Here is a 110,207-nt window from a genome sequence, read left to right as displayed (position 1 = left end):
GCGACGCGTCCCGGAACGAGGTCCTCCGGGACGGACTGCAGAAACTCGGCCGTGGAACTGTCGAGTCCCAGGGCCTGAAGTGTGGCTGACATGCGGCGAACCTTTCCGAGGGTCCGGCCGCGGGATCAGGTCAGCGGACGGACGGTGTAGGAGACAACGGCCCGACGGGCCTGTTGAAAGCTCATGGCGGTTGCCTCCCTCCTGGTTCCAGCGGTCCCGAGCCGGGGACCGTGTGTCGCGATGCCGTCAGCCTAGGTCGTCGGTGTCACCCTGCGCACCGGATTTTCCGACCGAGGCCGGCTTGCGCGCGGCCTCGGTCTCACCTTGAGGTTCAGGCTCAGGCTCAGGCTTCGGTCGAGGCACGGCGTTGCGTGGCCGTTCGGCGAGCTTCTCGACCTTCCGCCCGAGCTGTGCCTCGGGCCGCTCCTCTTCAGCCACCGGGGTCAGCGTGTGCTCGTGGTGCGGCTCCGACTCCGCCTTCATCACCGGCTCGACCTCGTCGCCGGCCTCCTCGACCGTCGCGGCCTTCGTGACCTCGGCGACCTGCGCCTTGTGCGGCCACAGCCGGTCCACGACCGCGTTCAGCGCGGCGCCGATGAGTACGGCGATCGCGGTCATGTAGAGCCACATCAGGACCGCGATGGGCGCGGCCAGCGGCCCGTAGATCGACGTACCGCCGACCGTGCTCTGCAGGATCCACCGAAGCACGAAGCTGCCCAGGATCCAGATCGACAGCGCCAGGAACGAGCCGGGCAGGTCGGAGACCCACGGCGTCCGGATCGGGACGGACAGGTGGTACAGAGTGTTCAGGAAGCCCGCGGACAGGATCGTGACCACCGGCCAGTACAGCTGGTTCAGGAAGTCCAGCCGGTGCGGCAGCAGCGCGTCGACCGCGTTCGGTCCGGCCAGCACCAGCGGCAGGACGATGACCCCGATGACGAGGGCCGCGCAGTACAGCGAGAACGACAGCGCGCGGGTCCGGACGATGCCCCGCTTGCCGCCCATCCCGTACATGATCGTGATGGTGTCGACGAACACGTTCAGCGCGCGGCTGCCGGACCACAGGGCCAGCACGAAACCGATCGAGATGACGTCCGGCCGGCCGCCGTTCAGCACCTGGTCGAGGGTCGGCGCGATGACGTTCTTGATCGAGTCGTCGGTCAGCGCCCGGGCGGCCAGGTCGACGATCTGCTGCTTGATGTCGTTGATCGTCTCGACCTCGAACCACTTGCTCGCGATGTAACCGAGCGAGCCGGCCAGCCCGAAGATCAGCGGCGGCAGCGAGAGGATCGCGAAGAACGCCCCCTCGGCCGCGAGTCCGGTGACCCGGTAGCGCAGACAGACGCCGACCGTCTGGGTGAGCAGCTTCCAGGTCGTCGCGGGGACCTTGCGAACCCATGCCAATGAGAGGGAGCTCCCACCAGTGGGTCCTGCCCCAGAACGTGCCATACCGCTTACCGTACTGACATGGCGGACCCATTCGCGGTAACGAATCAGGCTCCCCCACTGCGGGGCGTGAACTTCTTCACCCAGGACCGGCCCCTCGGTGACGCTCTGCGTCCGTACGCCGACCTGACGGCGGATCGCGGCCTCGGCCGGATCGGCGAGCTCGCGGGCTCCGAGGAGGCCCGTGCGCACGCCCTCCCCGCGAACCAGAACCCGCCGGTCCTGCGCACCCACGACCGCTACGGGAACCGGATCGACGAGGTCGAGTTCCACCCGTCGTGGCACTGGCTGATGGAGCAGGCCGTCGGTTTCGGGCTCCAGGCCGCGCCCTGGACGACACAGCCGAGCGACAACCCGGCGCCGCACCTGACCCGCGCCGCCGGGTTCTACCTGTGGTCGCAGGTCGAGCCCGGGCACGGCTGCCCGATCTCGATGACGTACGCCGCGGTGCCGGCGCTCAGGGCGGACGAGCAGCTCGCCAAGGAGTGGGTCCCGCAGCTGGCGTCGACCCGGTACGACGTACGGCGGTTGCCGGTCGCGGCGAAGCACGGCGTACTCGCCGGGATGGGGATGACCGAGAAGCAGGGGGGCTCCGACGTCCGGGCGAACCTCACCACCGCGACCCCCGCCGGGGACGTGTACCAGCTGAACGGGCACAAGTGGTTCTGCTCCGCGCCGCAGGTGGACCTCTTCCTGGTCCTGGCGCAGGCGCCGGACGGACTGAGCTGCTTCGTCGTACCGCGGGTTCTTGCCGACGGCAACCGGAACCCGTTCGCGCTGCAGCGGCTCAAGGACAAGCTCGGGAACCGGTCGAACGCGTCGTCGGAGGTCGAGTTCCACGGCACGATCGGGTACCGGCTGGGTGACGAGGGCGCCGGGGTGCGGACGATCATCGAGATGGTCGCGGCGACCCGGCTGGACTGTGTGCTCGGCTCCGCGGCCCTGCAGCGGCGGGCGCTGGTCGAGGCTGTTTGGCATACGCGGCACCGAAGCGCGTTCGGTGGGTTGCTGGCGGACAAGCCGGCCATGCAGAACGTGCTGGCGGATCTCGCGATCGAGTCCGAGGCGGCGACGGCCCTGGGGATGCGCCTGGCAGCCGCTGTGGACGCCGCGACCGCGGGCGACCCGCAGCAGGCGGCGTTCCGGCGGATCGCGCTGCCGCTAGCGAAGTTCTGGGTGTGCAAGCGGACGCCGTTCATGGTGGCCGAGGCGCTGGAATGCCTCGGCGGGAACGGGTACGTCGAGGAGTCCGGGCTGCCGCTGCTCTACCGCGAGTCGCCGCTGAATTCGATCTGGGAGGGGTCGGGGAACGTGAACGCCCTCGACGTCCTGCGGGCGCTGCGCAGGCCCGAGTCGCTCGACGCGTGGCTGACCGAGATGGCCGCTGTGCAGGGTGCGGATCAGCGGCTCGACGCGGCGGTGAACGACGTACTGCAAGCGCTTGCTGACATCGAGAACGCCGAAGCCGGCGCGCGGAGGCTGGCCGCGCTGATGGCCCTGTGCCTGCAAGCTTCCTTGCTGATCAGGCACTCGACGCCCGCGGTTGCGGACGCATTCGTGGCGTCCCGGCTGGCCAAGGACTGGGGCGGGGTGTTCGGCACGCTGCCGAGGACGACGCCGTTCCAGCAGATCGTCGAGCGCGCGATAGGGTGAGCGAGTCGCGACTGGCGCGCTAGGTGGAGAACCACCGGGGAGCGAAGAACGCGGGCACCGTGCGCCTGGGTGCCGGCGACCCACTGCAACCGCAGGAGAGACAACGATGACTCAACCCTTCGACGCCGCCGCCGCGTCGGCCGCGTACAACAACGCGCTGCAGGTGATCGCCGCGGTGGAGCCCACCATCGCCGGCGCGATCAAGGCCGAGCTGGCCGACCAGCGATCCTCGCTGAAGCTGATCGCGAGCGAGAACTACGCCTCCCCCGCCACCTTGCTCACGATGGGCAACTGGCTGTCGGACAAATACGCCGAGGGCACCATCGGGCACCGCTTCTACGCCGGCTGCCAGAACGTCGACACCGTCGAGCAGACCGCGGCCGACCACGCGCGGGCCCTGTTCGGCGCGCCGCACGCCTACGTCCAGCCGCACTCGGGCATCGACGCGAACCTGGTCGCGTTCTGGGCGATCCTGGCCCAGCGGATCGAGTCCCCGGCGCTGGCCGAGGCGGGCGCGAAGCACGTCAACGACCTGACCGAACAGGACTGGACCAAGCTCCGCAAGGCGCTCGGCGACCAGAAGATGCTCGGTATGTCGCTGGACGCCGGCGGTCACCTGACGCACGGTTTCCGGCCGAACATCTCCGGCAAGATGTTCAACCAGCACTCCTACGGCACCGACCCGGCGACCGGGCTGCTCGACTACGACGACGTCGCGCGCAAGGCCCGCGAGTTCAAGCCGCTGATCCTGATCGCCGGCTACTCGGCGTACCCGCGCAAGGTGAACTTCGCGAAGATGCGCGAGATCGCCGACGAGGTCGGCGCGACCCTGATGGTCGACATGGCGCACTTCGCCGGCCTGGTCGCGGGCAAGGTCTTCACCGGCGACTTCGACCCGGTCCCGCACGCGCACGTCACGACGACCACGACGCACAAGTCGCTGCGCGGCCCGCGCGGCGGCATGGTCCTGTGCCAGCCGGAGTACGCCGAGTCCGTCGACCGCGGCTGCCCGATGGTCCTGGGCGGCCCGCTCAGCCAGACGATGGCCGCGAAGGCCGTCGCGCTCGCCGAGGCGCGGCAGCCCTCGTTCCAGGAGTACGCGCAGGCGGTCGCCGACAACGCGGTCACGCTTGCCGACGGCCTGATGAAGCGCGGCGTCAAGCTGGTGACGGACGGCACCGAGAACCACCTGGTCCTGCTGGACGTCTCGTCGTACGGCATCACCGGCCGGCAGGCCGAGTCGGCGCTGCTCGACGCGGGCATCGTCACCAACCGCAACGCCGTCCCGCGCGACCCGAACGGCGCCTGGTACACCTCCGGCGTCCGGATCGGTACGCCGGCGCTCACCACGCGCGGCTTCGGCGCCGACGAGTTCGACCGGGTCGCCGAGCTGATCGTCGACGTGCTCTCCGCGACCACGCCGACGACCACCTCCGCGGGCGCACCATCCAAGGCGAAGTACGTGCTGGCCGACGGCGTCGCCGACAAGACCAAAGCCGCCTCGGCCGAGATGCTCGACAAGTTCCCGCTGTACCCGGGCCTCGTCCTCAACTGACATGCGAATCAGCGCCCGCTCCCCCGTGGAGCGGGCGCTGTGTCGTGTGATCAGGAGTCCTGCACACCCGTCAGCACGTCCGGCGAGGGTTTCGCGGCGCGCTTCGGCATCAGTACGGCCGCGAGGACCGCGCCGGCGACAGCGATGCCGGCGGACACCCACATCGTGGTGTTCAGGCTGGTGAGGAAGGCGTCGCGCACGCTGTTCGCGAGGTCGGCCGACCCCGTCTTCGCGGCCACCGCGAGTCCGCCGCCGAGGCTCTTCTCGACCGCGTCCGCTGCCTGCGCCGGCAGACCTGCGGTGTCGACGTCGCGGCGGTAGACCGAGTTCAAGACGGTGCCGAGGACGGCGACCCCGACCGTGCCGCCGACCTGGCGGAACGCCTGCAGCAGGCCCGATCCGGTACCGGCCCGCTCCGGGTCGAGGACGCCGAGCGCCGCGTTCATTGCCTGCGGCATCGAGCACCCGAGGCCGAAGCCGACCACGGCGAACCAGGTCGCGGTGTGGCCGTACCCGGTGCCGAGGTCGGTGAACGCGCCGAGCACGAACCCGGCCGCCATCACCGCGAAACCGGTCATCACGACCAGCCGGGTGCCGACGCGGGCCTCGACCGGTTCGGCCAGCTTCGCGCCGACCGTCATACCGCCGATGAACGGCAGCAGCTTCAGCCCGGTGTGCAGCGCGTCGGACCCGTTGATGCCCTGGAAGTACTGCGGCATCGTGAACAGCAGCCCGAAGATCGCGAACACCGAGACGGTCAGCAGCACGGCGCCGCCGGTGAACACCTTCTCGCTGAACAACCGCAGCTCGATCAGCGGACCGGCGGCCCGCCGCTGCCAGAGCAGGAACGCGCCGATCAGGACGACGGCCAGCGCGAGGTACACGATCGTGACACCGTCACCCCAGGACGTCTCGCCGGCCTTCGTCACGCCGTACACCAAAGCCGCCAGACCCGCGCTGGACAAGACGATGCCGGGCCAGTCGATGGCCGGGCGGTTCGAGCTGCGGCTCTCCGGGACGAGCAACGTGACGGCGAGCGCGGCGAGGAACGCGATCGGCACGTTGATCACGAAGATCCACTGCCAGCCGGCGTGGTCGAGCAGCAAGCCGCCGACAATCGGGCCGAGCGGCATACCGATGCTGTTGGCAACGACGAAGAACCCGATCGCCTTCTTCCGCTCCTCCGCGGTGCGGAACAGCACGGTGATCAGCGACAGCGCGACCGGGACGATCATCGCCGCGCCGACCCCGAGGAACGCCCGGGCGGCGATCAGCTGACCGGCCGAGTCCGACAGCGCGCAGGCGACGGACGCCAGCCCGAACAGGGACAGCGCGATCGCGATGATCCGGCGCCGGCCGTACCGGTCGCCGAGCAGCCCGGCCGGCAGCAGTAGCGCGGCGAGCACCAGGTTGTAGCTGTTCGCCATCCATTGCAGCTGGCTCGTGGACGCGTCCAGGTCCTGGGAGAGCGTCGGGAGGGCGACGTTGAGCACGGTGGTGTCCAGGCCGAGAACGAGAACGGCGAGACACAGGGCGATGAGGACACCGAAGCGCCGCGCGCCGGTGAGCGCCGGCGAGGAAGTGCCGATGGTCGAGGTCATGAAATTCAAAATATCAGAAGTTTGTGATAGTTACGATAGATCAGATTACTGTAAGCTTCAACCATGGCGGAGGAACCGAGCCGGGAGGCAGTCAGCCAGTTCGTCGAGCGCTTCGCGGGCGTGCTGGCGAACAGCGGCGTCCCGACGATGTCGGCGCGGGTGATGGGCGCGATGCTGGTCAGCCCGACCGGCACGATGACGGCGGCCGAGCTCGCCGAGTCGCTGAAGATCAGCCAGCCCGCCGTGTCCGGCGCCGTCCGGCAACTGCTGCAGGTCTCCTTCATCTCCCGCGAGCGGCTGCCGGGCTCGCGCAAGGACCACTACCGGATCCGCGAGGACGTCTTCGCGGCGATCCTCGAGCGCCGCAACCTGGCCCTGAGCGAATGGGAGTCGACCAGCCGCTCCGGCGCGTCGCTGTTCGGCGAGGGCTCCCCCGTCGGCCGGCGCCTCACCGAAGCGGCCGACTTCTTCGCCTTCATCCACGCCGACATGGACCAGATGATCAAGAACTGGCGCTCGGAACACCCACGGTGAACCGCCGCGAGGCGAAGCGGCTCGTCGGTACGGCGTGGCTGGACAGCGACTACCGCACCGCGTGGGAGTTCCGCATCATGCGCCGCCGGGTCCCGCTGTACCGTGCCGCGATCGGTGCGCTGCGCGCGCTCAACGCGGTGACCGGCGGGCGGAACCGTCCGTCGCTGCGGGTGACGCGCTGGGAGCGGGTGGCTCCGCACGGCGGCACCTTCGCGATGGACAAGCTCGAGACGATGACCGGGCGCACCGATCATCCCGTCACGTCGCGGGCCGAGTTGCGCGCGCGGACGTCGTTCGCCTCCCGGCTGGCGCGGGCGGTGTCCGCGGACGAGTGGCCGCAGATCATCGCCGAGTACGAGCGGCGCCGGCGCGGCGAGCGACCGCAGTACCGGTACGTCGGGCATCGGCCGCTGAACGCGACGTCGCACGCGCTGATGGACGAGGCCTGGGTGCGGGGCGACCTGCCGACGGATCCGTTCCGGGCGTGGAACGTGCTGAAGTACGAGGACGAGGGAGCCTTCTACAGCTCGTTCTTCACGCACGGCAACGCGCGCGGGTATGCCGGCGGTGAGACGAACGTGGGGTTCCAGCGCGGGCGGGTCGTGTTCGACGTGAATTGGCGGCAGACCGCCTCGCTCGCCGGCGAGCAGGCAGTCCTTCGCCGCAGCCGGTTCCTCCGCGCGAAGGAGCTGGTCAAGTTCTTCCGGACCGAGCTGAAGGAGGTCGTCCGACCCCCGGCCGAGCCCGCTGCGGCGCCCACGACGTATGCGGACGTCTACACTCCCGAGGTGGTCGCAGCCGTCGCCGACTTCACGAAGCCCGAAGCGCTGCGCTCGCCGACTGCTCGCGGCGAAACCACGCCGGACCGGCACCGTGCGTCCGCGATCGAGGTCGCCAACACCGTGGAGCGCGCGCTTCCACCCTTGACCGCAGCGCCACGACCCTCGACCGGCGTGCCGGAAGCCGGCGGTACGACGTCGTACGGCGCCCGCGCGGATCGTCCACGCCGGCCGGACGGCCCCGTTCGTTGAGCCCTACTTGCAGGTTGTGCTGATCGGGGGTGCTGAGAGGTCTGCCTGCAGCTGACGGGCCGCGGCGAGAGCGACGGCGTCGGCGCCGTGCGGGGCGACGACCTGCATCCCGACCGGGAGACCGTTCGACAGACCGGCCGGGATGCTCACCGCGGGATGACCGGTCACGTTGAAGACCCAGCACGGATCGCCGGTGACGATGCTCTGCTCGTGCCGGTCGTAGCCGTGGGCAACGGTCAGCGTCGTCGGCGTGACCAGTACGTCGACCACCGCGAAGAGGTCGGCGAGCGCGGTGTTGTTGTGGTCCCGGATCTCGCAGGCCCGGTCGGCTGCGGCGGCCTCCGCGCCCCGTCCGTTGTCGAGCGCCGACAGGACCGGCCACGCCTCGTCCGTGGGTGCGAGCTTCAACGGCACGTCGACCACCTGGACGTCAGTCGCCGCCAGGCGTTCACGCAGTACGCGATCGACGCCTTCCTCTGCGGGACAGGCGCCCAGCGTCGAGAAATACGCAACCCGCCACCGCCGGGTGGGCTCGGTCGGTACCGGCCAGTGCGGCAGGGCCGACGGGTCGAGGCGGTGCGGCCCGCTGGCGATGCTCGTCGCGAGGACGACGTCGTCGAGGTCCGCGCCGATCACGCCGGCCGTGGTCAGCCCGCCGAGCCCGCGCCCACCCGGCCGCGGCACGCGACCGTACGTGCCCTTGAACCCGACGATTCCGCAGAACGCCGCCGGGATCCGCAACGATCCGCCGCTGTCACCACCGGTCGCAAGCGGTACGACGCCTGCCGCCACCGCGGCCGCTCCCCCTGCGGTCGAACCGCCGGGCGAGCGCTCGGGATCCCATGGATTCCGGGTGTATTCCCGCCCGTTCCACCCGAACGTCAGCGAGACGGCACCCGGCCGTGCCCGCGTCGCCCACCCGATCGGGATCGCACCGGCCGTGACCAGGCGCTCCAGGATCGGCGAATCGGGCGGCGTCCGCGCCTTGATCAGGAACGGCACCCCCGCCAGCGGGCCGGCCGGATCCAACCGCTTCGCCGCCCGCCGCGCCCCCTCCGCGTCGAGCTCCTCGACGAAGTGCAGCAGCGGATCCAGCCGCCGAGCGGCGTCGAGAGCGGCCTCGACAACCTCCAGCGCGGTCACATTGCCCGACCGCACCGACGCCGCAGTCTCACGGGCCGTCATCCGGCGACGAGGGCGTAGGCGAAGGGGAGCCGGCGATCCAGCCACGGAGCTTTGATCGTGATCGACTTGGTTGCTTCGGACAACATGACGACGTCGTCGCCGGCTCGCCATTCGAGGACGCGTTCCTTGGTGGGCTGGTCGCCGCCCTCGGCGCCGAAGCTGGTGAGGGCGTCGAGGACCCCGGTGAAGATCCGGCCCGCAGCCTTCTCGGCAAGTTGTTTGGCGTCGCCGCTCAGCCACTCGGTGCGTCCGATGATCTCCGGACGGCCGGGCTGGTCGATACGCCAGTTCGGGCGCAGCAACGGCCGCGTCGACGGGATGCGGGTGATCGAGCCGAGAGATGAACCGTCGGCACCGCGCACGGTCCAGGAATCGGGACCCGCTGCTACGGCGACGCACAGCAGCTGGGTCAGTTCGGCGTCGAGGTAGAGCGAGTGGTCCGGCCCGGCGTACGCGCACGCCGCGAGCACCCGGTCGTGCTTCCCGCCCTGCGGCACCCGGATCGCCTTCGGCCCCCAGCCGATCTTCCTGCGCTTCGGCGTAGCCGGCAGCTCGACCGTACCGACGGTGAATTCGCGGACGCTCTCCCAGCCGGACACCTGCGCGAGTTTAGACCCGAGCCGCCGCCCACAGGACCAGGGCCGCGAACAACGATGCGACGAGCACGCAGGCGACGGGAATGCTCGAGAGGCTGATCAAGGCGCCGAAGCCGGTCATCGCGACGGGCATCAGCGCCTCGTCGGACAGGTTCACGATGCTGAAACTGCGACCGAGGTACGCCGGGGCGACCGACTGCTGGAACGCCGCCGACAACTGCGCCGAGGCGATCCCGGCCGTGCAGCCGATCATCGCCATCGCGACGAAGACACCGAGCTTCGGCATCAGTCCGATCATCGCGCAACCGGCCGCCTGGACGACGAGTGCGAGCAGACCGGATCGCGCCAGGTCGGCCGGCTTCCACCGCATCGCCACCAGCGCACCAACCGCGGCGGCGACCCCGGAACACGCCTCGAACCAGCCGTACCAGGCCGAGCCCCAGCCCGCGGAGTGCGTGCGTTGCACCAGACCGACGGCGAGGATCGGGCCGACGCACAGATTCAGCCCGGAGAACGCGATCACCAGCGTCCGCGCCCGGACGTCCCGCTTCAGGTAGCCGAAGCCGTCGCGCAGGTCCGCGCGGATCGACCGCCCCGCCGACACCGGCTGTGGGAGCCGGGGCTTCACCAGGAAGGCGAGCGCCAGCGCGATCACCACGAACGATGCCGCGTCGGCGATCATCACCGTGATCAGCCCGCCGTGCGCGACCAGCAGGCCGCCGAGCGGAGCGCCAGCGAAGATCGCTAGCCGCTGCGCCAGTTGCGAGCCGGCCGACAGCTTCACCAGGTCCTCCGAGCGGACCATCCGCCGCGGTAGCGTCCCGGAGGCCGGTGTGTAGAGCGCGTCGACGGCGCCGAAGACGACGGCGACCGTCAGCAGCAGCGCCAGGGACAGACCCCAGATCGCCACGGCCGTCGCGGCGAGGGTCAGTACGACGATCCGCGCGAGGTTGGCCAGGATCATCGTCCGGCGGCCGTCGAAGCGGTCGGCCAGCGCGCCGCCGTACAGCAGGATGAGCGCCTTCGGCAGGGCGCCGACGCCCATCACCAGTCCGGCGCCCGCCGGGGTCGTGATCTGGGCGGCGCTCCACGCGAGTCCGACGTACCACGCCATGTCCCCGGCCTGCGAGACCGCGGCCGACGCGATCCATCCGTGCACCCGACGGTCTCTCCGGAGCGGCGGGAAGACCTCGGTGGTCACGGGCGGGCAGGGACGGCGTGGGCGAAGAAGAAGACGCGGTGTGCGTCGTCGCCCTCGGCGGGGTTGTCGTGGTACTCCCGGACCAGGTCCTCGACCCGCTCGCTCAGCTCGACGAGCTGGTCGGGCGTCAATGTGAGCCATCTCTCGGTCGCGTACGCCGCCCGCACCCAGGGCTCGCCGAACTCGTGCCGGATGTCGAACCACTGCCGCACCTTGCCGACGTGATGGGCGAGGTTCGCGTCCTCGGCGGTGGCCGCGACGAGCTCGCCGGCCGGGTCCCCCTGCGCGTCGGCGATCGACCACGAGTACTCCGAGGTGTCGCCGGGCTTCCACCAGCGTTCGCGGCGGTTCCGGGCCAGCTCCGGGGCTTCGGCGATCACGCCCGCGGACGCGAGAACCTTCAGGTGATGGCTGATGTTGCCGACAAGTTCTCCGGTCGCGGCGGCCAGCGCGGAGGCGGTCGCGGGACCGTCGACGGACAGCAGGTCGAGCAGCCGGCGGCGCAGCGGATGGTGCATGGCGGCGAGCACGGACGGCGTCACGGTCCGGCGGTTGGCGGGCGTCATGACGAGCAGCGTACGTCGCACAAGAACTCTTGCACAAGAGTTCTTGTGGATTGTGTTCGGTAGCAGAATCAATCTCCAGCAGCCTGGTAGACATAGCCACATCGTGAGATCGGATCTCACGATGTAGGAATGGGAGTTGATTTGTCAGGCTCTGACGCTGACGCTTGTGGACATGCTCGCTGCCCTCTCCACCCACCTCGTAGGTCGCATTCATGTCGACCTCGGGCGGATGCGCAGCGCCATCTGTTGTCCTTCGATGTTCTGACAGCCACCCTGCCCGGGCCAACGACGGCCCCCTGATCACCCCCGATCACCGCTGGGTGCGCACCGCGCGGAACGCATCGAACCGACGACGCTTCGATCTGCCGCTCGCAGGTGAGCACCTGTCACGAGGACAAGGACACGCCCCCGATGACTGCCGGCGTCACCTCTGCTGCCCGGAAACCGGCCCGCCCCCGCAAGGGCAAGGGCGAAGGCCAGTGGGCACTCGGATATCGCGAGCCGCTCAACAAGAACGAAGAGAACAAGAAGAACGACGACGGCCTGAACGTCCGGGCCCGGATCGAGAACGTCTACGCGCACCGCGGCTTCGACTCGATCGACCCCGCCGACCTGCGCGGCCGGTTCCGCTGGTGGGGTCTGTACACACAGCGCAAGCCCGGGATCGACGGCGGCAAGACCGCGACGCTCGAGCCGGAGGAGCTGGACGACCGCTACTTCATGATGCGGGTCCGGGTCGAGGGCGGCCAGCTGACCGCCGAGCAGCTCCGGGTGATCGCGGAGATCTCCACGACGTACGCGCGCGACACCGCGGACATCACCGACCGGCAGAACATCCAGCTGCACTGGATCGCGATCGAGGACGTGCCGGCGATCTGGCAGCGGCTGGAGCCGGTCGGCCTGTACACGACCGAGGCCTGCGGTGACGTGCCGCGGGTGGTGATCGCCAGTCCGGTGGCGGGGATCGCGGCGGACGAGATCATCGACCCGACGCCGGCCATCGACGAGATCGTCGAGAAGTACATCGGCAGAGCCGAGTTCTCCAACCTGCCGCGCAAGTTCAAGACCGCGCTGACCGGGCACCCGTCGCACGACGTCGTCCCGGAGGTGAACGACATCGCGTTCGTCGGTGTGGTGCACCCCGAGTACGGCCCGGGCTTCGACCTGTGGGTCGGCGGCGGCCTGTCGACGAACCCGATGCTCGCGCAGCGGCTCGGCACCTGGATCCCGCGCGACGAGGTCGCGCAGGCCTGGTGGGGCGTCACCAGCATCTTCCGCGACTACGGCTACCGCCGGCTGCGCAACCGCGCCCGGCTGAAGTTCCTGCTCGCCGACTGGGGCGTGGAGAAGTTCCGCGAGGTGCTCGAGGAGAAGTACCTCAAGCGCAAGCTGATCGACGGCCCGGCGCCCGAGGTGCCGGCCGTCCAGGGCGACCACGTCGGCGTACACCAGCAGAAGGACGGCAAGTACTTCGTCGGCGTCGCGCCGGTCGTCGGCCGGGTCTCCGGTACGTCGCTCGCGCAGGTCGCGGACGTCGTCGCGCGGCACGGGTCGAACCGGATCCGGACGACCGCGCAGCAGAAGCTGCTGGTGCTGGACGTGGAGGAGTCGCAGGTCGACTCGCTGGTCGCGGAGCTGGACGCGCTCGGGTACCAGGCGAACCCGTCGGCGTGGCGGCGGAACACGATGGCCTGCACCGGTATCGAGTTCTGCAAGCTGGCGATCGTCGAGACCAAGGCGAAGGCCGCGCAGCTGATCAACGAGCTCGAGGAGCGGATCCCCGAGCTCGACGTACCGATCACGGTGAACGTCAACGGCTGCCCGAACTCCTGCGCCCGGATCCAGGTCGCGGACATCGGCCTGAAGGGCCAGCTGGTCCTCGACGCCGACGGCCACCAGGTGCCCGGCTACCAGGTGCACCTCGGCGGCGGCCTCGGGCTGGACGCCGGGTTCGGCCGCAAGCTCCGCGGCCACAAGGTCACCGCCGACGACCTCACCGACTACGTGGAGCGTGTCACCCAGAACTACCTGAAGGAGCGCAACGAGGGCGAGCGCTTCGCCCAGTGGGTCACCCGAGCGGACGAGGAGGCGCTGACATGAGTGAACGTGCGGCGCCGCTCTACTGCCCGTACTGCGGAGACGAGGACCTCAGGCCCTCCGAGGACGGCCATGGCACGTGGGAGTGCCGGCCGTGTGCACGGGTGTTCCAGCTGAAGATGATCGGGTTGCGGGTGACGGTGGAATGAGTGACTTGAAGACGATCGCCGAGGAGGCGAACGAACGGCTCGCCGACGCGTCGGCGGTCGAGGTGCTCGCGTGGGCACGGGAGACGTTCGGCGACGAGCTCGTCGTCACCGCCTCGATGGCCGACGGGGCGCTCCCGCACCTGGCGGCGCAGGCGGCGCCGGGCGTCGACGTACTGTTCCTGGACACCGGCTACCACTTCGCCGAGACGATCGGGACCCGGGACGCGGTCGCGGCCACGCTGCCGATCCACCTGATCAATGCGACCCCGCGGCAGACGGTCGCTGAGCAGGACGCGGAGTACGGCGAAAAGCTGCACGACCGCGACCCGAACAAGTGCTGCGCGCTGCGCAAGGTCGAGCCGCTGAACCGGTACCTGTCCGGCTACAAGGCCTGGGTCACCGGCATCCGCCGCGAGGAGGCGCCGACGCGGGCCAACACGCCGGTGGTGGAGTACGACGAGAAGCGCGACATGGTGAAGCTCAACCCGATCGCGCCGTGGACGCAGGAGGACCTGGACGGCTACATCCAGGACAACGGCGTACTGGTGAACCTGCTGCAGTACGACGGCTACCCGTCGATCGGCTGCGAGCCGTGCACGCAGCGCGTCGCACCCGGTGAGGACCCGCGCAGCGGCCGCTGGGCGGGCACCGGCAAGGTGGAATGCGGGTTGCACACATGACCACCACGGTGACTGAGCTGGACGCTCTCGAGAGCGAATCGATCTTCGTGTTCCGCGAGGTGGCGGCGGAGTTCGAGCGGCCGGTGATCCTGTTCTCCGGCGGCAAGGACTCGATCGTGATGCTGCACCTGGCGCGGAAGGCGTTCGCGCCGGCCGGAGTGCCGTTCACGTTGCTGCACGTCGACACCGGCCACAACTTTCCCGAGGTGCTGGCCTACCGCGACTCGGTCGTCGAGGAGCTCGGGCTGCGGCTCGAGGTCGCGCAGGTCGAGGACTACATCGCCGACGGCCGGTTGCGGGAGCGTTCCGACGGCACCCGCAACCAGCTGCAGACGATTCCGTTGCTGGACGCCATCAACGCACACCGGTTCGACGCCGTGTTCGGCGGCGGCCGCCGCGACGAGGAGCGGGCGCGGGCGAAGGAGCGGATCTTCAGCCTCCGCGACGAGTTCGGGCAGTGGGACCCGCGCAACCAGCGCCCGGAGCTGTGGTCGCTGTACAACGGCAAGCACCGCCCGGGCGAGCACGTCCGGGTGTTCCCGCTGTCGAACTGGACCGAGCTGGACGTGTGGCACTACATCGAGCGTGAGCAGATCCCGCTGCCGAGCATCTACTACGCGCACGAACGGGACGTGTTCGAGCGCGACGGCATGTTGCTTGCCGTCGGCCCCTACTCGCAGCCGCGCGACGGCGAGACCGTCGGCAGCCGCGTGGTCCGGTACCGGACCGTCGGGGACATGTCCTGCACCGGTGCGGTTGCCTCCACCGCGACCAGTGCGGCCGAGGTCGTGATCGAGATCGCGGCCAGCGAGATCACCGAACGCGGCGCCACCCGCGCCGACGACCGGGCCAGCGAGGCCGCGATGGAAGACCGTAAACGAGAGGGGTACTTCTGATGAGCACCCTGCTGCGGCTCGCGACCGCGGGCTCGGTCGACGACGGGAAGTCGACGCTGGTCGGGCGGCTGCTGCACGACTGCAAGGCGATCCTCGCCGACCAGATCGCGCACGTGCGGACCGTGTCCGAGGCGCGCGGCGGTGACTTCGACTTCGCGCTGCTCACCGACGGCCTGCGGGCCGAGCGGGAGCAGGGCATCACGATCGACGTCGCCTACCGGTACTTCGCCACCGACAAGCGGTCGTTCATCCTGGCCGACTGCCCCGGGCACGTGCAGTACACCCGCAACACCGTGACCGGCGCCTCCACCGCGGACGTCGTCATCATCCTGGTCGACGCCCGGCACGGCGTCCTCGAGCAGACCCGTCGGCACCTCGCGGTAGCCGGCCTGCTCCGGGTGCCGCACGTCGTCCTCGCGGTCAACAAGATCGACCTGGTCGGCTACGACGAGGCCGTGTTCACCAAGATCGCCAAGGACGTCGGCGAGGTCGCCGACCAGCTCGGTATCGCCGACCTGCAAGCCATCCCGGTGTCCGCGCTCGTCGGCGACAACGTCGTCGAACGCTCTGCCGAGACCGCCTGGTACGACGGGCCGACCCTGCTCGAGCTCCTGGAGAACGCGACCGGCCGCACCGACACCTCGACGCAGCCGCTGCGGTTCCCGGTGCAGTACGTGATCCGGCCGCAGACCGACGACGAGTACCGCGACTACCGCGGCTACACCGGCACCGTTGCCTCCGGCACGGTCACAGTCGGCGACCCGGTCATCGTGCTGCCCGCGGGCCGCCGTACGTCGATCGCCGGTATCGACCGCCCGGTCGTCACTGCCACCTCGACCGCGGTGGCCGAGCGGCCGTCCGCGGTTGCCGGCGAGGCGGTCACCGTCCGGCTCGCCGACGACATCGACGTCGCCCGCGGCTCGGTGATCGTCGCGGCCGAGGCCTCCCCCGGCACCCGCCGGGAACTGGCCGCCACCGTCAGCTGGCTGTCCGACCGGCCGCTGACGGTCGGAGCCCGGGTGCTGATCAAGCACACCACGACGACCGCGCAGGCGATCGTCACCAAGATCACCGGGGCGCTGGACCTCGACACGCTCGGCGTCATCGATGCCACCGAGCTGGGCCTCAACGACATCGGCAAGGTGCAGCTCAAGGTCGCCGCACCGCTGGCCGCCGATCCGTACTCCAGCAACGCCATCACCGGATCGTTCCTGCTGATCGACGCCCACGACGGGTGGACGCTCGCAGCCGGCATGATCGACGACGAAGAAGGGGAACTGCTGTGACTGCTCCAGCGCTCGTGATCCTCGCCCACGGCAGCCGCGACCCGCGTTCGGCCGCCACCGTCCACTCGCTCGTCACGTGCCTGCGCGGGATGCGGGACGACCTGCGGATCGAAGCCTCCTTCCTCGACCACTGCCCGCCCACGCCGTACCAGGTGATCGGCAAGCTCGCCGCCGAAGGCGTCGAGGAGGTCGTCGTCCTCCCGCTGCTGCTGTCGTCGGCGTACCACGCCAAGATCGACGTACCGGCCGTCGTCGACGAGGCCCGGACCCGGTTCCCGAACCTGCGGATCATCGCCTCCGACGTGCTCGGGTACGACGACACGCTGCTCGACGTCCTCGACCGCCGGATGCGCGCGGAGCTGAAGGACGGCCGCGTGCGGGAGCTGGACGCGCTGGTGCTCGCCTGCGCCGGTTCCAGCGACTCGCACGCGAACGCGAGCGTGACCCGCCTCGCGCGGCTGTGGGGCCAGCGTCACAAGCTGCCGGTGACCGCCGCGTTCGTCGCCGCCGCATCCCCGTCTCCCGCCGAGGCGGTGCTCCAATGGCGCCTGGAGGGTCGCCGCCACGTGGCGGTCGGCTCGCTGTTCCTCGCGCCCGGGGTGCTCCCGGACCAGGCCGAAACCACCTCACGCCGGGCCGGCGCGGTCGCCGTGTCCGCGCCGCTGGGCGTGAGCGCCGAGGTGGCCCGGCTGGTCCTGCTCCGCTACGGCGTGGCCGGCCTGGACCTGCTCACCCTCGAGCCGGCCCCGCGCCCGGTCATCGCTCGCCCGGAGCTCGTTCGGACCGCCTAGAACCGGTGCGGGTCGACGAAGGAGACGTCAGTGGAGGGCGTCTCCTTCGTCGTGATCTGCGCCAGCAGCTCGCCGAGACCGGCGCAGTGCTTGAAGCCGTGCCCGCTGTCGCCGCCGGCGATCACCACGCGATCGTCGTACCGCCCGGCCAGGAACTGCCCGTCGGGCGAGTCCGTGACCATGCACGGCATCACCTTCACCGGCTCGGGATCGAGCTCCGGGAAGTGCTGCGCGATCGCGGCGGACAGCTCGGCGATGTCCTTGCGCGGGTGGATGTAGCGGTCGAGCTCGTCGGGGTCGACGTCCCGGTCGCGCTCCGCGCCGTCGAGGCCGACCTTCACGAGAAAGTCCTCGTCGGACCCGTGCCCCCACAGTCCGCGGCCGTCGGCGAACTCCCAGATGAACGACGGGAAGTTCCGCAGCTGGAACGCGTCCGAGGCCGGATCCTTCGGCTGGAACCAGAACAACGGCGTCCGGCGCGGTGACAGCGGCAGCCCCGGGACGAGCTTGCTCAGCCAGGCGCCGGTGCTGACGACGACCTGCTCGGCGGTGATGCTGTTCGTCGGCGTCCGCACCGTCACCCCGTCCGCGCGGACGTCGATCGCCGTCACCATCGTGTGCGGATAGACGGTCGCCCCCAACCGCTGAGCCTCCGCGACGTGTGCTCGTACGGCCGGCTCCGCGTAGCAGATCCCCGCGTCCGGATCCCAGACGGCGACGTCGTCGTCCGCGAGTGCGTACTGCGGGAAGCGCTCGGCCAACTCGTCGTGCGAGAGATCCGTCGTCCGCGCGCCCGCGGCCAGCCGGGCACCGGTCACCGGGCGGCTTGCCGGAGCGCCGACGTTCAGCGAGCCGGTCTGGCGGACGTACGTCTCCCCGGTCCGCTCCCCCAGCTCGGTCCACAACGCCAGCGACGTCCGTGCGATCGCCGTCAGTCCGGGATGCTCCATACACGCCACCCGGAACAGCCGGGTCGTCCCGTGCGACGAGCCGAACGCGTGCCCGATCGCCTGCCGCTCGATCCCGACCACGTCGACCCCGCGCACCGCCAGCCGCCACAGCGCCGCCGACCCGAACGCACCCAACCCGACGACCACCACGGCCGCCCGCAGACTCGTCATGCGGTCACCCTATGACCCGAACGACGGTCGGACCGGGGAGTTCTCAGAGACCGACCATGGCCATGCCTGCGGGGTTGTAGCGGTCGCCTTGGACACCGACGCGGGCGGCCAGGGCATCGAGGTCGGCGACCTCGTCGGCCGACAGCGCGATCGCGGTCGCGCCGGTGTTCTCGTCGACCCGGCTGCGACGTCGGGTGCCTGGAATCGGAACGATCCACGGCTGCTGGGCGAGCAGCCAGGCCAACGCCACCTGCCCCGGCGTACAGCCCTTCGGCTCCGCGAGGGACCGGACGTAGCTCACCAGGGCCTCGTTGGCGCTCAGGTTGCCGGCCTCGAACCGAGGCACCCTGGTGCGGATGTCGCCGGCCGTGAACTCGGTCGACGTACCGACCGTGCCGGTCAGGAAGCCCTTGCCCAGCGGACTGAACGGCACGAACCCGATGCCGAGCTCGGCACACGTGGGCAGCACCTCCGGCTCGGGGTCCCGGGTCCACAGCGAGTACTCGCTCTGCACGGCCGTGACGGGATGTACGGCGTGGGCCCGGCGGATCGTCGCGGCGCCCGCCTCGGACAGGCCGAAGTGACGCACCTTCCCGGCCCGCACCAGCTCGCCGACCGCCCCGGCGACGTCCTCGATCGGCACCTCGGGGTCCACCCGGTGCTGGTAGAAGAGGTCGATGACGTCGATCCCGAGCCGTTGCAGGGACTCGTCCGCGACCCGCCGGATCTGCTCCGGGCGCGAGTTCGTCCCGACCATCTTGCCGTCCTGGATGTCCCACCCGAACTTGGTCGCGATCACCACCTGGTCGCGCAGCGGCGCCAGGGCCTCGCCGACCAGTTCCTCGTTGACGTACGGCCCGTACACCTCGGCGGTGTCGAAGAAGGTGACGCCGGCGTGCTCGACGGCGTACCGGATCACGCCGATCATGTCGTCGCGGTCACCGGGGTTGGGGCCGTAGCTCTGCGACATGCCCATGCAGCCGAGACCGACCGCGGACACCTGCAGACCTTGACCGAGCGTGCGCACGTGCATGGTGTCTCCTCAGGCCGGATGCTGTTGGTTTCACCGTAGGAGTGGAGGCCACCGGCAGGGAGACCCTCTCGGTCCAGGTATTGGCAGTGCCTCTCGGCGATAGCGTGATATCTTGCTAGCTATGGCGAAGGACGCGACCAAGAACATCCTGCTGCGGCTCGACCCGGAGCTCGCCGACCGGCTGCAGACCGTGGCCGCGGTGGAGGGTCGCTCGGTGTCGGACGTGGCGCGCGAGGCGATCGCGGCGCTGGTGGACCAGCGCCGTCAGGACGACCGGTTCAGCGCGCTGCTCGAGGAGAACCTCGTGCGGCACGAGGAGTCGCTACGCCGGCTGCGCGGGGACGACTGATGCGCTACCTCGGGCGGTACGACGTTCTCGCCGTCGCCGCGCGCGTGCTGCGCTGCGCGTCCGAGGACGTCGTACGGCGGTCGGACCTCGACGCGATCGACCGGGTACTTGACGACGTACAGGCGACCGGCGGGCTGGCCGAGGCGGCGGGGGCCTTGCTCGCCGGGCTGGTGCGGGCGCGACCCTTCGACGGGGCCAACCGGGTCGTGGCGGTGGCCGTGGTGCTGCAGTTCGTGTCGCTGAACCGGGCTGACCTGCAGCTCGAGCCGGTCACCGATGTGGACGAGTTCCTCGACCGCATCGCGGCGGGCGAGGCCGGCAGCCACGAGGCCGCGGCCTTCGTCCGCAGCCGGCTCGAGCACCACCCGGTCACGCCCGAGGACCTGCAGGAGCACCTGCACATCGAGTTGCTCGACGGTCTCGGTGACCTGCTACAGGACTGGTGGAGGGGAGATCCGATGTACGAGCAGTTCAGCGAAGCGGCGCGGCACGTGATCGTGCTGGCCCAGGAGGAGGCGCGCAGCCTCGACCATGTGTACGTCGGAACCGAGCATCTGCTGCTGGGGTTGATCACCTCGGGGCAGGGCGTCGCGGCGCGCGTCCTCGCCGACCTGGGGATCACCGCGCCGGCGGTGCGGGACCTGGTCGTGGAGATCATCGGCCGCGGCCGCAGCGGGGCGTCCGCCGGAGCGATCCCGTTCACGCCGCGCGCCAAGAGCACCTTCGAGTTCGCCTGGGGCGAGGCGCGGGCCCGCGGCGCGGAGCAGGTCGGCCCGGAGCACCTGCTGCTCGGCGTCCTCCAGGACGGCGACGGCGTCGGCGGGCAGATCATCACCAAGCTCGCCGAGAGCACCGACGAGGTCCGCCGCAAGCTCGAGAAGCGGATGAACTGGCGGCAGCGGTCGGAGTCACTCGTCACCGGCATGCTGGCCGAGGACCCCGGCAACACCTGGACGACGTACGGCCGCCGGCATCACCTGCTCGCGGAGCTCAACGCCGTCCTGGACGAGAACGAGCGCCTCCACGAGCAGGTCGCCACGCTCCGCGAGCTGCTCCGGCGCCACCACATCGACCCCGACAGCTGAACTCAGGTCGCGGCGAGCCGCTTCTTCTCCTTGGCGACGTCGAAGTCGGCCGCCGGCCATTGCGGGTTCAGCTCCGCGAGGGTCTCGAGGAGGATCGTCGTGACGGCCCAGTTGCGGTACCACTTGCGGTCGCTCGGGACGACGTACCAGGGCGCGTCCGCCGTGTTACAGCGCTCGATCGCGGCGTGGTACGCGTCCATGTAGTCAGGCCACAGCTGCCGCTCGTCGACATCGCCGGGATTGTACTTCCAGTGCTTGGTCGAGTCGTCGAGCCGGGCCTGCAGCCGGACTCGCTGCTCCTGCGGCGAGATGTGCAAATAGCACTTCACGATCGTCACGCCGCTCGCGGTCAGCTCGGCCTCGAAGTCGTTGATCTGGTCGTACCGCCGGGTCCACACGTTCGGCGTGACCAGCTCGCGCACCCTGGCGATCAGCACGTCCTCGTAGTGCGACCGGTCGAAGATCCCGATCATCCCCTGGCCAGGCACCGCCTGCCGGATCCGCCATAGGAACCCGCGGCGCTTCTCGGCCGGCGTCGGCGCTTTGAACGACGTAATCTTCAGGCCCTGCGGGTCCATCAGCCCCGCGCCGTGCCGGATCACCCCGCCCTTGCCGGAGGTGTCCATCCCCTGCAGCACCAGCAGGACGCTCCGCTCACCGCCGGTGCGTCCCTCGGCGAACAGCCGCTCCTGCCAGTCCGAGACCTCGGACCCGAGGTTCTCCAGCGCGAGCTTGCCGTCGTCCTTGGTGCCGCTGAACCCCGGCGTCGCGCGGGTGTCGTAGGTCGTCAGGTCCACCTCGCCGACCGGCACCCGCAGCTGCTCCCGCAGTCCCCCACCGGCCGCCTTCTGGCCCTTCTTCTGCTTCGCCATTAGGTCATCCTGCCTCATCGGTCCCGGATCGCCGCGCTCTTACGGCGGTGCCGCCACAACACCACCTCGATCACCACGACCACGACGGCGCTGACCGCCACCGAGACGAGACTCCACACCATGCCGCCGAGCAGCGAGAGGCAGTCGCCGTCGTCGGTCGGGCAGTCGGTGGTGTTGTAGTAGGCCGTACCGGCGCCCAGCGCAACCAGCATCAGCCCCGACGCGCCGCAGATGTACGCGGCCGCGCGGACCATCCACCTCCCGCCGGCCCGGGCGAACCCCGGCGGCTGCAAGCTGGTCGCGGAGAGCACCAGGGACGCCAGACCGACCACTCCGACGAACACGATGAACTCGCCTTCGTCGCGGTTCCAGATGAAGCGGAAGCCGTCGTCGGTCGACGCACGCCAGACCAGCCAGGCGAAGAAGACCGCCAGGACAACGCCTACGCCGAGCCGGACCGTACGCATGCCCTCAGGAAATCACGCAGCGCGGGCCAACGCGATCAACCTCGACAGCGCGCGCAGGTACTTCTTGCGGTAGCCGCCCTTCAGCATCTCGGCCGAGAACAGCTGGTCGAGCGGGACGCCGCCGGCGAGCAGCGGCAGGTTCCGGTCGTACATCCGGTCGGCCAGCACCACGATCCGCAGGGCGACGTTCTCGTCGGTCAGCGGCCGGACGTCGGTGATCGCGACCGTCTCGATCCCGTCGAGCAGCGCGCCGTACTTGCTCGGATGCAGCTCGGCCAGGTGCCGGTGCAGGTCGACGAAATGGTCGCAGGACGCGTTCGCCCGGAGCGCGGCCTCCTGCTCGACCTTCTCGTCCGGCCACGGGTCCGGCGCCACCGGGAGACCGCGATGGCGGTAGTCCGGGCCGTCCACCCGCCGTACGTCGAACCGGGCGGCGAGACTCTGGATCTCGCGGAGGAAATCGACCGCCTGGAACCGGCCTTCGCCGAGCTTGTCGGGAAGCGTGTTCGAGGTGGCGGCGAGCTCCACGCCTGCCTCGACCAGTTGACCCAGCAGCCGGGAGATCAGCATCGTGTCGCCGGGATCGTCGAGCTCGAACTCGTCGATGCAGATCAGCCGGTACGACGACAGCGCGTCGACCGCGGTGCGCAATCCGAGCGCGCCGACCAGGTTGGTGAGCTCGACGAACGTGCAGTACATCTTCGGGCCGGCCGCCTCGTGCCACAGCGATGCGAGGAGATGAGTCTTGCCGACGCCGAATCCGCCGTCCAGATAGACGCCCGGTTTGCCTGGGGCTGCTGGGGCGGGTCGGAAGCGGGACCAGAGGGAACGGGCCGGAGCAGGTCGGGGCGTTGCGAGGTGCGCGGCGCGTTCGGTCAGGACGGTCAGCACCTCGGACTGGGACGGCTCCTCCGGGTCCGGGCGATACGTACTGAACCTGACGTCCGCGAATCGCGGCGGCGGCACACACTCCGACAACAACCGATCCGAGCTCACGACCGGCGTCCGCTCACTCAACCGCACCACCATGCGCCCCACCCTAAGACAGGCCAAGGACTGGAAAGCCTCGTGTGACCCTGACGCGTTCGCCGTAGGCTCCGGCGCATGACTGACAACTGGCTGCGGCCCCTTGGTTCCACCGGTCTGACCGTTTCGGCCGTCTGTGCGGGCGGCAGCGGCATCGCGGGGATGCCCGCGGTGTTCGGGTACGACGTCACCTCGCAGGAGGCGATCGACCTGGTACTGCGGGTGTTCGACAGCCCGCTCACCTGGATCGACACCTCCAACGGGTACGGCGACGGCGCCAGCGAGACCCGGATCGGCCAGGCGATCCGGGAGTACGGCGGCCTGCCGTCCGGCTTTCTCGTCGCGACGAAGGTGGACGCGAAGGACGGCGACTACTCGGGCGCGCGGGTCCGGGCGAGTGTTGCCGAGAGCAAGGAACGGCTGGGTCTGGACGAGCTGCCACTGGTGTACCTGCACGATCCGGAGGCCCATGACTTCGAGTCGATGCGGGAGGCCGTGGACACCTTGATGCAGCTGCGTGCCGACGGGGAGATCGGGCACGTCGGGCTCGCGGGCGGCGACACCCGGGAGCTGTCCCGCTACCTCGATCTCGGCGGTTTCGAGGTACTGCTCGTGCACAACCGGTGGAGCCTCGTCGACCACTCGGCCGGCAGGATCTTCGAGCGCGCCCGTTCGGAAGGCATCGCGGTGGTGAACGCCGCGATCTACGGCGGCGGGATTCTCGCCAACCCGGCCGGCGCCACGAAGTACGCCTACCGTGAGGCGCCGCCTGCGCTGCTCGAGGCGGTGGCGGAGCTGGACAAGGCATGCGGCGAGTACGGGATCGACCTCGCGACGGCCGCGCTCCGGCACTCGATGGACGACCCGGGCATCGCCGGCACGGTCGTCGGCATCACCAAGCCGGCCCGCGTCGACGCGCTGCTCGCTGCCCGGGATGCGGACCTGCCCGAGGAGCTGCTTAACCGGTTAGGTAGCCTGCTGCCGAGCAAGCGGTACTGGGTGGAGAAGGAGACGACGTGACGAACGGCTTCCCGAGCGGATTCATGTGGGGCGCGGCGACCGCGTCGTACCAGGTCGAGGGCGCGGTCGCCGCGGACGGGCGGGGTCCGAGCATCTGGGACACGTTCGCGCACACGCCCGGCCGGATCGCGGACGGCACCAACGGTGACGTGGCGGACGACCACTACCACCGGTTCGCCGAGGACATCCGGCTGCTGGCGGACCTCGGGCTGACCGCGTACCGCTTCTCGATCGCCTGGCCGCGGATCGTCCCGGACGGGTCCGGCTCGGTGAACGCCGCCGGACTGGACTTCTACCGGCGGCTCGCCGAGACGTGTCTCGCGAACGGCGTCACGCCGTACGCGACGCTCTACCACTGGGACCTGCCGCAGCCGCTGGAGGACGCCGGCGGCTGGCTGGTGCGCGACACGGCCGAGCGGTTCCGCGACTACGCCGCCGTCACGCACGACGCACTGTCGGACGTGGTCAAGCACTGGATGACGCTGAACGAGCCGTGGTGCTCGGCGTTCCTCGGGTACGGCAACGGCGAGCACGCGCCTGGGCGGACCGAGGGCGCCGGGGCGTTGAAGGCTGTGCATCACTTGTTGCTCGGTCACGGGCTGGCGCTCGACGCGATCCGGTCCGAGGGCCGGACGTACGGGATCGCGTTGAACCCGGCGCCGATCCACGCCGCGACCGACTCCGCTGCTGATCTCGACGCCGCGCGCCGGATCGACGGGCTGCGGAACCGGCTGTTCCTGGAGCCGTTGCTGTCCGGCGCGTACCCGGCCGACGTACTGGAAGACACCGGGACGACCGCGTGGTTCGCTGAGCAGTCCGCCGACCTCTCGGTGATCTCGGCACCGCTCGACTTCATCGGCGTCAACTACTACTGCCCGACCACCGTCGCCGCGCCGGACGGGCCGATCTCGTCGCCGGCCGCATCCACGCAACCCGGCAGCGAGAACGTTGTTGCCGTCGACACCGGTCTCCCGGTCACCCAGATGGGCTGGCCGATCCAGGCGAGCGGGCTACGCGACATCCTCGTGACGATCAACAAGATGGCCCCGGGCCTGCCGTTGTACGTGACCGAGAACGGGTCGGCGTACCCGGACTTCGTGAACGCCGACGGCGCGGTCGAGGACGACGAGCGCCTCGACTACCTCCAGCAACACGTCGCCGTCTGCCAGGACCTGGTCACCGAAGGCTTCCCGCTCAAGGGCTACTTCGCCTGGTCACTCCTGGACAACTTCGAATGGTCCTGGGGCTACAGCCGCCGCTTCGGCATCGTGTACGTCGACTACACAACCCAGCAACGCATCGTCAAGAAGAGCGGCCGCTGGCTACAGGACTTCCTTCGCGACTGACGCGGCCACTCGCGATCCCGCGGACCGCCAGCACTCAACAACTCCACGAAACCACGGCGTTTCGCGTCCTGAAGCCCGCTACCGCCCACTTGCTGAGTGACCCACGTCCGCCCTTCCGCCATGGCGGAGTTTGACCTCAATCCTTGTTGAGGTTCTAGCGTTACGACCGTGAAAGCGATCAGACTGCACGCATTCGGTCCGGCGGAGAACCTGGTGTACGAGGAGGTGCCGGATCCCGTTGTGGGCAGCGGCATGGTGCTCGTCGAGGTGGAGGCGGCCGGGGTCCATCTCGTCGACACGATGATCCGCGCCGGCACGAACGACGACAGCCCGATCCCCGTGCCTTCGTTGCCGACCATCCCCGGGCGCGAGGTCGCAGGCCGGGTCAGCGCGGTCGGCCCGGACGTGGACCCGTCGTGGATCGGCAAGCGGGTCGTGGTCCATCTCGGGATGGTGCCTGGCGGGTACGCCGAACGCGCGGTGGCGAAGGCCGAGTCACTGTACGAGCTGGCGGACCACGTCGACGCCGCGCAGGCGGTGGCAGCGATCGGCACCGGCCGGACGACCGCCGGGATCCTGAAGCAGGCGCATCTCACCGCCGACGACGTCGTACTCGTCACGTCCGCGGCGGGCGGAATCGGCAGCTACCTGATCCAGTCGGCGCGGAACGCCGGCGCGGTGGCGATCGGCCTGGCGGGCGGGCCGGAGAAGGTGGAGGTCGTTCGCTCGCTGGGCGCGCAGCACGCGATCGACTACCGCGACCCGGACTGGCCGACACTCCTGAAGGCCGAGCTGGGCGACCGCGAGATCACCCTCCTGCTCGACGGCGTCGGCGGCCCCAACGGCCAACAAGCCTTCGACCTCCTCGGCACCGGAGGCCGCGCCCTGATGTTCGGCTGGTCCGGCGGCGGCCCCATCGAGTTCACCCACGAAGACCTGATGACCCGAGGCCTGACCGCCGGCTGGGCAATCGGCGCCAAGCTAACCCGTCAACTTCGAGCCCTGGAATCCGCAGCCCTCGAAGAAACCACCACCGGCCACTGGAAGGCCCTGACCACAACCTTCCCCCTCTCCGAAGCCGCAGCCGCCCACCACGCTCTAGAAACCCGAGCCACCACCGGCAAGGTCGTCCTGATCGTTGAGCGATAGGTGTGCCACTAGGGACCCTGCGGCGGGACCCTCAGGGCATGTACTCCGAAACCCAGCCCCATTCGTCGTTGGCTCTCTCGCGCAGCCGAGAGAGTCCAACGGCCACACACCTGTCAAGCGACGCCTCCTCCGCTCGGACATATCCGTCGCCCAGCGGCGGACCGGACAACAGGATCGTCCACGACCTTCCACGTTCCGCGAATCGCTCATGGTCGATCTTGAGCATCGCTGTCACCCCCGCCTCGGCCAAACGGATCCACAGCTCCTCGATGTCCACAGCCGATCCTCCTAGAATCCACGCAGAGCAGCAGCGATCGAGCAGTACGCCGGCGACGGTGTTGACGACCGCTCCCCCGACGCAAGCGGCGACGATCTGCGGTACCGCGCCACTAGGATCCGTGGCGTCCGCAGGGTCGCCTGCAACGTAGGAGTACAGATTCGGTCCGGCTCCTCCGAACCCAGCAGGGTCCTCCGAAAGGAATCGGCCGGTGCCCGGCTCATACCATCTGGCGCGATTGAACTGCAGTCCTGCAGGAGTGCCTGAGCCCGACTCACGTCCGGTGTAGCGCACCGGATTCGAGTCGCCCACGAGACTCGACCGCGCCTCACCGTACGGAGCGTAGGTATGCTCTGCTGCGAGCGTTGAAGTGCCGGGAGCTGTCCTTCCCACCACCGAGCCGAGCCGGTCCGTCAACAAGGCCGAGGCGCCCCCGGTGCCGTTCAGACCGTCGACGCGCGCTGCGGCCGAGTCCGTCGCCAGTCCAGCGAGGTACGTTGCGTCAGCGGTTCCTGGCCCGTCCTCCACCAGCAAGTTGTCGCCGTCGTAGCGGAGATCCCAGGGCCGCGGGACTCGGTGTTGTCGCGGATGAATCGAGCGCGAGAAGCGTGCCGATCAACGCGAGCAGGACAAGGTGAACGACAGTGCGGAAGCGGCGCACAAGACCCCCAGCTAACCAGTCAACTCCCCCGAGTGGACCCGGTTAGGTCGGCAGAAGCTCATGCGGATCGACACCGGATTGGGCTGGTTGTCAGGCGAATTGCATCGTCCTGCAGAAATCGCGGATTGCGGTTGCCGACACTGTGGTTGGCGGTTACGAGTTGCGTGGAGCGTACATGATGACGAGGACGCCGAGGAGGCAGATGGTGGCGCCGAGGAGGTCGTAGCGGTCGGGTTTGAAGTGGTCGACGAGGACGCCCCAGGCGAGGGAGCCGGCGACGAAGATGCCGCCGTAGGCGGCGAGGATTCGGCCGAAGTGGGGGTCGGGCTGGAAGGTGGCGACGAAGCCGTAGGCGCCTAGGGCAACTATTCCGCCCGCGATCCAGAGAACGCCGCGGTGTTCGCGCCAGCCTTGCCAGATCAGCCAGGCGCCGCCGATCTCGGCGACGGCCGCGAGGACGAAGAGGGCGACGGACTTCAGGACCGTCACGGGGCGATCTCCGGGAACGGGATCGGGCAGTCGGGGTTGCCGGCGCAGGTTTCGAGGTCTTCGCAGCCGGCGGCGACGGCGGCGCGGAGGGTTTCGGCGATCACGGTGAGGTCGGCGAGCTTGGCTTCCACGTCGGCCAGTTTCTCGCGGGCGCGGGCCTGGAGGCCGGCTCCCTCGCCGCGCCGGTGGCGATGGCGGGCGGTGTCGAGCAGGTCGGACACCTCGGCGAGGGTGAATCCAAGCCGTTGCGCGGCCTTGATCACGCGCAGGGTGGTGACCGCGTCGTCCGGGTAGATGCGGTGGCCGCCGAGGGTTCGGGACGGCTCGTCGAGCAGTCCGCGGCGTTCGTAGTACCGCAGGGTCTGCAGGTTCACCCCGGCGGCCGCGGCCACCTCGCTCGATCTCATGACAGGAAGCCGTCGAGTACGGCGGCCTGGGTCGGCGGGACCGTGACACGGAGGCGAAGTTCGAGCGTGAAGGTGAAGAACGCGCAGCACTCGGTCTCGCGGGCGGTGAGGTCCTCGACCGCGGCCAGCGACTCCGGGTCCAGCGTGAGGTCGAGCGTCTGCGCGTCGACGCGCTCGGCGCGCCGCAGGTGTTCCGCGAACAACCGGTCGAACTCGGCGACGCGGAATGGTTGCTCCGCGGTCGGCAGCTTGCAGAAGTGCGTGTCCATGGATCGACGGTAAACCTGTACCCGGGTACCGGATGCAACTACTGCAGCCAGGTCAGCGTGAACCGCACCGCGCCGAATGCCACCCGGTCCCCCGGCCGGACCCGCACGGTGGTGGTGATGCGGAGGTCGTTGACGCAGGTCCCGTTCATTGAGCCGAGGTCGCGGAGCATCCAGCCGTCGTCGACGTACCGCAGCTCGGCGTGGGCCCGCGACACGGACTCGTCGGGCAGCCGGAGCGTCGCACCTGGACCGCGGCCGATGCGTACCGTCGGTGAGCCGGGCGCGGGCAGGGCGAGAGCAGGCAGAGGAGCGGCATCCGTACGGCGGACCAGGCTGAGACGAGGCAGCGTGCTGGTCGGGATACGGGCGGCTCGTAGGCGCGGGATGCGGGACCGGAAGTCGCGCAACCAGGTGCCAGCACCCCGATCGCCGCGTGGGAGGTCGCGGACGGCGTCGGCCAGTTCGCCGCGGCTCTGGGCGCGAAGGACGAAGTTCATCCGGCGGATGAACGTGTCGTGGGACAGGCGGCCGGAGCCGGCGCCGTCGCGGAGAATCGCCAGAGCACGGTCACGGTCGGCGTCCGACGGACGCGTCCACGGCACCCCAACCGAACTCATGGGCAAATTGTCCGTGGCCGCCGGTTCACTGTCCACCACGGCCCATCACAGCACCGTGACAGCCGGTTCCTGGAGACTGTCCGTGCCGTGGGACAGAATGACGGGATGCGACTGCCTGTGATGCCGCCGGTCAAGCCGATGCTCGCCAAGCCGGTGAAGGAGATCCCGCGCGGCGAGATGTCCTACGAGCCGAAGTGGGACGGCTTCCGGTCGATCATCTTCCGCGACGGCGACGAGGTGGAGATCGGCAGCCGGAACGAGAAGCCGATGACGCGCTACTTCCCCGAGTTGGTCGAGGCGGTGAAGGCCAACCTTCCGGAGCGCTGCGCGATCGACGGCGAGATCATCGTGATCGGCGCGTCCGGCGACCGGCTGGACTTCGAGGTGCTGCAGCAGCGCATCCACCCGGCGGCGAGCCGGGTGAACATGCTGTCGGAGAAGACGCCGGCCCGGTTCGTCGCGTTCGACCTGCTCGCGCTCGGCGACGACGACTACACCGAGCGCCCGTTCAGTGAGCGCCGCGCGGCGCTGCTGGACGCGCTCGGGACCGTGAAGGAACCGATCCACGTCACCCCTGCGACGGCCGACCACGAGACCGCGGCGCAGTGGTTCGAGCGGTTCGAGGGCGCCGGCCTGGACGGGCTGATCGCGAAGCCGCTCGACGGCACGTACCAGCCTGACAAGCGGGTGATGTTCAAGGTCAAGCCGGAGCGTACGGCGGACTGCGTCGTCGCCGGCTACCGGCTGCACAAGAGCGGGCCGGACCGGATCGGCTCGCTCCTGCTCGGCCTCTACAACGACGACGGCACGCTGGCGAGCGTCGGTGTGATCGGCGCCTTCCCGCTCGAGCGCCGCAAGGAGCTCTTCCAGGAGATGCAGCCGCTGGTCACCACGTTCGACGACCACCCGTGGGCGTGGGCGAAGCAGGAGGAGGGCGTCCGGACGCCGCGCAACGCCGAGGGCAGCCGGTGGCAGGCCGGCAAGGACCTGTCGTTCGTGCCGCTGCGGCCCGAGCTGGTCGTCGAGGTTCGCTACGATCACATGGAAGGCATCCGCTTCCGCCACACCGCACAGTTCGTCCGCTGGCGCCCGGACCGCACTCCGGAGTCCTGCACGTACGAGCAACTGGAGGAGCCGGTGAAGTTCGACCTGGCCGACGTCCTCTCCAGCGCCCAGCGCTGATGCTCTACGGCCTCTACACGCGCCTCCTCAGGCGCCAGCTCGCCGGTCTGCCGATGCCGCAGCACGTCGCGATCGCGATGGACGGGAACCGGCGCTGGGCGAAGCGGGCCGGCTACGACGACGTACGGATCGGCCATCGGTTCGGCGCCGAGCACCTGGAGCTGTTCCTGCAGTGGTGCGCCGACGCCGGGATCCGGTGCGTCACCGCCTGGGTCGCGTCGCCGAGCAATCTGCGCAAACGTGATGCGGATCAGGTCGGCTACCTGATGGACCTGACCGAGACCGTGCTCGCGGAGCACGTCCGGCGGGACGTCCGCTGGCGGCTGCACGTCGCCGGTCAGCTGGATCTGTTGCCGGATTCAACGGCGCGTGCGCTGAAGGAGGCCGTGGAGGAGACCCGCGACCGCCCGGACGCCGGTGACCTGACCATCGCGATCGCGTACAGCGGGCGGCTCGAGGTGCTGGACGCCGTGCGGTCGGTGCTCGACGAGGCGGCCGCGGACGGGCGGTCGATCGAGGACGTCGCGGACGCGCTGAGCGAGGACGACATCAGCCGGCACCTGTACGTCCCGGGCCTGCCGGACCCCGAGCTGGTGATCCGGACCAGCGGCGAGCTGCGGATGTCGGACTTCCTGCTGTGGCAGGCGACCGGCTCGGAGATCGAGTTCTGCGACCTGTACTGGCCCGCGTTCCGGGAGGTCGACCTGCTCCGGGCGCTGCGTACGTACGGACGCCGGAGACTGCAACGATCCAGTTGAATACTTTCGGCCCGGACGGGGGCACTATGGAGGGGTACCGACCGGTAAGCAGCGGAGGTGGCACGATGTACGACGTCGTACTGCTCGTCGAACAGGAACTGTCCGAACCCGACGCGAAACGCGTCGTCGAACTCCATCAGGACATGCCCGAGCCGGTCAGGTATCACGTGCTGGTGCCCTGCCACAACGCGGAGGCCGGCGTCGAGGCGTCGATCAGCGCGCTCGGGACCGCGGACCTCTACGGGCCGGGCCTGGCCGGCCAGCGCGAAGACCTCGCGGAGGCGCAGAAGGCGATCGACACCGAGGCGAAGGGCTGCACCGGGCGCAGTGTGCAGCGGCTCCGCGACCTCGGCCGCAACGCCGAGGGCGGGATCTCGCACGACCGGCCGATCGACGCCCTGGTCGCGACGGTGCAGCACGTCCAGGGCCGCGAGGTGATCATCCTGACCCGCCCGCACATCGTGGCGGAGTTCTTCCACCTCGACTGGACCACCTCGGCCCGCCGGCACCTCGGTGTCCCGGTGCTCCACCTGCTGGAGCACGATTCCAAGCCGGCTAATGCGGGAGCAGAGCCGCGTACGTGATGCCGCCGGCCAGGCTGGCGATCAGCAAGGCCAGCGTGGTGCGGACCGCACGCTCACCCGTGCGGCCGTAGTGACGGCCGTCCTCGGAGTGGTACGCGAGCTTGAACCCGGCGTACCCGGCCGCGAGGACGAGCCCTAGCTTGATCATCAGACACCTGCCGCCGCATCCGACTCTCTGAACTGCGTGGAGTACAGATCAGCGTACTCCCCGCCGGCCGCGAGCAGCTGCTCGTGCGTGCCGCGCTCGACGATGTTGCCGTGATCAACCACCAGGATCTGGTCCGCGTTCCGCACCGTCGACAGCCGGTGCGCGATGACCAGCGACGTACGACCCTCCAGCGCGGTGTCCAGTGCCCGCTGGACGGCGACCTCGGACTCGGAGTCCAGGTGCGCGGTCGCCTCGTCGAGCACGACGATCTTCGGCGCCTTCAGCAACAACCGGGCGATCGCGAGCCGTTGCCGCTCACCACCGGACAACCGGTGGCCGCGGTCGCCGACGACGGTGTCCAGCCCGTCCGGCAGCGCCGCGACCAGGTCCCAGATCTGCGCGGCCCGGAGCGCGGCGATCATCTCGTCCTCGGTGGCGCCCGGCTTCGCGTAGACCAGGTTGGCGCGGATCGTGTCGTGGAACATGTGCGCGTCCTGCGTGACGTACCCGATGGTGTCGTGCAGGGACTGCAGCGTGACGTCCCGTACGTCGCGGCCGCCGACGCGGACCGCTCCCCCGCTCACGTCGTACAGCCGGGCGACCAGGTTCGTGATCGTGGTCTTGCCGGCGCCCGACGGCCCCACGAGGGCGACCATCTGGCCGGGCTGGACCACGAAGCTGACATCGCCGAGGACCTGCGCGGAGACGCGCTTGTCGAGGACCGCGACGGACTCCAGGCTCGCCAGTGACACCTGCTCCGCCGTCGGGTACGAGAACGCGACATGCTCGAACTCGACACTCGCCGCGTCACCCGGGAGATCGTCGGCGTCCGGTGCGTCCTTGATCATCGGCTCGAGGTCGAGCACCTCGAAGACCCGCTCGAACGACACCAGCGCGGTCATCACGTCGACGCGGACGTTGGAGAGCGCGGTCAGCGGACCGTACAGCCGGCCGAGCAGCGCGACGAGCGCGAGCAGGGTGCCGATCGTCAGCGTCTCGCGGACGGCCAGGTTGCCGCCCACGCCGTACACCAGGGCGGTCGCCAGCGCGGCGACCAGGGTCAGCGCGGTGAAGAACACGCGGCCGAGCATCGCGATCCGGATCCCCAGGTCGCGGACCCGGCCGGCTCGCTCGCCGAAGTCGGCGTTCTCGATCGACGGCCGGCCGAACAGCGTGACCAGCAGCGCGCCGCCGACACTGAACCGCTCGGTCATCGCGGTCGACATCTCGGCGTTCAGTTGCATCTGTTCCCGGGTCATCGCGGCGAGCCGCCGGCCCAGCACGCGCGCCGGGATCAGGAAGATCGGCAGCATCAGGATCGCGACGACGGTCAACTGCCAGCTCAGCGCCAGCATCGCGCCGACAACCAGGATCAGGCTGATGACGTTCGAGACCACGCCGGACAGCGTCGAGGTGAAGGCCTGCTGGGCACCGATCACGTCGTTGTTGAGCCGCGAGACCAGCGCGCCGGTCTGGGTCCGGGTGAAGAATGCGACCGGCATCCGCTGCACGTGCGCGAACACCCTGGTCCGCAGGTCGAAGATCAGCCCTTCACCGATCCGCGCCGAGAACCAGCGCTGCACCAGGCCGAGGACTGCCTCCACGACCGCGAGCAACGCGACGATCAGCGCGAGCGCGGTGACCAGGCCGGCGTTCCCCTTGGAGATGCCGTCGTCGACGATCTTCTTGAACAGCAGCGGCGACGCGATCACCAGGAACGCCGAGACGATCACCAGCAGCAGGAACGCCGTGATGTGCCAGCGGTACGGCTTGGCGAACCGGACGATCCGCCGCAGCGTGCCCTTGGCCAGCTTCTGCTCCAGCACCGAGGTGTCCTGGCGCCGCCAGCCCATCGCACCCATTCCGGGGCGCATCATTCCCGACATCCGGCCTCCCTTTCGCCTGATCTTCTCAACATCCGGTGCCCGCGCACACTTCCCGCAACTTTTGGTTGCGCATCTCGGCGGCGATGGTCTACAGTCATGAGCAACCAAAGGTTGCGAAAGGATGAGGGTAATGAGCAGGAGCATCGAGCGGGAGATCCGGATCGCGGCCGCGCCGGAGGTGGTGTACGAGGTGGTCAGCTCGCCCGAGCACCTGCGCGAGTGGTGGCCGGACGAGGCCGAGCTCGACGCCGTACCGGGCGCGACCGGGACCATCGGCTTCAAGCAGGACGACGGCATGATGACGGTGCCGGTGACGGTGATCGAGGCCGAGCCGCCGCGCCGGTTCACGTTCCGCTGGGACTACGACGGCGAGGTCGCCACCGCGGAGAACTCGGTGCTGGTGACGTTCGATCTCGTCCCGGTCGACGGCGGCACCCTGCTCCGGTTCGCCGAGACCGGGTACGACGAAGCCGCCAAGTCCGACGCGGTGCTCGAGGACCACACCAGCGGCTGGGACTACTTCCTCCCCCGGATCGCGCCGTACGCCGGAAGGCTGGCGCAGCGGTCGTGATCGACGACGAGCTCTGGTCGGCGATCGGCGACCCGACCCGGCGGCGGATGCTCGACCTGCTGCTGGCCGACGGCGGCGGCACGGCGACCAGTCTCAGCGACAAGCTGCCGGTCACCCGGCAGGCGGTCGCGAAACACCTCGGCGTTCTCGACCGGGCCGGACTCGTGCACTCCACGCCGTCCGGGCGCGAACGCCGCTACACCGTGGACGAGGTGCAACTCGCCCGCGCGATCAACCAACTCACCGACGTCACCGACGCCTGGGACCGGCGGCTGCAGCGGATCAAGCGCATCGCCGAGTCAATCGAAAAACGAAAGGAACAATCATGAGCGACATCCTGCACAGGGTCGGCGTCATTGCGCCGATGAAGGACGTCCACACGGCTCTCACCACCATCGACGGCTTGGCCGGCTGGTGGACCGAGGACACCAAGGGCGACCCCGACGGCGTCATCGAGTTCCGCTTCGCCAGCGCGGGCGGCGACGGGTTCGACATGAAGATCCTGGAGACCGCGCCGGACCTGGTCCGCTGGGAGGTCGTCGGCGGACCGGAGGAGTGGATCGGCACGCACGTCAGCTTCCGGCTCTCCCAGGCCGACGAGTACGCGGTCGTCCTGTTCAAGCACGAGGGTTGGCGGGAGCCGGTCGACTTCATGTACCACTGCAGCACGAAGTGGGCGACGTTCCTGATGAGCCTCAAGCAGTACGTCGAGACCGGCAAGGGCGACCCGGCGCCGAACGACGTGCCGGTCAGCAACTGGCACTAACCGAAGGCGGCCAGGAGTTCCTTCAACCGGCGCTCCTGGGCCTCCCGCTCGAACCTGAGCTGGTCGTCGTACGAGCGGTCCGCGGCATCGAGCAGCAAAGCCTTGGTCTCGCGGATCGCTCCCGGCAACGGCCCGAGCAGCGCGTCGGACAGGTCCTTCACCGTCGCCTCCAGCTCGTCGGCCGGTACGACGATGTTCGCGAGGCCGAGCTCCTTCGCCTCCGCGGCCTCGACCCAGCGGCTGGTCGTGCAGATCTCCAGCGCCCGGGAGTAGCCGATCAGCTCGACGAGCGGCTTGGTGCCGCCGAGGTCCGGGACCAGCCCGAGCGACGGCTCGCGCATGCTGAAGCGCGCGTCCGGCGTGACGACCCGGAGGTCGCAGGCCAGCGCGAGCTGGAAGCCGGCCCCGACCGCATGCCCCTGCACCGCGGCGATGCTGACGATCTCCGGCCGGCGCAGCCAGGAGAACCCGGACTGGAAGTGCGCGATCAGCTCGAGCACCTCGTCGGTCGGCTTGGCGCCGAGGTTGAGCAGCGGCTCCTCGCCGAGGTCGTTCTCGCCCATGATCAGCCGCCGGTCGAGACCGGCGGAGAACGACGGACCCTCCCCCGACACGACGACGACCCGCACCTCGGCCGGCAACGACGTACCGAAGTCGGCCAGCGCGCTCCACATCGCCGGCGTCTGCGCGTTCCGCACCTCAGGCCGATCCAGCACCACCCGGGCCACCGGCCCGTCCACCGTCAACCGCAGACCTGTCATGGCGCGGATATTACCCGGAAGTAATCAGGCGAGCGAGATCAGGTCGGCGTACTCGTTCGTCCAGAGGTCCTCGACGCCGTCCGGGAGCAGCACGACACGCTCGGGCTCGAGCGCCTCGACGGCGCCCTCGTCGTGCGTGACCAGCACGATCGCGCCCGTGTACGAGCGGATCGCGTTCAGCACCTCGGCGCGGGAGGCCGGGTCGAGGTTGTTGGTCGGCTCGTCGAGGAGCAGGACGTTCGCCGCGGACACGACCAGCGTGGCGAGGGCGAGGCGGGTCTTCTCGCCGCCGGACAGCACCCTGGCCGGCTTGTCCGCGTCGTCGCCGGTGAACAGGAACGAGCCGAGCACACTGCGCGCCTGGGTCTCGTTCAGGTCCGGGGCGGCGGTCTTCATGTTCTCCAGCACCGTGCGGTTCACGTCCAGGGTCTCGTGCTCCTGGGCGTAGTACCCGAGCTTGAGGCCGTGGCCGTCGATCACCTCACCGGTATCGGCCTTCTCGATCCCGCCGAGGATCCGCAGCAGCGTGGTCTTGCCGGCGCCGTTCAGGCCGAGCACGACCACCCGCGAGCCCTTGTCGATCGCCAGGTCGACGTCGGTGAAGATCTCCAGCGAGCCGTACGACTTCGACAGCTCACGCGCCATCAGCGGCGTCTTGCCGCACGGCGCCGGCGTCGGGAACGCGATCTTCGCGACCCGGTCGGACTGGCGCTCCTCCTCCAGCGACGACATCAGCTGCTCGGCGCGCCGCAGCATCTGCTGCGCGGCGGTCGCCTTGGTCGCCTTCGCGCGCATCTTGTTCGCCTGGTCGACCAGCTGGGACGCCTTCTTCTCCGCGTTCGCCCGCTCGCGCTTGCGGCGGCGCTCGTCGGTCTCGCGCTGGCTCAGGTACGCCTTCCAGCCGACGTTGTAGACGTCGATCTCGGCGCGGTTCGCGTCCAGGTGGAACACCCGGGTGACGGTCTCCTCGAGCAGGTTCACGTCGTGGCTGATCATGATCACGCCACCGGCGTACGACTTCAGGAAGTCGCGCAGCCAGATGATCGAGTCGGCGTCCAGGTGGTTGGTCGGCTCGTCGAGCAGCAGCGTCTCGGCCTGCGCGAACAGGATCCGGGCGAGCTCGACGCGGCGGCGCTGACCACCCGACAGGGTCGAGAGCGGCTGGCCGAGCACCCGGTCCGGGAGGCCGAGGTTCGCCGCGATCCGGGCCGCCTCGGACTCGGCCGCGTACCCGCCGGCGGCATGCAGGTCCGCCTCGGCGCGCTCGTACCGCCGCATGCCCTTGGCGCGGGTCTTCTCGTCCGCGCTGGCCATCGACTTCTCGGCCGAGCGCATCCGCCGGACGACCTCGTCCAGGCCGCGGGCGGACAGGATCCGGTCCCGGGCCAGGACGTCGAGGTCGCCGGTGCGCGGGTCCTGCGGCAGGTAGCCGATCTCGCCCGAGGACGTGACGGTGCCGCTGGCCGGCAGGCCCTCACCGGCGAGGATCTTGGTCAGGGTGGTCTTCCCGGCGCCGTTGCGGCCGACCAGACCGACCTTGTCGCCGGGGCCGACCCGGAACGACGCGGGCGCGAGCAGTTGGCGGGCACCGACGCGAACCTCGAGATGGGAGACAGTGATCATCGGGGTTCGGGCGCGTCCTTACACTCGGCAACTGGTCGATACGGCGGTGTCACGGCACGCCGAAATCCCCCGCACTGAGGTCTAGTGTATGTGGGATGAAATTCAATCCGGACGCGGATCTCGACACCAGCGGCGTCGAGGACACCCGCGGTAGTGGTGGCGGCGGCCGCAGCGGCCTGCCGGGCGGGATGATCCCGGTCGGCGGCGGTATCGGCGGCATCATCCTGCTGGTCGTGATCCTGCTCCTGTCCGGCGGCCTGCCAGGCGGAGGTGGCAGCGACGAACCGGCGGCGCGGAACACGGCGGCGGGCAACCTCGACTCGTGCAAGAAGGGCAGCGACCTGCAGTCGAACTCGGACTGCCGGTTCGTCTTCTACCAGAACTCGATCGAGAGCTTCTGGGCCGCGGAGCTCCCGCGCCGCGGCAAGAAGTACACGCGAGCGCCGATGCGGGTCTTCGAGGGCTCGGTGAACACCGGCTGCGGCCCGGCGACCAGCGCGGTCGGCCCGTTCTACTGCCCGCCGGACAAGCGGGTCTACCTGGACATCGGGTTCTTCCAGACGCTGCAGAACGACCTGGGCGCGCGCGGCGGCGAGTTCGCCGAGGCGTACGTCGTGGCCCACGAGTACGGCCACCACATCCAGAACCTGTACGGCATCCTCGACCGGATCAAGTCCCGCAACGGCCCGGCGTCCGACTCGGTCCGCTCCGAGCTCCAGGCCGACTGCCTGGCCGGCATCTGGACCAATCACGCGACCACGGTCCCGAACAGCAGCGGCCAGCCGCTGATCACCGAGCTGAGCGAGGACGACATCGCCCGCGGCCTGGATGCCGCCGCCTCGGTCGGCGACGACCGCATCCAGCAGAAGACCCAGGGCCAGGTCACCCCGGAAAGCTTCAGCCACGGCACCGCCGAACAGCGCATGCGCTGGTTCACCAAGGGCATGGACTCCGGCGACATGACCGCCTGCGACACCTGGTCGGCTGCCACCCTCTGACCCGCAACGAAGAACCGCCCCGCACTGCGTGTGCGGGGCGGTTCTTTGGTGTTGCTGTCTCAGGCGACCTGGGCGGGGCGGTGGTAGCCCGGGAGCAGTTCGTCGACCAGGGCGTCGGTTTCCGCCTCGGGGCCACGGGGGCCGCCGTGGCGGGTGAGGGCGGCGTACATCTGGCCGGCCACGTTGGTGACGTCGGCGGTGGTGCCGAAGTGGGCGGCCAGGCGCAGGGTGGCTCGCCATAGTTCCTCCGACGCCGGCGAGAAGCTCAGGCCGGTCTGGAGGGCCGTGCGGGCCATGGCGCCGTCGTTGTGGTTGAGCGACGCCTCGGCGAGCCGCAGTGCGGCGTCGACGACGGCCTCCGCCATCCGGCGCTCGATGCCGGACGCGGCGAGCCACGAGTAGCGTCCGCCGGGCAGGTTCGACCAGGCGGGGCCGTGCACCAGGCTGAGCGCCGTCGACAGCGGGCCGCGCGGGTCGTCGATCATCGACGCCTGCTTCGCGAGCGTCCGGAACACGTCCCAGTCGACCCGGACGACGCTGCGGTTGAGCATCCAGCGGCCGGACTCGTCGGCGTACATCGCGTCCACACCGACCCAGCGCCGGGTGTGCTCCAGCGCGGCGTCGCGCAACTCCTGGCTGATGCCGCGCGGCCAGATCGCACCCGCGAGCACGTTCGGGTGGACGCCGTAGTCCTGGCTGGCCAGGAACGCGATGATCTCCGTCGACAGCGCGACCCGGCCGTCGTCGATGACCCCGCGGGCGTCGACCTCGACCGGTCCGAGCAGGTCCACCTCGACCGGAGCCGGGCGGCTCAGATCCATGGTGGAGAACTCGTACGCCGGCATGTCCTGCTCCGAGCGGCGCTTGTCGCGCGCATCGGCCTCGGCCGCGTCGAACAGCGCGACCAGGTCGGCGAACTGCTCCGGGTTGACACTGTGGGCGTCCACCTCGAGGCCGAGCAGCCGGCAGACGGCCTGGTTCTTCTCGTCCACGACGAACCGCCACGGCGAGTTCAGCACGTCGCCGACCACCGCCACCGAGATGCTGCGCTTGGTGTCGGCGGCCAGCCGGTTCAGCTGGTCCTGCTCCTCCGGCGACGGCGGCGCGGACAGGAAGATGACCTCCGGGCCCCACAGCGCCGCGTCCGGATGCGTCATCCGGGCCTCGGCGACCGAGCCGGCGTCCCGGCGCTGGCAGGCCTGCACCTGCGCCTCGGTGCGCCGGACGACCTCGCCCATCGCGTCGTCGAGGCGGACCCAGTAGCTGAGCCGCGCCGGCGCCAGCGACGACAGGTCGTCACCGAACCCGACCATGCTGATGTGCGCGCCCTCGGACCACAGGTTCGTCGCGAGCTCGACGGCGAGCGAACCGACCACGTCGCGGGAGGCGTTGTTCACGCCGCCGAACGCGACGATCCCGTTCGCCGCGTCGAGGTCGACCAGCACCGTGGCGCCGTCGGCGTTCTGCCCGACCGTCACCAGCGTCGGGTACGGCGCCGGCGCGTTGACCTCACCGGTCGGGCCGTAGCCGCGGCGCAGCGTCCACCGGGTGCCGTCGGCAATCGCCTGCCAGGGGCCGGGGGGCTCGGGCTGCGCGCCGTACGGGTCGAGGACGAGAGTGAGCGCCCGGTCGGTCACCAGCGCGGCGACGACCTTCGGCATCGGTCGCTGCAGCTGGGTCATGTCCGCACCCAGCTTGCGCAGCGAGTTGTCCACGAACTGGGCGGTCGGCACGTCCGACGCCAGCCGCAGGCCGACCTCGGTCTGCCGGTGACCGGCAGCCTTCGGGCCGGGGCCCTGCGCCCAGCCGCGGCGGCGCTTGAGCGCCAGCGCCAGACCGGCCGCGAGCAGCGTCGCGCCGAACCCGTACATCCCGGCTTCCTGCAGGCTGATGCCGTCGTCGGTCGCGACCGGAGTCGCCTCCGGGACGCGGGTGCCACCGGCGGCCGGTTCGCCGTGCTCGGACTGGCCGGCGCCTGGAGCGTGCGGCTCGACGGTGACGCTCGGCTCCCCCGGCTTGACGTTCTTCGCGCCCGGGTCGTTCTTCGCGCTGCCGATCCCGATCGACGACGGCTTCTCCATCCCTTGCTCGGAGAAACGTCCCGGACCGGTCGTCTTCGTCTCGGGCGTCGTCCTGGTCTCGGTCTTGTTCTCGACCGTGACCTTCGGCTTGACCGCGGTCCTGGTCTCGGTGGTCGACTTGGTCGTCTTGGTGCTGACCGTCGACTTGGTGTGGTCGCCGATGCTCACGCGGACCGTGTGCACCCCCGGGCCCTTGGCGTCCGCGGGCAGCCGCACCTGCCAGCCCGGCAGGATCAGGTCCGGGTTCGTCAGCCGGCGGCCGTCGGGCTGCAGCTTGTTCTTGTTGAGGTCGTAGATCTCCTTGTACCGACGGCCCTCGCCCAGGTAGCGCTCGGCGATGTCCCACAGGCAGTCGTAGTTGCGTCCCGACGGCGGGCGGACCTCGGTGTACTTGACGACCTGGCCCTTGTGGTCGTTGTTCGTCCGGACGCCGACGCTCGTCTTCGAATGCTGGCTGCTGCCGCTGAGGACCGTGCTCGCCGCCTCGGTCTGCCGGAACTGCGACCCCGAGGACTCGTGCTGCACACTCACGGACGTCGGCGCGGCCGGGCCGCTCGTGGTGACCGCGCTCGCGACCGGCAGGCTGACACCCGCACCCGCGGCGATCAGTACGACGGTGCCGATCAGCCGGCGGGCCAGCACCTGCGAGCCGCCGCCGAGCGGGACCCGCGGCGAGAGACCGAGGCCGCGGATCTCCGCGACCGCCTCCGCGACCAGGCAGACCACGAAGTGCAGCCACGCGATCCAGATGAAGAACGCGATGATGCCCAGCACGGTCTCGACGCTCAGCTCGCTGAACAGCATGCTCTTGCTGGGCATCGTGTCCGGCCACGGCGTACCGAAGAAGCGCAGCAGCACGTACGGCACACCGCCGACGATCGCCAGGATCGCAAGCAGCGCGACGAAGCCCTTCAGCCGGTCCGCGCCCGGACTCCCCGACCGCCGCTGCGGCAACCGCGCCGCCTGCACAGGCTCGTTCGTCCTAACCATCACGCCTCCACACCCCCACCATCAGCCACCACATCAGCCACCAATAGCCTGAACTTCCTGCACAGGCAGCCGCTGCACAGCGTTGACGTCCGCGGTGCCGATCGACTTCCAGCCGCCGGCGTCCTTACCGACCCAGTACGACACGTCCCAGGTGATCGTCAGCTTCACCGTGTACATGCCGTCCGGCTGACTCGCGCTGGACCGCTGGTAGACGTGTTTGCAGGTACTGATCTGGTGATCGGGATCCTGCGTCTCGTCGTATCCGTCCGGGTCGTCCAGCGGCGTCGTCCCCATCTTGCAAACGAAGGCCTGGGACCCGTCGCCGGGATCGACCTTCATCTCGGTGACCAGCGCGCGCATCGTCAAGTTGTGCGTCGGGTCGATGTATCCGCTGAACCGGCCGGGGTCGTCCTCGTTCGCCTGTACCCGCGAACTCTCGGCGGTCAACGAGAAGAAGGCCGGGATATTGACCCGCGGCGTGAACGTCGGCTTGACCACCAGCGCCGGGGTTGGATAGGTCGTCCTGAACGAGTACCAGAACGGACTCATGTAGGCCGGGAACGGGCATTGCGCCTCTTCCACCGGACCGACCGGTACGTAGGCACGCTCGAGGTGTGCGTCGTCACCGCCGTCGTAGGTGTTCAGGTCGTAGTCCGTGATCGTGACCCGGAGCACCCACTTCTTGCCGTCCGGCGCCTGCGGGAGGTGTACGCCGTCCGGGATCTCGAAGTCCCGGCACGGAATGAAGGGCTTGCCCCCGAGCCGTTCGCGCCAAGTGGGCGGTGGGTCACCGCCACCCACGTAGGGCGAGCCATTGCTGCAATACGCACCGAATCCCCGCGAGTTCACATACATCCGGCAGACGGACGTGCCCGACTGAATGGTCTCCGCGGAGGCTGGAACGGGTAGGCCGGCGGTGAACAAGCCAAGGACAGCGCTCAGGACGAGCAGCGTGCGGCCGACTCGGTTGTACATCCTCACTCCCCAGACTCGTCTTCCCGCAGATTATCTTCGACGAGGGGCATCATGCCCGTTGCCCAGTGCCCCGTCACCTATTCGGAATGTGAATTCCCGCATTCTGATCTAGGCCGGGTACCGCACGGATCCGCAGTTGACGCCCTTGCTGGTGGCCAGCCGATAGGGCAGCCAGCCGATGCCGGTCTTGATCATTTCGATCACCTCCGGCGACCCCTTCGGGGTCACCACGGTCCAGCGCTTGCCCTTCGGATCCCAGTACTGCGTGGTCTGCGAGCGGCACGTCTGCACGGCGACAGTTCCGTCAGCGGTGCTGCGCGCGCCGACCACGACCACGCTGCCCGGCGGTTTCATGATCCATCCGTTGCGCTTGGCATCGGCGATGCCCTGCGACACGTCCGAGTAGAAGAACGACGGGAACTTCTTCCGCAGGATCGTGTCGTCTCTCGACACCAGGGCCTGGAAGTAGAGCGGGTAGCTGGTCACGAGGCCTTGGACGGCGGGGTTGGACGCGAAGTTCCCCGGCTGGATGATGACCTGCTTCGCGGTCGGTTTGGCCGTCGTTGCCGGCTGCGTCGGGACGGTGGTGGTTTCGGTCGGCTCCGACGAAGGTTCCTCGGACGGGGTGCTGGAGGTCGTCGTCGTACCGGAGTCGCCGCCTACCGGGACCGGACGGCCGCCGTCGTTGGCGTCCTTGCCGCAGGCACTCAGCAGCAGGGCCGCCGTCAGCGCGACGGCCGGGAGGGCAAACCTACGCACGAACAGATTCCTCCGGGGTCTAGCGCCCGCTCGCCGGCGAGCTCGTGGGGCTTGACGGGCTGTCGGTCGGCGGGGTCCCGGAGGGGTCCGGCGTCGGCGTCACGCTCGGCGTGCAGGTCGCTGGGAACGGGAACGGGGACAGCGTCCAGATCGGGGTCGGTGAGCCGATGGTCCAGGTCGGGCACGGCAGGTCGATCGTCGGTGGCTGGGCGGTCGTGATCGGGCCGCCGGGATCCTCAGGGGTCGAGTTCACCACGATCGGGGGGATGGTCGGGCTGTCGTCGGCCTTGGTGATGCCTTGTTCGGCGTGGGCCTGGCCGGTGCCGGTGGCTTTGAGGGATTGTTTGCCGACGAGGCCGAGGAACGTTGTTTTGTTGGCGATGTCGACCTGGATGTCGACCTCTTTGTCGGTCAGGGTGGTGGGGCGGCAGGCGGTGACCGCGGGGTCGTTGGAGCGGACCTGGCCGCAGAACTCGGTGATCGCGGCGGCTGCCTTGGTGGTGTCGATCTTGGCCTCGGCGACGTTCAGCTGGATGGCGGCGGCGCCGACGCGGGCGGCTTCCTGGGCGTAGCCGATCGCCCGGGAGCGGGCGCCGAGCTGGCGGCCGCCGTCGATGACGAGTCCGGCCAGGGTGAAGATCATCACCGCGAGGATCGCGACCGCGGGGCTCAGCGCACCGCGCGGGATGCGCCGGTGGTTGCGCCGGGCATCGATCCGGAAGAAGTCCACGAACTTACGAGCCGTCACCGCGCACCCCCCGGTACGGGTCGAGCGAGGACGTGAAGCGCTTGGTGATCTTGGTGTCGCCACCGAGGCCCAGCAGCCCGAGGTCGCGGTAGTTGATCGTGCAGGTGACCTCGACCGACAGCGGCGAACCGGCCGTGAACCCGGTCGTGATCGAACCCGAGGCGGACTGCTTGCAGGACTCCACCGCCTGGCTCATCGCCGCCGTGACGGCCTGGTCGACGCGCCCCTGAGCCTCCTGCAGCGACCGCGCTTGACTGGCACCGCGGGCACCGTCGCGGGCCGCGCTCTCCAACAGCGAGGACGTCTGGAAGTACCGCCCGCAGGCGAGCAGGAACATGAACAGCGCCAGCAGCACAGGCGCCAGGATCACCATCTCCAGCGCCATCGTGCCGCGCTCACCGCGCCGGGCAAGTAACCGGCGAACCCCCAGCATTCGCATCCTCACTTGTCGGCGTCGAACTGCTCGATCGGGCCGGAGGCGGTCCGGCTCACCTTCAGCGTCAGGCCGGGCACCAGCGACACGGTGTCGCCGGTGACCGTGAACGAGACCGTGCCTTCGGGATTGTTGTACGCCGGGAACGGGACGTTCGCGTTCTGCAGCGTCGTACCGCCGAGCTGCTGCGCATAGGACTGGATGTCCGCCCGCACCTTCTCCCCCACGGCCGTGGTGTAGACCGGCGGCTGCACCAGCCGCAGCCGGGAGACGCCCTCCTGCGCCGCGTTGAGAGCGACGGACCGCCCGTACAGCCACAGGGCGGTCTGGATGGAGACGAAGATCAGCGCGAGGATCGCCGGCGCGAGGATGGCCAGCTCGAGCGTGCTGACACCCCGCTCCGACCGTCTCCGCCGAACGCGCTTCCACCCCACCCGCATCGGTGTCCGTCAGCCCTTGTCGATATCGGCGGTGTGCTTGTCGATGACGCGCTTCACCACGACACCGATCGCGAGCGCGGCGACGACCAGGATGCCCGAGATGATCGCCCACTCCAGTGCGGACGCGCCCAACTCGGTCTGTCCCTGCTTCGCCCGGGCGCGCTGGGTCTTCGCCCGCGCCAGCGCGTAGCCGGCCATCGTCCGCCAGAACATCAACTCCGAGGTCATTCGCATGCCTTCCAGATCGTGAGGCCGAAGCAGGCCTCAGTATGCCGGGTTCGACGGACAAACCCTTCCAACGGATCCTTTGTCCAGATCACTGTTCGGCCTAACTTCCGAGAATGGCCACGCCGGCCGGGAAGGCCAGGAACAGGAAGAACGCCGCGATCATGACGAGCTGCGCGACCAGCATCGACTGCGAACGCTCACCCGCCTTGCCCTCCACGTCGGCCAGCTCCTTGCGCCGCAGCGACGCCGCCCGGGCGAGCAGCGACGAGCGGATCTTCGCGCCCTCGTCACCGGCCAGCGCCAGCGCCGAGGCCAGGTCGCGCAGTTCCTCGACGCCGAGGTCCTCGCCCAGCCGGGCCATCGCGTCCCAGGGCGTGATGCCGATCAGCCGGGCGTTCGCCAGCGCCTGCCGGATCCGGGCCATCGCCCAGTGCTCGCCGATCGTGGACGCGGTCATCAGCGCCTCGGGCAGGCCGCGGCCGCCGGCGAGGTTCATCGCGACCAGGTCCAGGAAGCTGCCGACCACGTGCCGGAAGTCGCGGCGCCGCGTCTCGGCCTCCTGGCGCAGCGCCAGGTCGGGCAGGAAGAACGCGAGCGCCATGAAGGCCAGCGTGACGATCGCCGGCGCCGCACCGGGCGCCGAGATCCCGATCGCGGAGAACAGGAACAGCACGATCGGGATGAAGACCATCGCGCCGAGCGCGAAGAACACCTTGGTGGCGAGCATCGCGGCGAACGGCCGGTTCATCACCGCCAGGTCGCGGCGGAGCTTGCCGAACGCCCAGCCGCGCGCGTTCGCCTCGGCCTCCAGCCGGCGGCCGAGCGTCTCGCGCGCGCGGTCCACACCGCCGAGCACCCGCTCGCCGGCCGCGCTGGTGGTGGCTCCGCCGGCGTAACCGCCGCGGCCCGCGTCGATCCGGGCGATCGTGGACAGCACGTTGGCGCGCGGCTTGATGAACATCCGGATCAGCACGTACACGCCGAGTCCGGCGATCCCGCCGGTGATGAAGGCCCAGGTCATCCGCTCACCGTTTCCATCCGTTCGCCGCCCGGACGGTTCGTCCGGTCGTCGACGACGCCGATCAGGAACCGCTCCGGCACCTCGATCTTCGCCAGCCGCCGCAGCCACAGCAGGCCGAGCGCGTACAGGCCGATCACGACCGCGAGCACGACCTGCCCGACGAAGCTCCGGTACGGCGCCATGTACGTCGGGTTGAACAACACCAGGCCGGCGGCCATCGCCAGCGTGATCGCGACCACCACCTGGACGCTGCGCCGGGTCGACCGCCGCTCCGCCGCGACCTTCCGCCGTACGTCGAGTTCCTCGCGGGCCGAGTCCGCCAGCGCGCTGAGCACCTCGCGCAGACCGGGACCGCGCAGCCGGGCGTTCAGCACCAGCGCGGCGACGATCAGGTCGGCAGACGGGTCGTCCAGGTCGTCGGCGAACCGCATCAGGGCCGACGGCAACGGTTCGCGGATCCGCAGCCGGTCGACCAGGAGGTTCAGGCTGGGCTTGATCGCCGGTGCGGCGTTCACCGCGGTGGCCGGGATCGCCTGCTCCAGACCGACCGCGCCGGCGATGGTGTCGCGCAGCGCCTCGGTCCAGGTGGCGAGCGCGTCCAGCCGGTCGATCGCCCGGCGCTCCTCACCGGTGCCGCCGAAGAACCGGTCCGCCATCCCGGCCAGTAGGCCGAGCGCGACCGCGAGCACGAGCCAGCGGGTGACGACGAGTACGAGCAGGCCGATCGCGAGGGCGGCGCCGAGCCGGATCATGTTCTTGCGATGGTCGGCGCCGCGGTTGCGGAACAGCGACGGGGTCTCGTCCTTGGGCTCGGTGCCGCGGATCGCGACGATCAGCAGCATCACCGCGCCGCCGACCACCGCGCCGCACAGCAGCGCCCCCAGAGTTCTGTCGCTCATGGCCTCACGCCCACGTTCCGTGGACGAGCGGCTGGTACCCGAAGTGCTCGAGCTCGTCCATGCAGGCGATCGGCGCGTGCGCCGCGGCGCGGCCGTCCGGTCCCGGGGCGAACACCTCGCCGGACAGCACCCGGCCGTCCCAGCCGGTGACCTCCCGGATGCTCTCGACGTACCGGCTCAGGCCGCCGCCGCGGGAGTAGTCGTTGTGCTTGCGGACGAACACGACGAAGTCGAGCGCTCCGGCGATCAGCATCTGGGTGGCGTCCATCGGCAGCCGCTCCATCGCCTGGATCGCGTAGGTGCTGATCCGGTTGAACACCTCCATCGAGCTGTTCGAGTGGATCGTCGACAGCGAGCCGTCGTTGCCCTGGCTCATCGCGTTCAGCATCGTGACGATCTCGTCGCCGAGCACCTCACCGACGATGACGCGGGACGGGTTCATCCGCAGCGACCGGCGGACCAGGTCGGCCATGCTGACCATGCCGACGCCCTCGGAGTTCGGCAGCCGCTCCTCGAACGCGACCACGTTCGGGTGCAGGTCCTTGAACTCGCCGAGGCCGAGCTCGAGCGAGCGCTCGACGGTGATCAGCCGCTCGTGCGGCTGGATCTCGTTGGCCAGCGCGCGCAGCAGCGTCGTCTTCCCGGAGTTCGTCGCGCCGGCGATCATGATGTTCTTGCGCGCCGCGACCGCCGCGCGCAGGAACGAGCCGACGTCGTCGGTCAGCGTGCCGTTGGCGACCAGGTCCTTCAGGAACACCTTGCCCAGCCGGGCCCGCCGGATCGAGACCGCGGGCCGCGACGTCACCCCCATCACCGCCGACAGGCGGGACCCGTCCGGCAGCCGCAGGTCCAGCTGCGGGTTCGCCGAGTCGAACGGGCGGCTGGTCAGGCCGGCGTGCGCCGCCAGCACCTGGATCAGCTCGACCAGTTCGTCGTCGCTCTCGGCCACCGGCCCCGGGGTCTCCTCGCGGCCGTCGCCGTACTGCACGAAGACCTGGTCGCAGCCGTTGATGTCGATGTTCTCGACCTCGGGGTCGTCGATCAGCGGCTGCAGCCGGCCGACGCCGAACAGCGCCGAGTGGATCGCGCCGGCGATCTGCGCGTCGTCGTCCGGGGTCGGCGGCGTCCGGCCCTCGGCCAGCTCGTACCGCGCGTAGTCCTCGAGCACCTGGACGATCAGCGACCGCGCGTACTCCCGCTCGTCCTCCGCGCTCATCGGAGGTACGCCGTTCACCTGGTCGCGGCGGCGCTGCTCGTTCAGCCGCTCGGCGACCTGGACGCGCAGTTTGCGGACCAGCTCCTGATCAGCGCTCACCGGTAATCACCCGGCGGGAACGCGGCGTTGGCCATGTCGAAGTCCTGCGGCGGCGGCGCGGACACCAGCGACGCCATCTCGGCGGTGATCGCGGTCGCGGACCGGATCAGCTGGGTCTTGTCGAGCCGGCCGTGGCCGCGTCCGTCGAAGAACGCCGCACCGGCCTGGTCGTACGCCAGGTGCCAGCGGTGCCGGACCGGCAGGGACATCGCGTCCAGCACGGACCAGACCTGCTTCACGCCGTCGCGCTGCTTCGGGTCGGCCACGACAACCACGCCGAGCTGCGCGTCGACGTGGTGCACCAGCGTCGACAGCCGCTCCCGCAGGTGCGCCACCGACGAGCCGGTCGCGCTGCACACCATGACGACGAGGCGCGCGGACTGGATGACCGGCAGCTGCGGCGACGACGCACCGATCCGCCCGCAGTCGGCCAGGACGTCGCCGTGCTGCATCTGGTTGAAAGAAATGCCGAGCGGGTGCCACAGGCCCCCCATACCGCCCACCTGCTCGGGCGAGCGCACGCCGAGCAGTACGTCGAGACCGCCGTCGAGCTGCTGGCTGTGCGCGAGGATGACCTCGTCCCCCAGCCCCTTGCGGCTCGCCGCGGCCAGACTGACCAGGCCGCGGTCGGAGTTGAGCGCGGCGCCGGCCGGGCCGGTCATCCGGATCGCCACGTCGCTGCCGGCCGGGTCGCACTCGGCCAGCAGCACCTGCCGCGGCCAGAGTGCCCCGAAGACCAGACTTGCCGTGGTCACGCCGGGCGAGCCTTTCGCGCTCGCCAGTGCCACCAGTGCCATCAGTTGGCCCCGTTACGTTCGACGTCCGGCCGGGTACCCGGCGCCAGCTTCACCAGGACCAGGGTCTTGGCGGCGGCCGCCGCGGCAACCGTCGTGATGTCGTCGGCCGGGATCAGGATCGTCACGTTCAGGGAGCTGTTCGCGCTCGTCTTGCTGTCGGTGATCGCACCGGCCGTCGAGGTCACCTTGGCCGCGTTGACGAGCGGGACCGCGGCACCCTCCTGGTTGGCCGACGGGATCCGGATGACCTTGACGACATCGCCGACGAGGAGGCCGTCCGACGGCGCGCGCCCGGCCTCGAGGGTGACACCGACCAGCGCACCGCCGGCCGGGATCGGCTGCTCACCCTCGGCGGTCAGGCTTTCCGGCGTGACGAACTGGTCCTTGTACAGCCAGGTCTTCGTGTACCGGCCGAGGTACTTGTTCGCCTCCGACCACGGGATCAGCCCGCCGGTGGCACCGGCCAGGTCGCCGCGGGAGAAGTCCTTGGGCTCGAGCTTGTGGCCAGGCGGGAGCGTGTCGGCGACCGCGACGAAGTCCGAGCGGTTGCCGCTGTTCACCGCGATCAGTGCGGAGCCGGCCGCGCCGAGCAGGATCAGGATCACCGCGAGCGCGGCCAGGGCGGGGCGCCGTTCCCGGCTGCCGGGGAGGCGGGTCGCCGCGCCACCCGTCGATCGGCCCGCTGCCCGGGCGCCTTGGGAGGAGGTACGCGTGGAGGACGAGAGACTCACGCGCCTACCGTAATGGCAGCGAGGTGCCACTCGCGCCAGCAGGCCGCCGCCGTTACCGGGCCGCGATCTGCTCCAACTCGTCGGGCCGGAGCAGCTGGTTGAAGGTGCCCGGTCCGCCGTACAACTGGTCTAGATAGACATACATCGCGCGCAGGCACAGTCCGACCTGACGCTCCCATCCCGGCCGTCCCTCCAGCCAGACCACGAGGTCCCGCCCGTCGTCGAGCGTGACGGCCGCGTTCACCGGCTGCACGAGCCGGTCCGAATCCGGGTCCGGTTCGATCCGCGGCCCGCGGATCCGCTGGACCGCGGCGGCGAGGGCTGCTTGTTCTGCACCGGTGTAGAGGTAGTCGAACCCGTGCTTGCCGTGCAGCAGGTCGAGGTACTCGCAGAGCGCGAGGAACAGTTCGATGCCGTCGTACTCCCGGCCGTCGCCGGCATGGTGCCGCAACTGCGCGACCGTGCTGCGAGCCTGGGGGATGTTCCAATCAGAGTCACCGAACTTCTCCCACATGTCTCCGATCCTAGGTGGACGGTCCGGCGTAAATCGTTAACAGTTCGGGTGGATTGAGTAGCTGGCGAGTAACCGTTTGTTTGCTAAATTCCGGAACCAGAGGGTCCTGGTGACAACTGGTGAGCACCAGGTCCCCTACGGGAGGGGTGATTCGGCTGACCACACCGACGTTGTCCGCCACAGATCCGACGGCCCGGGCTCAGTGGGCCGCCGGAAACGCGCTCGGGATCCTGCACCCGTCGGCGGTGCCGCTGCGGGACGGGCGGGTCCGGTTGACCACCCGCGACGATCTGCTGTCCGCGCGCGCGATGCGCGCGATCGAGGAACTGCTCGCCCGGCGGGCCGCGGACCGGATCAGCGACGACCGGCTGCTGGCCGAGGCCGTCACGGCTGTCGGTAGCGAAGTGGCCCTGGCACGCGGCGAACTGCCTGCCCGCGGTGCCGTCGACGCGCTCGACCGCTACCTGCGGGTGCCCGGGTTGGAGCAGTCCCGGCGAGCCGAGGCCGACGCCTTGCAGCGTGTCGCGCTCAGCGCCGCGGCGCCGGACGACCCGGAGTCGGCGGCCCGCCTCGATCGGCTGACAGCGCCGCCGAACAGCTACGACGTCTCGGCGATCGTGTCCGCCTCGGCGGCGATCAACCGCGAGGCGGAGCTTCTCGGCGTCGGTTCGTCGTCCGTAACGCGGCGCGGACGCCGTCGCGCCCAGGTCGGCAGCCGCCACCGGAGCGCGGAGGGGCGGCGCGTCTGGACCTCACAGATCCGCGGCACCGGTCTGTCGATCGGCAGCCGTCCGGATTCGCAGCCGCAGCTGACCGAGACCCATGCGCTGAACGTGCTCGCCGGTATGGACCGGCAGTCCCTGTCCGGAGCCGTCACCGACCAGCCGGCCGTCGATCACGGCTCGCACCAGGCGATCCTGCGGACGCGGGTCTCCGACGTACCGCACCGGCTCCGGATCGAGATCGGCGACACCACGCTGGGCGCGATGGGCCAAGGCGTCATCCGCGCCGGGACCGAGAACGACCCGAGCGTCCTGCGGATCCCGCCCGGGCTCAGCGACGAGCAGATCCGCTACGTCTACACCCACCAGCTGACGCTGATGACGCAGGAGCTGGCCGCCGCGGAGGCCGGTGCGTCCCGTGGAGTCCTCGGCCGGCTGCGGTCCGTCTTCAGCCGCGAGCGCCGCGACCGGCGGCTGCATGCCGACGAGGCCGCCTTCCAGGGCCTGGTCCGCGACTGGCACGAGGCGCGCTCCGAGACGCTGGCGAACGGACGTCCCAGTGGCCCGCGGAGCGTCGACGACCTCCAGCGCGACATCGAGGGCCTCGCCCGGACGATCCGCCGGCACGGCGGTGCCGAGCCGGCGCTGCCCTGGACCGCCCGTGCGGTCGTCACCCCCGACGCGGCCGAGATCGGCCGGGCCGCCGCGCGCGCCGACGCCGAGGCGAAACCAGCCCGGAACACACCCGCGCATCTGCGCATCCAGGTCGTCGCCCAGATCGAGACGCTCCGGACCGCGGTTGCGGATCTCGACGCGAAGGCGGCCCGCAAGCGGGACACCTCCACGGCCGCGACCGGCAAGGCGGCGGCGAAGGAGACCGAGGCCGCCGCCGAGGACCGGGCCCGCGACCAGGGCGCGCCGGACCGTGCCCGGCAGCTGCGGGACACGGCCACGGACGAGCGGAACAAGGCCGCTCGGCACACCGAGATCGCCGGCGCCTACGAGCAGGCCGCCGCCGACGCCCGGGAGGCGCTGGCCGGCTATCAGAGCCTGCTCACCGAGATCGACGGGAACGGCTCGCAGGCCCGGACGGCCGAGCTCGCGGCGGCCGCGCAGCACCAGGTGACGGTGTACCGAGGCAGCCTCGACCGGGCGCTACCGGCCCAGCACCTGCTGATGACCGGCGTTCCGGAAGGCGACGGTCACCGGCTGCCGATCGACGGCATCAACCAGATCCTCGCCCGGACCGGCAACGGCACCCGGTTGCCGGCCGGCTCCCCCGAACCGCTCAGCGCTGCGGAGTACCGGCGGGTGTTCACCGAGGGCGTGGTCATCAAGGTCCCGAACCCTGCGGACACCACGGTCGACGACACTCGCCAGCTGCGGGTGGTGCTCCGCCGCAAGGGCGGCATCACCGAGAAGGACCGGATCGACTTCCAGCTGGCCGAGCAGATGGCGGGCACCATCGGCGAGACCGGCACCAGCGTCGGCACGACGGACACGCACTCGACGAGCGTCAACGTCGGCGTGAACCTGGGGCCGCTGATGGACCTGGCCGTGCCCGGTGCGTCGCAGGTCGGCACGGCCAAGGTCGAGGTGTCGACCGGGCAGTCCCTGGCCGAGAAGTCCGAAGCCCGGGCCTACAGTCCGGGCTCGGCCTGGGTCGACGACAACCGCGGCGAGTCGATCCTCTACGAGTGGGAGGGCGAGTGGGAGGTCCAGGTCCGCGACTCCCCCACCGAGCCCTGGTCGGCGGTCGAGACCATCGACGCCGGCACGCAGCAGACATGGGTGTCCAGCGCGTACACCGTGCAGGCTCCGACCGACACCGTCACGCTCGCCGGGATCGGCCACGGCAAGGACGTCACCGGCGAGTTCCCGCGGCACGCGGTCACCAGCATCACCGGGCTGCAGGACGTCACGGATCGCCTGGTACGCAGGGCCCAGCAGCAGTACGGCGACCTGGACCGGGTCTCGTACGACCACATCGCCGGCCTGATGGTGAACGATCCGTACCGGCTGATGCGCGAGCTGAGCCGGCCGGGCGGAATCACCCGGCCGATCCCCACCGGCGGCGACTCGGAGTACGAACTCACCTACGAGCTCGAGCCGGTCTGGGGCACGGCGGAGCTGGTCGGTGAGTCCAGCTCGGAGATGTGGCAGGAAGAGGTCCTCGTCGACTTCGCCGGTGTCGGCGCGAGCCAGACCTACGGCACGTCGGTCACCGGCACCGGGTCGGTCGGTGTCAAGGCCGTCAGCGGGTCGGCCGGCCGCAATGTGTCCCGCTCCGGTGGGCAGTCCGTCAGCATGACCACGATCACCCCGGCCGTGCACCGCAACAAGGGCCCGACACAAGGCGTGCTGCTCGGTTTCAACGTCCGCGCGTCGCTGCGCAAGATCGGCGATGCCAAGGCGAAGCCGATCGTCGAGAAGGGCGAGGCGCGGGCCCTGATGCGGGTCGCGGAGAACGACCTGCTCCGGGCCGGCGGCCGCGCGGACCGGAACGCGATCTGCTGGGAGGACGACGGCAAGACGCCGAAGCTCGATCCGAACGGCCGGGTGCTGCTGCGCGGTGACGCGGAGCCGGCGGCCGACCCGCGGACGCTGACGACTCCGCCGGTCATGGGCCGCGGCGAGAACCAGATCCGCGGCGTCGGCAAGGCCCTGGTGCAGAACTTCCAGGGCGCCGATCCGGCGCAGCGCCAGGCGCTGGAGGGGCTCGCCGAGCTGGGCCTGGTCGCGCGGGCGGGTGAGTCGGCCACCGCCCTGCAGGTCGCCAACTACCGGCGGGTCCGGGAAGCGATCAACGCGCAGCGGATCGAGGCCGGTATCGACCAGGCCTGTCAGGGCGGCCTGATCGTGATGCTCGAGGACCACGGCCTCGCCGGCGCGACACGCTGGCGGCCGTTCCGGCTGTCGGTCACGCAGGAGACCGACGAGCAGACGGATCAGTTCGTCGGCGAGGGCCTCGGCACGAGCACGAACGAGAACGCCGTACGGCTCGGCATCAGCTCACGCGCCACCGGGCGGTCGTCCGGCCGGTCCCGTGGGGTGCCGCTGTCGGCCGGGGTCGGCGTTTCCGACGGTCCGGACGAGGGTTCGCGCGGCTGGGCCGGCCGGCTCGGGCTGAAGTTCAGCCGGAACGCGCTCGGCCGCAGCCTCAGCTGGACCGCCGGGCGGCGCGTCAACCGGGTCACGCTGACCGAGACCACCGAGCCGCTCGACCGGGTCAAGCAGAAGGTCCGGATCACCTTCGCGGAGATCACCGACCGGGGCGACGCCGAGCCGATCGCCGACGTCGAGGGCAGCATGGAGGTCGCGTACGAGCGCTCGCTGGCCCGTGCCGCCGCCCCGGTGTACGAGCAGGACCCGAAGCCGCCGCACCATCAGGCCGTCGAGCAGGCGATCCCGGTCGCCGTGGACGCCGGGAACGCGGCGGACGAACTGTGCAAGGCGATCCCGGCGATCCGTGCCGACTCGACGGCGCTGCCGGCGCTGCACGCGGCCCTGGCCCCGACCAGCCTGGTCGCGAACCGCGAGTGGATGAACGGCGAGTACCGGCTGCCGTTCACGGTGGTCCGCGCACCGGGGAACCCGGTGCACGCGTTCCAGGACGGCACGCTGCTGCCGCAGGAGTACGAGATCGTGATCCGGGGTGAGGCGGTCAGCCTCACGCACTTTGCGATGAACCAGCAGAACACGCTGGACATCAACTTCACGATGACCGACGTCGGCTCCACGTCCGGCAGGTCCGCCTCCGGCGGCGTCAGCGGCAGCGCCGGGCTCGGCGTCACCGAGGCCTCCGGCGCCGCCAGCTCCGGTGGTCTCTCGGTCGGCCGCACCGGTGGCCGGTCGACGTCCGTGACGACCAGCGAAACGTCCGGCGACGAGCGGCTGCTGGTCAACTCGGGTCCGCACCACGAATTCATGGAACGCCACAAGATGACCGCGGACATCGTCCACAACGGTCAGGTGATCCGGTCGATCGAACTGCCGGACGCGGTGGTGCAGAAGGCCATGGCCGAGCGGCGGGCGCTGGAGCTGTACGGCGCCGGCAAGCTGGACCTGCCGCTCTGGGTGGCCGCCGACGCCGCCGAGCGTTACCTGAACGACAAGCTGCCGGTCAGCCAGCGGGTCGCGAGCCGTTTCCTGACCCGCTACGTGAAGGAGAAGGAAGGAGCCACCACCGGCCTCGCCGCCGAGCACACCACCGAGCAACTGACCGCGAAGCTCAGCAAGCACGGACGGATCCGGCCGTCGCGCGCCGCGTCCGAGACCAAGCGCTTCGAATCGACCACGCGGCGGGTCGAGGCGCAGGCCGATCGCCGCCGGGTCATGCACACGTCCGAGGCGTACGACGACAGCCTCGGCGCGGCCCAGATCGAGTCGATCACCGTCGAGGGCACCGACCAGCGAGTCGACCTGCGCGAGCTGGTCGGGCCGCAGGTGGACGAGCTGGCCCCCGGCCTGCGGGACGCCAGCCTGCTGCTCCAGAACGCGCTGGACGTCGACCTCAGCCCGGACAGCTACCAGGGCCACCTCGACGACATGCTCGGCGCGGACGGGTTCGAAGTACCGATCGAGGTGCCGATCCAGGGGCAGGAACGGCCGGACGTGTTCTTCGTCAAGGTGTGGGCCCGGTACGAGGGCGACCTCACCGTCGACGGCGTCCCGGTCGCGAAGGACGGCACGCCGGAGCTCCCGAAGGAGGACGTCTGGGGCATCGGGCAGAACTACGACTACAAGTCGCTCGACCGGTCGGCGAGCCACACCGTCACGGTCTCGGGCGGTGTCGACGGCGCGGCCCCCGGCGCGCTCGGCGCCGGCTCCCTCGGCGTCTCGACCGACCAGAGCAAAACGCAGACCGAGGGCAGCGGCGAGCTGAACAACACGATCGACCGGCTGGGTAACGACCTGGACAAGGCGCACCGCAAGGTGGTGTTCGAGACCGAGGTCGTACGAGTGCGCAACGCCGGCGCGGCCGCGATGGCCAGCGCCCGCTGGAAGCTCGGCCGGATCGACCCCGCCGAGGTGACCACCGTGTCGGCGCGTCGCGAGGTGCGGGCCGACATGGTGATGTGGGTGCCGCGCGGGGACCTGATGGACGGCCCGCGTCCGCAGGCCGAGCAGCAACTGGAGGAAGTGGCCGAACACCGCCCGTTCCGGCTCCCGGAAGGCGCGATGGTGATTCGCGCCGCGCTGCACGCCCGGAGCGGCGAACGGCGCAACGAGCTCTCCGAGAAGCTGACCGCGTACCTCGGACAACCCGACGTCCTCGGGAGGCGCGGCGCGCAGGAGTACCGGCACCTGATCCGGTCCAACCTCAAGCCGAGCGCGCTGCGGGCCAAGGCCGGCAGGTTGCTCGACTCCGGCATCGCCCTGCAACCGATGGCGAAGCCGGGCAACGGGCGGACGACGGTCAACGTCCAGATCAACGCGGAGGCGGTAGGCCTGGAGCTGCACGGCCCGCACGTCCTCGGCCAGGACGGCCGGGTCTGGCGCCGGCAGGATGCGTACCGCTCGTCCAGCAGCAGCAACCGGATGCTGCCGGTGACCGGTTCCGGAGGCGTCGACGGCGGACTTGTCTCGGTCGGCGGCTCGATCGGCGAACAGGTCCGCGAGCAGTCCTCGGACCAGGGCGGCACCCGCCTGGAGACCAGCAGGTTCACCGAGGGCCAGCTGGTCACGGTGCGGATCCCGGTGGTCTACCACGCCACGGTCCGGACGGCCACCGACAACGGCTCCGGCGAACCGGTCGTACGCGACACCACCCACCTGCCCGAGCTGGCCAACGGCCAGATGTTCGTCCGGATGCGCGCGAGCCAGTTCCTCGAGTGCCTGCGGCAGATGGAGGCCGGTGCGACGCTCGACTCGGTGCTGGCGAACGCGCGGCTGGAGGTGCGACCGGAGGACTTCGGGCGGCCGGACCTGGTCGAGACCGAGTACGGGCAGGGCAAGTCCGGCGCGGTCTACCAGCCGTACCGCCCACTGCTCAAGGCGATCGAGCGTGCGAAGTCCCTGAAGCGGGCGGTGGTGCTGCTGGTCCAGGGCGCCGATGGCACCGACCGGAAGTACAAGGCCATTCCCGCCGACCCCGAACGGAACGCCCCGGCACGTTTTGTCGGCGACCGCGACGGCGGATTCGGCTCCGCGTTCGCCAGCCTGCACCCGAACCTGGCACTGATGGCCGAGGGGCGGGTCGACCTGCGCGAGCTCTACAACACGTCGGGACCGGACGGCAGCTTCAATGCGAAGGTGGCCGCCGCGCTGGAGCAGACGGGGGTGCCGCGGGACGTGCTGAAGGCGCTCGATCACACGATGACGGCGCGCTCGCTGCCGCCGGCCGGCGGGCAGGGAGCACGGTCGTCGGCGGTTTCCAGCCGGACGATCGCGTCTCCCGGCCAAGGACCGACGATGTCCGGGCCGTGAGGCCGATGACAGTGGCTTTTCGAGTACTCCGAGAACGAGAGGGGTTTTATGGCCTTCGCGGTGGCCCGCACCTGGGACGAGGCACAGCTGTACCTCGAGCTGCATCCGTGCCCGGACTGTGGATCGGTCGAGGCGCCCTGGGAGCAGGCGCTGGTCCAGATCGACGGCGAGCCCGCCTCCAGCTACACGGCGGTCTGCCCGGGATGCCGCGCCGAGCGCGAGTACTTGTTCGGGCTGCCCGCGCAGGGAACCGCGGTGCAGGGCTGGCCGACGTTCGGCGGTCCGGAGCCGTCGGAGATCATCGACGCCGGCCAGTGGCTGGACGTGGCCGACACCGCGGCGGCCGACGTCCCCACGGATCCCGTCGAGGCCGGTAGGGTGCTGGCCGTCGCGCGCGCCGCGGTGGTCGAGGTGATCAAGTTCGTCCCGGCCGGCGCGGACGCCGTACCGGAGGACGAGTTCTGGACACCGGAAGGACAGGCGGTCCGGGCGGCCGAGCCCGGGCGGTTCCGGCTGGACCGGTTACTGGTCACCCGGGACGCGTACGGTGAACTGGCCAATCGGATCAGGGAAACAGGAGCGAGATAACCGATGCTGACCGCGAGGACCCTGCTGGAGGCCGACATCTACGTGGCCCTGACCCGCGCGCAGGAGGAACCGGAGCCCGGTGTGGAGCTCCTGCCGGCTCCTGGTTTCGAGCCCGGCGTCAACATGACCGAGGGCCCGGACGCCTGGGTCTACGCGTCACCGGTCGGCGAGATCACGATCCCGTACGCCTCGGAGAAGTCGGCGACGCTCACCGGCGCGCACTGGGGGCTGGGCCGGTCGCGGCTGGTCGACGCGGCGGAGTGGGTCGCGGTCGGGCGGCTGTACTGGGAGCGCGGAGTCGAGGCCGACATGGCGTACAACGGCGAGCCCGGCAGGGAGCGCAACCTCGTCGCGCTGAACTACGAACTCGCCGCGGAGGCGATCGCGGAGGCGATCAAGTTCCTGCCCGAGGGCGCGGACCGGGTCCCGGACGAGGCGATCTGGACGACGTACGGCGCCGACATCCTGGCCGACGACCCGTACGCGGTCACCCGTGCCCGGCTGGAGGAAGACCTGGAGACGTACCGCGGCACCCTCGCGGACTTCCGCTCACTTCACGGCACCGGCGACTCCTGATCGACGTCGATCCGGATCGCCCGCGCGTCGGCGCCGGCCTGCTCGAGGACCTTCTGCTTCGGATCCGGTACGCCGAGAAACGGCGGCCGGACCAGGGCGACGAGCTCCTTGAGGCGCGGATCCTCGAGCACGGTGTCGACGGCCCGCCGGTCTCCCCCGCACACCAGTACGTCGAGGCGGGCCGGCGCCAGGATCCGCACGGCGACCTCGGTCGCCGCCGCGAACGCCTCGCGCGCCTGGTTGTCCCGCCGGCGCGCGTACCGCTGCTGCGACCAGCCGCCCGCCTTGGTCGTCCCCTGCACGTGCCGCGACCCGACCTTCGAGTCGAGAAGCTTGCCGCCGGCAAACACTCCCGCGCCGTAGCCGCCGCGCCGCACCAGCAGTACGCCGAGCCGCCGGTCCCGCAGGACATGCGCGACGAGCCCCTCGCGGGACAACACCGCGAGGGGCTCGAAGGGTACGGCGACGACGGCAGACGCACCGTCCTCCGCGGACAACGTGACGCTCGACGGCGTCACGTCGTACCGCACCGCACCGTGGCGCTCACCAAACCCGTCCAGCCACCTGTCCAGTCGGCCCGGCGCCACCGAGACGGTTTTCACACGTTGAAGCCGAGGGCGCGCAGCTGATCGCGGCCGTCGTCGGTGATCTTCTCCGGGCCCCACGGCGGCATCCAGACCCAGTTGATCCGGAAGTCGTTGACGAGGCCGTCCAGCGCCATCCGGGTCTGGTCCTCGATCACGTCGGTCAGCGGGCAGGCCGCCGACGTCAGCGTCATGTCGATGGTCGCCGTACTGGTGTCGTCGACGGTGATGCCGTAGATCAGGCCGAGGTCGACGACGTTGATCCCGAGCTCGGGGTCTACGACGTCCTTCAGCGCCTCGGTGACGTCCTCGACCTTGGCCGGTGTCGTCCCTGCCGGGGCGGCGGCCGCCTCGAGGTCGACCTCGGGCAGCTCGATCTTCTCGTCGGTCTGGTCAGGCATTGCTCACTCCTTGGTCGGCTGCGAGGGCCTGCGCGGTGGCGTCCCGCCACGCGGACCAGCCCAGCAGTGCACACTTCACCCGGGCCGGGAACTGCGCGACGCCCGCGAACGCCACGCCGTCCTCCAGAACCTCTTCGTCCGGTTCGACATTCCCCCGGCCCTGCATCAGCTCGAGGAACTTCTCGTACGTCGCCATCCCCTCCGACACCGGCTTGCCGATCACCAGGTCGGTCATCACCGAGGTCGCGGCCTGGCTGATCGAGCAGCCGACGCTGTCGTGCGTGACGCCCTTGACGGTCTCGCCGTCGAGCTCGACCCGGAGCGTGACCTCGTCCCCGCAGGACGGGTTCACGTGGTGCACCTCCACGTCGTACGGGTCCGCGAGGCCCGCGTGGTGCGGGGTCCGGTAGTGGTCCAGGATGATCTCCTGGTACAGGCTGTCGAGCTGCATATCAGTCCACCTTGAAGAATTTTCGGACGAATCCGAGGCCGTCGACGAGCGCGTCGATCTCCTCGGGAGTCGTGTACAGGTAGAAAGACGCTCTGGTCGACGATTGCATTCCGAACCGCTCGTGGACCGGGCGCGCACAGTGGTGACCGGCCCGCACGGCGATCCCCCGGGTGTCCAGAACCGTCGACACGTCGTGCGGGTGCACACCGTCCAGCTCGAAGCTGATCGCGCCGCCGTGGTCCTTGGCGTCCGTCGGGCCGAGCAGCTTCAGCCCCGGAACGGTCTTCAGCCCCTCCAGCGCGTACTCGACGATCGCGTGCTCGTGCGCGGCGATCTTGTCCATGCCGATCCCGGACAGGTAGTCCACGGCCGCACCCAGGCCGACCGCCTGCGCGATCGGCGGCGTCCCGGCCTCGAACCGGGCCGGCGGCGGCGCGTACGTCGAACCGGTCATCCGGACGACCTCGATCATCTCGCCGCCGCCGAGGAACGGCGGCAGCCCGGCGAGCAGCTCGTAGCGTCCCCAGAGCACGCCGATACCGGTCGGGCCGACCACCTTGTGACCGGTGAAGACCAGGAGGTCCGCGCCCAGCGTGGAGACGTCGACCGGGAACTGCGGGACGGCCTGCGAGGCGTCGACGACCACGGTCGCGCCGACCGCGTGCGCCTTGGCCGCGATCTCCGTGATCGGGTTGATCGTGCCGAGCGCGTTCGACACCCAGGTCAGCGAGACGACCTTGGTGTTCTCGGTGAGCAGTTGCTCGATGTTGCTGAGGTCGAGCCGCCCGTCCTCGGTCACGCCGAACCACTTCAGTGTCGCGCCGGTGCGCTCACACGCGAGTTGCCACGGGACGATGTTGCTGTGGTGCTCCATCTCGGAGATCACCACGACATCGCCCGGCTTCAGCGACGCACCCAGCGTGTGCGCGGCCAGGTTGAGCGCCTCGGAGGCGTTCTTGGTGAAGACGATCTCGTCCCGCGACGGCGCGCCGATGAAGGCCGCGACCTTGTCCCGGCCGCCCTCGTACGCCGCGGTCGCCTCGGCGCCGAGCTGGTGCATGGCCCGGGCGACGTTCGCGTTGTGCTTCAGGTAGTGGTCATCGATCGCCTGTACCACCTGGCGCGGCTTCTGCGAGGAGTTCGCCGAGTCCAGGTAGACCAGCGGGAACCCGCCCGCGAGTTCGCGGGACAGGATCGGGAAGTCCGCCCGGACCGACTGCAGGTCCAAGGGACTGCTGAAAGTCCGGGCGTCGGTCACTTGGACGCGCCTGCCTTCACGAACCGCTCGTACCCGTTGGCTTCCAGCTCCTCGGCCAGCTCCGGGCCACCCTCCTCGGCGACACGGCCGTCGACGAAGACGTGCACGAAGTCCGGCTTGATGTAGCGCAGGATCCGCGTGTAGTGGGTGATCAGCAGGATGCCCTTGTCGCCCTGGCCGGCGAACCGGTTGACGCCCTCGGAGACGATCTTCAGCGCGTCGATGTCGAGGCCGGAGTCGGTCTCGTCGAGGATCGCGATCTTCGGGTTCAGCAGCTCGAGCTGGACGATCTCGTGGCGCTTCTTCTCACCGCCGGAGAAGCCCTCGTTGACGTTGCGCTGCGCGAACTCGGGGTCCATCTGCAGCTCGGCGAGCGCGGTGTTCACGTCCTTGACCCAGGTCCGCAGCTTCGGCGCCTCGCCGTCGATCGCGGTCTTCGCGGTGCGCAGGAAGTTCGCCACCGACACCCCCGGCACCTCGACCGGGTACTGCATCGCCAGGAACAGACCGGCCCGGGCGCGCTCGTCGACGGACATGTCCAGCACGTCCTCGCCGTCCAGCGTCACGGTGCCGCCGGTGATGTTGTACTTCGGGTGCCCGGCGATCGAGTACGCCAGCGTCGACTTGCCGGAGCCGTTCGGGCCCATGATCGCGTGCGTCTGACCACCGGCGATGGTCAGGTCGACGCCGCGCAGGATCTGCTTCGGGCCGGCCTCGGTGTCGACCGACACCTGCAGGTCGCGGATCTCGAGTGTCGCCATGGTTTCTTCTATCTCCGTAGGGTTTTACAGGGAAGCCTGGTTGATGGGGTTCTTCACGTCGACGAGGACGTCGTCGCCGTCGAGACGCACCGGGTAGATCGGCACCGGGTCGTACGCGGGCAGGCTGGTCGGCTCGCCGGTGCGCAGGTCGAAGCGCGACCCGTGCAGCCAGCACTCGATCTCGCACTCGCCGACGTCGCCCTCGGACAGCTGGATCTGCGCGTGCGAGCACTCGTCCCGCACCGCGAAGTACTGTCCCTCGCTCTTCACGACCGCGACCTCGACACCGCCGACCTCGACCGGGACCACGCCCTCGTCGGGTACGTCGGCGGCGGCGCAGGCGCGCTCGAACGTGTCGCTCACTTGCCGACGACCGCCTTGGCCGACTCGCTCAGCTCGGCCGCGCGGGCGAGCTTCTCCTCGATCACGTCGTGCAGGCGGTCGGAGACCTCCGGCACGCCGATCTTGCCGATGATGTCGTTGAAGAAGCCGGCCACCACGAGCCGCCGGGCGGCGTCCTCGGGGATACCGCGGGCCTGCAGGTAGAACAGCTGCTCGTCGTCGAACCGGCCGGTCGCGGACGCGTGCCCGGCGCCCTCGATCTCGCCGGTCTCGATCTCCAGGTTCGGCACCGAGTCGGCGCGGGCGCCGTCGGTGAGCACCAGGTTCCGGTTCAGCTCGAAGGTGTCGGTGCCCTCGGCCGCGGCCCGGATCAGCACGTCGCCGATCCACACCGAGCGGGCGTTGTCGCCGGCCAGCGCGCCCTTGTAGAGCACGTTGCTCTTGCAGTGCGTGGCCTCGTGGTCGACGAACAGGCGGTGCTCGTGGTGCTGACCGGACTCGGCGAAGTACACCCCGACGAGCTCGGCGTCACCACCCGGTCCGGCGTACCGGACGTTGGTGCCGATCCGGACGATCTTGCCGCCGAGGGTGACCGCGACGTGGTGCAGTCGCGCGTCCCGGCCGACCAGCGCGTCGTGCTGACCGAGGTGGATCGACTCGTGGTCGGCCTGCTGGATCGAGACGATCCGCAGGTCCGCGCCGTCGCCGACCTTGATCTCGACGTTCCCGCTGAGCTCTCCGGCGCCGGTGTGGTCGATGATCACGATCGACTTGCTGTGCCGGCCGGCCTCGACGATCAGGTGGCTGAAGCCGCGGCCGCCGAGGCTCGCGACGTTCACGTGCACGGGCTCGGTCAGCTCGGCCTCGACCGGGATCCGCACCGCCAGCGCCTCGGGCGCCTGGGTCCAGGCGACCGCGGCGGACCGGTCCTGCGGCGTACCGACCTTGACCGCGTCGGCGGCGACGGTCTCGATCACGACGCCCCCGGGACCGGAGGCGTCGATCTTCGGGGTCTCGGTGCCCGGCGCGTCCTCGAACAGCGCCTTGAGCTGCTTGACCGGGGTGAAGCGCCACTCCTCCTCGCGCCCGTTCGGCACCGCGAAGTCGGCCACGTCGTACGACGTCGGCCGCTCGCTGCGGGCCTGCAACGGGACCGGGGAACCCGGCCCGTGGGAGTGCGCCTTGTTGCCCGTCGCGATAAGGGTTTCAGAGACTGTGTCAGTTTTTCCTGGCATCAGCCGACGGCCCCTTCCATCTGCAGCTCGATCAGTCGGTTCAGTTCCAGCGCGTACTCCATCGGGAGCTCGCGGGCGATCGGCTCGATGAAGCCGCGGACGATCATCGCCATCGCCTCGTCCTCGGCCATGCCCCGGCTCATCAGGTAGAAGAGCTGGTCGTCGCTGACCTTGGACACGGTCGCCTCGTGCCCCATCGCCACGTCGTCCTCGCGGACGTCGACGTACGGGTAGGTGTCCGAGCGGCTGATGGTGTCGACCAGCAGCGCGTCACAGCGCACCGTGGACTTGCTGTGGTGCGAGCCCGGCGCCACCTCGACCAGACCGCGATACGACGTCCGGCCGCCGCCGCGGGCCACCGACTTCGAGACGATCGAGCTGGAGGTGTACGGCGCGTTGTGCACCATCTTCGAGCCGGCGTCCTGGTGCTGGCCCTCGCCCGCGAACGCGACCGACAGGGTCTCGCCCTTGGCGTGCTCGCCCATCAGGTACACGGCCGGGTACTTCATCGTCACCTTGGAGCCGATGTTGCCGTCGATCCACTCCATGGTCGCGCCCTCCTCGCAGGTGGCACGCTTGGTGACCAGGTTGTAGACGTTGTTCGACCAGTTCTGGATCGTCGTGTAGCGGCAGCGGGCGCCCTTCTTCACGATGATCTCGACGACCGCCGAGTGCAGCGAGTCGGACTTGTAGATCGGCGCGGTGCAGCCCTCGACGTAGTGCACGTAGGCGCCCTCGTCGACGATGATCAGCGTCCGCTCGAACTGGCCCATGTTCTCGGTGTTGATCCGGAAGTAGGCCTGCAGCGGGATGTCCACCTTGACGCCCTTGGGGACGTAGATGAACGAGCCGCCGGACCAGACCGCGGTGTTCAGCGAGGCGAACTTGTTGTCGCCGACCGGGATGACCGAGCCGAAGTACTCCTTGAAGAGCTCCGGGTGCTCCTTCAGGCCGGTGTCGGTGTCCAGGAAGATGACACCCTGCTCCTCCAGGTCCTCGCGGATCTGGTGGTAGACGACCTCGGACTCGTACTGCGCGGCGACGCCGGCGACCAGGCGCTGCTTCTCCGCCTCCGGGATGCCGAGTTTGTCGTAGGTGTTCTTGATGTCCGGCGGCAGCTCCTCCCAGGAGGTGGCCTGCTTCTCGGTGGACCGGACGAAGTACTTGATGTTGTCGAAGTCGATCCCGGACAGGTCGGCGCCCCAGGACGGCATCGGCTTGCGGCCGAAGAGCTTCAGGCCCTTGAGGCGCAGGTCGAGCATCCACTCCGGCTCGTTCTTGAGGGTGGAGATGCCTCTCACCACGTCCTCGCTCAAGCCGCGCTGAGCGACCGCGCCGGCGGCGTCGGAGTCGGACCAGCCGTACTGGTAGTTGCCGAGGCCTTCCAGTTCGGGGTGAGCGGTTTGCGTCATCGTGCAGTCCTCGCAGATTCGCCGTCGGTTAGCTTGCTAGGGGCCACAGGGGCAGGGCCCGGGATATGCCCTGCTGGTATGTGGGTCGTACAGACACCGTCGCCGTGGGCGATGGTGGCCAAACGCTGTACGTGCTTGCCGAGGAGTCTCGAGAACACCTCGGTCTCGGCCTCGCACAGCTGGGGAAACTGCTCGGCCACGTGCGCGACCGGGCAGTGGTGCTGGCAGAGCTGGGCGCCGTGGCCCGCCTCCGCCGTGGAGGCGGCGTACCCGTCGGCCGTCAGGGCCTGGGCGAGCACCTCCGCCTTCTTGTTCTCGGGAGCCTGCGCGAGCAGCTCCCGGTACCGCTCCTCCACCTCGGCAACGCGGCGCCGGGCGAACTCCGTGATCGCGTCGTCACCGCCCGCTTCGGCGATGAACCGCATCGCGGTGGCCGCCAGGTCGTCGTACGCCTGGTGGAAGGCGTGCCGACCGGTGTCGGTCAGCGCGAACACCTTGGCGGGGCGGCCGCGACCGCGCGGGCCGTAGACGCGCTCCTCGCGGGACTCCACCAGGCCCTCGTCGAGCAGGTGGTCCAGGTGCCGGCGGACCGCCGCCGGGGTGAGCTCGAGCCGCTCGGCCAGCACCGCGGCGCTGGACGGGCCGTTGGTCAGGATCGAGCGGGCGACCCGGTCCCGAGTGGACTCGTCCCGCGCGGCGCCGCTGACGGCTCCGGTGGTCGCAGGATTTTTCACAACATCAGTGTCGCGTAATTCCCCGGGGCCTTCAAATAAGGTTCGCCTAACCGTTCCCGCGCTCACGCGGAACTCCAGGGGTAGGCGTGAGCGAGGTCACTCCGGGGCGTTCTCTATGCTGCGTTTGTGCCAGTCGCGGTGGAGATCGACAACCTCGTCGTGCGGTACGGCGAGAAGACCGCGGTCAACGGTCTCAGTCTCACCGTAGCCGCCGGCACGGTGACGGCCGTGCTCGGCCCTAACGGTGCCGGCAAGACCACGACCGTGGAGACGTGTGAGGGCTTCCGGCGCCCGGACTCGGGCAGCGTCCGGGTGCTCGGCCTGGACCCGCTCGCCGACCACGACGAGCTGATGCCGAAGATCGGCGTGATGCTGCAGGAGGGCGGCGCCTGGTCGGGTGTCCGCGCCGTCGAGATGCTCCGGTACGTCGCGACGCTGCACACCCACCCGCTCGACATCCCCGCGCTCGTGGAGCGCCTGGACCTGGGCAGCTGCGGGCGCACGCCGTACCGCCGGCTCTCGGGCGGGCAGAAGCAGCGGCTGTCGTTCGCGCTGGCGATCGTCGGGCGGCCGGAGATCGCCTTCCTCGACGAACCGACGACCGGGCTCGACCCGCACGGCCGCCGGGAGATCTGGCAGCTGATCCGCGACCTGCGCGCCGACGGCGTCACCGTGGTGCTGACCACGCACGCGATGGACGAGGCCGAGCAGCTGTCCGACCAGGTGCACGTGGTGTCGGCCGGCCAGGTGATCGCGTCCGGCACGCCCGACGAGCTGACCCAGCACCACACGAAGTCGCTCGAGGAAGTGTTCCTCGAGCTCACCACGCCGAGGGGCAAGCAATGACGACCTACGCCCCGCAGCCCGGCAGCGCGCCGTGGACACGGAAGGTGATCGCGCACACGCGGATGGAGTTCAAGCTGCTCGTCCGCAACGGCGAGCAGTTGCTGCTCGCGCTGGTGATCCCGCTCGGCCTGCTCCTGCTGCTCGGCGGCACCGGCCTCGGTGAGCGGCTCCCCCTCGGCAGCGGCCGGCCGATCGACGAGGCCGTCCCGCGGGTGCTCGCGCTGGCAGTCCTGTCGTCCTCGTTCACGTCGCTCGCGATCGCCACCGGCTTCGAACGGCGGTACGGCGTCATCAAGCGCCTCGGTGCCTCCCCGCTCTCCCGCACGGGCCTGCTCGCGGGGAAGATCGGCGCGGTACTGGTCGTGCAGGCCATCCAGCTGACAGTGCTGATCGGCACCGGGTTCGCGCTCGGCTGGAAGCCTGTCGGAGGCTTCGCCGCGGTCTTCGGTGTGATCCTCACCATCCTGTGCGGTACGGCGGCGTTCGCGTCACTGGGCCTGCTGATGGCCGGCCTGCTCCGGGCGGAGGCAACCCTCGCCGCGGCGAACCTGCTCTACCTCCTGCTGCTCGTGGGCGGCGCGATCATGACGCCGGTGACCGAATACCCCGAAGGCATGCAGGGCATCGTCCGCCTGCTGCCGAGCGCGGCTCTCGCCAGCGGCATCGCGAACTCCACCGTCGAAGGCGTGATCCCGTGGGCCGCCGCGCTCTCGCTGGCGTTGTGGGCCGCGGTCCTCGGATACCTGGTCTCCAGGACCTTCAAATGGGACTGACCTTTAGAGTGTGCCGGTGATGACGACGGAGACCCCGCCCCAAGAGACCGAGCCAGTGCGCGGATTCTGGCGACTGGTGCCCGAGCCGAGCCTGGACGTCGTCCGGCGCTGGGGCTGGGCGTCGGTGGCGGTGAACATCGGCATCGTGGTCACCGGCGGACTGGTCCGGCTGACCGGTTCGGGGCTCGGCTGCCCGACCTGGCCGTCCTGCACCGACGACTCCTACGTCCCGCACGCCGCGCTCGGCGTGCACGGCGCGATCGAGTTCACCAACCGGATGCTCGGGTTCGTCGTCGCGATCGTCGCGATCATCACCTGGCTGGTCGTCATGCGCTACCGCCCGGTCCGGCGGGACCTGCGGCGGCTCGCGACCGCGGCCGCACTCGGGGTCCCGCTGCAGGGCGTGATCGGCGGCATCAGCGTGCTCACCGGGCTGAACCCGTGGATCGTCTCGGCGCACTTCCTCGTCTCGCCGATCATCATCACGCTGACGGTCTCGATGATGCGCCGCTCGCGCACCAGCCCCTACCCGCACACTCCCCCGGTGGTCCGCGCGCTCGCCACCGCCTGTGTGGTGGCGGTCTGGCTGTCCGTTGCCCTCGGCACCGTTGTCACCGGCGCCGGTCCGCACTCCGGCGACCCGGAGACCGGCCGCAACGGTTTCGACCCGGAGCTCGTCAGCCAGCTGCACGCCGACGTCGTCTTCGGCCTGTTCGGCATCTCGATCGCGCTGGTGATCGCCACCAGGGTGACGGCTACCTCGCGGACGCTCCGCAAGCTGGCCGCATGGCTGCTGGCCGTCGAGCTGCTCCAGGGCGCCGTCGGTTTCACGCAGTACTTCACCGGCCTGCCCTGGCCCGTCGTGCTCGTCCACATGTTCCTGGCCGCGCTGCTGATCGCCCTGGTCACTGCTGTGTACGGCGAACGCGGGACACCCGCCACCTGACGGGCGCCCCGCGCGTCTCTCAGTACCTGACCTTGTAGACGGCTCCAGGACCGAAGACCGGTCCGGCGACGTACAGTCCGCCCCACCGGTTGAATGCCGTGCCGCCCGGCAGTGTCAGCTGATCCTTCACCAGCTCACGCTTGTAGCCGGCCCGGTGGTTCTTGCCCGGGTACTGCAGGAACAGGCCTCCGTGCGTCGGCCCGCTCAGCTCGAACTTCAGCCAGCTGGCCTTGTCGAGCTCGACGACCGCGAGCACTCCCCGCGGACCGCCGGCCAGGTCGACGATCGACGTGTAGCCGTCGGCGTACCGCTGGCATTTGCCCTTGTTCGGCTTGACCGGGTCGCAGATCGCACCGCTCGTGCCCGGCTTGATCCGCCAGATCTCCGACGTGCCCGGCGTGGCCGGGAAGCCGCGGAGCTCGCCGACGTACCAGTAGCCGTCGGAGCCGACGGTCACGGACGTCGCGACGGCCTCGGCGGTGATCGGTGTCCCCGCCGGTGGCAGCGGGTTGCCCTCCGGGTCGGTGGCGGGCAGACCGGACGGGACCTTCACCACCCGCGGCTTGAGCTTCGCGACCGTCTTGATGTGGCCGTTCGGCCAGACCCGGAGCAGGTCGTTGCCGGCCGCGTCCGAGACCAGGACCGTGCCGTCGTTCAGGGCCGCGACGCCGAACGGGTTCGAGTCCGTCGGGTTCTGCTCCTGGTCGTACGGGTCCGGGTCCGTCTTCTGGTACGCCCCGATGTCGGCGATCTTGACCGGCGACTTGCCGTACCGCATCCGGTACAGGGTCGTACTGCCCGGAACCGGCGGCTGGCCCGGTTCACCGCCCGCGCCGGTCAGCGCGTACGTCGTACCCCACTTGTTGGTGTCGATCGCGGGCGCGAAGCCTCCGGAGCCCGGCACCGTGCCGAGCTTCAGGGTGCGCCGCCCGTCGGTCACGTACACCGACCCGTCGGAGACGCTGTAGACGACCCAGTTCTTGTACGTCGAGACTCCGCGCGGCCCGTCCAGGCCCGTTGCGACCGGCTTCAAGCTCGAAGAGTGCTTGCCCCCGGCGTCGGCCTGCCCCGCGACCAGTACCGATCCTGCCAGCGCGAGTGCCGCGAGTGCCGCAATACGTGCTCGTACCCCCATAGATCCCCCTGCTGCAGCGCCTCCCCAGGCGTGGATCCCCCTCCACAGGCAGGACCCCATCGCAACATCAGATCACGATCAGGTCAACGGGGAAAACTCCCCGCACCCGGCGTGCGACGCTCAGTGCAGCAGTGGGTCGATCGCCGCGGCGATGAACAGCAGCGCCAGGTAGATGTTCGAGAAGTGGAACAGCCGCATCGGCCGCAGGGCGGCGCCGTCCGCGCCGGTGTGGGCCCGCAGCAACAACCGGCGCGCCTCGCGCAGGAACACGAAGCCGAGCACGATCGCGGCCAGCGGGTACACGAAGCCGGTGTCGCCGATCGGCCAGAGCGCGATCGAGGTGATCACCATGACCACCGAGTACGCCATGATCTGCCGCGCGGTGGCGACCGGGGTGGCGACCACGGGCAGCATCGGCACGTCCACCGACGCGTAGTCCTCGCGGTACCGCATCGCGAGCGACCAGGTGTGCGGCGGCGTCCAGAAGAACACCACCAGGAACAGCACGACCGGGGTCCAGGCGAGCTCTCCGGTGACCGCGGTCCAGCCGATCAGGGTCGGGAAGCAGCCGGCGATCCCGCCCCAGACGATGTTCTGCACGGTGCGACGCTTCAGCACCATGGTGTAGCCGAAGACGTAGAACAGGTTCGCCGCCAGCGCCAGGCCGGACGAGAGCCAGTTCACGAAGAAGCCGAGCTCGAGGGTGGCCAGCACGCCGAGCACGACGCCGAACGTGGTCGCCGAGCGCGGGCTGACCGCGTGCCGCGGCAGCGGGCGGCGCCGGGTGCGGCGCATCTGCTCGTCGATGTCGCGGTCCAGCACGCAGTTGATGGTGTTCGCGCTGCCGGAGGCGAGGATGCCGCCGATCAGGGTGGCGACCACCACCTGCAGACCGGGCACACCGCCGGCCGCCAGGAACATCACCGGCACGGTGGTGATCAGCAGCAGCTCGATGATGCGCGGCTTGGTCAGACCGACGTACGCCTTCACCACGTCGCGCACCGACGGACGCACCGTTGCAGCTGATACAGCGGTAGCGTCCGGCAGCGGCGTCGGGTACGACGTCGTCGCGGCGGGACGCGGGTCGACGGCCGTCACGAACACCTCGAACAATCTGGGTTGACGCCGGAACTCCGGCGCTGACGATTCAGCAGTCTACGACGCCCCGTAGGAGGGTTCTGCCACCCCCCTCCGATCGCGTGTGTCTGCGGCCGAACAGGTCGGGGAACAGGCAGAGTCGGCGAACGGTTGACAACAAGTGAGCGGTGCGCAAGGGAACGCCCCGGCCACAGTAGGCTCACCCTGAGGCGACATCGGAAGACCATCGAGAGGAGCGCCGCCGGCGTGACGGAGAAGACCAGCCCAAAGCTTGAATGGACCGAGCTCGACCAGCGCGCGGTCGACACCGTGCGGGTGCTCGCGATGGACGCGGTCGAGAAGGTGGGGAACGGGCATCCCGGTACGGCGATGAGCCTGGCGCCGGCGGCGTACCTGCTGTTCCAGAAGGTCATGCGGCACAACCCGGCCGACCCGCACTGGGCCGGCCGCGACCGGTTCGTGCTGTCCGCGGGGCACTCCAGCCTGACCCTCTACATCCAGCTGTACCTAGCCGGCTTCGGCCTGGAGCTGGACGACCTGAAGTCGCTGCGGACCTGGGGCAGCAAGACCCCCGGCCACCCGGAGTACCGGCACACGGCCGGTGTGGAGACCACCACCGGCCCACTCGGCCAGGGCGTCGGCAACGCGGTCGGTATGGCGATGGCGGCCCGCCGTGAGCGCGGCCTGCTGGAGCCCGACGCCCCGAAGGGCGAGGGCCTGTTCGACCACCAGGTCTACGTGATCGCGTCCGACGGCGACATCGAGGAAGGCGTCGCGTCCGAGGCCTCGTCGCTGGCCGGCACCCAGAAGCTCGGCAACCTGACGGTCATCTACGACGCGAACAAGATCTCCATCGAGGACAACACCGACATCGCGCTGTCCGAGGACGTCGCGGCCCGCTACGCGGCGTACGGCTGGCACGTCCAGGACGTCGACTGGACCCAGGGCGGCACCGGATACCACGAGGACGTGGAGGCGCTGTACGACGCGCTGGAGGCGGCGAAGGCGGTCACCGACAAGCCGAGCTTCATCCGGCTGCACACGATCATCGGCTGGCCGGCCCCGAACAAGCAGAACACCGGCAAGATCCACGGCTCGGCGCTCGGCGCCGACGAGGTCGCCGCGACCAAGAAGATCCTCGGCTGGGACCCGGAGCAGTCGTTCCAGGTCGCCGACGATGTGATCGCGCACACCCGCCAGGCGCTCGACCGCGGCAAGGCCGCGGAGGTCGCCTGGACGACGAAGTTCGACGAGTGGAAGGCCGCGAACCCGGAGCGCGCCGCGCTGCTCGACCGGCTGTCGAAGCGTGAGCTGCCGGCCGGCTGGAAGGACGCGCTGCCGAGCTGGGACGCCGACGCCAAGGGCGTCGCGACCCGCGCCGCGTCCGGCGACGTGCTCACCAAGCTCGCGCCGGAGCTGCCCGAGCTGTGGGGTGGCTCGGCCGACCTGGCCGGCTCGAACAACACCACCCCGAAGGGTCAGCCGTCGTTCATCCCGGCGGAGTACTCGACCAAGGAGTTCTCCGGCGACGAGTACGGCCGGGTCCTGCACTTCGGCATCCGCGAGCACGCGATGGGCGCGGTGCTGAACGGCATCGCCCTGCACGGCCTGACCCGTCCGTACGGCGGCACGTTCCTGGTGTTCTCCGACTACATGCGCCCGTCGGTGCGGCTGGCGGCGCTGATGCAGCTCCCGGTCACGTACGTGTGGACGCACGACTCGATCGGCCTCGGCGAGGACGGCCCGACGCACCAGCCGATCGAGCACCTGTCGGCGCTGCGCGCGATCCCCGGCCTGGACGTCGTCCGGCCCGGTGACGCGAACGAGACGGCCGCCGCCTGGGCGACCATCCTCGAGCACACCGACCGCCCGGCCGGCCTGGCGCTGACCCGGCAGAACGTCCCGACGTTCCCGCGCGGCACCGACGGCTTCGCCACCACCGAGAACGTGCACAAGGGCGGCTACGTGCTGCTGGACACCGAAGGCACTCCGGACGTGGTGCTGATCGGCACGGGCTCGGAGCTGCAGATCGCGGTCGAGGCCCGCAAGGTCCTGGCCGCGGAGGGCGTCCAGGCCCGCGTGGTCTCGATGGTCTCCCGCGAGTGGTTCGACGAGCAGGACGACGCATACCGCGAGTCCGTCATCCCGGCCGACGTCAGGGCCCGAGTCTCGGTCGAGGCCGGGATCGCGCAGAGCTGGCACGACATCGTCGGCGACTCGGGCCGGAGCGTGAGCCTGGAGCACTACGGCGCCTCGGCGGCGTACCAGACGCTGTACGACGAGTTCGGGATCACCACCGACGCCGTCGTCCAGGCCGCGCGGGACAGCATCGCCGCCGCCGCGAAGATCAGCGGACCGGGTGTACCGCCCGGGCGCGCGGCCGCGGGCCCGGTCGGACCGGCCGACACGAGCGAAGCCAACTGAAGACACCACAACAGAACATTCCGGAAGAAGGCATCGGAACCATGAACGATCGCTTGAAAGCACTCGCCGACGCGGGTGTCTCCATCTGGCTCGACGACCTGTCCCGTGTGCGGCTGACCAGCGGCAGCCTGCAGGCCATGATCGAGGACAAGCACGTCACCGGCGTGACCACCAACCCGACGATCTTCGCCAAGGCGATCTCGGACGCCGACGCGTACGCCGAGGTGATCGGCAAGCTGGCCGCGCAGGGCGTGTCCACCGACGAGGCGATCCGGGTGATCACCACCAGCGACGTCCGCGACGGCGCCGACGTGTTCAAGCCGACGTACGACGACACCGAGGGCCAGGACGGCCGGGTGTCGATCGAGGTCGAGCCGACGCTCGCGCACGACACCGCGAAGACGGTCGAGCAGGCCAAGCAGCTGTGGGACATCGTCGGCCGGGAGAACATCTTCATCAAGATCCCGGCCACCAAGGCGGGTCTGCCGGCGATCACCAAGACACTGGCCGCCGGGATCAGCGTGAACGTGACGCTGATCTTCTCGCTCGAGCGCTACAAGGCGGTCGCGGACGCGTTCCTGACCGGCCTGGAGCAGGCCGTCGAGAACGGTCACGACGTCACCAAGATGGCCAGCGTCGCGTCGTTCTTCGTCAGCCGGGTGGACACCGAGGTCGACAAGCGGCTGGACGCGATCGGCACCGACGAGGCGAAGGCGCTGAAGGGCAAGGCGGCGATCGCCAACGCCCGGCTGGCCTTCGAGGCGTACGAGGAGATCTTCGACACCGACCGCTGGCGCGAGCTGGAGACCGCCGGCGCGAAGCCGCAGCGCCCGCTGTGGGCTTCGACCGGCACCAAGGACCCGTCCTACTCCCCCACGCTGTACGTCGACAACCTGGTCACCCGCGGCGTCGTCAACACGATGCCCGAGGCAACCATCAAGGCGGTCGAGGAGCACAGCGAGATCACCGGTGACACGGTCCGCGGCGACTACGCGGCCGACCGCAAGGTGATCGACGACCTGGAGCGGCTGGGCATCTCCTACGACGAGGTCGTGCAGGTGCTCGAGGACGAGGGCGTCGCGAAGTTCGACGCGTCCTGGTCGGAACTGCAGGACACCGTCGCCGCGGCCCTGAAGGCGGCCGCCAAGTGAGCACTCCGAAGGTATCGACGCAGAACGGCGACTGGGCCGAGGTCGTCGACAAGCTGGTGGCCGGGAAGATCGCGTCCCGGATCGCCGCGAAGGACGCGACGATCTGGGGTCCGGAGGCCGAGTCCGAGGCCTCGATCCGGCTCGGCTGGGTCGACCTGCACGACACCTCGCGTCCGCTGCTCGCCGAGATCGAGGCGCTGCAGGCCGACCTGCGGTCCGAGGGCCTGGACCGGATCGTGCTGTCCGGCATGGGCGGCTCGTCGCTGGCGCCGGAGGTCATCACCCGGACGGCGGGCGTGGAGCTCGTCGTCCTCGACTCGACCGACCCGAGCGTCGTCAAGCGCGCGCTGGACGGTGACCTGTCGAAGACCGTGATCGTGGTGTCCAGCAAGTCCGGCGGCACGGTCGAGACCGACAGCCACCGCCGGACCTTCGCCAAGGCGTTCACGGACGCGGGCATCGACGCGGCCTCGCGGATCGTCGTCGTGACGGATCCCGGGTCGCCGTTCGAGAAGCTGTCCGCGGACGAGGGCTACCGCAAGACGTTCCTCGCCGACCCGAACGTCGGCGGCCGGTACAGCGCGCTGACCGCGTTCGGCCTGGTGCCGTCCGGTCTGGCCGGCGCCGACATCGCCGAGCTCCTCGACCAGGCGGCCGAGGCGGCGCCGGCGTTGCAGGCCGACTCCGCCGACAACCCGGCCCTCTGGCTGGGCGCCGTGCTCGCGGCGAGCGCCGGCCGGGACAAGGCGATCATCACGGCCGACGGCTCCGACATCGTCGGGTTCCCGGACTGGGCCGAGCAGCTGATCGCGGAGAGCACCGGCAAGAACGGCACCGGCGTACTGCCCGTCGCGGTCGAGGTGACCGCGCCGGAGCTGACCAGCGAAGCCGCCGACCTCACCAACGCCCTGCTCGCGGACAAGGCGACGAGCGGCGTACCGACGGCGCTGACCTCGGGCTCGCTGGGCGGCCAGTTCCTGCTCTGGGAGATGGCGACCGCGGTGGCCGGCTACCTGCTCGGCATCAACCCGTTCGACCAGCCCGATGTGGAGAGCGCGAAGAAGGCGGCCCGTGGCCTGCTCGACGCGCAGCCGGAGCCGGAGGCCGCGGCCTTCACCGAGGGCGCTGTCGAGGTCCGCGGTTCCGAGGGCCTGCTCGACGGCGTCGACTCGCTGCAGGGCGCGGTGGACGCGCTGCTCGGCAAGCTCGAGGACAACGGCTACGTCGCGGTGATGGCGTACCTGGACTCCGAGCGCGACGCCGACCTGCTCGCGGTCCGGCCGGCGCTGGCGACCAGGACGGGCCGTCCGGTGACCTTCGGCTGGGGACCGCGGTTCCTGCACTCGACCGGTCAGTACCACAAGGGCGGCCACCCGGAGGGCGTGTACCTGCAGATCACCGGTGCGCACCCGACCGACGTCGAGATCCCGGACCGTCCGTTCACCTTCGGCACGCTGATCTCGGCGCAGGCCGCCGGTGACGCGAACGTCCTGGCCGAGCGCGGGCGTCCGGTGCTGCGGCTGCAGCTCACGGACTTGGCGGCCGGCGTACAGCAGCTGTTGTCCCTGTTCCAGTAAGAACGACACTCGGAGGGAAAGCGGCCCATGACCGCTGAGCTCAACGAAGAGCCGGCCGGCCCGGTGAACCCGCTGCGCGATCCGCAGGACCGGCGGCTGCCGAGGATCGCCGGGCCGTGCAGCCTGGTGATCTTCGGCGTCACCGGCGACCTGGCTCGCAAGAAGCTGATGCCGGCGGTCTACGACCTGGCGAACCGGGGGCTGCTGCCCCCGGGTTTCGCCCTGGTGGGGTTCGCCCGCCGGGACTACACCAACCAGGACTTCGCCCAGATCGTGCACGACTCGGTGAAGGAGCACGCCCGGACCCCCTTCCGTGAGGAGGTCTGGCAGCAGCTCGCCGAGGGCTTCCGGTTCGTGCCGGGCGACCTGACCGACGACGAGGCGTTCAAGCGGCTGCGGGAGACCGTCGACGAGCTCGACGTGACCCGCGGCACCGGCGGCAACCACGCGTTCTACCTGTCGATCCCGCCGGGGCTGTTCCCGGAGGTGGTCCGGCAGCTGTCCGAGCACGGGCTGACCGACGAGCACCCCGGCTCGTGGCGGCGGGTGGTGATCGAGAAGCCGTTCGGTCACGACCTGACGAGTGCCCGCGAGCTGAACCGGGTGGTCGAGTCGGTGTTCCCGCCCGAGGCGGTCTTCCGGATCGACCACTACCTCGGCAAGGAGACGGTGCAGAACATCCTCGCGCTGCGGTTCGCGAACGCGATGTTCGAGCCGATCTGGAACAGCAACTACGTCGACCACGTGCAGATCACGATGGCCGAGGACATCGGCATCGGCGGCCGCGCCGGGTACTACGACGGCATCGGCGCCGCGCGCGACGTGATCCAGAACCACCTGCTCCAGCTGCTCGCGCTGGTCGCGATGGAGGAGCCGGTCAGCTTCGACGCCTGGTCGCTGCGCCAGGAGAAGAAGAAGGTGCTCAACGCCGTCCAGCTGCCCGAGCGGCTGGACCTGCACAGCGCCCGCGGGCAGTACGCCGCCGGCTGGGCCGGCGGCACGAAGGTCAAGGGCTACCTGCAGGAGGACGGCATCCCCGAGTCGTCCGCGACGGAGACGTTCGCGGCGCTGCGGGTCGACGTCGACACCCGGCGCTGGGCCGGCGTCCCGTTCTACCTGCGGACCGGCAAGCGGCTCGGCCGCCGCGTCACCGAGGTCGCGGTGATGTTCAAGCGCGCGCCGCACCTGCCGTTCACCAAGACCGAGACCGAGGAGCTCGGCCAGAACGCGCTCGTCCTGCGGATCCAGCCGGACGAGGGCATCACGGTCCGCTTCGGCGCCAAGGTGCCCGGCACGTCGATGGAGATCCGCGACGTGAACATGGACTTCGCGTACGGCGGCTCGTTCACCGAGTCCTCCCCGGAGGCGTACGAGCGGCTGATTCTCGACGTACTGCTCGGCGACCCGCCGCTGTTCCCGCAGCACACCGAGGTCGAGCTGGGCTGGAAGATCCTCGACCCGGTGCTCGACTACTGGGAGCGGCACGGCAAGCCGGAGCAGTACGCGTCCGGCGGCTGGGGCCCGGACTCGGCCCACGAGATGCTTGCCCGCGACGGACGGGCCTGGAGGCGGCCATGATCATCGACCTGACCGACACCACGTCGAGCGAGATCGCGTCGGCGCTGCTGAAGGCCCGGCGGAACGCCGGCTCGCCGGCCATGGGCATGGTCGGCACCATCGTGGTGGTCGTCGACGAGGCGTCCCACCACGACGCGATGAAGGCCGCGAACGAGGCCGGTCGCGAACACCCGTCCCGGGTTCTGGTCGCGATCCTGCGGCCGGGGCGCGGCCCGTCCGGGCTGGACGCCGAGGTGCGGGTCGGCGAGGGCATCCCCGGCGAGGCGGTGCTGCTGCGGCTGCACGGTGAGCTGGCGAAGGTGCCGGAGTCCGTGATCACGCCGCTGCTGCTGCCCGACTCCCCCGTCATCGTCTGGTGGCCGGGCGGCGGGCCGCGCGTCCCCGCGGAGGACCCGTTGGGCCGGCTCGGACGGCGCCGGGTGACCGACGCGGCGGCGACCCGCCGGGCGTCGGTCGACTACAGCGCCCGCGCCGAGGGCTACGCGCCGGGCGACACCGACTTCGCGTGGACGCGGCTGACGCCGTGGCGTGCGCTGATGGCGGCTGCCCTCGACCAGTACCCGACGAAGGTGACCGGTGCCGAGGTCGCGGCCGCCAAGGGCAACCCGAGCGCCGACCTGATGGCCGCGTGGCTGCAGTCCCGGCTGAAGGTGCCGGTGGAGCAGCGCAACTCGCGCGGGCCGGGTGTGACCGCCGTACGGCTGTTCACGCCGTCCGGCCCGATCGCGTTGACCCGGCCGGACGGAGCGGTCGCGACGTTCAGCGTGCCGGGTCAGCCGGATCGTCCGGTGGCGCTGAAGCGGCGGACGACGTCCGAGCTGCTGAGCGAGGAGCTGCGCCGGCTCGATCCCGACGACGTGTATGCGAAGACGCTCGCGACCGTGAGCGAGCGGGACGCGCTGCCGGCCGATGCCAAGAAGGTCGGTGAGACGGCGCGGAAATCCACCGCCGCCAAGGTGACCGCGGCCGGCAAGAAGGTCGCCGCCTCGAGCGCCGGCAAGGAACCGGCGTCCGCGAAGCGGGCCGCTGCCAAGACGGCGCCGAAACCGGCGGCGGCGAAGAAGACCGCGGCGAAGAAGACGGTTGCCAAGAAGACGGCTGCCAAGAAGGCGGCGAAGCGATGACGGTCGATCCGGAACTCCTGATCCATTCCGACGCCGGGGACCTGGCGTTCTCGGTGGCTTCGCGTTTCGTCACGGCGCTGGTCGATGCCCAGAGCACCGGTGCTGTCGCGCAGGTCGTGCTCACCGGCGGCCGGGTGGCCGCGGCGGTGTACAGCGCGGTCGCGGAGTCGCCGGCGCGGGTCGAGGTCGACTGGCGGCGGGTCGAGTTCTGGTGGGGCGACGAGCGGTTCCTGCCGTCCGGCGACCCCGAGCGGAACGAGACGCAGGCTCGGGACGCCTTCTTGTCGGCCCTCGACGTCGATCCGGCACGGGTGCATCCGATGCCGGCCGACACGGGGCAGGGCGCCGAGGCGGCGGCTGCGGCGTACGCCGAGGAGCTGGCCGCGGCGGGTTCGCCGACGTTCGACGTACTGATGCTCGGCGTCGGGCCCGACGGGCACGTGGCGTCGCTGTTCCCGGGGTATCCGCAGCTCGGCGTGACGGACGCGGCCGCGGTCGCCGTCCACGACTCGCCGAAGCCGCCGCCGACGCGGGTGTCGCTGACCCTGCCGCAGCTGAACCGGGCCCGTGAGGTCTGGTTCGTTGTCTCCGGCTCGGACAAGGCCGAGGCGGTCGCGAAGGCGCTGACCGAGGGTGACGTCCCAGCGGCCCGCCCGAAGGGCCGCAACCGCACACTGTGGCTGCTCGACGAGGCCGCCGCGGAGAAGATCCCGAACACCTGATCGGTCGGCCGGCGTCTACCTGTACTGAGTTCGGCGGGCGCCGAAGCGTTCGGGTGACAGACTCGGAGCATGACGTTCCGCGAGTTGCATGCCGGTCAGTTCGTGATGCCGAACGCGTGGGACGCCGGGAGCGCGGTGCTGCTCGCCGCGGCCGGGTTCCCGGCGATCGCCACCACCAGCGCGGGGATCGCGTTCTCCCTGGCGAAGGGCGATCACACGCTGCCGGACGGCGCGCCGGCGGTGTCGCGGGAGCAGATGTTCGAGCGGGTCCGCGAGATCACGGGCGCGAGCGCCGTACCGGTGAACGGGGATCTCGAGGACGGGTACGGCGCGGAGCCGGCGCGGGTCGCGGAGACGATCGCACTGGCCCGCGAGGCGGGGCTGGCCGGCGGGAACATCGAGGACTACGACGGGCGGGAGCTGTACGACGCCGGGCTCGCCGTCGAGCGGATCGTCGCGGCGCGGGAGGCGGCCGGCCCGGACTTCGTGCTGACCGCACGGACCGACGGGCAGCTGCTGCGGACGCCGACGTCGCTGGCCGACTCGATCGACCGGGCGAACCGCTTCCGCGCGGCCGGTGCGGATTGCCTCTATGTGCCCGGAGTCAACGATCTCGACGCGATTCGCACGCTGGTCGCCGCGATCGACGGCCCGCTGAACGTCGTCCTCGGCCTGGGCACATCGGCGCTGACAGTCGCCGATCTGCAGTCGGTCGGTGTCACGCGGATCAGCCTCGGCGGCAGCATCGCGCGAGCCGCCCTCGGCTTCATCCGGCGCAGCGCCGAGGAACTGGCCACCCACGGCACGATCACCTTCGCCGCCGACCAGATCCCGCAGGCTGCCCTCAACGAACTCTTTGCGCGATCATCCAAGGGTGAGCACTGAGCCGGACGCTGTACGGCCGGTGGCGCTGGCGCACGGGATCGTGGGGCTCGCCACCTGTTTGTGCCTGATCCTGTTCTACGCGGGCGCCGATGCGCTCGGGGCCGTCAACGACGTGGGCAATGCGGTGTTGGGCGTGTTGAGCCTGGCCCTGGCGTGGACTTTGCACCCCGCCCCGCGCCGGTCCTCACGCGCTCTCGTCCTCCTAGGAGTCGCCGCCGTCGGCGCGGTGCTGACGATCATCGGCACAACCCTCGTGATGACCGAAGCCACCGGCTTCTACCTCGCCGGCCTGTGGTCGAGCTTCGGCTTCGCCCTGATCGGGATCTGGCTCCTCGGCACCGCATCGGGCTCGCTCCGGCGGGCGGGGTTGATCGCCGGCGCGGTGATGACGCTCGGCCTGCTCGGCGTACCGGGGATCCTGATGGGAGTCGACGACCTGGACACCGCACCACCCTGGACCTTCGCAGCCGGCTTCAGCTGGGCCGGCACCTACCTGCTGTTCCCCACCTGGACCCTACGCCTGGCCAGACGCAACACCCCTGAAGCCTAGGACTGGCCGGGTCGGACGGTGCCGAAGGCTTCAGTCAGGGGTGGGAACATTGCGCGTACGTCTCCCCCGCCTACCCAAATGCCGATCGCCAGGGCTGCGGTTGCCTCCAGCAACTTCGCGTGGCGCAGGCCGCCGGCGAGGACCGGTGTGCAGCCGAGGGCCTCGACCAGCTCCGCGACCTGCTCGACGCCCTCGTCCCCGCACAGCGGCACCCCGAGTCCGGCCGGCGGGTTTCGCCACACCGCGTCAGCCGCCAGGTTGAACGCCTTGACCACCCGCACCCCGGGCGCCGCGGCACTGACGGCTTCCGCAACAGAGTCCTGGGCCAGCGTGAAGTCCCGGTGGTCCAGGGCATTCGTGCAATCGACCAGCGTCCTCCCGGCCGGCACCTCCCGCGCAACCGCCACCGCGACCTCCGCCGGTACGGCCAGCAGCACGATCTCGCCGTACGCCGCCGCCTCCGCCAACGACCCCGACACCGCACCGACCCGCCCGGCCACCGCACCGGCCCGGTCCGCCGACCGCCCACCGATCATCACGTCGTGCCCCGCCGACACCCAGTGCGTGGCGAGCGCCTCGGCCATCATTCCGTTGCCCAGCGTTCCTATTCGCATGGACTCGACGGTAGGCACTTCGATCCGCACCGCCTGGTGCCTGTCGACCGACGCACAATGGACGACGTGAGATTCTTCGCCGACTGCCAGGCGCGCGTCGCCGCCGACCTGATCAGCGGACGCTGGCCGATGGTCGTGCTGTACTCGCTCGCCGACGGTCCCGCCCGTCCCGGCAGGCTCCGCGAACAGATCGGCGGCATCAGCCAGAAGGTCCTCACCGAGACCCTGCGCCGCCTCGAGCACAACGGTCTCGTCGAGCGCCGCCGGTACGCCGAGGCGCCGCCGCGCGTCGAGTACTCGCTGACCACCGCCGGCACCGACCTGCTGGTGCCGATCCGCGCACTCGGCGACTGGGCCGCCGTTTACGCCGACCAACTCCCGACCGAAAACAAACCGTAAACGCCTCGCGGCGTGTTTCACCCGGTGACACCTATCCGGAGGGTCCTCCGCAACGAGGGATAGGATCGGGGGCATGACTGCTTCCGATTCCACCGACCGTCCGTACGGCGCCTTCCCCGCCCGGATCGGTCTGCAGGTCCAGCCCCAGCATGCCCAGTACGCCGACATCCGGCGGACCGTGGCGGCGGCCGAGGAGATCGGCGTCGACGTGGTGTTCAACTGGGACCACTTCTACCCGCTCAGCGGTGAGCCCGAGGGCCTGCACTTCGAGTGCTGGACGATGCTGGCCGCCTGGGCCGAGGCGACCGAGCGGGTCGAGTTCGGCGCGCTGGTGACCTGCAACTCCTACCGCAACCCCGACCTGCTCGCCGACATGGCGCGCACGGTCGACCACATCAGCGACGGCCGGCTGATCTTCGGCATCGGCTCGGGCTGGTTCGAGAAGGACTACGACGAGTACGGGTACGAGTTCGGCACCGCGGGCGGCCGGCTGGACGCCCTCGGCGAGGCGCTGCCGCGGATCGAGCAGCGCTGGGAGAAGCTGAACCCGAAGCCGACCCGGGACATCCCGGTGCTGATCGGCGGCGGCGGCGAGAAGAAGACGCTGAAGCTCGTCGCCAAGCACGCGAACATCTGGCACGGGTTCGGCGACGCCGAGACGCTCGCGCACAAGCACGCCGTGCTCGACGAGCACTGCCGCACGATCGGCCGCGACCCGGGCGAGATCGAGCGCTCCGCGGGTGTCGGCGACAAGTCGCCCGAGGACATCGGCAAGTCGCTGCTCGACGTCGGCACCCGGCTGTTCACGGTCTCGTCGTCCGGCCCCGACTACGACCTCGGCCTGCTCCGCGAGTGGGTCTCGTGGCGCGACGAGGTCAACGCGAAGTAGTCGGTGCCACTTTGAGCACCCACCAACCATCTGGTCCACCCGGAAACGGTTGGTGGGTGCTCAAAGACGTCGCGCGGGGCGGCGGCTAGGATTTCCGGCATGTCTACGTTGCCTGGGAACGGTTCGGTGCGGCCTATCACCCGCTGGGGTGAGGACGTCATGCACCGGGTCAATCAGCCGGTCACCGACTTCGGTGACGAGCTGCAGACGCTGGTCGCCGACATGGTCGCGACGATGCGCGCCGCCGAGGGCGTCGGGCTCGCCGCGAACCAGGTCGGGGTGGACCTGCAACTGTTCGTGTTCGACTGCCCGGACAAGAACGGCAAGCATCTACAGGGCGTTGTGTGCAACCCGACGCTCGAGCTTCCGGAGGGCAAGGACCGCAACCTGGACGAGGGCGACGAGGGCTGCCTGTCGCTGCCGGGCGCGTTCACCAAGTGCGCCCGTCCCGACTTCGCCAAGGTCACCGGCGTCGACCAGCACAACCAGCCGGTCACGTACGAAGGCGACGGCCTGCTCGCCCGCTGTCTGCAGCACGAGACCGACCACACCCAGGGCACGGTCTTCGGCGACCGCCTGTCCCGCAAGTACCGTAAGCGCCTCTTCGCCGAGGCCGAGGAGTTCGCCCCGGAGTACCCGTCGGACTGGCCCGTCTCCCCCATGGTCGACCACGACCACGAGGACACCCCCGCGACCTGAGCTACCAGCGAGCCTTCTCCAGGTCGATCGCGTCGACGCTCTCGGCCGCCGTCCGGCCGGTGGTGTCCAGCCACAGGCCCCGGCGCGGGGTCTCGTCGAGGTCGGCCTGGAGCGCCCGTACGGCGTCCTCCAGCGTGCGGCCCGGCTCCTGCCAGTCGCGGTACGAGTTGGCGCCGCCGCGGCCGATCTCGCGCTGCACGATCGACTCCACCGACGGAACCAGCACGACGAGGTACTTCTCGACGTCGCGCAGCCGGGCGAACCAGCGCTCGACGTCCGCGCCGAAGATGATGTCGCTGCACACGAAGTCGAAGCCGCTGTCCGCGTAGTGCTGCGCCACCAGCGCACTCGCGTCGTACCGGAGCCGGAGCTGGCGCAGCGCCTCCGCCGACGGCTCCGGCGTCATGACCTCGGCCCCGGCGACCACGCCGCGGTAGAACACGTCGCCGTCGAGCGTCGCCGCCGGCGGCCCCATCCGCGCGGCCAGCAACGGGGCGATCGTCGACTTCCCGGCGGCCTGCATCCCGGTGATCAGCACTACTTTCGGCACGCGACTATGTCATCACCATGGTCAACTGCTTTTGAGAGCACGCGCGGAGTTCCAGAGCACACCGCGGTTCAGCCGGTCGGGGTAGCTCTCGAGTACGGCGTTGTAGAGGTCGAGGGCCGCGCTGGTTCCCGCCGCGGCGCGGGCGAAGGTGTTGAGGTACCGGCGGGTCTCGTCGATGTACCGCGGATCGTCGGACGCGTCGGCCTGGCGGTGCCCGGAAACAACGGCGACCGGGTCCAGGGCCTCGAGCTTGTCGAGCGCGGTCAGCCAGTGATCGAGGCCGCCCTCGGCTGATTCCGCCAGGTAGAGGTGGACTTCGTCGTACACGGCGTCGCCCGCGACGACCAGACCGATCGACGGGACGTACAACGCCGAACTGCCGTCGGTGTCTGTGTGACCGAGATCCATCGCGATCAGCTCCTCACCTTCCAGCGTGAGGGCACCGTCCAGCGGCTCGGCTACGACCAGGCGCTCGGGCAGCTGACCTGGGAACCGCAGCCGCCAGAATCCGTCCAGCCACGGCGCGGTGAGCTGCTTGCGCATCCCCTCGACCACGGAAGGCAGCGCGACGAGCCGGGCCTGCGGGAAGCGGTCGAGGACCGGCGCGGCGCCGAAGAAGTGGTCGCCGTGGCTGTGCGTCACGAAGACCGCGGTGAGGTTCTTTCCGGTGGCGGCGATCCAGCCGGCCAGGTCCTCGCCTTCGGCCTGTGTCATCAACGGGTCGACCAGGACGGCGTCATGGTCGCCGGAGATCAGCGTGGCCGCGGTGGGCGACCACATCCGCTGCACCTCCCCCGGCGGCAGATCGTCGGAGACGGCCGGCTTGGACGGTGCGACGTACGTCGAGTACTTCAGGGTTGTCATACAGACAGCGTCGATCGGGCTCCCGCCTCCGGGAAGGTCGCCTCTTCCTGGGTGCGCCGCACCCAGGAAGCTCAGCCCAGCCGGGCGAGTGCCTCCGCACTCACGCTGCCCGGCTCCGCCGTACCGACGAGCAACTGTTGTCCCGGCGCGGCGCGGACGTCGAAGGTCTGGTAGGTGAGCTCGATCCGTCCGGCCTCAGGGTGGTGGAAGATCTTGTACGCGCGGCTGAATCCCCGGGCCGTCCGGTCCTCCCACAGGGCGCGGAACTCAGGCGATCGCGGGAGCAGATCCGCCACCAGCGCCTTGATCTGCGGGTCGTCCGGGTACGTCGCCGCGTTGAACCGCACGGCGTACACGGCCCGCCGTACGACCGTCTCCCAGTCGCCGAAGATCTCCCGCGCCTCGGGATGCTCGAACATCATCCGCAGCATGTTCGTCATCCCGAACGGGGCCAGCAGACCGTGCGCGACCGCGTTCGTCGCGAGGATGTCGTACGCCGGACCCAGCACGTAGGCCGCTGCGCGCGGGAAATTGTCGAGCAGCTGCAGCAGCGCCGGGTGAACCTGGTCCCGCGCGGCGCCGAGGGCCGGGGTCGGCGCCATCCCGGCGAGCCGGAACAGGTGAGCGCGCGCATCCGGGTCGAGCCGCAGCGCGTGGGCGATCCCGTTGAGCACCTGCGCGGACGGGTTGCGCTCGCGTCCCTGCTCGAGCCGTGTGTAGTAGTCGGCGCTGACCACCGCCAGTACGGCGACTTCCTCACGCCGCAACCCGGCGACGCGCCGGTCCCCGCCGGCAGGCAGGCCGACGGCCGACGGCTCGATCCGGGCCCGCTCGGCACGGAGGAATGCCCCGAGCTCACCGACGGCCTTCATGGCGGTCAGCGTACGCGCTGCCGATCCGCTGGAGTGAGGCTCCTCAGCAACGAGTGGCGTAGAACGCCACGGCGGCCGAGGAGGCCACGTTGAGGGAGTCGACGCCGCCGGCCATCGGGATCCTGACCGTCAGATCGGCCTGGCGCAGCACGTTCGGTTTGAGGCCGTGGCCTTCGGTGCCGAAGATCAGCGCGAGCTTGTCGTCCTTGCGGTCGGCGAGCTCGTCGAGCGTGATCGAGTCGTCGGTGAGGGCCATCGCGGCCGCGACGTACCCGTTGTCCTGCAGCTGCCGCAGGTCGCCCGGCCAGCTCTGCAGCCGGGTCCACGGGACCTGGAAGACGGTCCCCATCGACACCTTGATCGAGCGCCGGTACAGCGGGTCGGCGCAGGTCGGCGTCACCAGCACCAGGCCGACGCCGAGCGCCGCGGCGGCGCGGAACCCGGCGCCGACGTTGGTGTGGTCAACGATGTCGTCGAAGATCGCGATCCGGCGGACGTCGTCGGTCAGCAGCTGGGTGAGCGGTACGGCAGGCCGCCGCTTGTACGACGCCAGTGCGCCGCGGTGCACGTGGAACCCGGTGACCTGCTCGGCCAGCTCCTCCGAGACGACGTACACCGGCTTGTCCGGCCACTGCGCGAGCACGTCCTGCAGCGAGTCCAGCCAGCGCGGCGCAAGCAGGAACGACCGCGGCTCGTACCCGGCGTCGGCCGCCCGCCGGATCACCTTGTCCCCCTCGGCGATGAACAGCCCGTGCTCTTCCTCGAGCAACCGCCGCAGACTGACCTCCCGCAACCGGACATAGTCCGCCAGCCGCGCATCACCGGCATCCTCGACCGGGACGAGCGTCACGCCTGCCCCACCGTCCCGCCGGTCGCCGGCTCGGTCCGGCCCTGCGCCGCGACGTCCACCACGTTGCCGATGACAACGATTGCGGGGGCGCCGACGCCGTCGTCCGCCATCGCCTGGGCGATACCGGCCAGGTCGGACGTGACCATCCGCTGGCCCGGAAGGGTGCCGTCGGCAATCGCCGCCGCGGGGGTCGTGCCCGGCTTGCCGGCGGCGATCAGCCGGTCCGCGATCGCCGGCAGGTTCTCGACCGCCATCAGCAGGACGAGCGTCCCGTGCAGCTGGGCGAGCGCGTCCCAGTTCACCAGCGAGTCCGGGTGCGACGGCGGGATGTGGCCCGACACGACCGTGAACTCGTGGGTCACGCCGCGATGGGTGACCGGGATCCCCGACACCGCCGGCACCGAGATCGAGCTGGTGATCCCCGGCACCACGGTCCACGGCACACCGGCCGCCGCGCACGCGAGCGCCTCCTCGAAGCCGCGCCCGAAGACGTACGGATCCCCGCCCTTCAGCCGGACGACGACCTTGCCCTGCAGTCCGCGATCGACCAGGATCCGGTTGATCTCCTCCTGCTGCGCGGCCCGCCCGCGCGGCAACTTCGCCGCGTCGAACAGCTCGACGTCCGGGTGCAGCTCGTCCAGCAGTTGCTGCGGCGCCAACCGGTCCGCGACCACCACGTCCGCTTCCGCCAGCAACCGCCGTCCGCGCACCGTGATCAGGTCCGGGTCGCCCGGCCCCCCGCCGACGAGGTACACCCCCGGCCGTCGATCCACGTCCCGCGCCGCCAGCTCACCGACCCGCAGACCCTCGAGGATCGCGTCCCGTACGGCGGCCGACCGGCGGTGATCGCCGCCGCCGAGGACGCCGATCGTCACGTTGTCGTGCTGCCCGGACGCGGGCGTCCACGCCGTCGCGCGGGACCGGTCGTCGGACCGCACGCAGAAGATCCGCCGCTGCTCCGCCTCCGCGGACACCTGGTCGTTGACCGCGGCGTCGTCGGTCGCGACCACGACGTACCAGGCCCCGTCCAGGTCGCCCGCGGCGTACCCGCGCTCGATCCAGGACAGCGCCGGGTTGCCGAGCAGCCCCTCGATCGTCGGCGTGATCGACGGTGACACGAGGTCGATCCGCGCGCCGGCCTCGAGCAGCCGCGGCAGCCGTCGCTGAGCGACACCGCCACCGCCGACGACGACCACGCGCCGCCCTTCGAGGACGAGGCCGGACAGGTACTGGTTCGTCACGAAGTGATCCCCGCGTCCTCGAACGTGGCCATCTCGGCGAGCGCCCGCACGGCGCAGGTCAGGATCGGGTACGCGAGTACCGCGCCGGTCCCCTCGCCGAGCCGCAGGTCCAGGTCCACCAACGGCTGCAGGCCGAGCTGCTTGAGCGCGACCGCGTGACCGGGCTCGGCCGACCGGTGTCCGGCGACGCAGTAGTCGATGACTGCCGGGTGGAACGCCTGGGCGACGAGAGCGGCCGCGCCCGCGATCACGCCGTCGAGGATGACCGGTGTGCGGTTCGCCGCCGCGCCGAGGATGTACCCGGCGAGGGCGGCGTGCTCCAGGCCGCCGTACGCCTGCAGCGCCTTGAGCGGCTCGGTCGAAGGTACGGCGTGCAGCGCGAGCGCGTCCCGGACGACGGCCGTCTTGTGCGCGAGGGCCGCGTCGTCGATCCCTGTCCCGCGGCCGGTGACGGCGTCGGCGGTCGCGCCGGTGAAGGTCGCGATCAGCGCGGCGGACGCGGTGGTGTTGGCGATGCCCATGTCACCGGTCAGCAGGCAGCGGTACCCCTCCTGGACCAGCTGGTCGGCGAGGTCGAAGCCGACGGCGATCGCCGCACGCGCCTCGTCCTCGGTCAGCGCGTCCGTCTGCGCGAGGTCGCGGGTGCCGGGGCGGACCTTCGCGTGCACGACGTCGAGCTGCTCGACCGGCGTGGCGACACCGACGTCGACCACGCGGACGTCGACGCCGTTGTTCTTGGCGAACGCGTTCACCGCGGCGCCGCCGCCGGCGAAGTTCGCCAGCATCGCGGCGGTCACTTCCTGTGGCCACGGGGAGACGTTCTGCGCATGGACGCCGTGGTCGGCGGCGAACACCGTGACGACGGCCGGGGCCGGCACGGCGTACGTACCGGTCATGCCGGCGACCTTCACGGACAGGTCCTCGAGGACGCCGAGAGAACCGGCCGGTTTGGTCAGCCGCGCGTGCCGCTCCGCGGCCGCGCGCATCGCCGCCTGATCAGCCGGAGCGATCCGCTCCAGGTACTCGTCCACCAGGTCCTCCATCCGTTCGGCGGGTGCGCCGGTCCCGATCTTCGCATCTCCGAGTGTGTGCCCCGGGACGGACCGGCAGGATGTGGACAGTAGTGTCGGAATCACCACACGTCGCGAGCTGCCGGAGGGTTTACAGATGTCGCTTGATCGCCCCGTCGCACCGGACCCGTACAAACTCCTGCCGGAGGTCGGGTCGTTCACCGTCACCAGCACCGACGTCGCCGACGGCAAGCCGCTGCCGGACGACCAGGCCTTCGCGGGCGGCAACACGTCGCCGCAGCTCAGCTGGTCCGGGTTCCCGCCGGAGACCAAGGCGTTCGTGGTGTCCTGCTTCGACCCCGACGCGCCGATCGTCTCCGGCTTCTGGCACTGGACCCTGGTCAACCTCCCGGTCACCGTCACCGAGCTGCCCACCGGCGCCGGCACGGCCGAACGCCTCGACAACGGCGCCTTCCACGTCCGCAACGACTTCGGCACCAAGAAATTCGGCGGCGCGGCACCGCCGCCCGGCGACCAGATCCACCGCTACTACTTCGTCGTCCACGCCATCGACGTAGAAGCCCTCGACGTGGACCCGGACACCTCCCCCACCGTCGTCGGCTTCAACCTCGCCTTCCACACCCTCGCCCGAGCCATCCTCACCCCGACGTACCAGATCCCGGAGTAGCGCTCAGAGCGCCGCGACGTACACCCATTCGCCGGCTTCGCGGGTGAAGGTGCTGTTTTCCTGTTGGGTGCCGGGGTGGCCGTTTCTGGTGTAGTGGGCGCGGAACTGGACGGTGCCTTCGGTGTGGAAGGGGCTGCCGCCGGTCGCGTTCACGATCTCCAGGCCGGTCCACTTCTGGCCGGGGGTGAAATCGATGCGGGCCGGGCGGGTGGTCAGGGACCAGGTCTTGCGCAGGTACGCCGCGTCGTGCATCACGAAGGCGGCGTACCTGGACCGCATCAGCTCCTCCGCGGTGCGCGCCGTCGCCTCGCCGCGATGGAGGCGGCCGCAGCAGGCGGCGTACGGCAGGTCTTGTCCGCAGGGGCAGGTGGGAACGGGCATGTGCCGATTGTTGCCGATAGGTCAACCGTCAGCGTGATTCACTGCGGGGATGGTGACCGACGCGGCACGCTGGCGACGGCAGGTGGTGCGGCCGCTCCTCGACTGGTACGCCGCTCTGGACGGCGTCGACGCGGTGATGCTGGGCGGGTCGACCGCCCGCGGTGACGCGGATCGCTGGTCGGACGTCGAGGTCGGGGTGTTCTGGGAACGCCCGCCCACGGCGGCCCAACGTCGAGCGGTACCGGCTGAGGTCCGGCTGCTCAACGTCGACGGCCCGCCTCCATGGGACGACCAGGTGCACCTCGACGGCCTGATGCTCGAGGTCGCGCACACCCTGTCGGAGTCGGTCGACAACGCCTTGAACGACCTGCTGGCCGGCCGGCCCGACGGCGCGACCCTGCAGTTGGCGCAGGGCTTCGTCGACAGCACCGACGTGACCGGCCGCCGCCCCGAACTCGTGGCCCGGTGGCAGGAGCGCGTGGCGACGTACCCGCGCGACCTCGCGATCGCCGTCGTGCAGCACGACGGCAACATCGAGAAGTTCTGGCGCCTGCAGATGCTGATCGAGCGCGAGAACCCGCTGCTGATCTCCCGCGAGTTCGTCCGCATCACGGGCCAGTTCCTGACCGTGCTGCACGCCCTGAACGGCCGGTACTGCGGTCACATCCTCGCCTTCAAACGCCTCGACACCATGGAACGCGACCTCCCCCTGGCCCCACCGTCACTCGCCGCCCGCGTCCGCGCAGTCTTCACCTCGCCCGCCGCGACCGGCGCCCAGATCCTCCACGACCTCGTCGAGGAGACGTACGACCTCGTCGAACACCACCTCCCCGAGGTCGACGTCAACCGCCTCCGCACCACATTCCACAACACCCGCAAGCCCCTCGACTCAGCGGACTGAGAGCCGCGGATGGAGCAGCAGAGCCTGTTCGGCCCGAACGACAGGAGGTGCGGATGATTCTCGGGCCTCCGGCGGGTGGTTGGAGCGGCTGCGGTGCGTAGACGTCCTGTCGTTAGGGCCCCTCGTGGAGTGGGAAGGCGCGGATGATGACCGCGGTGGGGGTGCCGGGGGTGGGTTCGGCGGTGGTGAAGTCGCGGAGGACGCGGTGCAGGCGGGCGCGGAGTTCGGCGAGTTCGCCGTCCGCCAGGGTGACGACAGCGCTGAACGCGAAGTCCTCGTCGTCGGAGGTCTTCGCGGCCAGCCAGCTCGCGTACGCGGTGTCCTCGAGCTCGCGGTTCAGCGCCGCCTGCTCGGTGCGCACCCGGCGCCACGGCTTCACCCGGCCCGCCGCGCCCGGCTCCGGCTCGATCACCCCGAGCGCCTCCAGCCGGCGCAAGTGGAACGAGCACGACCCGGTGCTCTCTCCCAGTTCGCGGGCGGCGATCGTCGAGGTCGTCGTGCCGTCCCGGTCGATCAGCGCCAGCAGCGCCTCACGCAGCGGATGCGCGCGGACGACGGCACGGCGGTTCGGCGTACTGGGCTCCATGGCGGCATCCTAGCCCTGGCTTTGCAAAGCTAGAACTTTGCAGAGTACGGTCTTTGCATGCCGACGTACATCCTGGGCCGCCCGAGCCGACGTCTGCCCGAGCTGACCGACGAGGTACGGCGCGGCGCCCCGCTGCGCATCACGGAGTACGGCGAAGAGATCCTGCATCGCCCGTGCCGGCCGGTGACCGAGTACGGCGCCGCGCGGTGGAGCGGGCTGATCGACGACATGTTCACGACGATGTGGATCGCCGAGGGGTGCGGCCTCGCCGCGAACCAGGTCGACGTCGACGCGCAACTGTTCGTCTACGACCTCACCGACGAGTACGGCGACCGCCACGTCGGGCACGCGTTCAACCCGCGCATCGAAACCGCGACCGCCCTGGTCGGCACGCAGGCCGGCACCGAAGGCTGCCTCTCGGTCCCCGGCGCCAACGCCGCCCTCGACCGCCCGGCCCGCGCCACGCTGCACGCGTACGACGTCGAGGGCCGCCCGTTCACGATCGAGTCCTCCGGCTACTTCGCCCGCTGCCTGATCCACGAGACCCAGCACCTCGCCGGCACGGTCTACGTCGACCACCTCTCCCCCGGCCCGCGCACCCAAACCCTGGCCACCTCCACCACCAACCGCAACACCGTCCTGGCCCAACGCGCCACCCGCCAAACCCTGCTCGACAAGAACAGGTAGTGCGACGCGGGCTACGACCTAGCGGGGCGTGATCGGTGTGGTGGTTTCCTGGCGGAGGGCTTCGAGTACGTCGAGTTCGCGGTCGATCTCGCGGCGTTTGGACTGGAGTCGCCGGACCTCCTGGGCGAGCAGTTCCTCCAGCAGGCCGGTGCGCTCCTCGGGCGGGGCGTCCAGGCACGGGAGCAGTTCGCCGATGATGCCGCTGCTCAGGCCCGCCGCGTACAGGTGCTGGATCATCACGACCCGCTCGATCATCGAGGCGTCGAAGTCCCGCCAACCACCCGGTGTACGGGTCGAGCGGATCAGGCCCTGCTCCTCGTAGTACCGCAATGAGCGCGTGCTCACGCCGCCGGCCTCCGCGAGTTCTCCGATCCGCATGGTCCCAGTGTTGCACCTGACACCAGTGTGAAGTTTCACCCTCGGGAGGACGCACCCTTCCCGGAAGGAACCTCATGCACTGGCTCTACCTCGCGATCGCCGTCGTGTTCGAGATCGCCGTCGCGATCGCCGCCGGCAAGGCGCAGGGCTTCACGCACCGCGGCTGGACCGCCGCGACGCTCGTCACCGGCGGGCTCGGCACGTACTTCCTCAGCCGCGCACTACTCACCTTCGACGTCGGCGTCGGGTACGCGCTGTGGACGTCCCTCGCCGGAGTAGGCATCACTCTGCTCGGCGCCCTGGTCTTCGGCCAGCGGCTGACCTGGCGCAAAGCCATCGGCATCGCACTCGTCATCGCCGGGGTCGCCGGCCTCCAGCTCACCACCTGAAGGAGCACACCCGTGCCGCATTCATCCCGCGCTTGGCTCACGCTGCTGCTGGCCGGAGCCTTCGAGATCGGCTACGCCCTCTCGGTCGCCGGCAGCCAAGGCTTCACCATCTGGTCCTGGTCGGCCGTGGCGGTCGTGTTCTTCCTACTCACCCTCTGGGCCCTCAGCCGCGCCCTGCGCACCATCGAGGTCAGCATCGGCTACGCCATCTGGGCCGGCATCGGCGCCGCAGGCGCCGCCCTCCTAGGCCCGGTCTTCTTCGACGAGTCCCTGACCACCCGCAAAGCCCTCTGGCTGGCAGTCATCATCACCGGAGTCATCTGGCTGAAACTCGCCGACCGCTCCCCCACCCCCCAACCAACCCCCGCACCGTAGCCCGGGGAGGGTGGCGGGGAGCCTGGTGGACTCCCCGCCGGTCTGGGTCAGTCCTTGATGCCGGACTGGGTGACGCCCTGGATGAGGTAGCGCTGGAGGAAGGCGAAGATCAGCACCAGCGGGAGGATGGAAACCGCGACGGCCATGAACAGTTCGTGGATGTTGATGGTCTGGGCGGTGATGAAGGTCGACATCGCCACCTGGATGGTCCACGACGAGGAGTCCTGGCCGATCACCAGCGGCCACAGGAACGAGTTCCAGTTGCCGATGAAGGTGATCGCCGCGATGGCCGCGAAGAACGGCAGCGAGTTCGGTACGACGATCCGCCAGAACACCCCGAAGTACCCGGCGCCGTCGACCCGGGCCGCTTCCTCGAGCTCGCGCGGAAATCCGAGGAAATACTGCCGGAAAAGGAACGCCGCGAACCCGCTGAACAGCGTCGGGATGATCAGGCCGCGCAGCGACGAGACCCACCCGAGCGAGGACACCACGATGAAGGACGGGATGAAGGTCACCGCGCCCGGGATCATCAGCGTGGCGACGATCGCGTAGAAGACCTTGTCCGCGTGCCGGTACGGGATCCGCGCCAGCCCGTAGCCGGCCATCGATGCCAGCAGCAACTGTCCGCCGGTGCCGAGGATCGCGACGACGGCGGAGTTGTACAGCGCCCGCGCCATCGGCACCGTGGTGTCGTTGAACAGCTCGCTGATGTTGCTCCACTGCAGTTGCGAGGGGAACAACGTCCAGTCGGGCGCGGTGATGTCCTGTTCGGTGGACAGCGCGTTGCGCAGGATCAGGTAGAACGGGATCAGGAACAGCACGACCGCGACGAACAGCGCGGCCCAGCGCAGCACCATCCCGACGATGCCCATGGTGCTGCGGCTGAACCCGATCGGTTGCGGGGTTCCCGTCGTACGTTCGGAGACAGCCATCAGTCGCCCGCCTTTCCGAAGCCGAAGATCCGGTTCTGCAGCAGCGTCACGAGCATGATGATCACCGCCAGGATCAGCGCGCCGGCCGATCCGTGCCCGAGGTCCTGGATCGACCCGAGCGAGATGCCGTACAGGTAGACCAGCGGCGGCCGCGCGTAGTTCACGTTGCCGACCAGGTTGTAGAACTCGTCGAACGCCTGGTACGCCGCGATCAGGTTCAGGATCAGGACGGCGACCGACGTCGCCCGCAGCTGCGGCAGCGTGATGTAGCGGAACACCTGCCACCCGGGCTTGGCCCCGTCGACGTACGCCGCCTCGTACAGCGTCGGCGAGATTCGCTGCAGGCCGGCGATGAACAGGATCATGTAGAACCCGAGCTGCAGCCACAGCCGCACCGTGACCAGCGGGATCCAGTACCAGGGCGGGTCGACCGTCGACAGCCAGGCGATGTTGTCGATGCCGAACCAGCCGAGCACCGTGTTCGCGAGCCCGAACCGGACGCCGTTGAAGATCGACAGCTTCCAGATCAGCGACGCGACGACGTACGAGCACGCGGTCGGCAGGAAGAACACCGACCGGAAGAACGCCCGCGCGATCTTCACCTGGTTGACCAGCAGCGCCAGCGCCAGCGAGAGCGCGAACGTCAGCGGCACGATGAACACCGCGAAGATCGTGAACGTGCCGAGGCTGGACAGGAAGTTGTGGTCGGTCAGCATGTCGACGTAGTTGCGCAACCCGACGAACTTCGACGGGGTCGCGGTGTTGTACGCCTCGAAGAAGCTGAGAACCAGGCTCCACAGGATCGGCAGGTACGAGAAGATCAGCAGCCCGATCACGAACGGGCCGACGAACACCCAGAACCACAGGGTGTTCCCGGCGATGCCCTTGTGTCGGCGCTTCCGCGTCTCCCGCTGCTCACCAGTGACTGCGGGATCCGCGGACGTCTTGGCCGGAGCGCTCATCCGAACAACCGCTGGAGCTCGGCGTTGACGGTCTTCTCGGCTTTGGCGATCTCGGCAGCTGGGTCGGCTCCCTTCTTGATCACGTTGGTGAGCATGTCGCCGAACGCCGTGTTCATCTTCGGGGTCCAGGCAGGGTTGTCGGTGTACCCGTGGTCCTGGGTCAGCTTCACAGTGTCGGCGGCGACGCCGCTCTGCAGCTTGGACGCCTTGGCCGCGAGGCTCTTGCGCGGCGGGATGTGGAAGCCGTAGTTCAGTGACCAGTCCTCCTGGTACTCCGACTTGTCGATCCACAGCCACTTGACGAACTTCTTCGCCGCGTCGACGTTCGCGCTCTTCGCTGACACGAACTGCGTCCAGCCCCCGGAGTACACCGACGGCTGGGCCTGCGCGTCGAGCTTCGGGAACGGGATGACACCGATGTCGTCACCCAGAGCCTTCTGCATGCCCGGCACCGCCCACATGCCGATCCACTGCATCGCCACCAGGCCCTGGTTGATCGCGGTCGGATCCCACCAGTCCGTGGGCGCACCGAGCAGGATGCTCTTGCTGGCGTACAGCTCGTGCAGCTTGCCGAAGGCCTGTGCGGCGCGATCATCGGTGAAGCCGGGCTTGTTGTCCTTGGTCAGGAACTCCCCGCCGGACGAGTACAGCGCCGGACCGCCCATGACGTTGCCGCCGTCATTGCCGACGAAGATGCCCTTCACCTTGTTCGTCGTGAGTTCCTTGGCCGCGGAGATCAGGTCGTCGATCGTCTCCGGCGGCTTGATCCCGGCCTTGTCCAGCAGGCTCTTGCGGTAGTAGATGACCTGCGGGTCGATGATCATCCGGATCCCGTAGATCTTGCCGTCCAAGGTGTTGGTGGCCAGGTCGCCCGGCTGGAAGTCGTCCTTGACGTCGGCCATGATGTCGTCCAGCGCCACGACCTGGTTGCTCTTCACCATGCTGATGTTGAAGTGACCCTCGAAGACATCGGGGCCCTTGCTGGACAGCAGGCCGGAAGCGAGCTTCGCGTCGTAGTCACCGGGGGTCCACTGCACCCCGACGTTCGCGTCCGGGTAGGCCTTGGCGTACTTGAGCGCGGCCTGCTGGGTCCCCGTCTCGCCGTACTGGTGGTACCACTGCGAGAGCGTCGGCTTCGAACCGCCGCTTCCGCCGGAGGAGGACGGCCGGCCGGTGTTTCCGCCACAGGCCGCGGTCAGTGCGGCGAGGGCGGCCAGGCCGCCGGTCCGCTTGAGCAGATCCCGCCGGGTCAGACCGGCGTTCGGAACATGAGCAGGCATGAATTCCACCTTCCCGGGAGCGACGTCGCAGGGGTACGACGCCAGCGGTTCCGAGTTACTTAACTACGTTAAGCATCTCTGATTTTGGCACACCGTACTACAGGTCAATCGTTGTAGAAGTGCCAGCACAATGTCTCAAAAGCGCGCCCGGCGCAAGACCGGACGCGCTCTCGATTGTTCGAAACTGTGGAATGTTGTCAGGCCGTGATCACGTAAACATCTCACCGTCGGCGGACATCCGAACCAGCAGGGCCGGCGGCTCGAACCGGGAGCCGTACGCCGCCGCCAGCTCACGGGCGCGCTCCGCGAACGCGGACACCCCGTAGGCGTTCACGTACTGCAGCGCGCCGCCGTGCAGCGGCGGGAACCCGATCCCGAAGATCGACCCGATGTTGGCGTCCGGCACGGACCGCAGCACGCCCTCGTCCAGGCACTTGACGGTCTCCAGCGCCATCGCGAACAGCATCCGCTCCTGGAGATCGATCAGCGGTACGTCGGTCTGCCCGCCGAACTGCTCCCACAGGCCGGGCCACAACCGCTTCGACCCGTCGGCCGGGTAGTCGTAGAAGCCCGCGCCGGCCGCCTTCCCCTTGCGGCCGAACTCGTCGACGAGCCGGTCGGTGACCGCCATCCCGGGGTGGTCGTCGAAGGCGCCCGCGCTGTCACCGGCCGCCCGCGCGGCGTCCCGGATCTTCTGCGGCAGGGTCAGCGTGACCTCGTCGAGCATCGCCAGCGGCGGCGCCGGGAAGCCGGCCTGGGTCGCGGCGCGCTCGATCGTCACCGGGTCGACGCCCTCGGCGACCATCGCGGCGCCTTCCATCACCAGCGTGCCGAACACCCGCGAGGTGAAGAACCCGCGGCTGTCGTTGACCACGATCGGCGTCTTCCTGATCTGCCGTACGACGTCGTACGCCCGCGCGATCGCCCGGTCCGAGGTCTTCGCGCCGACGATCAGCTCGACCAGCGGCATCCGGTCGACCGGCGAGAAGAAGTGCATGCCGATGAAGTCGTCGGGCCGGTCGACGCCGTCGGCAAGCGCGGTGATCGGCAGCGTGGAGGTGTTCGAGCAGAGCAGCGCGTCGGGCTCGACCACGGCCGCGATCTCCGCGAACACCTTCTGCTTCAGCCCGCCGTCCTCGAAGACGGCCTCGATCACCAGGTCGCACCCGGCCAGGTCGTTCGGGTCGCCGGTCGGCGTGATCCGGCCGAGGAACGCCTCGACGTCGGCAACGGTCGTCCGGCCTTTGGCGACCTGTTTCGCGAGCAGCTTCTCGGAATATTCCTTTCCGCGCGCGGCCGCCTCCAAAGAAACATCTTTGAGCACAACCTGGAGACCGGCTTTCGCGCACACATAGGCGATTCCCGCGCCCATCATCCCCGCACCGAGCACCCCCACCTTGCGCGCGGAATACTTCGGTACGTCGGCCGGCCGCGACCCGCCGGCGTTGATCGCCTGCAGGTCGAAGAAGAACGCCTGGATCATGTTCTTCGCGATCTGGCCGGTCGCCAGCGACACGAAGTACCGCGACTCGATCCGCGAGGCGGTCTCGAAGTCGACCTGGCTGCCCTCGACCGCGGCGCTCATGATCGCCCGCGGCGCCGGGTACGGCGCGCCCTTGAGCTGCTTGCGCAGATTCGCCGGGAACGCCGGCAGGAACGCGGCCAGCTTCGGCGACGACGGCGTACCGCCGGGGATCTTGTACCCGTCCCGGTCCCACGGCTGCTTCGCGTCGCCGTCGTACGTCGTGATCCAGCGACGAGCCGCGTCGAGCAGGTCCCCGGCCGCGACGACCTCGTCGACGATGCCGACGCTCAGAGCATGGGCAGGCTTCATCCGCTGACCCTGGAGCAGCACCTTCATCAGCGCGTCCTGGAGGCCGAGCATCCGGACCGTCCGGGTTACTCCCCCGCCGCCGGGCAGCAGGCCGAGCGTCACCTCCGGCACGCCGAGCTCGATCCGGTTGTCGTCGGCAACGATCCGGTGGTGGCAGGCGAGCGCGATCTCCAGCCCGCCGCCGAGCGCGGACCCGTTGATCGCGGCGACCACCGGGACGCCCAGGGTCTCGAGGGTGCGCAACTGCTGCTTGACCAGCTCGATGGTCTCGAAGACCTGGGCAGCATCCGACGGCTGGATCTGGGACAGCATCTGCAGGTTGCCGCCGGCGAAGAACGTCGACTTCGCCGAAGTGATGATCACGCCTTTGAGCAAGGCCTTCTCCGCCACCAGGCGCTCGACGGTCCGGTCCATCGCCGCGACGTACGCGTCGTTCATGGTGTTGGCGGACGCTGACGGGTCGTTCAGCGTCAGCGTGACGACGCCTGCGTCGTTCTTCCACTCGATCATGCGGCGATCCTTTCGATGATCGTCGCGACGCCCATCCCGCCGCCGACGCACAGGGTGGCCAGGCCGTAGCGGAGCTCGCGCCGCTCCAGCTCGTCCAGCAGGGTTCCGATCAGCATCGCGCCGGTGGCCCCGAGCGGGTGCCCGAGCGCGATCGCACCGCCGTTCACATTCACCTTCTCGTGCGGTACGCCGAGGTCCTTCATGAAGTGCATGACCGCGGCCGCGAACGCCTCGTTCATCTCGAACAGGTCGATGTCGCTCACGTCCAGCCCGGCGCGCGCCAGCGCCTTCCGGGCCGCCGGCGCGGGGCCGGTGAGCATGATCGTCGGATCGGCTCCACTGACACCGGTTGCGACCACCCGTCCGCGCGGCGCCTGGCCGATCGCCTCACCGGCCTTCTCGTTACCGACAGCAACCAGGGCGGCGCCGTCGACGATGCCGGACGAGTTGCCGGCGTGGTGCACATGCTCGATCCGCTCGACGGTCAGGTACTTCTCCAGGGCGACCGAGTCGAAGCCGCCGTGCTCCCCGATCGCCGCGAACGACAACGGCAGACCGGCCAGCGTCTCGACCGACGTTCCCGGCCGGACCAGCTGGTCGTGATCGAGGATCCGCAGGCCGTTGCGATCCACCACCGGTACGACGGAGCGCGCGAAGTACCCGTTGGCCCAGGCCTTCGCGGCCCGCGCGTGCGACTCGGCGGCGTACGTGTCGACGTCGGTGCGGGAGAAGCCGTCGATGGTCGCGATCAGGTCCGCGCTGATGCCCTGCGGGATGAAGCCGGTCTCGAGCGCGGTCTCCGGGTCCATCGCCCAGGCGCCGCCGTCGGAGCCCATCTTCACCCGGGACATCGACTCGACGCCGCCGGCCAGGATGAAGTCCTCCCAGCCGGACCGCACCCGCTGCGCGGCCTGGTTGACGGCTTCCAGGCCCGACGCGCAGAACCGGTTGAGCTGCACGCCGCCGGTCGTCTCGGGGTAGCCGGCCATCAGGACGGCGGTCCGCGCGATGTCCATGCCCTGGTCGCCGATCGGGGTGACGACGCCGAGCACCACGTCGTCGATCGCGGCCGGATCCAGGCCGGGATGCCGGGTGCGCAGCTCCGTCAGCAGTCCCGTGATCAGCTGGATCGGCTTGACCTCGTGCAGCGCGCCGGTGGGTTTGCCCTTGCCGCGCGGTGTCCGGATCGCGTCGTACAGGAACGCTTCGCTGGTCATACGGCTGATTGTGACAGTAGCGCTGTCACGATGGTCAAGGGCGACTCGTTATGATCTCCGCCATGTCGGAAGTGGCGGGGGCTGCATCATTCGAAGGCGTGACCCTGACGGTCGACGAGCTGTCGACCCGGGTCGGGATGACGGTGCGCACGTTGCGGTTCTACGCGGGACGAGGGCTGATCCCGCCGCCGATCCGGCGCGGGCGGGTGGGGTACTACGGGCCGGAGCACATCGCACGGCTGGACCTGGTGCGGGAGCTGCAGGCGCACGGCTTCACGCTGCAGGCGATCGAGGGCTACCTGGACCGGATCCCGTCGGACGCGACACCGCAGGACATCGCGCTGCATCGCACGCTGCTGACGCCGTGGATGCGGGACCTGCCGGAAACGCTCGACCGCGCGGCGCTGGTCCGGCGTACCGGACGGGAGCTGAGCGACGACGACATCGAGATGCTGGTCGCGCTCGGGGTGGTCGAGCCGACGCCGGACGAGGACGTGTTCCAGGTCGCGACCGCGCACCTGAGCCTCGGCGTCGAGCTGCTCGACCTGGACCTGCCGGTCGAAGCGGTGCTGGCGGCCGGCCGGATCTTCACCGAGCACGGCCGCGCGATCGCGGAGGAGCTGACCGAGGTGTTCCGCACCAAGGTCTGGCCGCACTACCGCGACTCCGGCGGCCCGCCGGAGCACATCCAGCACCTCGTCGAGCGGTTCAAGCCGGTCACGATCCAGGGCCTGGTCCTCGCCTACGAGCGCGCCGTCGGCGAAACCCAGCGCGACACCATCCGGCGCACCCAGCACAAGCGCGCCGGTAGGTGATCAGGCGTTGGGGACGCGGAGGTAAGTGAGGCCGCGGAGGTCCAGGTAGGTGTTGTCCGGGGTGCTGACGACCCGGAGCAGGACGGACTCGCAGCCGTTGCAGCGGGCAACCATGCCGGGTGCGTCGACGTACAGGCGGGACTCGGCGAAGACGGCGACCTGGCCGCAGCCGTTGCACTGGCCGGTCGCGGTGGTCAGGTCCACGGCGAACACTTCGCTCAGGGCCCCGGCCGCCGCGTTGCCGTCCAGGTAGTTGGCTTCACTCATCCGAAACGCTCCGTTCTGACTCGGGCCGGGTCGTGACCGGCCGCGACCAGCAGATCCGCCACCGTCTCCACGAACGGCGTCGGCCCGCACACATACGTCGTCGCGCCGTCCTCGGGCGCGAACGCGTACTGCTCGATCAGCTCCGCGTCGATCCGCCCCACCCGCGGCTCCCCGGCCGGCGCCTCGCGGGTGTACACCAGCCGGACGTCGACCTCGTCCGACGCGGCCAGCTGCTTCAGGTCCTGGACGTAGATCACCGACTCCGGCCGCCTTACGGAGTACAGCAACCGCATCGGCGTCCCGGAGCCGGCCGCAGCGCGCAGCATCGACCGCAACGGCACGACCCCCGATCCCCCGCCGATCAGCTGCACCGGCCCTTCCTGGCCGGGCTTCCACACGAACCAGCCGCCGACCGGCCCGCGGATCTCCAGCGGGTCCCCGGCCTTCAGCACCTCGACGAGGTACGGCGACACCTCACCGTCGGGCACCTCCTCGACGGTCAGCTCGATCGTCTCGCCGGTCCAGGCCGACGCGATCGAGTACGACCGCGAGGCGCGGTACCCGTCGGGCGCGGTCAGCCGGACGTCGAGGTGCTGGCCCGCGAGATGCCCCGGCCAGTCCGGTACGTCGAGCACGATCGTGCGCGCCGAGGCGGTCTCACGCCGTACCTCGGCCACCGTGGCGACCTGCCACGTCAGTCGCCGGCGTATCGCTGTTCTTTCCATGGGTCTCCGTACTCGTGATAGCCGGCGGTCTCCCAGAAGCCGAGGTCCTCGGTGTCGGACAGCACCAGGCCGCGGACCCACTTGGCGCTCTTCCAGAAGTACAGGTGCGGGACGAGCAGCCGCGCGGGTCCGCCGTGCTCGGGATCGAGCGGGTCCCCGTCGTACTCGTAGGCGATCCACGACTGCCCGTCGAGCAGGTCGTCGAGCGGCACGTTCGTGGTGTAGCCGCCGTAGCTGTGCGCCATCGCGAAGTCCGCGCCGGTCTCGACGTCCGCGAGCAGCGTGTCGAGCGAGACGCCCTTCCAGGTCGTCTGCAGCTTGGACCACCGGGTCACACAGTGGATGTCCTTGGTGATCTCCTCGGACGGCAACGCCATCAGCGCCGCCCAGTCCCACTTGTACTTCTCGCCGGTCTCCGTGGTGACCGTGAACTCCCAGTGATCGGTCAGGATGTGCGGCGTCGGGCCGGCCGAGAGCACCGGGAAGTCCCGCGTCAGGTACTGCCCCGGCGGTAGGTCGTTGCCGCCTCCGCGCCGACCCGTGAAACCTGGTGACACAATGTCCATGCCGACCCCTCCCTCGGTGTGCCGCCCGGCCACCGCTCGGGAACACGCTGATGAGCGCATCGTACGGCGTGCGCACCGGCGGGCGAGTGAAGGGCACGAGATCGGGTACCGGGTCCCCTCCAGACAATCCTTCAGGCCAGTGTTGCGATGAGTCACCAGATCATGATCCGGCCGTTAGAGTGGAGCATCCGCCCAGCGGCGGCTCGAATCTGGGTGGAGTACGTGGATCTGGACCGCGGTGCGAGGGTGTGGGGGGCGATCAGGTCCGCCGCACGCGCTGAGGGTACGTCCCCGACGCTGTCGCATGCTGTCCGCGCGTGCGCCGTGGCGATGTCGGCAGTCGGTGCCGGATTCGCGATGACCCGCGACGGCGGCACCTGGGAGCCGCTGATTTCCAGCGGTCCGGAGGCGACGGAACTGGACGAGGTGCAGTTCACCCTGGGCGAGGGCCCGAGCTGCGACGCGTTGCGGCGCGGCACGCCGGTCCTCGAATCCGACCTCGCCGGCCTCGGCGCCGGGCGGCGCTGGCCCGCGTTCACCGCGGCCGCCACGGAGCGCGGCATCGCGGCCGCGTTCGCGTTCCCGATCGGCGTCGGCGCAGCCCGGGTCGGCGTCCTGACCGTGTACCGGACCGAGCGCGGCCCGCTGCCCGGGGAGCTGCTCCACGACGCCTTGGTGTACGCCGACGCCGTACTGGTCCTCGCCCTCGACGACCGGGTCGGCGCCGGCACCGACCCGGAGCAGGTGGTCTCGGCAGCCTTCAGCACCCGGCGTGCCGAGGTGCACCAGGCCACCGGCGCGGTCGCTGCGCAGCTCGGTGTCAGCGTCACCGACGCGCTCGCGCGAATTAGGGCCTACGCCTACAGCAGCGGCCAGACCTTGCAGGAGGTCGCCGCCGCTGTCATGGCCGGCGAACTGCGCTTCGAGATCGACCACACCGCACCGCGAACGAAGGAGACGGACTCACAGCATGGCGAGCAGCAGGAGGACTCATGAGCGCGACTGACAGGCGAGTGCGCGAGGTATTCATCGAGCTGTCCGACACCCTCGTCGCCGACTTCGACATCATCGAGTTTCTCGACCGGCTCGCGGACCGCTGCAGCGAGCTGCTGGACCTGTCGGCGTGCGGCATCCTGCTCGTCGATCACCTCGGCGTGCTGAACCTGGTCGCCGCGTCCAGCGAGGAGGCGCGGCTGATCGAGCTCGGCCAGCTGCAGAACCTCGAAGGTCCGGGCCTCGACGCTTTCAAGACCGGGCAACCCGCGCAGTACGCCGACCTGCACGACGGGTCCAGCCCGTGGCCGGAGTTCACGACGGCGGCCGTCGATGCCGGCTACAGCTCGGTCCAGGCACTGCCGATGCGGCTCCGCGACACGACGCTGGGCGCGGTCAGCCTGTTCCGCGAACACGCGGGCCGGCTGACGGCGGACACCATCGTTCTCGGACAGGCGCTGGCTGACGCCGCAACCATCGGTATCGTGCACCAGCGGGCACTGGCCCGGCAGGAGATCATCACCGAGCAACTGCAGACTGCACTCACCAGCAGAATCCTGATCGAGCAGGCCAAGGGCTTCCTCAGCCACAGACTCTCCGTGGGCGTCGACGAAGCCTTCGACGTACTCCGCACCTACGCCCGCTCCACCAACCGCCGCCTGACCGAGGTGGCCGCCGACGTCGTCGAAGGCCGGATCAGCCTGACCCGGTGACCCCGGCTCAGATGCCCATCGTGCGGCCGATGATCTCCTTCATGATCTCGGTGGTGCCGCCGTAGATGGTCTGGATGCGGGTGTCGAGGTAGGCCTTGGCGATCGGGTATTCGGTCATGAAGCCGTAGCCGCCGTGCAGTTGCAGGCAGCGGTCGACGACTTTCTTCTGGAGCTCGGTGGTCCACCACTTGGCCATCGCGGCCTCGGCCACGGTCAGGGTGCCGGCGTTCAGCTCCTGGATGCAGCGGTCGACGAAGACCCGGGCGATCTGTGTCTCGGTGGCGAGTTCGGCCAGGACGAAGCGGCTGTTCTGGAACGACCCGATCGGACGGCCGAACGCCTTGCGGTCCTTCACGTACCGCAGGGTCTCGTCGAGCATGTTCTCGCACGCCGCGGCCGCGACCACGGCGATCGTCAGCCGCTCCTGGGGCAGCTTCTCCATCAAGTAGACGAAGCCCTTGCCCTCCTCGCCGAGCAGGTTGTCCACCGGCACCCGGACGTCGTCGAAGAACAGCTCGGCGGTGTCCTGCGCCTTGAGCCCGATCTTGTCCAAGTTCTTCCCGCGGTCGAAGCCGGGCATCCCGCGCTCCACGACGATCAGCGAGATCCCTTGGGCGCCCGCGTCCGGGTCGGTCTTGGCCACGACGATCACCAGGTCGGCCAGGATGCCGTTGGAGATGAAGGTCTTCTGCCCGCTCAGCACGTAGTGGTCGCCGTCGCGCCGCGCGGTCGTCTGGATGCCTTGCAGGTCACTGCCCGCCCCGGGCTCGGTCATCGCGATCGCGGTGATCGTCTCCCCCGAGCAGAACGCCGGCAGCCAGCGCGCCTTCTGCTCGTCGGTCGCATAGTCCAGCAGGTACGCCGAGTTGATGTCGGTGTGGATCGTGAAGCCGACGCCGCTTGCGCGAACCCTGGTCAGCTCCTCGATCAGCACCGCGTTGAACCGGAAGTCCCGCACGCCGCCCCCGCCGTACTGCTCCGGCATCATGAAGCCGAGCAGGCCCGCGTCGCCGGCCGCGGTCCAGAGTTCGCGCGGCACGATCCCGGCGTCCTCCCAGCTGTCGTGGTGCGGGACGATCTCCTTGTCGCAGAACGACCGGACGGTCTCGCGGAAGGCATCGTGATCGGCGTCGAAGAGCTGACGTTCCACGGGCGGGTTCCTTTCAGGTCTGGACGGCGGCGCCGGACTCCAGCAGGTCGTCGAGGTCGGTGATGCCCCAGTCGGCCAGGGCCTCCCGGGTGTGCTCCCCCGGCCGCGCGGGCGGCAGGCCGAGGCTGGTCGGTGTCCGGCCGAAGCGCGGCGCGGGCGCCGCCTGCCGGACGCCGTGATGGTCGACGAAGGTGCCGCGGGCAACGAGATGCGGATGCTCGCCGGCCAGCGGCAGCACCGGCGCGACGCACGCGTCCGAGCCGTCGAACAGCTCCGTCCACTCCGCCTGGGTGCGCTGCCGGAACGTCTCGGCCAGGACCTTGCGCAGCTCCGGCCAGTTGGCCGGATCGTTGCGGTCCGGCGCGTCCAGGCCGAGCTTGCCGAGCAGATCGGCGTAGAACTGCGGCTCGAGCGCGCCGACCGCGACGTGCTTGCCGTCGGCGGTCTCGTACACGTCGTAGAACGGCGCTCCGGTGTCGAGCAGATTCGTCCCGCGCTCCTGCCGCCAGGAACCGGCCGCGAGCGCACCGAGCAGCATCGTGGTCAGGTGCGCCGAGCCGTCGACGATCGCGGCATCGACGACCTGTCCGTGCCCGCTGCGCCGGGCCTCGTGGAGCGCGGCGAGGACGCCGATCACGAGGTAGAGCGACCCACCCGCGAAGTCGCCGAGCAGGTTCGCCGGAACCTGCGGCGGCCCGCCGGCCCGCCCGATCAGGTGCAGCGCGCCGGACACCGCGAGGTAGTCGATGTCGTGCCCCGCGGCCTGCGCCAGCGGCCCGTCTTGGCCCCACCCGGTCATCCGCCCGTAGACGAGCCGCGAGTTGATCGCGTGACAGTCTGTCGGCCCCAGCCCGAGCCGCTCGGCGACCCCGGGCCGGAAGCCTTCGACCAGTACGTCGGCCTGCGCGACCAGCCGCCGTACGACGTCGACCGCGGCCGGCTGCTTGAGGTCCAGGGCCGCACTGCGACGGCCGCGGTTGACCAAGTCCAGTTCCGGCGGCCCCATCGACAGCCCGCCGCCGGGCCGGTCGATGCGGAGCACTTCGGCACCGAGCTCGGCAAGCATCATGCACGCGAACGGCGCCGGGCCGAGACCGGCCAGCTCGACCACCTTCACGCCCTCGAGTGGACCCATGCGGGCTATTGTGACAGTTCTACTGTCACAGTCGTCAAGTCATCCTGCGCGCCCCGGCCAGCGCGGTCAGTGGCAGCACGATCATCAGCCCCACGGACACCGCGAGCACGATCGACCAGCCGAGATGGTCAGGTTCGAGATGGCCGAGGTGGAAGACCGTGTGCGGGATCGAGAACGCGAGGTAGGCCACCAGCGCCAGCGTCGCGAGGAACCGGTCGAGGCGGACCGCAGCGGCGATCAGGACGATGGCCAGCCCGAGCGACGCCGCACCGAAGTCGCGGAACGCGTGTTCGGCGTACGGCGGGTCCCAGTCGACCGTCGGCACGTGGTCGTAGAACGTCTTCGGCACGAACGTCAGCCACACCCCGAGGACCAGCTGGACCGCCGCGAAGGCGATCAGCACCGCGCGGACGTACGCCCTCATCGCAGGTACTCCGCGAACGTGATCCGCCCGTACGCCGGACCGTCGACCGTCGCAGCACCGTCGGCGAAGGCGCGGAACGTCTTCCCCGGAACCCGCACCGGCAGCACGGGCCGGCGCGACGAGCGGGCCTTCTTCCACTGCTGCGCCAAGGCCCGCGCCGACAGCCGTTCCGGGCCGCCGATATCGGCGGCGTGACCGTTGACCGGCGCCGCGGTCACGAGTTCGGCGAGCCGGACGGCGACTTCGTCGACCGAGATCGGCTGCAGGGTGACGGCCGGGGCGAGGATCACCGGCGCGAAGCGCTGCGCCGTGAAGACCCGGTCGACGAGGTCGTGGAACTGGGTCGCCCGCAGGATCGTGTACGGCACGCCCGATCCGGCGACCAGCCGCTCGGCTTCGAGCTTGTACCGGTAGTACGCCAGCGGGATGCGGTCGATGCCGGCGATCGACATCACAATCAGGTGCTGGACGCCGTTGACGGCGTCCAGGAGGTTGCGGGTCTGCTCGACGTCGCGCCGGCCCTGGCTGGTGGCCAGATGGACGACCACGTCCGCTCCGTCGACGGCGGCGTCGAGGCCGGCGCCACTGGTGAGGTCGGCAACGACCCGATCGGGGCCGGCCCTGCGACTGAGGACGCGGACCTGATGGCCGGCGGCGCCGAGCTGGGTCACGGTCGGCCGGCCGAGCGTGCCGGTCCCGCCGGTGACGAGGATTGAGCTCATCGGATTCCTTTCGGTCACCAGCTCAGATCGGGCAGCCCTCCGATTCGTGACAGCTGTCCGACGGCGAACGCTAGTTTCTCGGGGTTCATCACGAACTGCACGTTGGTGACGCCGTCCGGGCCGATGCCGACGAAGCAGATCGCGACCACACCATCGGGGCCGACGGCAATCAAGGCCGGACCGCCGTTCGCCTCGCCCAGCCGTGCCTCGATGCCGCCGCCGAACCGCTGCAGCGCTCCCGCGAGGTAGCGAGCGACCCGGTCCCGTCCGGTGAGTACGTTGCGGGCTGCGGACACCTTGCCGCCGCTGTCCGCGCGGGACACCACGTCCGCCGCGAGCAGCTTCTCGAGTTCTTCGATCTCCCCCAGCCGGGCGGCCGCGATGAACCGCTCGACCAGCTTCCGCCAACCCGCGCGGTCGACCGGCTGCTCCCGCGGCTTGTCCGCGGCCAGCTTCTTGCCGGCCCGCGACGCCAACTGACGCGCGTTCGCCTCGGACGTCCCGATCAGCTCGGCGACCTCGCGGTAGCCGTACGCGAACGCCTCGTGCAGCACGTACGCCGCACGCTCGGCCGGTGTCAGCCGTTCGAGCAGGAGCAACAGCGCGAACGACACCGACTCCCGCTCCGCGACGACGTCCAGCGGTCCGAGCGCGTCGAACTCGGTCCGCCCGGTCAGCACCGGCTCCGGCAGCCACTGACCGACGTACGTCTCCCGCCGCGCCCGTGCCGACGTGAGCTGCCTGATGGACAGATTGGTGACGGTCTTGGCCAGATACGCGTCCGGGTCGCGCACCGAGGAGCGGTCGACGTCCTGCCAGCGCAGCCACGCGTCCTGCAGGATCTCCTCGGCGTCGGTCGCGGTACCGGTCATCCGGTACGCGATCCCGAACAACCGCCCGCGCAGGCGCTCGAAGTCGTCCACGCTATCGATCCTGCAGGAACGTCTCCGCGGCGCGCTGGATCTTGGTGTAGTACGCCGACCAGCCGGCCTCGTCGAGCAGGTCCGCGTCCTTGCCGCCCTGGCCGTCGATCAGTTCGCGGACGATGTCGGCGTGCCCGGCGTGGTGCGCCGTCTCGTCGACGACCCGGACCAGCAGCGCGCCGAACGTCGTACCGCGTTTGCCCTCGGCCCAGTGCGGCACCTCGGCCGGGTGGTCCAGGTCGAGCTCGGCGATCGAGCGGTCGCTGTGCGCGCAGGCCGCGCGGTAGAGGCCGGTGATGTACTCGGTCGACTCGTCCGGCTTCGCCCACAGATCGGCGCCTTCCCAGACCGAGCCGTCCGCCTCCCAGGGCAGGACCTCGGCCGGCGGGCGGCCGACGCTGGTGCCGAGATAGACGTACTCGATGCCGACGAGGTGCTTCACGAGGCCGAGCAGGTTCGTCCCGGACGGTACGAGCGGGCGCCGGCGGTCGTACTCGCTGATCCCGTCGAGCTTCGCGAGCAGCAACGCGCGCGTGTCCTGGAGGTACTGCTGCAGGTGGGACTTCATGGCGCTCCTGGCGGGACGAAGGGGACAGCGGGTGCGCCATTCTCGATCAGGCGCAGCAGTGCGGCGGTGTCGGCGTACTCGTCGATCATGTCGGCCAGCCGGTCCAGCCGCTCCTCACGCAGCCCCGCGAACGAGACCGAACCGTCGGGCGCAGGCTTGCCGGTGAGCTCCGCGACCTCACGCAAGAAGGCATGCCGCGCGGCGTCGTCGTCCAGCAAACCGTGCCAGATGGTTCCCCACACGGTGCCGGCACGACAACCACCTGGGAACTCCTGCGCGTCGCCGATCACGTCGACGACGCCGTGGTGGATCTCGTACGCCGTCGGCGCCGGCCGCGCCAGCACCTTCTCCCGCCCGAAAACCGTTGTGACGGGCAACAACCCCAGCCCGGGGTGATCGCCACCGGTCTCCACGCCGTCAGGATCCGAGACGATTGTGCCCAGCGCCTGATACCCACCGCAGATCCCCAGGACCGGACGGCGCTCGGCAACCCGTGCCGTCAGCGGGTCGGCCAGGCCCTGGGCGCGGAGCCAGGCCAGGTCCGCGACCGTGGCGCGGGAGCCGGGCAGGACGACGAGGTCGGCGTCGCGGATCTCGGCCGGGCTCGTCGTGAAGAACACGCTGTTGGTCGGCTCGACCGCTAGCGCGTCGAGGTCGGTGAAGTTGCTGATCCGCGGGAACCGCACCACCGCGATCGTCAGCAGGTCGCCCGGCGAGGTCCGCCGTACCGGGATGTCGAGCGCGTCCTCGGAGTCCAGCCAGAGCTCGGGCAGCCAGGGCAGGACGCCGTACGTCGGGCGGCCCGTGACGGAGGTCAGCATGTCGATGCCCGGCTGCAGGAGCGATACGTCGCCGCGGAACTTGTTCACCAGGAACCCGCTGACCAGCGCCTGGTCGGCGGCGTCGAGCAGCGCGACCGTGCCGAACATCGCCGCGAACACGCCGCCGCGGTCGATGTCGCCGACCACGACGACCGGCGCTCGGGTGTGCTGTGCGAGGCCCATGTTCACGTAGTCCGACTGCCGCAGGTTGATCTCCGCCGGACTGCCCGCGCCCTCACTGATCACGACGTCGTAGCGCGACGCGAGATCGTCGTACGCCGCGAACGCCGCCTTCGCCAGTTCGGCCCGCTC

Annotated in this window: 117 protein-coding genes, 1 pseudogene and 1 riboswitch (2 of these 119 only partly in view); of the genes and pseudogenes, 47 read left to right on the top strand and 71 right to left on the bottom strand. The window is 70.0% G+C overall.

Annotated elements, in window-relative coordinates; translation table 11 throughout:
• Positions 1-92: the beginning of a ribosome small subunit-dependent GTPase A gene (gene rsgA, locus AB0L64_RS17240; RefSeq protein ID WP_363711074.1), read on the bottom strand. Its footprint begins 976 nt before the window's first position; only the first 92 of its 1,068 coding nucleotides appear in the window; it begins with the start codon at positions 90-92; its stop codon lies beyond the left edge, outside the window.
• A 154-nt stretch (positions 93-246) separates the two neighbouring features.
• Positions 247-1,404, bottom strand: a complete 1,158-nt coding sequence (locus tag AB0L64_RS17235) for a YihY/virulence factor BrkB family protein (RefSeq protein WP_363711073.1) — start codon at positions 1,402-1,404, stop codon at positions 247-249.
• 63 nt (positions 1,405-1,467) lie between these two features.
• Between AB0L64_RS17235 and AB0L64_RS17230 the strand changes: the two genes are divergently transcribed.
• Together AB0L64_RS17230 and AB0L64_RS17225 are read left to right on the top strand one after the other, a co-directional pair.
• Positions 1,468-3,099, top strand: a complete 1,632-nt coding sequence (locus tag AB0L64_RS17230) for an acyl-CoA dehydrogenase family protein (RefSeq protein ID WP_363711072.1) — start codon at positions 1,468-1,470, stop codon at positions 3,097-3,099.
• Positions 3,097-3,177: riboswitch (ZMP/ZTP riboswitch) on the top strand. Its footprint overlaps the gene before it by 3 nt.
• Positions 3,178-3,205: 28 nt before the next feature.
• Positions 3,206-4,654, top strand: a complete 1,449-nt coding sequence (locus tag AB0L64_RS17225; protein ID WP_363711071.1) for a glycine hydroxymethyltransferase — start codon at positions 3,206-3,208, stop codon at positions 4,652-4,654.
• Between the two features lie 50 nt (positions 4,655-4,704).
• Here AB0L64_RS17225 and AB0L64_RS17220 read toward each other — a convergent pair whose 3' ends face one another.
• Positions 4,705-6,255, bottom strand: coding sequence for a DHA2 family efflux MFS transporter permease subunit (locus tag AB0L64_RS17220; RefSeq protein ID WP_363711070.1), 1,551 nt, complete (start codon positions 6,253-6,255; stop codon positions 4,705-4,707).
• 63 nt (positions 6,256-6,318) lie between these two features.
• On the opposite strand from AB0L64_RS17220, the gene AB0L64_RS17215 reads away from it, so the two are divergent.
• Positions 6,319-6,789: a MarR family transcriptional regulator gene (locus tag AB0L64_RS17215; protein WP_363711069.1), complete on the top strand. Its 471-nt coding sequence runs from the start codon at positions 6,319-6,321 to the stop codon at positions 6,787-6,789.
• On the top strand, positions 6,786-7,820 hold the full coding sequence (locus AB0L64_RS17210; RefSeq protein WP_363711068.1) for a hypothetical protein: 1,035 nt from the start codon (positions 6,786-6,788) through the stop codon (positions 7,818-7,820). The genes AB0L64_RS17215 and AB0L64_RS17210 overlap by 4 nt, the downstream gene beginning before the upstream one ends.
• A gap of 3 nt (positions 7,821-7,823) precedes the next feature.
• On the opposite strand, the gene AB0L64_RS17205 is transcribed toward AB0L64_RS17210, so the two are convergent.
• From AB0L64_RS17205 to AB0L64_RS17190, 4 genes are read right to left on the bottom strand one after another with little or no spacing between them, the layout of a single operon-like run.
• Positions 7,824-9,005 carry an amidase gene (locus AB0L64_RS17205; protein WP_363711067.1) on the bottom strand — a complete coding sequence of 394 codons (1,182 nt, stop codon included), beginning with the start codon at positions 9,003-9,005 and terminating at the stop codon, positions 7,824-7,826.
• Positions 9,002-9,604: a hypothetical protein gene (locus tag AB0L64_RS17200; protein ID WP_363711066.1), complete on the bottom strand. Its 603-nt coding sequence runs from the start codon at positions 9,602-9,604 to the stop codon at positions 9,002-9,004. The genes AB0L64_RS17205 and AB0L64_RS17200 overlap by 4 nt, the downstream gene beginning before the upstream one ends.
• A 10-nt stretch (positions 9,605-9,614) precedes the next feature.
• A complete protein-coding gene (locus AB0L64_RS17195) occupies positions 9,615-10,802 on the bottom strand; it encodes an MFS transporter (RefSeq protein WP_363711065.1) in 1,188 nt (395 codons plus the stop codon).
• Positions 10,799-11,368 (bottom strand): helix-turn-helix domain-containing protein, encoded by a 570-nt coding sequence (locus AB0L64_RS17190; RefSeq protein WP_363711064.1) that lies wholly within the window; start codon positions 11,366-11,368, stop codon positions 10,799-10,801. Before AB0L64_RS17190 ends, AB0L64_RS17195 begins: the two co-directional genes overlap by 4 nt.
• A gap of 411 nt (positions 11,369-11,779) precedes the next feature.
• Here AB0L64_RS17190 and AB0L64_RS17185 point away from each other — a divergent pair, with 411 nt between their 5' ends.
• The 6 genes from AB0L64_RS17185 to AB0L64_RS17160 are packed head-to-tail and all read left to right on the top strand — an operon-like array spanning position 11,780 to position 17,267.
• Entirely contained in the window at positions 11,780-13,468 is a 1,689-nt protein-coding gene (locus AB0L64_RS17185; RefSeq protein ID WP_363711063.1) for a nitrite/sulfite reductase, read from the top strand.
• Positions 13,465-13,614, top strand: coding sequence for a hypothetical protein (locus AB0L64_RS17180; protein ID WP_355690782.1), 150 nt, complete (start codon positions 13,465-13,467; stop codon positions 13,612-13,614). Before AB0L64_RS17185 ends, AB0L64_RS17180 begins: the two co-directional genes overlap by 4 nt.
• Complete coding sequence (locus tag AB0L64_RS17175; RefSeq protein WP_363711062.1) at positions 13,611-14,294, top strand: phosphoadenylyl-sulfate reductase; 684 nt, start codon at positions 13,611-13,613, stop codon at positions 14,292-14,294. Before AB0L64_RS17180 ends, AB0L64_RS17175 begins: the two co-directional genes overlap by 4 nt.
• Entirely contained in the window at positions 14,291-15,190 is a 900-nt protein-coding gene (gene cysD / locus AB0L64_RS17170) for a sulfate adenylyltransferase subunit CysD (RefSeq protein WP_363711061.1), read from the top strand. The genes AB0L64_RS17175 and cysD overlap by 4 nt, the downstream gene beginning before the upstream one ends.
• Positions 15,190-16,476: a GTP-binding protein gene (locus AB0L64_RS17165; protein WP_363711060.1), complete on the top strand. Its 1,287-nt coding sequence runs from the start codon at positions 15,190-15,192 to the stop codon at positions 16,474-16,476. The genes cysD and AB0L64_RS17165 overlap by 1 nt, the downstream gene beginning before the upstream one ends.
• The gene (locus tag AB0L64_RS17160; protein WP_355690774.1) at positions 16,473-17,267 is read left to right on the top strand and encodes a sirohydrochlorin chelatase; all 795 of its coding nucleotides are present in this window, start codon (positions 16,473-16,475) and stop codon (positions 17,265-17,267) included. Before AB0L64_RS17165 ends, AB0L64_RS17160 begins: the two co-directional genes overlap by 4 nt.
• Here AB0L64_RS17160 and solA read toward each other — a convergent pair.
• Both solA and AB0L64_RS17150 read right to left on the bottom strand, forming a co-directional pair.
• A complete protein-coding gene (gene solA / locus AB0L64_RS17155; RefSeq protein ID WP_363711059.1) occupies positions 17,264-18,388 on the bottom strand; it encodes an N-methyl-L-tryptophan oxidase in 1,125 nt (374 codons plus the stop codon). The genes AB0L64_RS17160 and solA overlap by 4 nt on opposite strands.
• Before the next feature lie 43 nt (positions 18,389-18,431).
• Positions 18,432-19,421, bottom strand: a complete 990-nt coding sequence (locus AB0L64_RS17150; protein WP_363711058.1) for an aldo/keto reductase — start codon at positions 19,419-19,421, stop codon at positions 18,432-18,434.
• A 121-nt stretch (positions 19,422-19,542) separates the two neighbouring features.
• Between AB0L64_RS17150 and AB0L64_RS17145 the strand changes: the two genes are divergently transcribed.
• Both AB0L64_RS17145 and AB0L64_RS17140 read left to right on the top strand, forming a co-directional pair.
• Positions 19,543-19,770 (top strand): ribbon-helix-helix protein, CopG family, encoded by a 228-nt coding sequence (locus AB0L64_RS17145; protein WP_359929173.1) that lies wholly within the window; start codon positions 19,543-19,545, stop codon positions 19,768-19,770.
• Positions 19,770-20,855 (top strand): Clp protease N-terminal domain-containing protein, encoded by a 1,086-nt coding sequence (locus AB0L64_RS17140; protein ID WP_363711057.1) that lies wholly within the window; start codon positions 19,770-19,772, stop codon positions 20,853-20,855. Before AB0L64_RS17145 ends, AB0L64_RS17140 begins: the two co-directional genes overlap by 1 nt.
• Before the next feature lie 2 nt (positions 20,856-20,857).
• Here the strand turns inward: AB0L64_RS17140 and AB0L64_RS17135 are convergent, their stop codons facing one another.
• Genes AB0L64_RS17135 through zapE form a run of 3 tightly spaced genes read right to left on the bottom strand, consistent with a single transcriptional unit; the run spans position 20,858 to position 23,223 of the window.
• On the bottom strand, positions 20,858-21,727 hold the full coding sequence (locus AB0L64_RS17135; RefSeq protein ID WP_363711056.1) for a polyphosphate kinase 2 family protein: 870 nt from the start codon (positions 21,725-21,727) through the stop codon (positions 20,858-20,860).
• Positions 21,728-21,741: 14 nt separating this feature from the next.
• The gene (locus AB0L64_RS17130) at positions 21,742-22,194 is read right to left on the bottom strand and encodes a hypothetical protein (RefSeq protein ID WP_363711055.1); all 453 of its coding nucleotides are present in this window, start codon (positions 22,192-22,194) and stop codon (positions 21,742-21,744) included.
• A 12-nt stretch (positions 22,195-22,206) separates the two neighbouring features.
• A complete protein-coding gene (gene zapE / locus AB0L64_RS17125; protein ID WP_363711054.1) occupies positions 22,207-23,223 on the bottom strand; it encodes a cell division protein ZapE in 1,017 nt (338 codons plus the stop codon).
• Positions 23,224-23,298: 75 nt separating this feature from the next.
• Here zapE and AB0L64_RS17120 point away from each other — a divergent pair, with 75 nt between their 5' ends.
• The 3 genes from AB0L64_RS17120 (at position 23,299) to AB0L64_RS17110 (ending at position 26,735) form a co-directional block, all read left to right on the top strand.
• Positions 23,299-24,240 (top strand): aldo/keto reductase, encoded by a 942-nt coding sequence (locus AB0L64_RS17120; RefSeq protein WP_363711053.1) that lies wholly within the window; start codon positions 23,299-23,301, stop codon positions 24,238-24,240.
• Complete coding sequence (locus tag AB0L64_RS17115) at positions 24,237-25,586, top strand: GH1 family beta-glucosidase (RefSeq protein WP_363711052.1); 1,350 nt, start codon at positions 24,237-24,239, stop codon at positions 25,584-25,586. Before AB0L64_RS17120 ends, AB0L64_RS17115 begins: the two co-directional genes overlap by 4 nt.
• Positions 25,587-25,754: 168 nt before the next feature.
• Positions 25,755-26,735, top strand: a complete 981-nt coding sequence (locus tag AB0L64_RS17110; protein WP_363711051.1) for a zinc-binding dehydrogenase — start codon at positions 25,755-25,757, stop codon at positions 26,733-26,735.
• Between the two features lie 31 nt (positions 26,736-26,766).
• Here the strand turns inward: AB0L64_RS17110 and AB0L64_RS17105 are convergent, their stop codons facing one another.
• The 6 genes and pseudogenes from AB0L64_RS17105 to AB0L64_RS17080 form a co-directional block, all read right to left on the bottom strand.
• Positions 26,767-27,012 (bottom strand): hypothetical protein, encoded by a 246-nt coding sequence (locus tag AB0L64_RS17105; protein WP_363711147.1) that lies wholly within the window; start codon positions 27,010-27,012, stop codon positions 26,767-26,769.
• Positions 27,013-27,132: 120 nt separating this feature from the next.
• Positions 27,133-27,405: pseudogene (locus AB0L64_RS17100) on the bottom strand (RHS repeat-associated core domain-containing protein); the annotation flags it as partial.
• Between the two features lie 421 nt (positions 27,406-27,826).
• A complete protein-coding gene (locus tag AB0L64_RS17095) occupies positions 27,827-28,162 on the bottom strand; it encodes a YnfA family protein (RefSeq protein WP_363711050.1) in 336 nt (111 codons plus the stop codon).
• Entirely contained in the window at positions 28,159-28,569 is a 411-nt protein-coding gene (locus AB0L64_RS17090; protein WP_363711048.1) for a MerR family transcriptional regulator, read from the bottom strand. The genes AB0L64_RS17095 and AB0L64_RS17090 overlap by 4 nt, the downstream gene beginning before the upstream one ends.
• Complete coding sequence (locus tag AB0L64_RS17085; RefSeq protein ID WP_363711047.1) at positions 28,566-28,838, bottom strand: hypothetical protein; 273 nt, start codon at positions 28,836-28,838, stop codon at positions 28,566-28,568. The genes AB0L64_RS17090 and AB0L64_RS17085 overlap by 4 nt, the downstream gene beginning before the upstream one ends.
• Positions 28,839-28,876: 38 nt before the next feature.
• Positions 28,877-29,455: a DUF1707 and FHA domain-containing protein gene (locus AB0L64_RS17080; RefSeq protein WP_363711046.1), complete on the bottom strand. Its 579-nt coding sequence runs from the start codon at positions 29,453-29,455 to the stop codon at positions 28,877-28,879.
• 105 nt (positions 29,456-29,560) lie between these two features.
• Here AB0L64_RS17080 and AB0L64_RS17075 point away from each other — a divergent pair, with 105 nt between their 5' ends.
• From AB0L64_RS17075 to AB0L64_RS17065, 3 genes are all read left to right on the top strand, one after another.
• A complete protein-coding gene (locus tag AB0L64_RS17075; RefSeq protein ID WP_363711044.1) occupies positions 29,561-30,637 on the top strand; it encodes an ATP-dependent DNA ligase in 1,077 nt (358 codons plus the stop codon).
• Entirely contained in the window at positions 30,637-31,395 is a 759-nt protein-coding gene (uppS, locus tag AB0L64_RS17070; RefSeq protein WP_363711043.1) for a polyprenyl diphosphate synthase, read from the top strand. The genes AB0L64_RS17075 and uppS overlap by 1 nt, the downstream gene beginning before the upstream one ends.
• A 65-nt stretch (positions 31,396-31,460) precedes the next feature.
• Positions 31,461-31,979 carry a hypothetical protein gene (locus AB0L64_RS17065; protein ID WP_363711042.1) on the top strand — a complete coding sequence of 173 codons (519 nt, stop codon included), beginning with the start codon at positions 31,461-31,463 and terminating at the stop codon, positions 31,977-31,979.
• Here AB0L64_RS17065 and AB0L64_RS17060 read toward each other — a convergent pair.
• Both AB0L64_RS17060 and AB0L64_RS17055 read right to left on the bottom strand, forming a co-directional pair.
• A complete protein-coding gene (locus AB0L64_RS17060; protein ID WP_359929208.1) occupies positions 31,951-32,127 on the bottom strand; it encodes a hypothetical protein in 177 nt (58 codons plus the stop codon). The two genes, AB0L64_RS17065 and AB0L64_RS17060, sit on opposite strands and share 29 nt — an antisense overlap.
• Positions 32,127-34,004: an ABC transporter ATP-binding protein gene (locus AB0L64_RS17055; RefSeq protein ID WP_363711146.1), complete on the bottom strand. Its 1,878-nt coding sequence runs from the start codon at positions 34,002-34,004 to the stop codon at positions 32,127-32,129. The genes AB0L64_RS17060 and AB0L64_RS17055 overlap by 1 nt, the downstream gene beginning before the upstream one ends.
• Before the next feature lie 139 nt (positions 34,005-34,143).
• Between AB0L64_RS17055 and AB0L64_RS17050 the strand changes: the two genes are divergently transcribed.
• Genes AB0L64_RS17050 through AB0L64_RS17040 form a run of 3 tightly spaced genes read left to right on the top strand, consistent with a single transcriptional unit; the run spans position 34,144 to position 35,350 of the window.
• Positions 34,144-34,584, top strand: a complete 441-nt coding sequence (locus AB0L64_RS17050; RefSeq protein ID WP_363711041.1) for an SRPBCC domain-containing protein — start codon at positions 34,144-34,146, stop codon at positions 34,582-34,584.
• Positions 34,581-34,913 (top strand): metalloregulator ArsR/SmtB family transcription factor, encoded by a 333-nt coding sequence (locus AB0L64_RS17045; protein WP_363711040.1) that lies wholly within the window; start codon positions 34,581-34,583, stop codon positions 34,911-34,913. Before AB0L64_RS17050 ends, AB0L64_RS17045 begins: the two co-directional genes overlap by 4 nt.
• Positions 34,910-35,350 (top strand): SRPBCC domain-containing protein, encoded by a 441-nt coding sequence (locus AB0L64_RS17040; protein WP_363711039.1) that lies wholly within the window; start codon positions 34,910-34,912, stop codon positions 35,348-35,350. Before AB0L64_RS17045 ends, AB0L64_RS17040 begins: the two co-directional genes overlap by 4 nt.
• On the opposite strand, the gene AB0L64_RS17035 is transcribed toward AB0L64_RS17040, so the two are convergent.
• Entirely contained in the window at positions 35,347-36,111 is a 765-nt protein-coding gene (locus tag AB0L64_RS17035) for an enoyl-CoA hydratase/isomerase family protein (RefSeq protein WP_363711038.1), read from the bottom strand. The genes AB0L64_RS17040 and AB0L64_RS17035 overlap by 4 nt on opposite strands.
• A 24-nt stretch (positions 36,112-36,135) precedes the next feature.
• Entirely contained in the window at positions 36,136-37,734 is a 1,599-nt protein-coding gene (locus AB0L64_RS17030) for an ABC-F family ATP-binding cassette domain-containing protein (protein WP_363711037.1), read from the bottom strand.
• A 95-nt stretch (positions 37,735-37,829) separates the two neighbouring features.
• Between AB0L64_RS17030 and AB0L64_RS17025 the strand changes: the two genes are divergently transcribed.
• A complete protein-coding gene (locus AB0L64_RS17025) occupies positions 37,830-38,732 on the top strand; it encodes a neutral zinc metallopeptidase (protein ID WP_363711036.1) in 903 nt (300 codons plus the stop codon).
• A 59-nt stretch (positions 38,733-38,791) separates the two neighbouring features.
• On the opposite strand, the gene AB0L64_RS17020 is transcribed toward AB0L64_RS17025, so the two are convergent.
• The 13 genes from AB0L64_RS17020 to AB0L64_RS16960 form a co-directional block, all read right to left on the bottom strand.
• On the bottom strand, positions 38,792-41,803 hold the full coding sequence (locus tag AB0L64_RS17020) for a hypothetical protein (RefSeq protein ID WP_363711035.1): 3,012 nt from the start codon (positions 41,801-41,803) through the stop codon (positions 38,792-38,794).
• Positions 41,804-41,836: 33 nt separating this feature from the next.
• A complete protein-coding gene (locus AB0L64_RS17015; RefSeq protein WP_363711034.1) occupies positions 41,837-42,778 on the bottom strand; it encodes a hypothetical protein in 942 nt (313 codons plus the stop codon).
• Between the two features lie 108 nt (positions 42,779-42,886).
• Positions 42,887-43,537 carry a hypothetical protein gene (locus tag AB0L64_RS17010; RefSeq protein WP_363711033.1) on the bottom strand — a complete coding sequence of 217 codons (651 nt, stop codon included), beginning with the start codon at positions 43,535-43,537 and terminating at the stop codon, positions 42,887-42,889.
• Positions 43,538-43,556: 19 nt separating this feature from the next.
• Complete coding sequence (locus AB0L64_RS17005; RefSeq protein WP_363711032.1) at positions 43,557-44,285, bottom strand: Tad domain-containing protein; 729 nt, start codon at positions 44,283-44,285, stop codon at positions 43,557-43,559.
• A complete protein-coding gene (locus tag AB0L64_RS17000; RefSeq protein WP_363711031.1) occupies positions 44,272-44,718 on the bottom strand; it encodes a TadE/TadG family type IV pilus assembly protein in 447 nt (148 codons plus the stop codon). Before AB0L64_RS17000 ends, AB0L64_RS17005 begins: the two co-directional genes overlap by 14 nt.
• A gap of 8 nt (positions 44,719-44,726) precedes the next feature.
• Complete coding sequence (locus AB0L64_RS16995; RefSeq protein WP_363711030.1) at positions 44,727-45,158, bottom strand: TadE family protein; 432 nt, start codon at positions 45,156-45,158, stop codon at positions 44,727-44,729.
• A 9-nt stretch (positions 45,159-45,167) separates the two neighbouring features.
• Positions 45,168-45,392, bottom strand: coding sequence for a hypothetical protein (locus AB0L64_RS16990; RefSeq protein WP_363711028.1), 225 nt, complete (start codon positions 45,390-45,392; stop codon positions 45,168-45,170).
• A gap of 94 nt (positions 45,393-45,486) precedes the next feature.
• On the bottom strand, positions 45,487-46,407 hold the full coding sequence (locus AB0L64_RS16985) for a type II secretion system F family protein (protein WP_363711027.1): 921 nt from the start codon (positions 46,405-46,407) through the stop codon (positions 45,487-45,489).
• Positions 46,404-47,306 (bottom strand): type II secretion system F family protein, encoded by a 903-nt coding sequence (locus AB0L64_RS16980; protein ID WP_363711026.1) that lies wholly within the window; start codon positions 47,304-47,306, stop codon positions 46,404-46,406. The genes AB0L64_RS16985 and AB0L64_RS16980 overlap by 4 nt, the downstream gene beginning before the upstream one ends.
• A gap of 4 nt (positions 47,307-47,310) precedes the next feature.
• The gene (locus AB0L64_RS16975; protein ID WP_363711025.1) at positions 47,311-48,621 is read right to left on the bottom strand and encodes an ATPase, T2SS/T4P/T4SS family; all 1,311 of its coding nucleotides are present in this window, start codon (positions 48,619-48,621) and stop codon (positions 47,311-47,313) included.
• The gene (locus AB0L64_RS16970) at positions 48,618-49,418 is read right to left on the bottom strand and encodes a hypothetical protein (RefSeq protein WP_363711024.1); all 801 of its coding nucleotides are present in this window, start codon (positions 49,416-49,418) and stop codon (positions 48,618-48,620) included. Before AB0L64_RS16970 ends, AB0L64_RS16975 begins: the two co-directional genes overlap by 4 nt.
• Positions 49,418-50,149 (bottom strand): hypothetical protein, encoded by a 732-nt coding sequence (locus AB0L64_RS16965; RefSeq protein ID WP_363711023.1) that lies wholly within the window; start codon positions 50,147-50,149, stop codon positions 49,418-49,420. Before AB0L64_RS16965 ends, AB0L64_RS16970 begins: the two co-directional genes overlap by 1 nt.
• A 52-nt stretch (positions 50,150-50,201) precedes the next feature.
• Positions 50,202-50,663 carry a hypothetical protein gene (locus AB0L64_RS16960; protein ID WP_363711022.1) on the bottom strand — a complete coding sequence of 154 codons (462 nt, stop codon included), beginning with the start codon at positions 50,661-50,663 and terminating at the stop codon, positions 50,202-50,204.
• A gap of 146 nt (positions 50,664-50,809) precedes the next feature.
• On the opposite strand from AB0L64_RS16960, the gene AB0L64_RS16955 reads away from it, so the two are divergent.
• The 3 genes from AB0L64_RS16955 to AB0L64_RS16945 are packed head-to-tail and all read left to right on the top strand — an operon-like array spanning position 50,810 to position 58,978.
• Positions 50,810-57,814 (top strand): hypothetical protein, encoded by a 7,005-nt coding sequence (locus AB0L64_RS16955; protein ID WP_363711021.1) that lies wholly within the window; start codon positions 50,810-50,812, stop codon positions 57,812-57,814.
• A gap of 48 nt (positions 57,815-57,862) precedes the next feature.
• Positions 57,863-58,402, top strand: coding sequence for a hypothetical protein (locus AB0L64_RS16950; RefSeq protein WP_363711020.1), 540 nt, complete (start codon positions 57,863-57,865; stop codon positions 58,400-58,402).
• 3 nt (positions 58,403-58,405) lie between these two features.
• The gene (locus tag AB0L64_RS16945) at positions 58,406-58,978 is read left to right on the top strand and encodes a hypothetical protein (RefSeq protein WP_363711019.1); all 573 of its coding nucleotides are present in this window, start codon (positions 58,406-58,408) and stop codon (positions 58,976-58,978) included.
• On the opposite strand, the gene AB0L64_RS16940 is transcribed toward AB0L64_RS16945, so the two are convergent.
• From AB0L64_RS16940 to AB0L64_RS16900, 9 genes are read right to left on the bottom strand one after another with little or no spacing between them, the layout of a single operon-like run.
• The gene (locus tag AB0L64_RS16940) at positions 58,957-59,580 is read right to left on the bottom strand and encodes an acVLRF1 family peptidyl-tRNA hydrolase (protein WP_363711018.1); all 624 of its coding nucleotides are present in this window, start codon (positions 59,578-59,580) and stop codon (positions 58,957-58,959) included. The genes AB0L64_RS16945 and AB0L64_RS16940 overlap by 22 nt on opposite strands.
• Complete coding sequence (locus AB0L64_RS16935) at positions 59,577-59,963, bottom strand: metal-sulfur cluster assembly factor (protein ID WP_359929254.1); 387 nt, start codon at positions 59,961-59,963, stop codon at positions 59,577-59,579. The genes AB0L64_RS16940 and AB0L64_RS16935 overlap by 4 nt, the downstream gene beginning before the upstream one ends.
• Positions 59,956-60,414 (bottom strand): Fe-S cluster assembly sulfur transfer protein SufU, encoded by a 459-nt coding sequence (sufU, locus tag AB0L64_RS16930; protein WP_363711017.1) that lies wholly within the window; start codon positions 60,412-60,414, stop codon positions 59,956-59,958. The genes AB0L64_RS16935 and sufU overlap by 8 nt, the downstream gene beginning before the upstream one ends.
• A gap of 1 nt (position 60,415) precedes the next feature.
• Positions 60,416-61,672 (bottom strand): cysteine desulfurase, encoded by a 1,257-nt coding sequence (locus AB0L64_RS16925; protein ID WP_363711016.1) that lies wholly within the window; start codon positions 61,670-61,672, stop codon positions 60,416-60,418.
• The gene (gene sufC / locus AB0L64_RS16920; protein ID WP_363711015.1) at positions 61,669-62,433 is read right to left on the bottom strand and encodes a Fe-S cluster assembly ATPase SufC; all 765 of its coding nucleotides are present in this window, start codon (positions 62,431-62,433) and stop codon (positions 61,669-61,671) included. Before sufC ends, AB0L64_RS16925 begins: the two co-directional genes overlap by 4 nt.
• 24 nt (positions 62,434-62,457) lie before the next feature.
• Positions 62,458-62,796 (bottom strand): non-heme iron oxygenase ferredoxin subunit, encoded by a 339-nt coding sequence (locus AB0L64_RS16915; RefSeq protein ID WP_359929260.1) that lies wholly within the window; start codon positions 62,794-62,796, stop codon positions 62,458-62,460.
• Entirely contained in the window at positions 62,793-64,010 is a 1,218-nt protein-coding gene (gene sufD / locus AB0L64_RS16910; RefSeq protein ID WP_363711014.1) for a Fe-S cluster assembly protein SufD, read from the bottom strand. The genes AB0L64_RS16915 and sufD overlap by 4 nt, the downstream gene beginning before the upstream one ends.
• The gene (sufB, locus tag AB0L64_RS16905; RefSeq protein WP_359929264.1) at positions 64,010-65,422 is read right to left on the bottom strand and encodes a Fe-S cluster assembly protein SufB; all 1,413 of its coding nucleotides are present in this window, start codon (positions 65,420-65,422) and stop codon (positions 64,010-64,012) included. The genes sufD and sufB overlap by 1 nt, the downstream gene beginning before the upstream one ends.
• The gene (locus AB0L64_RS16900; RefSeq protein WP_363711013.1) at positions 65,419-66,156 is read right to left on the bottom strand and encodes a metalloregulator ArsR/SmtB family transcription factor; all 738 of its coding nucleotides are present in this window, start codon (positions 66,154-66,156) and stop codon (positions 65,419-65,421) included. The genes sufB and AB0L64_RS16900 overlap by 4 nt, the downstream gene beginning before the upstream one ends.
• A 126-nt stretch (positions 66,157-66,282) precedes the next feature.
• Between AB0L64_RS16900 and AB0L64_RS16895 the strand changes: the two genes are divergently transcribed.
• The 3 genes from AB0L64_RS16895 to AB0L64_RS16885 are packed head-to-tail and all read left to right on the top strand — an operon-like array spanning position 66,283 to position 68,721.
• Positions 66,283-67,002 (top strand): ABC transporter ATP-binding protein, encoded by a 720-nt coding sequence (locus tag AB0L64_RS16895; protein WP_363711012.1) that lies wholly within the window; start codon positions 66,283-66,285, stop codon positions 67,000-67,002.
• Complete coding sequence (locus tag AB0L64_RS16890) at positions 66,999-67,775, top strand: ABC transporter permease (RefSeq protein WP_363711011.1); 777 nt, start codon at positions 66,999-67,001, stop codon at positions 67,773-67,775. Before AB0L64_RS16895 ends, AB0L64_RS16890 begins: the two co-directional genes overlap by 4 nt.
• Positions 67,776-67,794: 19 nt before the next feature.
• The gene (locus tag AB0L64_RS16885) at positions 67,795-68,721 is read left to right on the top strand and encodes a COX15/CtaA family protein (protein WP_359929271.1); all 927 of its coding nucleotides are present in this window, start codon (positions 67,795-67,797) and stop codon (positions 68,719-68,721) included.
• A 19-nt stretch (positions 68,722-68,740) separates the two neighbouring features.
• Here AB0L64_RS16885 and AB0L64_RS16880 read toward each other — a convergent pair whose 3' ends face one another.
• Both AB0L64_RS16880 and AB0L64_RS16875 read right to left on the bottom strand, forming a co-directional pair.
• Complete coding sequence (locus AB0L64_RS16880; protein WP_363711010.1) at positions 68,741-69,754, bottom strand: ScyD/ScyE family protein; 1,014 nt, start codon at positions 69,752-69,754, stop codon at positions 68,741-68,743.
• A 222-nt stretch (positions 69,755-69,976) separates the two neighbouring features.
• Entirely contained in the window at positions 69,977-70,903 is a 927-nt protein-coding gene (locus AB0L64_RS16875) for a heme o synthase (RefSeq protein WP_363711145.1), read from the bottom strand.
• Positions 70,904-71,200: 297 nt separating this feature from the next.
• On the opposite strand from AB0L64_RS16875, the gene tkt reads away from it, so the two are divergent.
• From tkt to AB0L64_RS16835, 8 genes are all read left to right on the top strand, one after another.
• Complete coding sequence (tkt, locus tag AB0L64_RS16870) at positions 71,201-73,378, top strand: transketolase (RefSeq protein ID WP_363711009.1); 2,178 nt, start codon at positions 71,201-71,203, stop codon at positions 73,376-73,378.
• A 41-nt stretch (positions 73,379-73,419) separates the two neighbouring features.
• Positions 73,420-74,529, top strand: a complete 1,110-nt coding sequence (gene tal / locus AB0L64_RS16865; RefSeq protein ID WP_363711008.1) for a transaldolase — start codon at positions 73,420-73,422, stop codon at positions 74,527-74,529.
• Entirely contained in the window at positions 74,526-76,106 is a 1,581-nt protein-coding gene (locus AB0L64_RS16860; protein WP_363711007.1) for a glucose-6-phosphate isomerase, read from the top strand. The genes tal and AB0L64_RS16860 overlap by 4 nt, the downstream gene beginning before the upstream one ends.
• Positions 76,107-76,133: 27 nt before the next feature.
• Positions 76,134-77,684: a glucose-6-phosphate dehydrogenase gene (zwf, locus tag AB0L64_RS16855; RefSeq protein ID WP_355690669.1), complete on the top strand. Its 1,551-nt coding sequence runs from the start codon at positions 76,134-76,136 to the stop codon at positions 77,682-77,684.
• Complete coding sequence (locus AB0L64_RS16850) at positions 77,681-78,808, top strand: glucose-6-phosphate dehydrogenase assembly protein OpcA (RefSeq protein ID WP_363711006.1); 1,128 nt, start codon at positions 77,681-77,683, stop codon at positions 78,806-78,808. Before zwf ends, AB0L64_RS16850 begins: the two co-directional genes overlap by 4 nt.
• Positions 78,805-79,530, top strand: coding sequence for a 6-phosphogluconolactonase (pgl, locus tag AB0L64_RS16845; RefSeq protein ID WP_363711005.1), 726 nt, complete (start codon positions 78,805-78,807; stop codon positions 79,528-79,530). Before AB0L64_RS16850 ends, pgl begins: the two co-directional genes overlap by 4 nt.
• A 69-nt stretch (positions 79,531-79,599) precedes the next feature.
• Entirely contained in the window at positions 79,600-80,415 is an 816-nt protein-coding gene (locus tag AB0L64_RS16840; RefSeq protein WP_363711004.1) for an isocitrate lyase/phosphoenolpyruvate mutase family protein, read from the top strand.
• On the top strand, positions 80,405-80,965 hold the full coding sequence (locus tag AB0L64_RS16835) for a hypothetical protein (RefSeq protein WP_363711003.1): 561 nt from the start codon (positions 80,405-80,407) through the stop codon (positions 80,963-80,965). The genes AB0L64_RS16840 and AB0L64_RS16835 overlap by 11 nt, the downstream gene beginning before the upstream one ends.
• Here the strand turns inward: AB0L64_RS16835 and AB0L64_RS16830 are convergent.
• Positions 80,962-81,579: an NAD(P)-binding domain-containing protein gene (locus AB0L64_RS16830; RefSeq protein WP_363711002.1), complete on the bottom strand. Its 618-nt coding sequence runs from the start codon at positions 81,577-81,579 to the stop codon at positions 80,962-80,964. The two genes, AB0L64_RS16835 and AB0L64_RS16830, sit on opposite strands and share 4 nt — an antisense overlap.
• Positions 81,580-81,645: 66 nt before the next feature.
• Between AB0L64_RS16830 and AB0L64_RS16825 the strand changes: the two genes are divergently transcribed.
• The 3 genes from AB0L64_RS16825 (at position 81,646) to def (AB0L64_RS16815) (ending at position 83,566) form a co-directional block, all read left to right on the top strand.
• The gene (locus AB0L64_RS16825; RefSeq protein ID WP_363711001.1) at positions 81,646-81,978 is read left to right on the top strand and encodes a helix-turn-helix domain-containing protein; all 333 of its coding nucleotides are present in this window, start codon (positions 81,646-81,648) and stop codon (positions 81,976-81,978) included.
• Between the two features lie 73 nt (positions 81,979-82,051).
• Positions 82,052-82,867 carry an LLM class F420-dependent oxidoreductase gene (locus AB0L64_RS16820; protein WP_355479328.1) on the top strand — a complete coding sequence of 272 codons (816 nt, stop codon included), beginning with the start codon at positions 82,052-82,054 and terminating at the stop codon, positions 82,865-82,867.
• 99 nt (positions 82,868-82,966) lie between these two features.
• On the top strand, positions 82,967-83,566 hold the full coding sequence (gene def, locus AB0L64_RS16815; RefSeq protein ID WP_363711000.1) for a peptide deformylase: 600 nt from the start codon (positions 82,967-82,969) through the stop codon (positions 83,564-83,566).
• A gap of 1 nt (position 83,567) precedes the next feature.
• Here the strand turns inward: def (AB0L64_RS16815) and AB0L64_RS16810 are convergent, their stop codons facing one another.
• The 6 genes from AB0L64_RS16810 to cobT all read right to left on the bottom strand — a co-directional run bounded on the left by AB0L64_RS16810 (position 83,568) and on the right by cobT (position 88,974).
• The gene (locus tag AB0L64_RS16810; protein ID WP_363710999.1) at positions 83,568-84,116 is read right to left on the bottom strand and encodes an AAA family ATPase; all 549 of its coding nucleotides are present in this window, start codon (positions 84,114-84,116) and stop codon (positions 83,568-83,570) included.
• A gap of 21 nt (positions 84,117-84,137) precedes the next feature.
• Positions 84,138-84,980, bottom strand: coding sequence for an MBL fold metallo-hydrolase (locus tag AB0L64_RS16805; protein WP_363710998.1), 843 nt, complete (start codon positions 84,978-84,980; stop codon positions 84,138-84,140).
• 71 nt (positions 84,981-85,051) lie between these two features.
• On the bottom strand, positions 85,052-85,852 hold the full coding sequence (locus tag AB0L64_RS16800; protein WP_363710997.1) for a helix-turn-helix transcriptional regulator: 801 nt from the start codon (positions 85,850-85,852) through the stop codon (positions 85,052-85,054).
• 43 nt (positions 85,853-85,895) lie between these two features.
• Complete coding sequence (locus AB0L64_RS16795) at positions 85,896-86,702, bottom strand: RNA methyltransferase (protein ID WP_363710996.1); 807 nt, start codon at positions 86,700-86,702, stop codon at positions 85,896-85,898.
• The gene (cobA, locus tag AB0L64_RS16790; protein ID WP_363710995.1) at positions 86,699-87,943 is read right to left on the bottom strand and encodes a uroporphyrinogen-III C-methyltransferase; all 1,245 of its coding nucleotides are present in this window, start codon (positions 87,941-87,943) and stop codon (positions 86,699-86,701) included. Before cobA ends, AB0L64_RS16795 begins: the two co-directional genes overlap by 4 nt.
• Entirely contained in the window at positions 87,940-88,974 is a 1,035-nt protein-coding gene (cobT, locus tag AB0L64_RS16785) for a nicotinate-nucleotide--dimethylbenzimidazole phosphoribosyltransferase (protein WP_363710994.1), read from the bottom strand. The genes cobA and cobT overlap by 4 nt, the downstream gene beginning before the upstream one ends.
• A gap of 136 nt (positions 88,975-89,110) precedes the next feature.
• Between cobT and AB0L64_RS16780 the strand changes: the two genes are divergently transcribed.
• The gene (locus AB0L64_RS16780; RefSeq protein ID WP_363710993.1) at positions 89,111-89,641 is read left to right on the top strand and encodes a YbhB/YbcL family Raf kinase inhibitor-like protein; all 531 of its coding nucleotides are present in this window, start codon (positions 89,111-89,113) and stop codon (positions 89,639-89,641) included.
• A 3-nt stretch (positions 89,642-89,644) separates the two neighbouring features.
• Here AB0L64_RS16780 and AB0L64_RS16775 read toward each other — a convergent pair whose 3' ends face one another.
• The gene (locus AB0L64_RS16775) at positions 89,645-90,022 is read right to left on the bottom strand and encodes a YchJ family metal-binding protein (RefSeq protein ID WP_355690643.1); all 378 of its coding nucleotides are present in this window, start codon (positions 90,020-90,022) and stop codon (positions 89,645-89,647) included.
• A 49-nt stretch (positions 90,023-90,071) separates the two neighbouring features.
• Between AB0L64_RS16775 and AB0L64_RS16770 the strand changes: the two genes are divergently transcribed.
• Entirely contained in the window at positions 90,072-90,923 is an 852-nt protein-coding gene (locus tag AB0L64_RS16770; protein WP_363710992.1) for a nucleotidyltransferase domain-containing protein, read from the top strand.
• 112 nt (positions 90,924-91,035) lie between these two features.
• Here the strand turns inward: AB0L64_RS16770 and AB0L64_RS16765 are convergent, their stop codons facing one another.
• The gene (locus tag AB0L64_RS16765) at positions 91,036-91,509 is read right to left on the bottom strand and encodes a winged helix-turn-helix domain-containing protein (protein ID WP_363710991.1); all 474 of its coding nucleotides are present in this window, start codon (positions 91,507-91,509) and stop codon (positions 91,036-91,038) included.
• Positions 91,510-91,566: 57 nt separating this feature from the next.
• Between AB0L64_RS16765 and def (AB0L64_RS16760) the strand changes: the two genes are divergently transcribed.
• Positions 91,567-92,196: a peptide deformylase gene (gene def / locus AB0L64_RS16760; protein WP_363710990.1), complete on the top strand. Its 630-nt coding sequence runs from the start codon at positions 91,567-91,569 to the stop codon at positions 92,194-92,196.
• Between the two features lie 18 nt (positions 92,197-92,214).
• Here the strand turns inward: def (AB0L64_RS16760) and AB0L64_RS16755 are convergent, their stop codons facing one another.
• On the bottom strand, positions 92,215-92,574 hold the full coding sequence (locus tag AB0L64_RS16755; RefSeq protein WP_363710989.1) for a MerR family transcriptional regulator: 360 nt from the start codon (positions 92,572-92,574) through the stop codon (positions 92,215-92,217).
• A 74-nt stretch (positions 92,575-92,648) separates the two neighbouring features.
• Between AB0L64_RS16755 and AB0L64_RS16750 the strand changes: the two genes are divergently transcribed.
• Positions 92,649-92,963, top strand: a complete 315-nt coding sequence (locus AB0L64_RS16750) for a multidrug efflux SMR transporter (RefSeq protein ID WP_359929324.1) — start codon at positions 92,649-92,651, stop codon at positions 92,961-92,963.
• A gap of 12 nt (positions 92,964-92,975) precedes the next feature.
• Positions 92,976-93,338, top strand: a complete 363-nt coding sequence (locus AB0L64_RS16745) for an SMR family transporter (protein ID WP_363710988.1) — start codon at positions 92,976-92,978, stop codon at positions 93,336-93,338.
• A 47-nt stretch (positions 93,339-93,385) separates the two neighbouring features.
• Here AB0L64_RS16745 and AB0L64_RS16740 read toward each other — a convergent pair whose 3' ends face one another.
• The 5 genes from AB0L64_RS16740 to AB0L64_RS16720 form a co-directional block, all read right to left on the bottom strand.
• Positions 93,386-94,270, bottom strand: coding sequence for a carbohydrate ABC transporter permease (locus tag AB0L64_RS16740; RefSeq protein WP_363710987.1), 885 nt, complete (start codon positions 94,268-94,270; stop codon positions 93,386-93,388).
• A complete protein-coding gene (locus AB0L64_RS16735) occupies positions 94,270-95,232 on the bottom strand; it encodes a sugar ABC transporter permease (protein ID WP_363710986.1) in 963 nt (320 codons plus the stop codon). The genes AB0L64_RS16740 and AB0L64_RS16735 overlap by 1 nt, the downstream gene beginning before the upstream one ends.
• Complete coding sequence (locus tag AB0L64_RS16730; protein WP_363710985.1) at positions 95,229-96,512, bottom strand: sugar ABC transporter substrate-binding protein; 1,284 nt, start codon at positions 96,510-96,512, stop codon at positions 95,229-95,231. The genes AB0L64_RS16735 and AB0L64_RS16730 overlap by 4 nt, the downstream gene beginning before the upstream one ends.
• Before the next feature lie 208 nt (positions 96,513-96,720).
• Entirely contained in the window at positions 96,721-98,856 is a 2,136-nt protein-coding gene (locus tag AB0L64_RS16725) for a 3-hydroxyacyl-CoA dehydrogenase NAD-binding domain-containing protein (protein ID WP_363710984.1), read from the bottom strand.
• On the bottom strand, positions 98,853-100,073 hold the full coding sequence (locus AB0L64_RS16720) for an acetyl-CoA C-acetyltransferase (protein WP_363710983.1): 1,221 nt from the start codon (positions 100,071-100,073) through the stop codon (positions 98,853-98,855). Before AB0L64_RS16720 ends, AB0L64_RS16725 begins: the two co-directional genes overlap by 4 nt.
• Before the next feature lie 62 nt (positions 100,074-100,135).
• Between AB0L64_RS16720 and AB0L64_RS16715 the strand changes: the two genes are divergently transcribed.
• A complete protein-coding gene (locus AB0L64_RS16715) occupies positions 100,136-100,888 on the top strand; it encodes a MerR family transcriptional regulator (protein ID WP_363710982.1) in 753 nt (250 codons plus the stop codon).
• Here AB0L64_RS16715 and AB0L64_RS16710 read toward each other — a convergent pair whose 3' ends face one another.
• From AB0L64_RS16710 to AB0L64_RS16700, 3 genes are read right to left on the bottom strand one after another with little or no spacing between them, the layout of a single operon-like run.
• Complete coding sequence (locus tag AB0L64_RS16710) at positions 100,889-101,155, bottom strand: DUF6510 family protein (RefSeq protein WP_359929339.1); 267 nt, start codon at positions 101,153-101,155, stop codon at positions 100,889-100,891. It lies immediately after the preceding gene.
• On the bottom strand, positions 101,152-101,880 hold the full coding sequence (locus AB0L64_RS16705; protein WP_363710981.1) for a ferredoxin reductase: 729 nt from the start codon (positions 101,878-101,880) through the stop codon (positions 101,152-101,154). Before AB0L64_RS16705 ends, AB0L64_RS16710 begins: the two co-directional genes overlap by 4 nt.
• A complete protein-coding gene (locus AB0L64_RS16700; protein ID WP_359929343.1) occupies positions 101,850-102,446 on the bottom strand; it encodes a sulfite oxidase-like oxidoreductase in 597 nt (198 codons plus the stop codon). The genes AB0L64_RS16705 and AB0L64_RS16700 overlap by 31 nt, the downstream gene beginning before the upstream one ends.
• 147 nt (positions 102,447-102,593) lie before the next feature.
• Between AB0L64_RS16700 and AB0L64_RS16695 the strand changes: the two genes are divergently transcribed.
• Both AB0L64_RS16695 and AB0L64_RS16690 read left to right on the top strand, forming a co-directional pair.
• Entirely contained in the window at positions 102,594-103,442 is an 849-nt protein-coding gene (locus AB0L64_RS16695) for a GAF and ANTAR domain-containing protein (protein ID WP_363710980.1), read from the top strand.
• Positions 103,439-104,152, top strand: coding sequence for a GAF and ANTAR domain-containing protein (locus tag AB0L64_RS16690; RefSeq protein ID WP_363710979.1), 714 nt, complete (start codon positions 103,439-103,441; stop codon positions 104,150-104,152). Before AB0L64_RS16695 ends, AB0L64_RS16690 begins: the two co-directional genes overlap by 4 nt.
• Before the next feature lie 7 nt (positions 104,153-104,159).
• Here the strand turns inward: AB0L64_RS16690 and AB0L64_RS16685 are convergent, their stop codons facing one another.
• The 7 genes in view from AB0L64_RS16685 to AB0L64_RS16655 are tightly spaced (at most 34 nt apart) and all read right to left on the bottom strand, a layout consistent with a single transcriptional unit that may run on beyond the window.
• Positions 104,160-105,302 (bottom strand): acyl-CoA dehydrogenase family protein, encoded by a 1,143-nt coding sequence (locus AB0L64_RS16685; protein ID WP_363710978.1) that lies wholly within the window; start codon positions 105,300-105,302, stop codon positions 104,160-104,162.
• A gap of 13 nt (positions 105,303-105,315) precedes the next feature.
• Entirely contained in the window at positions 105,316-106,437 is a 1,122-nt protein-coding gene (locus AB0L64_RS16680; RefSeq protein WP_363710977.1) for a CaiB/BaiF CoA-transferase family protein, read from the bottom strand.
• A 34-nt stretch (positions 106,438-106,471) separates the two neighbouring features.
• The gene (locus AB0L64_RS16675; protein ID WP_363710976.1) at positions 106,472-106,861 is read right to left on the bottom strand and encodes a hypothetical protein; all 390 of its coding nucleotides are present in this window, start codon (positions 106,859-106,861) and stop codon (positions 106,472-106,474) included.
• Positions 106,858-107,583 carry an NAD(P)H-binding protein gene (locus AB0L64_RS16670; RefSeq protein ID WP_363710975.1) on the bottom strand — a complete coding sequence of 242 codons (726 nt, stop codon included), beginning with the start codon at positions 107,581-107,583 and terminating at the stop codon, positions 106,858-106,860. The genes AB0L64_RS16675 and AB0L64_RS16670 overlap by 4 nt, the downstream gene beginning before the upstream one ends.
• Positions 107,584-107,597: 14 nt before the next feature.
• On the bottom strand, positions 107,598-108,506 hold the full coding sequence (gene sigJ, locus AB0L64_RS16665; RefSeq protein ID WP_363710974.1) for an RNA polymerase sigma factor SigJ: 909 nt from the start codon (positions 108,504-108,506) through the stop codon (positions 107,598-107,600).
• Between the two features lies 1 nt (position 108,507).
• A complete protein-coding gene (locus AB0L64_RS16660; RefSeq protein ID WP_363710973.1) occupies positions 108,508-109,074 on the bottom strand; it encodes a DinB family protein in 567 nt (188 codons plus the stop codon).
• On the bottom strand, positions 109,071-110,207 hold the 3' portion of the coding sequence (locus AB0L64_RS16655) for a cobyric acid synthase (RefSeq protein ID WP_363710972.1). It continues 315 nt past the right edge of the window; the window shows 1,137 of its 1,452 coding nt (coding positions 316-1,452); its start codon lies beyond the right edge, outside the window; it ends in the stop codon at positions 109,071-109,073. Before AB0L64_RS16655 ends, AB0L64_RS16660 begins: the two co-directional genes overlap by 4 nt.

The organism is Kribbella sp. NPDC051936 (assembly GCF_040680955.1).
Taxonomy (GTDB): domain Bacteria; phylum Actinomycetota; class Actinomycetes; order Propionibacteriales; family Kribbellaceae; genus Kribbella.
The sequence above is the reverse complement of the archived record's forward strand: the minus strand, read 5'-3'. Positions and strand labels throughout refer to the sequence as shown.

Coding starts and splice junctions, on each gene's coding strand:
- AB0L64_RS16660 (WP_363710973.1), bottom strand. CDS start 109,074: ATGAAGTCCCACCTGCAGCAGTACCTCCAGGACACGCGCGCGTTGCTG.
- AB0L64_RS17050 (WP_363711041.1), top strand. CDS start 34,144: ATGAGCAGGAGCATCGAGCGGGAGATCCGGATCGCGGCCGCGCCGGAG.
- AB0L64_RS17035 (WP_363711038.1), bottom strand. CDS start 36,111: ATGACAGGTCTGCGGTTGACGGTGGACGGGCCGGTGGCCCGGGTGGTG.
- AB0L64_RS17085 (WP_363711047.1), bottom strand. CDS start 28,838: ATGGACACGCACTTCTGCAAGCTGCCGACCGCGGAGCAACCATTCCGC.
- AB0L64_RS17190 (WP_363711064.1), bottom strand. CDS start 11,368: ATGACGCCCGCCAACCGCCGGACCGTGACGCCGTCCGTGCTCGCCGCC.
- AB0L64_RS17060 (WP_359929208.1), bottom strand. CDS start 32,127: ATGATCAAGCTAGGGCTCGTCCTCGCGGCCGGGTACGCCGGGTTCAAG.
- AB0L64_RS16775 (WP_355690643.1), bottom strand. CDS start 90,022: ATGCCCGTTCCCACCTGCCCCTGCGGACAAGACCTGCCGTACGCCGCC.
- tal (WP_363711008.1), top strand. CDS start 73,420: ATGAACGATCGCTTGAAAGCACTCGCCGACGCGGGTGTCTCCATCTGG.
- AB0L64_RS16725 (WP_363710984.1), bottom strand. CDS start 98,856: ATGATCGAGTGGAAGAACGACGCAGGCGTCGTCACGCTGACGCTGAAC.
- AB0L64_RS16970 (WP_363711024.1), bottom strand. CDS start 49,418: ATGGCACTGGTGGCACTGGCGAGCGCGAAAGGCTCGCCCGGCGTGACC.
- AB0L64_RS17220 (WP_363711070.1), bottom strand. CDS start 6,255: ATGACCTCGACCATCGGCACTTCCTCGCCGGCGCTCACCGGCGCGCGG.
- AB0L64_RS17130 (WP_363711055.1), bottom strand. CDS start 22,194: ATGCGTACGGTCCGGCTCGGCGTAGGCGTTGTCCTGGCGGTCTTCTTC.
- def (WP_363711000.1), top strand. CDS start 82,967: ATGTCTACGTTGCCTGGGAACGGTTCGGTGCGGCCTATCACCCGCTGG.
- AB0L64_RS16680 (WP_363710977.1), bottom strand. CDS start 106,437: ATGGGTCCACTCGAGGGCGTGAAGGTGGTCGAGCTGGCCGGTCTCGGC.
- cysD (WP_363711061.1), top strand. CDS start 14,291: ATGACCACCACGGTGACTGAGCTGGACGCTCTCGAGAGCGAATCGATC.
- AB0L64_RS17030 (WP_363711037.1), bottom strand. CDS start 37,734: ATGATCACTGTCTCCCATCTCGAGGTTCGCGTCGGTGCCCGCCAACTG.
- AB0L64_RS16710 (WP_359929339.1), bottom strand. CDS start 101,155: ATGAGTGAAGCCAACTACCTGGACGGCAACGCGGCGGCCGGGGCCCTG.
- AB0L64_RS17145 (WP_359929173.1), top strand. CDS start 19,543: ATGGCGAAGGACGCGACCAAGAACATCCTGCTGCGGCTCGACCCGGAG.
- AB0L64_RS17015 (WP_363711034.1), bottom strand. CDS start 42,778: ATGTACAACCGAGTCGGCCGCACGCTGCTCGTCCTGAGCGCTGTCCTT.
- AB0L64_RS17205 (WP_363711067.1), bottom strand. CDS start 9,005: ATGACGGCCCGTGAGACTGCGGCGTCGGTGCGGTCGGGCAATGTGACC.
- AB0L64_RS17185 (WP_363711063.1), top strand. CDS start 11,780: ATGACTGCCGGCGTCACCTCTGCTGCCCGGAAACCGGCCCGCCCCCGC.
- sufU (WP_363711017.1), bottom strand. CDS start 60,414: ATGCAGCTCGACAGCCTGTACCAGGAGATCATCCTGGACCACTACCGG.
- AB0L64_RS17000 (WP_363711031.1), bottom strand. CDS start 44,718: ATGCTGGGGGTTCGCCGGTTACTTGCCCGGCGCGGTGAGCGCGGCACG.
- AB0L64_RS16805 (WP_363710998.1), bottom strand. CDS start 84,980: ATGACAACCCTGAAGTACTCGACGTACGTCGCACCGTCCAAGCCGGCC.
- AB0L64_RS16990 (WP_363711028.1), bottom strand. CDS start 45,392: ATGCGAATGACCTCGGAGTTGATGTTCTGGCGGACGATGGCCGGCTAC.
- AB0L64_RS17080 (WP_363711046.1), bottom strand. CDS start 29,455: ATGAGTTCGGTTGGGGTGCCGTGGACGCGTCCGTCGGACGCCGACCGT.
- AB0L64_RS16670 (WP_363710975.1), bottom strand. CDS start 107,583: ATGAGCTCAATCCTCGTCACCGGCGGGACCGGCACGCTCGGCCGGCCG.
- AB0L64_RS16945 (WP_363711019.1), top strand. CDS start 58,406: ATGCTGACCGCGAGGACCCTGCTGGAGGCCGACATCTACGTGGCCCTG.
- AB0L64_RS16705 (WP_363710981.1), bottom strand. CDS start 101,880: ATGGAAAGAACAGCGATACGCCGGCGACTGACGTGGCAGGTCGCCACG.
- AB0L64_RS16935 (WP_359929254.1), bottom strand. CDS start 59,963: ATGCCTGACCAGACCGACGAGAAGATCGAGCTGCCCGAGGTCGACCTC.
- uppS (WP_363711043.1), top strand. CDS start 30,637: ATGCTCTACGGCCTCTACACGCGCCTCCTCAGGCGCCAGCTCGCCGGT.
- AB0L64_RS17120 (WP_363711053.1), top strand. CDS start 23,299: ATGACTGACAACTGGCTGCGGCCCCTTGGTTCCACCGGTCTGACCGTT.
- AB0L64_RS16675 (WP_363710976.1), bottom strand. CDS start 106,861: ATGAGGGCGTACGTCCGCGCGGTGCTGATCGCCTTCGCGGCGGTCCAG.
- AB0L64_RS16740 (WP_363710987.1), bottom strand. CDS start 94,270: ATGGCTGTCTCCGAACGTACGACGGGAACCCCGCAACCGATCGGGTTC.
- AB0L64_RS16750 (WP_359929324.1), top strand. CDS start 92,649: ATGCACTGGCTCTACCTCGCGATCGCCGTCGTGTTCGAGATCGCCGTC.
- AB0L64_RS16755 (WP_363710989.1), bottom strand. CDS start 92,574: ATGCGGATCGGAGAACTCGCGGAGGCCGGCGGCGTGAGCACGCGCTCA.
- AB0L64_RS17040 (WP_363711039.1), top strand. CDS start 34,910: ATGAGCGACATCCTGCACAGGGTCGGCGTCATTGCGCCGATGAAGGAC.
- AB0L64_RS16695 (WP_363710980.1), top strand. CDS start 102,594: ATGAGTCACCAGATCATGATCCGGCCGTTAGAGTGGAGCATCCGCCCA.
- AB0L64_RS16950 (WP_363711020.1), top strand. CDS start 57,863: ATGGCCTTCGCGGTGGCCCGCACCTGGGACGAGGCACAGCTGTACCTC.
- AB0L64_RS16960 (WP_363711022.1), bottom strand. CDS start 50,663: ATGTGGGAGAAGTTCGGTGACTCTGATTGGAACATCCCCCAGGCTCGC.
- AB0L64_RS17225 (WP_363711071.1), top strand. CDS start 3,206: ATGACTCAACCCTTCGACGCCGCCGCCGCGTCGGCCGCGTACAACAAC.
- def (WP_363710990.1), top strand. CDS start 91,567: ATGCCGACGTACATCCTGGGCCGCCCGAGCCGACGTCTGCCCGAGCTG.
- AB0L64_RS16985 (WP_363711027.1), bottom strand. CDS start 46,407: ATGACCTGGGCCTTCATCACCGGCGGGATCGCCGGACTCGGCGTGTAC.
- sufD (WP_363711014.1), bottom strand. CDS start 64,010: ATGCCAGGAAAAACTGACACAGTCTCTGAAACCCTTATCGCGACGGGC.
- AB0L64_RS17150 (WP_363711058.1), bottom strand. CDS start 19,421: ATGCACGTGCGCACGCTCGGTCAAGGTCTGCAGGTGTCCGCGGTCGGT.
- AB0L64_RS16715 (WP_363710982.1), top strand. CDS start 100,136: ATGTCGGAAGTGGCGGGGGCTGCATCATTCGAAGGCGTGACCCTGACG.
- AB0L64_RS16770 (WP_363710992.1), top strand. CDS start 90,072: ATGGTGACCGACGCGGCACGCTGGCGACGGCAGGTGGTGCGGCCGCTC.
- zapE (WP_363711054.1), bottom strand. CDS start 23,223: ATGGTGGTGCGGTTGAGTGAGCGGACGCCGGTCGTGAGCTCGGATCGG.
- AB0L64_RS16690 (WP_363710979.1), top strand. CDS start 103,439: ATGAGCGCGACTGACAGGCGAGTGCGCGAGGTATTCATCGAGCTGTCC.
- sufB (WP_359929264.1), bottom strand. CDS start 65,422: ATGACGCAAACCGCTCACCCCGAACTGGAAGGCCTCGGCAACTACCAG.
- AB0L64_RS17065 (WP_363711042.1), top strand. CDS start 31,461: ATGTACGACGTCGTACTGCTCGTCGAACAGGAACTGTCCGAACCCGAC.
- AB0L64_RS17230 (WP_363711072.1), top strand. CDS start 1,468: ATGGCGGACCCATTCGCGGTAACGAATCAGGCTCCCCCACTGCGGGGC.
- AB0L64_RS16800 (WP_363710997.1), bottom strand. CDS start 85,852: ATGAAGGCCGTCGGTGAGCTCGGGGCATTCCTCCGTGCCGAGCGGGCC.
- AB0L64_RS17140 (WP_363711057.1), top strand. CDS start 19,770: ATGCGCTACCTCGGGCGGTACGACGTTCTCGCCGTCGCCGCGCGCGTG.
- AB0L64_RS16700 (WP_359929343.1), bottom strand. CDS start 102,446: ATGGACATTGTGTCACCAGGTTTCACGGGTCGGCGCGGAGGCGGCAAC.
- AB0L64_RS17135 (WP_363711056.1), bottom strand. CDS start 21,727: ATGGCGAAGCAGAAGAAGGGCCAGAAGGCGGCCGGTGGGGGACTGCGG.
- AB0L64_RS16885 (WP_359929271.1), top strand. CDS start 67,795: ATGACGACGGAGACCCCGCCCCAAGAGACCGAGCCAGTGCGCGGATTC.
- AB0L64_RS17090 (WP_363711048.1), bottom strand. CDS start 28,569: ATGAGATCGAGCGAGGTGGCCGCGGCCGCCGGGGTGAACCTGCAGACC.
- AB0L64_RS16735 (WP_363710986.1), bottom strand. CDS start 95,232: ATGAGCGCTCCGGCCAAGACGTCCGCGGATCCCGCAGTCACTGGTGAG.
- AB0L64_RS17180 (WP_355690782.1), top strand. CDS start 13,465: ATGAGTGAACGTGCGGCGCCGCTCTACTGCCCGTACTGCGGAGACGAG.
- pgl (WP_363711005.1), top strand. CDS start 78,805: ATGACGGTCGATCCGGAACTCCTGATCCATTCCGACGCCGGGGACCTG.
- AB0L64_RS16890 (WP_363711011.1), top strand. CDS start 66,999: ATGACGACCTACGCCCCGCAGCCCGGCAGCGCGCCGTGGACACGGAAG.
- AB0L64_RS16780 (WP_363710993.1), top strand. CDS start 89,111: ATGTCGCTTGATCGCCCCGTCGCACCGGACCCGTACAAACTCCTGCCG.
- AB0L64_RS16980 (WP_363711026.1), bottom strand. CDS start 47,306: ATGAGCGACAGAACTCTGGGGGCGCTGCTGTGCGGCGCGGTGGTCGGC.
- AB0L64_RS17165 (WP_363711060.1), top strand. CDS start 15,190: ATGAGCACCCTGCTGCGGCTCGCGACCGCGGGCTCGGTCGACGACGGG.
- AB0L64_RS17215 (WP_363711069.1), top strand. CDS start 6,319: ATGGCGGAGGAACCGAGCCGGGAGGCAGTCAGCCAGTTCGTCGAGCGC.
- AB0L64_RS16995 (WP_363711030.1), bottom strand. CDS start 45,158: ATGCGGGTGGGGTGGAAGCGCGTTCGGCGGAGACGGTCGGAGCGGGGT.
- AB0L64_RS16820 (WP_355479328.1), top strand. CDS start 82,052: ATGACTGCTTCCGATTCCACCGACCGTCCGTACGGCGCCTTCCCCGCC.
- zwf (WP_355690669.1), top strand. CDS start 76,134: ATGACCGCTGAGCTCAACGAAGAGCCGGCCGGCCCGGTGAACCCGCTG.
- solA (WP_363711059.1), bottom strand. CDS start 18,388: ATGACGAGTCTGCGGGCGGCCGTGGTGGTCGTCGGGTTGGGTGCGTTC.
- AB0L64_RS16840 (WP_363711004.1), top strand. CDS start 79,600: ATGACGTTCCGCGAGTTGCATGCCGGTCAGTTCGTGATGCCGAACGCG.
- AB0L64_RS17025 (WP_363711036.1), top strand. CDS start 37,830: ATGAAATTCAATCCGGACGCGGATCTCGACACCAGCGGCGTCGAGGAC.
- sufC (WP_363711015.1), bottom strand. CDS start 62,433: ATGGCGACACTCGAGATCCGCGACCTGCAGGTGTCGGTCGACACCGAG.
- AB0L64_RS16830 (WP_363711002.1), bottom strand. CDS start 81,579: ATGCGAATAGGAACGCTGGGCAACGGAATGATGGCCGAGGCGCTCGCC.
- AB0L64_RS16765 (WP_363710991.1), bottom strand. CDS start 91,509: ATGGAGCCCAGTACGCCGAACCGCCGTGCCGTCGTCCGCGCGCATCCG.
- AB0L64_RS17175 (WP_363711062.1), top strand. CDS start 13,611: ATGAGTGACTTGAAGACGATCGCCGAGGAGGCGAACGAACGGCTCGCC.
- AB0L64_RS17075 (WP_363711044.1), top strand. CDS start 29,561: ATGCGACTGCCTGTGATGCCGCCGGTCAAGCCGATGCTCGCCAAGCCG.
- AB0L64_RS17020 (WP_363711035.1), bottom strand. CDS start 41,803: ATGGTTAGGACGAACGAGCCTGTGCAGGCGGCGCGGTTGCCGCAGCGG.
- AB0L64_RS16850 (WP_363711006.1), top strand. CDS start 77,681: ATGATCATCGACCTGACCGACACCACGTCGAGCGAGATCGCGTCGGCG.
- AB0L64_RS17055 (WP_363711146.1), bottom strand. CDS start 34,004: ATGATGCGCCCCGGAATGGGTGCGATGGGCTGGCGGCGCCAGGACACC.
- AB0L64_RS16720 (WP_363710983.1), bottom strand. CDS start 100,073: ATGACCAGCGAAGCGTTCCTGTACGACGCGATCCGGACACCGCGCGGC.
- AB0L64_RS16730 (WP_363710985.1), bottom strand. CDS start 96,512: ATGCCTGCTCATGTTCCGAACGCCGGTCTGACCCGGCGGGATCTGCTC.